Annotated in this window: 111 protein-coding genes and 5 tRNA genes; 18 read left to right on the top strand and 98 right to left on the bottom strand. The window is 36.3% G+C overall.

All coding sequences use genetic code 11. The features are described from left to right. The 6 genes from C7390_RS09860 to C7390_RS09885 all read right to left on the bottom strand — a co-directional run. A partial coding sequence (locus C7390_RS09860) for a hypothetical protein (RefSeq protein WP_318295658.1) occupies positions 1–366 on the bottom strand: 366 nt, incomplete at its 3' end. 6 nt (positions 367–372) lie between these two features. Further along, positions 373–1,029 (bottom strand): hypothetical protein, encoded by a 657-nt coding sequence (locus C7390_RS09865; RefSeq protein ID WP_116444131.1) that lies wholly within the window; start codon positions 1,027–1,029, stop codon positions 373–375. 141 nt (positions 1,030–1,170) lie between these two features. Then, positions 1,171–2,418, bottom strand: coding sequence for a sensor histidine kinase (locus C7390_RS09870; protein ID WP_116444132.1), 1,248 nt, complete (start codon positions 2,416–2,418; stop codon positions 1,171–1,173). 49 nt (positions 2,419–2,467) lie between these two features. Beyond that, positions 2,468–3,181, bottom strand: coding sequence for a LytR/AlgR family response regulator transcription factor (locus tag C7390_RS09875; RefSeq protein WP_116444133.1), 714 nt, complete (start codon positions 3,179–3,181; stop codon positions 2,468–2,470). Further along, on the bottom strand, positions 3,156–3,737 hold the full coding sequence (locus C7390_RS09880) for an accessory gene regulator B family protein (RefSeq protein ID WP_022501227.1): 582 nt from the start codon (positions 3,735–3,737) through the stop codon (positions 3,156–3,158). Before C7390_RS09880 ends, C7390_RS09875 begins: the two co-directional genes overlap by 26 nt. A 78-nt stretch (positions 3,738–3,815) precedes the next feature. Then, positions 3,816–4,517: a hypothetical protein gene (locus C7390_RS09885; protein ID WP_116444134.1), complete on the bottom strand. Its 702-nt coding sequence runs from the start codon at positions 4,515–4,517 to the stop codon at positions 3,816–3,818. A gap of 235 nt (positions 4,518–4,752) precedes the next feature. Here C7390_RS09885 and C7390_RS09890 point away from each other — a divergent pair, with 235 nt between their 5' ends. Further along, a complete protein-coding gene (locus tag C7390_RS09890; RefSeq protein ID WP_318295659.1) occupies positions 4,753–5,502 on the top strand; it encodes a YesL family protein in 750 nt (249 codons plus the stop codon). On the opposite strand, the gene C7390_RS09895 is transcribed toward C7390_RS09890, so the two are convergent. Beyond that, on the bottom strand, positions 5,499–6,308 hold the full coding sequence (locus C7390_RS09895) for a GNAT family N-acetyltransferase (protein ID WP_116444136.1): 810 nt from the start codon (positions 6,306–6,308) through the stop codon (positions 5,499–5,501). The genes C7390_RS09890 and C7390_RS09895 overlap by 4 nt on opposite strands. A 307-nt stretch (positions 6,309–6,615) precedes the next feature. Here C7390_RS09895 and C7390_RS09900 point away from each other — a divergent pair, with 307 nt between their 5' ends. After that, positions 6,616–7,140 carry a peptidylprolyl isomerase gene (locus tag C7390_RS09900; protein ID WP_022501223.1) on the top strand — a complete coding sequence of 175 codons (525 nt, stop codon included), beginning with the start codon at positions 6,616–6,618 and terminating at the stop codon, positions 7,138–7,140. A 152-nt stretch (positions 7,141–7,292) separates the two neighbouring features. On the opposite strand, the gene C7390_RS09905 is transcribed toward C7390_RS09900, so the two are convergent. The 3 genes from C7390_RS09905 to C7390_RS09915 all read right to left on the bottom strand — a co-directional run bounded on the left by C7390_RS09905 (position 7,293) and on the right by C7390_RS09915 (position 9,869). Next, positions 7,293–8,090 carry a TPM domain-containing protein gene (locus tag C7390_RS09905; RefSeq protein ID WP_116444137.1) on the bottom strand — a complete coding sequence of 266 codons (798 nt, stop codon included), beginning with the start codon at positions 8,088–8,090 and terminating at the stop codon, positions 7,293–7,295. Beyond that, positions 8,087–9,172 (bottom strand): hypothetical protein, encoded by a 1,086-nt coding sequence (locus C7390_RS09910; protein WP_116444138.1) that lies wholly within the window; start codon positions 9,170–9,172, stop codon positions 8,087–8,089. Before C7390_RS09910 ends, C7390_RS09905 begins: the two co-directional genes overlap by 4 nt. Before the next feature lie 394 nt (positions 9,173–9,566). Next, the gene (locus C7390_RS09915) at positions 9,567–9,869 is read right to left on the bottom strand and encodes a hypothetical protein (RefSeq protein WP_022501220.1); all 303 of its coding nucleotides are present in this window, start codon (positions 9,867–9,869) and stop codon (positions 9,567–9,569) included. 213 nt (positions 9,870–10,082) lie between these two features. On the opposite strand from C7390_RS09915, the gene fba reads away from it, so the two are divergent. The 3 genes from fba to C7390_RS09930 all read left to right on the top strand — a co-directional run bounded on the left by fba (position 10,083) and on the right by C7390_RS09930 (position 14,342). Beyond that, positions 10,083–10,946, top strand: a complete 864-nt coding sequence (gene fba / locus C7390_RS09920; RefSeq protein WP_022501219.1) for a class II fructose-1,6-bisphosphate aldolase — start codon at positions 10,083–10,085, stop codon at positions 10,944–10,946. A gap of 36 nt (positions 10,947–10,982) precedes the next feature. Continuing rightward, a complete protein-coding gene (gene srtB, locus C7390_RS09925) occupies positions 10,983–11,990 on the top strand; it encodes a class B sortase (protein WP_022501218.1) in 1,008 nt (335 codons plus the stop codon). 240 nt (positions 11,991–12,230) lie between these two features. Continuing rightward, positions 12,231–14,342 carry a glutamine synthetase III family protein gene (locus C7390_RS09930; protein WP_022501217.1) on the top strand — a complete coding sequence of 704 codons (2,112 nt, stop codon included), beginning with the start codon at positions 12,231–12,233 and terminating at the stop codon, positions 14,340–14,342. A 271-nt stretch (positions 14,343–14,613) separates the two neighbouring features. On the opposite strand, the gene C7390_RS09935 is transcribed toward C7390_RS09930, so the two are convergent. From C7390_RS09935 to C7390_RS09970, 8 genes are all read right to left on the bottom strand, one after another. Beyond that, positions 14,614–15,207: a hypothetical protein gene (locus tag C7390_RS09935; protein WP_022501216.1), complete on the bottom strand. Its 594-nt coding sequence runs from the start codon at positions 15,205–15,207 to the stop codon at positions 14,614–14,616. 116 nt (positions 15,208–15,323) lie between these two features. Next, entirely contained in the window at positions 15,324–16,190 is an 867-nt protein-coding gene (locus C7390_RS09940; RefSeq protein ID WP_116444139.1) for an SDR family oxidoreductase, read from the bottom strand. A gap of 110 nt (positions 16,191–16,300) precedes the next feature. Further along, on the bottom strand, positions 16,301–16,849 hold the full coding sequence (locus tag C7390_RS09945) for a M48 family metallopeptidase (RefSeq protein ID WP_318295670.1): 549 nt from the start codon (positions 16,847–16,849) through the stop codon (positions 16,301–16,303). A 64-nt stretch (positions 16,850–16,913) separates the two neighbouring features. Then, positions 16,914–17,393, bottom strand: coding sequence for an S-ribosylhomocysteine lyase (locus C7390_RS09950; protein ID WP_022501213.1), 480 nt, complete (start codon positions 17,391–17,393; stop codon positions 16,914–16,916). 35 nt (positions 17,394–17,428) lie between these two features. Continuing rightward, the gene (locus C7390_RS09955; RefSeq protein WP_022501212.1) at positions 17,429–18,370 is read right to left on the bottom strand and encodes an NYN domain-containing protein; all 942 of its coding nucleotides are present in this window, start codon (positions 18,368–18,370) and stop codon (positions 17,429–17,431) included. Positions 18,371–18,449: 79 nt separating this feature from the next. Beyond that, on the bottom strand, positions 18,450–18,635 hold the full coding sequence (locus tag C7390_RS09960) for a DUF6472 family protein (RefSeq protein ID WP_022501211.1): 186 nt from the start codon (positions 18,633–18,635) through the stop codon (positions 18,450–18,452). Further along, positions 18,616–20,829, bottom strand: a complete 2,214-nt coding sequence (gene larE / locus C7390_RS09965; RefSeq protein WP_116444140.1) for an ATP-dependent sacrificial sulfur transferase LarE — start codon at positions 20,827–20,829, stop codon at positions 18,616–18,618. The genes C7390_RS09960 and larE overlap by 20 nt, the downstream gene beginning before the upstream one ends. Before the next feature lie 286 nt (positions 20,830–21,115). Continuing rightward, positions 21,116–21,802 carry a helix-turn-helix transcriptional regulator gene (locus C7390_RS09970; protein WP_055173904.1) on the bottom strand — a complete coding sequence of 229 codons (687 nt, stop codon included), beginning with the start codon at positions 21,800–21,802 and terminating at the stop codon, positions 21,116–21,118. A 311-nt stretch (positions 21,803–22,113) separates the two neighbouring features. Between C7390_RS09970 and C7390_RS09975 the strand changes: the two genes are divergently transcribed. Continuing rightward, the gene (locus C7390_RS09975) at positions 22,114–22,899 is read left to right on the top strand and encodes a PocR ligand-binding domain-containing protein (RefSeq protein WP_055173902.1); all 786 of its coding nucleotides are present in this window, start codon (positions 22,114–22,116) and stop codon (positions 22,897–22,899) included. A 128-nt stretch (positions 22,900–23,027) separates the two neighbouring features. Here the strand turns inward: C7390_RS09975 and bioB are convergent, their stop codons facing one another. The 7 genes from bioB to C7390_RS10010 all read right to left on the bottom strand — a co-directional run bounded on the left by bioB (position 23,028) and on the right by C7390_RS10010 (position 30,781). Continuing rightward, positions 23,028–24,044, bottom strand: coding sequence for a biotin synthase BioB (gene bioB / locus C7390_RS09980; protein ID WP_318295660.1), 1,017 nt, complete (start codon positions 24,042–24,044; stop codon positions 23,028–23,030). Positions 24,045–24,356: 312 nt separating this feature from the next. Further along, positions 24,357–24,797 (bottom strand): CBS domain-containing protein, encoded by a 441-nt coding sequence (locus C7390_RS09985; protein WP_022501206.1) that lies wholly within the window; start codon positions 24,795–24,797, stop codon positions 24,357–24,359. A gap of 58 nt (positions 24,798–24,855) precedes the next feature. Beyond that, a complete protein-coding gene (locus C7390_RS13920; protein WP_444488137.1) occupies positions 24,856–24,999 on the bottom strand; it encodes a histidine phosphatase family protein in 144 nt (47 codons plus the stop codon). A 298-nt stretch (positions 25,000–25,297) separates the two neighbouring features. Further along, entirely contained in the window at positions 25,298–26,599 is a 1,302-nt protein-coding gene (locus C7390_RS09995) for a TRAP transporter large permease (RefSeq protein ID WP_090141105.1), read from the bottom strand. Between the two features lie 9 nt (positions 26,600–26,608). Further along, positions 26,609–27,097 carry a TRAP transporter small permease gene (locus C7390_RS10000; RefSeq protein ID WP_022501203.1) on the bottom strand — a complete coding sequence of 163 codons (489 nt, stop codon included), beginning with the start codon at positions 27,095–27,097 and terminating at the stop codon, positions 26,609–26,611. Positions 27,098–27,099: 2 nt separating this feature from the next. Then, on the bottom strand, positions 27,100–28,143 hold the full coding sequence (locus C7390_RS10005) for a TRAP transporter substrate-binding protein (protein ID WP_022501202.1): 1,044 nt from the start codon (positions 28,141–28,143) through the stop codon (positions 27,100–27,102). Between the two features lie 124 nt (positions 28,144–28,267). After that, a complete protein-coding gene (locus C7390_RS10010; protein ID WP_116444141.1) occupies positions 28,268–30,781 on the bottom strand; it encodes a glycoside hydrolase family 31 protein in 2,514 nt (837 codons plus the stop codon). Positions 30,782–31,044: 263 nt separating this feature from the next. On the opposite strand from C7390_RS10010, the gene C7390_RS10015 reads away from it, so the two are divergent. Beyond that, on the top strand, positions 31,045–31,860 hold the full coding sequence (locus tag C7390_RS10015; protein ID WP_318295661.1) for a helix-turn-helix transcriptional regulator: 816 nt from the start codon (positions 31,045–31,047) through the stop codon (positions 31,858–31,860). Here C7390_RS10015 and C7390_RS10020 read toward each other — a convergent pair whose 3' ends face one another. From C7390_RS10020 to C7390_RS10080, 13 genes are all read right to left on the bottom strand, one after another. Further along, the gene (locus C7390_RS10020; protein WP_022501199.1) at positions 31,861–32,247 is read right to left on the bottom strand and encodes a hypothetical protein; all 387 of its coding nucleotides are present in this window, start codon (positions 32,245–32,247) and stop codon (positions 31,861–31,863) included. 143 nt (positions 32,248–32,390) lie between these two features. Continuing rightward, positions 32,391–32,789: a hypothetical protein gene (locus C7390_RS10025; RefSeq protein ID WP_318295662.1), complete on the bottom strand. Its 399-nt coding sequence runs from the start codon at positions 32,787–32,789 to the stop codon at positions 32,391–32,393. Positions 32,790–33,203: 414 nt separating this feature from the next. Beyond that, on the bottom strand, positions 33,204–34,052 hold the full coding sequence (locus C7390_RS10035; RefSeq protein WP_318295663.1) for an IS3 family transposase: 849 nt from the start codon (positions 34,050–34,052) through the stop codon (positions 33,204–33,206). Beyond that, on the bottom strand, positions 34,052–34,336 hold the full coding sequence (locus C7390_RS10040) for a transposase (protein WP_116444145.1): 285 nt from the start codon (positions 34,334–34,336) through the stop codon (positions 34,052–34,054). Before C7390_RS10040 ends, C7390_RS10035 begins: the two co-directional genes overlap by 1 nt. 53 nt (positions 34,337–34,389) lie before the next feature. Continuing rightward, positions 34,390–35,007 (bottom strand): ParA family protein, encoded by a 618-nt coding sequence (locus tag C7390_RS10045; RefSeq protein WP_318295664.1) that lies wholly within the window; start codon positions 35,005–35,007, stop codon positions 34,390–34,392. 125 nt (positions 35,008–35,132) lie between these two features. Further along, a complete protein-coding gene (locus tag C7390_RS10050; protein ID WP_006857231.1) occupies positions 35,133–35,312 on the bottom strand; it encodes a hypothetical protein in 180 nt (59 codons plus the stop codon). 118 nt (positions 35,313–35,430) lie between these two features. Beyond that, positions 35,431–35,586 (bottom strand): hypothetical protein, encoded by a 156-nt coding sequence (locus tag C7390_RS13785; RefSeq protein ID WP_318295665.1) that lies wholly within the window; start codon positions 35,584–35,586, stop codon positions 35,431–35,433. Beyond that, a complete protein-coding gene (locus C7390_RS10055) occupies positions 35,567–35,911 on the bottom strand; it encodes a hypothetical protein (RefSeq protein WP_116444146.1) in 345 nt (114 codons plus the stop codon). Before C7390_RS10055 ends, C7390_RS13785 begins: the two co-directional genes overlap by 20 nt. 13 nt (positions 35,912–35,924) lie before the next feature. After that, positions 35,925–36,305, bottom strand: a complete 381-nt coding sequence (locus C7390_RS10060) for a hypothetical protein (protein WP_116444147.1) — start codon at positions 36,303–36,305, stop codon at positions 35,925–35,927. Between the two features lie 17 nt (positions 36,306–36,322). Beyond that, positions 36,323–37,693, bottom strand: coding sequence for a hypothetical protein (locus tag C7390_RS10065; protein WP_116444148.1), 1,371 nt, complete (start codon positions 37,691–37,693; stop codon positions 36,323–36,325). Between the two features lie 12 nt (positions 37,694–37,705). Beyond that, on the bottom strand, positions 37,706–39,496 hold the full coding sequence (gene rlmD / locus C7390_RS10070; RefSeq protein WP_116444149.1) for a 23S rRNA (uracil(1939)-C(5))-methyltransferase RlmD: 1,791 nt from the start codon (positions 39,494–39,496) through the stop codon (positions 37,706–37,708). 14 nt (positions 39,497–39,510) lie between these two features. Next, the gene (locus tag C7390_RS10075; protein WP_090140518.1) at positions 39,511–40,452 is read right to left on the bottom strand and encodes a 3'-5' exoribonuclease YhaM family protein; all 942 of its coding nucleotides are present in this window, start codon (positions 40,450–40,452) and stop codon (positions 39,511–39,513) included. A 101-nt stretch (positions 40,453–40,553) separates the two neighbouring features. Continuing rightward, entirely contained in the window at positions 40,554–41,786 is a 1,233-nt protein-coding gene (locus C7390_RS10080; protein WP_055307092.1) for a S1C family serine protease, read from the bottom strand. 278 nt (positions 41,787–42,064) lie between these two features. Between C7390_RS10080 and C7390_RS10085 the strand changes: the two genes are divergently transcribed. Genes C7390_RS10085 through C7390_RS10095 form a run of 3 tightly spaced genes read left to right on the top strand, consistent with a single transcriptional unit; the run spans position 42,065 to position 46,605 of the window. Further along, a complete protein-coding gene (locus C7390_RS10085; RefSeq protein ID WP_022501633.1) occupies positions 42,065–44,440 on the top strand; it encodes an endonuclease MutS2 in 2,376 nt (791 codons plus the stop codon). A gap of 27 nt (positions 44,441–44,467) precedes the next feature. Continuing rightward, positions 44,468–45,169, top strand: coding sequence for a response regulator transcription factor (locus C7390_RS10090; protein WP_022501632.1), 702 nt, complete (start codon positions 44,468–44,470; stop codon positions 45,167–45,169). Positions 45,170–45,186: 17 nt separating this feature from the next. Then, positions 45,187–46,605, top strand: a complete 1,419-nt coding sequence (locus tag C7390_RS10095) for a HAMP domain-containing sensor histidine kinase (protein WP_055307091.1) — start codon at positions 45,187–45,189, stop codon at positions 46,603–46,605. 215 nt (positions 46,606–46,820) lie between these two features. On the opposite strand, the gene C7390_RS10100 is transcribed toward C7390_RS10095, so the two are convergent. The 7 genes from C7390_RS10100 to C7390_RS10130 all read right to left on the bottom strand — a co-directional run bounded on the left by C7390_RS10100 (position 46,821) and on the right by C7390_RS10130 (position 54,967). Beyond that, the gene (locus tag C7390_RS10100) at positions 46,821–48,554 is read right to left on the bottom strand and encodes a methyl-accepting chemotaxis protein (RefSeq protein ID WP_022501630.1); all 1,734 of its coding nucleotides are present in this window, start codon (positions 48,552–48,554) and stop codon (positions 46,821–46,823) included. A 181-nt stretch (positions 48,555–48,735) separates the two neighbouring features. Further along, entirely contained in the window at positions 48,736–51,204 is a 2,469-nt protein-coding gene (locus tag C7390_RS10105; RefSeq protein WP_055307089.1) for a helix-turn-helix transcriptional regulator, read from the bottom strand. A gap of 104 nt (positions 51,205–51,308) precedes the next feature. Continuing rightward, positions 51,309–51,803 (bottom strand): tRNA (cytidine(34)-2'-O)-methyltransferase, encoded by a 495-nt coding sequence (locus C7390_RS10110; RefSeq protein WP_022501628.1) that lies wholly within the window; start codon positions 51,801–51,803, stop codon positions 51,309–51,311. Positions 51,804–51,825: 22 nt separating this feature from the next. Continuing rightward, on the bottom strand, positions 51,826–52,302 hold the full coding sequence (locus C7390_RS10115) for a chemotaxis protein CheX (RefSeq protein ID WP_116444150.1): 477 nt from the start codon (positions 52,300–52,302) through the stop codon (positions 51,826–51,828). Positions 52,303–52,332: 30 nt separating this feature from the next. Continuing rightward, on the bottom strand, positions 52,333–53,493 hold the full coding sequence (locus tag C7390_RS10120) for a pyridoxal phosphate-dependent aminotransferase (protein ID WP_116444151.1): 1,161 nt from the start codon (positions 53,491–53,493) through the stop codon (positions 52,333–52,335). Continuing rightward, positions 53,490–53,972, bottom strand: coding sequence for an Lrp/AsnC family transcriptional regulator (locus tag C7390_RS10125; protein WP_022501625.1), 483 nt, complete (start codon positions 53,970–53,972; stop codon positions 53,490–53,492). The genes C7390_RS10120 and C7390_RS10125 overlap by 4 nt, the downstream gene beginning before the upstream one ends. A gap of 23 nt (positions 53,973–53,995) precedes the next feature. Then, a complete protein-coding gene (locus C7390_RS10130; RefSeq protein WP_055173861.1) occupies positions 53,996–54,967 on the bottom strand; it encodes an AIR synthase related protein in 972 nt (323 codons plus the stop codon). Between the two features lie 265 nt (positions 54,968–55,232). Between C7390_RS10130 and C7390_RS10135 the strand changes: the two genes are divergently transcribed. Next, the gene (locus tag C7390_RS10135) at positions 55,233–55,847 is read left to right on the top strand and encodes a hypothetical protein (protein WP_116444152.1); all 615 of its coding nucleotides are present in this window, start codon (positions 55,233–55,235) and stop codon (positions 55,845–55,847) included. Between the two features lie 58 nt (positions 55,848–55,905). Here C7390_RS10135 and C7390_RS10140 read toward each other — a convergent pair whose 3' ends face one another. The 15 genes from C7390_RS10140 to C7390_RS10210 all read right to left on the bottom strand — a co-directional run bounded on the left by C7390_RS10140 (position 55,906) and on the right by C7390_RS10210 (position 68,698). After that, complete coding sequence (locus C7390_RS10140) at positions 55,906–56,625, bottom strand: 3'-5' exonuclease (RefSeq protein ID WP_318295666.1); 720 nt, start codon at positions 56,623–56,625, stop codon at positions 55,906–55,908. A 29-nt stretch (positions 56,626–56,654) separates the two neighbouring features. After that, a tRNA-Gly gene (locus C7390_RS10145) sits at positions 56,655–56,725 on the bottom strand. Positions 56,726–56,760: 35 nt separating this feature from the next. Next, positions 56,761–56,833: transfer RNA gene (locus C7390_RS10150), tRNA-Phe, on the bottom strand. Positions 56,834–56,937: 104 nt separating this feature from the next. Further along, positions 56,938–57,645: a tRNA (guanosine(37)-N1)-methyltransferase TrmD gene (trmD, locus tag C7390_RS10155; protein WP_055173858.1), complete on the bottom strand. Its 708-nt coding sequence runs from the start codon at positions 57,643–57,645 to the stop codon at positions 56,938–56,940. Then, positions 57,645–58,574 (bottom strand): GDSL-type esterase/lipase family protein, encoded by a 930-nt coding sequence (locus C7390_RS10160; RefSeq protein ID WP_116444153.1) that lies wholly within the window; start codon positions 58,572–58,574, stop codon positions 57,645–57,647. Before C7390_RS10160 ends, trmD begins: the two co-directional genes overlap by 1 nt. A 52-nt stretch (positions 58,575–58,626) precedes the next feature. Next, on the bottom strand, positions 58,627–60,741 hold the full coding sequence (locus C7390_RS10165) for a glycoside hydrolase family 13 protein (RefSeq protein WP_116444154.1): 2,115 nt from the start codon (positions 60,739–60,741) through the stop codon (positions 58,627–58,629). A 535-nt stretch (positions 60,742–61,276) separates the two neighbouring features. Beyond that, positions 61,277–63,124: an ATP-dependent zinc metalloprotease FtsH gene (gene ftsH, locus C7390_RS10170; RefSeq protein ID WP_055173856.1), complete on the bottom strand. Its 1,848-nt coding sequence runs from the start codon at positions 63,122–63,124 to the stop codon at positions 61,277–61,279. A 41-nt stretch (positions 63,125–63,165) separates the two neighbouring features. Continuing rightward, positions 63,166–63,705 (bottom strand): hypoxanthine phosphoribosyltransferase, encoded by a 540-nt coding sequence (gene hpt / locus C7390_RS10175; protein WP_242854075.1) that lies wholly within the window; start codon positions 63,703–63,705, stop codon positions 63,166–63,168. A gap of 2 nt (positions 63,706–63,707) precedes the next feature. Next, complete coding sequence (gene tilS / locus C7390_RS10180) at positions 63,708–65,270, bottom strand: tRNA lysidine(34) synthetase TilS (protein WP_318295667.1); 1,563 nt, start codon at positions 65,268–65,270, stop codon at positions 63,708–63,710. A 52-nt stretch (positions 65,271–65,322) separates the two neighbouring features. Further along, positions 65,323–66,447: a SpoIIE family protein phosphatase gene (locus tag C7390_RS10185; protein ID WP_022501429.1), complete on the bottom strand. Its 1,125-nt coding sequence runs from the start codon at positions 66,445–66,447 to the stop codon at positions 65,323–65,325. Positions 66,448–66,539: 92 nt separating this feature from the next. Continuing rightward, positions 66,540–66,866 carry an FtsB family cell division protein gene (locus C7390_RS10190; protein WP_055173850.1) on the bottom strand — a complete coding sequence of 109 codons (327 nt, stop codon included), beginning with the start codon at positions 66,864–66,866 and terminating at the stop codon, positions 66,540–66,542. Beyond that, a complete protein-coding gene (gene yabQ, locus C7390_RS10195; protein ID WP_022501431.1) occupies positions 66,867–67,268 on the bottom strand; it encodes a spore cortex biosynthesis protein YabQ in 402 nt (133 codons plus the stop codon). A 74-nt stretch (positions 67,269–67,342) separates the two neighbouring features. Continuing rightward, a complete protein-coding gene (gene yabP, locus C7390_RS10200; protein ID WP_022501432.1) occupies positions 67,343–67,630 on the bottom strand; it encodes a sporulation protein YabP in 288 nt (95 codons plus the stop codon). A gap of 135 nt (positions 67,631–67,765) precedes the next feature. Next, positions 67,766–68,005 carry an RNA-binding S4 domain-containing protein gene (locus C7390_RS10205; protein WP_022501433.1) on the bottom strand — a complete coding sequence of 80 codons (240 nt, stop codon included), beginning with the start codon at positions 68,003–68,005 and terminating at the stop codon, positions 67,766–67,768. Between the two features lie 150 nt (positions 68,006–68,155). Beyond that, complete coding sequence (locus C7390_RS10210) at positions 68,156–68,698, bottom strand: stage V sporulation T C-terminal domain-containing protein (RefSeq protein WP_022501434.1); 543 nt, start codon at positions 68,696–68,698, stop codon at positions 68,156–68,158. A gap of 425 nt (positions 68,699–69,123) precedes the next feature. Here C7390_RS10210 and C7390_RS10215 point away from each other — a divergent pair, with 425 nt between their 5' ends. Beyond that, positions 69,124–69,963, top strand: coding sequence for an amidohydrolase family protein (locus C7390_RS10215; protein WP_022501435.1), 840 nt, complete (start codon positions 69,124–69,126; stop codon positions 69,961–69,963). A gap of 357 nt (positions 69,964–70,320) precedes the next feature. Here C7390_RS10215 and C7390_RS10220 read toward each other — a convergent pair whose 3' ends face one another. Together C7390_RS10220 and C7390_RS10225 are read right to left on the bottom strand one after the other, a co-directional pair. Then, the gene (locus tag C7390_RS10220) at positions 70,321–71,988 is read right to left on the bottom strand and encodes a SulP family inorganic anion transporter (RefSeq protein ID WP_055173836.1); all 1,668 of its coding nucleotides are present in this window, start codon (positions 71,986–71,988) and stop codon (positions 70,321–70,323) included. A gap of 1 nt (position 71,989) precedes the next feature. Continuing rightward, complete coding sequence (locus C7390_RS10225) at positions 71,990–73,153, bottom strand: FKBP-type peptidyl-prolyl cis-trans isomerase (protein ID WP_055173834.1); 1,164 nt, start codon at positions 73,151–73,153, stop codon at positions 71,990–71,992. 133 nt (positions 73,154–73,286) lie between these two features. On the opposite strand from C7390_RS10225, the gene C7390_RS10230 reads away from it, so the two are divergent. The 3 genes from C7390_RS10230 (at position 73,287) to C7390_RS10240 (ending at position 75,693) form a co-directional block, all read left to right on the top strand. Further along, positions 73,287–74,342, top strand: a complete 1,056-nt coding sequence (locus C7390_RS10230) for an FAD:protein FMN transferase (RefSeq protein ID WP_318295668.1) — start codon at positions 73,287–73,289, stop codon at positions 74,340–74,342. A 39-nt stretch (positions 74,343–74,381) separates the two neighbouring features. Beyond that, entirely contained in the window at positions 74,382–75,113 is a 732-nt protein-coding gene (locus C7390_RS10235; protein WP_055173832.1) for a lysophospholipid acyltransferase family protein, read from the top strand. A gap of 130 nt (positions 75,114–75,243) precedes the next feature. After that, positions 75,244–75,693 (top strand): hypothetical protein, encoded by a 450-nt coding sequence (locus C7390_RS10240; RefSeq protein ID WP_022501440.1) that lies wholly within the window; start codon positions 75,244–75,246, stop codon positions 75,691–75,693. Between the two features lie 137 nt (positions 75,694–75,830). On the opposite strand, the gene C7390_RS10245 is transcribed toward C7390_RS10240, so the two are convergent. The 14 genes from C7390_RS10245 to C7390_RS10310 all read right to left on the bottom strand — a co-directional run bounded on the left by C7390_RS10245 (position 75,831) and on the right by C7390_RS10310 (position 89,972). Continuing rightward, positions 75,831–78,065, bottom strand: coding sequence for a transglycosylase domain-containing protein (locus C7390_RS10245; protein ID WP_116444159.1), 2,235 nt, complete (start codon positions 78,063–78,065; stop codon positions 75,831–75,833). 13 nt (positions 78,066–78,078) lie between these two features. Then, the gene (locus C7390_RS10250) at positions 78,079–80,616 is read right to left on the bottom strand and encodes a hypothetical protein (protein ID WP_116444160.1); all 2,538 of its coding nucleotides are present in this window, start codon (positions 80,614–80,616) and stop codon (positions 78,079–78,081) included. Positions 80,617–80,629: 13 nt separating this feature from the next. Further along, positions 80,630–81,772 (bottom strand): class I SAM-dependent methyltransferase, encoded by a 1,143-nt coding sequence (locus C7390_RS10255; protein WP_318255857.1) that lies wholly within the window; start codon positions 81,770–81,772, stop codon positions 80,630–80,632. Positions 81,773–81,895: 123 nt separating this feature from the next. Next, positions 81,896–82,687 (bottom strand): YwmB family TATA-box binding protein, encoded by a 792-nt coding sequence (locus C7390_RS10260; protein ID WP_022501444.1) that lies wholly within the window; start codon positions 82,685–82,687, stop codon positions 81,896–81,898. A gap of 62 nt (positions 82,688–82,749) precedes the next feature. Further along, a complete protein-coding gene (atpC, locus tag C7390_RS10265) occupies positions 82,750–83,154 on the bottom strand; it encodes an ATP synthase F1 subunit epsilon (protein WP_055173823.1) in 405 nt (134 codons plus the stop codon). A gap of 54 nt (positions 83,155–83,208) precedes the next feature. Continuing rightward, positions 83,209–84,600, bottom strand: coding sequence for a F0F1 ATP synthase subunit beta (gene atpD / locus C7390_RS10270; RefSeq protein WP_022501446.1), 1,392 nt, complete (start codon positions 84,598–84,600; stop codon positions 83,209–83,211). Between the two features lie 77 nt (positions 84,601–84,677). After that, positions 84,678–85,538 carry an ATP synthase F1 subunit gamma gene (gene atpG, locus C7390_RS10275; protein WP_055173821.1) on the bottom strand — a complete coding sequence of 287 codons (861 nt, stop codon included), beginning with the start codon at positions 85,536–85,538 and terminating at the stop codon, positions 84,678–84,680. Between the two features lie 48 nt (positions 85,539–85,586). After that, on the bottom strand, positions 85,587–87,095 hold the full coding sequence (gene atpA / locus C7390_RS10280; RefSeq protein WP_022501448.1) for a F0F1 ATP synthase subunit alpha: 1,509 nt from the start codon (positions 87,093–87,095) through the stop codon (positions 85,587–85,589). A gap of 35 nt (positions 87,096–87,130) precedes the next feature. Further along, positions 87,131–87,679, bottom strand: a complete 549-nt coding sequence (gene atpH / locus C7390_RS10285; RefSeq protein ID WP_022501449.1) for an ATP synthase F1 subunit delta — start codon at positions 87,677–87,679, stop codon at positions 87,131–87,133. Further along, a complete protein-coding gene (atpF, locus tag C7390_RS10290; RefSeq protein ID WP_055173819.1) occupies positions 87,667–88,212 on the bottom strand; it encodes a F0F1 ATP synthase subunit B in 546 nt (181 codons plus the stop codon). The genes atpH and atpF overlap by 13 nt, the downstream gene beginning before the upstream one ends. 64 nt (positions 88,213–88,276) lie before the next feature. Continuing rightward, a complete protein-coding gene (atpE, locus tag C7390_RS10295) occupies positions 88,277–88,534 on the bottom strand; it encodes an ATP synthase F0 subunit C (RefSeq protein ID WP_022205028.1) in 258 nt (85 codons plus the stop codon). Between the two features lie 41 nt (positions 88,535–88,575). After that, positions 88,576–89,304: a F0F1 ATP synthase subunit A gene (gene atpB, locus C7390_RS10300; protein WP_022501451.1), complete on the bottom strand. Its 729-nt coding sequence runs from the start codon at positions 89,302–89,304 to the stop codon at positions 88,576–88,578. A 4-nt stretch (positions 89,305–89,308) separates the two neighbouring features. Then, positions 89,309–89,725, bottom strand: coding sequence for a hypothetical protein (locus C7390_RS10305; RefSeq protein WP_055173817.1), 417 nt, complete (start codon positions 89,723–89,725; stop codon positions 89,309–89,311). Next, entirely contained in the window at positions 89,709–89,972 is a 264-nt protein-coding gene (locus C7390_RS10310) for an AtpZ/AtpI family protein (protein ID WP_022501453.1), read from the bottom strand. The genes C7390_RS10305 and C7390_RS10310 overlap by 17 nt, the downstream gene beginning before the upstream one ends. Before the next feature lie 210 nt (positions 89,973–90,182). Here C7390_RS10310 and C7390_RS10315 point away from each other — a divergent pair, with 210 nt between their 5' ends. After that, positions 90,183–90,665: a DUF402 domain-containing protein gene (locus C7390_RS10315; RefSeq protein ID WP_022501454.1), complete on the top strand. Its 483-nt coding sequence runs from the start codon at positions 90,183–90,185 to the stop codon at positions 90,663–90,665. 25 nt (positions 90,666–90,690) lie between these two features. Here the strand turns inward: C7390_RS10315 and C7390_RS10320 are convergent, their stop codons facing one another. From C7390_RS10320 to C7390_RS10355, 8 genes are all read right to left on the bottom strand, one after another. Next, the gene (locus C7390_RS10320; RefSeq protein ID WP_055173815.1) at positions 90,691–91,176 is read right to left on the bottom strand and encodes a deoxycytidylate deaminase; all 486 of its coding nucleotides are present in this window, start codon (positions 91,174–91,176) and stop codon (positions 90,691–90,693) included. A gap of 5 nt (positions 91,177–91,181) precedes the next feature. Beyond that, positions 91,182–91,610 carry a ribose 5-phosphate isomerase B gene (gene rpiB / locus C7390_RS10325; RefSeq protein ID WP_055173813.1) on the bottom strand — a complete coding sequence of 143 codons (429 nt, stop codon included), beginning with the start codon at positions 91,608–91,610 and terminating at the stop codon, positions 91,182–91,184. A gap of 42 nt (positions 91,611–91,652) precedes the next feature. Beyond that, positions 91,653–92,114, bottom strand: coding sequence for an arsenate reductase/protein-tyrosine-phosphatase family protein (locus tag C7390_RS10330; RefSeq protein ID WP_022501457.1), 462 nt, complete (start codon positions 92,112–92,114; stop codon positions 91,653–91,655). Between the two features lie 58 nt (positions 92,115–92,172). After that, positions 92,173–93,228 carry an L-threonylcarbamoyladenylate synthase gene (locus C7390_RS10335; RefSeq protein ID WP_116444161.1) on the bottom strand — a complete coding sequence of 352 codons (1,056 nt, stop codon included), beginning with the start codon at positions 93,226–93,228 and terminating at the stop codon, positions 92,173–92,175. A gap of 92 nt (positions 93,229–93,320) precedes the next feature. Then, the gene (gene cwlD / locus C7390_RS10340) at positions 93,321–94,061 is read right to left on the bottom strand and encodes an N-acetylmuramoyl-L-alanine amidase CwlD (RefSeq protein ID WP_318295671.1); all 741 of its coding nucleotides are present in this window, start codon (positions 94,059–94,061) and stop codon (positions 93,321–93,323) included. Positions 94,062–94,188: 127 nt separating this feature from the next. Next, positions 94,189–95,883, bottom strand: coding sequence for a glycosyl hydrolase family 18 protein (locus C7390_RS10345; RefSeq protein WP_318295669.1), 1,695 nt, complete (start codon positions 95,881–95,883; stop codon positions 94,189–94,191). A 404-nt stretch (positions 95,884–96,287) separates the two neighbouring features. Further along, positions 96,288–96,980 (bottom strand): hypothetical protein, encoded by a 693-nt coding sequence (locus C7390_RS10350; RefSeq protein WP_116444164.1) that lies wholly within the window; start codon positions 96,978–96,980, stop codon positions 96,288–96,290. Beyond that, on the bottom strand, positions 96,937–98,613 hold the full coding sequence (locus tag C7390_RS10355; protein ID WP_116444165.1) for a serine/threonine-protein kinase: 1,677 nt from the start codon (positions 98,611–98,613) through the stop codon (positions 96,937–96,939). Before C7390_RS10355 ends, C7390_RS10350 begins: the two co-directional genes overlap by 44 nt. A gap of 247 nt (positions 98,614–98,860) precedes the next feature. Here C7390_RS10355 and C7390_RS10360 point away from each other — a divergent pair, with 247 nt between their 5' ends. Then, positions 98,861–99,772, top strand: a complete 912-nt coding sequence (locus tag C7390_RS10360) for an adaptor protein MecA (RefSeq protein ID WP_022501463.1) — start codon at positions 98,861–98,863, stop codon at positions 99,770–99,772. Positions 99,773–99,977: 205 nt separating this feature from the next. Here the strand turns inward: C7390_RS10360 and C7390_RS10365 are convergent, their stop codons facing one another. Then, positions 99,978–100,184 (bottom strand): DUF1858 domain-containing protein, encoded by a 207-nt coding sequence (locus C7390_RS10365; protein WP_022205867.1) that lies wholly within the window; start codon positions 100,182–100,184, stop codon positions 99,978–99,980. Between the two features lie 194 nt (positions 100,185–100,378). Here C7390_RS10365 and C7390_RS10370 point away from each other — a divergent pair, with 194 nt between their 5' ends. Further along, entirely contained in the window at positions 100,379–100,549 is a 171-nt protein-coding gene (locus C7390_RS10370) for a DUF362 domain-containing protein (protein WP_022501464.1), read from the top strand. 142 nt (positions 100,550–100,691) lie between these two features. Here the strand turns inward: C7390_RS10370 and dnaB are convergent, their stop codons facing one another. The 13 genes from dnaB to C7390_RS10435 all read right to left on the bottom strand — a co-directional run bounded on the left by dnaB (position 100,692) and on the right by C7390_RS10435 (position 109,812). Further along, complete coding sequence (dnaB, locus tag C7390_RS10375; protein ID WP_022501465.1) at positions 100,692–102,032, bottom strand: replicative DNA helicase; 1,341 nt, start codon at positions 102,030–102,032, stop codon at positions 100,692–100,694. 23 nt (positions 102,033–102,055) lie between these two features. Beyond that, positions 102,056–102,502 carry a 50S ribosomal protein L9 gene (rplI, locus tag C7390_RS10380; RefSeq protein WP_022501466.1) on the bottom strand — a complete coding sequence of 149 codons (447 nt, stop codon included), beginning with the start codon at positions 102,500–102,502 and terminating at the stop codon, positions 102,056–102,058. 42 nt (positions 102,503–102,544) lie between these two features. Next, a complete protein-coding gene (locus C7390_RS10385) occupies positions 102,545–104,599 on the bottom strand; it encodes a DHH family phosphoesterase (RefSeq protein ID WP_090140479.1) in 2,055 nt (684 codons plus the stop codon). A gap of 302 nt (positions 104,600–104,901) precedes the next feature. Next, on the bottom strand, positions 104,902–105,165 hold the full coding sequence (gene rpsR, locus C7390_RS10390) for a 30S ribosomal protein S18 (protein ID WP_022205046.1): 264 nt from the start codon (positions 105,163–105,165) through the stop codon (positions 104,902–104,904). An 18-nt stretch (positions 105,166–105,183) separates the two neighbouring features. Then, positions 105,184–105,633 (bottom strand): single-stranded DNA-binding protein, encoded by a 450-nt coding sequence (locus tag C7390_RS10395; protein WP_055307073.1) that lies wholly within the window; start codon positions 105,631–105,633, stop codon positions 105,184–105,186. A gap of 48 nt (positions 105,634–105,681) precedes the next feature. After that, positions 105,682–105,981, bottom strand: coding sequence for a 30S ribosomal protein S6 (rpsF, locus tag C7390_RS10400; protein ID WP_318255854.1), 300 nt, complete (start codon positions 105,979–105,981; stop codon positions 105,682–105,684). Between the two features lie 94 nt (positions 105,982–106,075). Beyond that, a complete protein-coding gene (locus tag C7390_RS10405) occupies positions 106,076–106,273 on the bottom strand; it encodes a DUF951 domain-containing protein (RefSeq protein WP_022501470.1) in 198 nt (65 codons plus the stop codon). Between the two features lie 4 nt (positions 106,274–106,277). After that, on the bottom strand, positions 106,278–106,862 hold the full coding sequence (locus C7390_RS10410; RefSeq protein WP_022501471.1) for an AAA family ATPase: 585 nt from the start codon (positions 106,860–106,862) through the stop codon (positions 106,278–106,280). Positions 106,863–106,880: 18 nt separating this feature from the next. Further along, complete coding sequence (locus C7390_RS10415) at positions 106,881–108,299, bottom strand: YveK family protein (RefSeq protein ID WP_116444166.1); 1,419 nt, start codon at positions 108,297–108,299, stop codon at positions 106,881–106,883. 36 nt (positions 108,300–108,335) lie between these two features. After that, on the bottom strand, positions 108,336–109,217 hold the full coding sequence (locus tag C7390_RS10420; protein WP_116444167.1) for a hypothetical protein: 882 nt from the start codon (positions 109,215–109,217) through the stop codon (positions 108,336–108,338). A gap of 285 nt (positions 109,218–109,502) precedes the next feature. Beyond that, positions 109,503–109,573, bottom strand: a tRNA-Cys gene (locus tag C7390_RS10425). Between the two features lie 33 nt (positions 109,574–109,606). Then, a tRNA-Glu gene (locus C7390_RS10430) sits at positions 109,607–109,678 on the bottom strand. A gap of 62 nt (positions 109,679–109,740) precedes the next feature. After that, positions 109,741–109,812, bottom strand: a tRNA-Asn gene (locus tag C7390_RS10435). Positions 109,813–110,017 lie beyond the last annotated feature (205 nt).

A 110,017-nucleotide genomic window follows, 5' to 3' on the forward strand; every position in this document is an offset into this window, starting at 1 on the left:
ATAATTATAATAATCTTGTACATTATTTGTGTAATGTGCATATATTGGCTGTGTATATGGAACAGAATATACATCTCCACAACGACTACACATAAAATAATATACATCATCTGTATACATATACGTATGTTTTTCACCTTCTGGTACTATTTTTTTACAAAATTTGCAATATTCTCCTGATGATGCTACATCCGTATATATATACTCGTGTACTTTATACCCATAACTTGTATTAAATGTTCCGCAAACAGAATGTTTTGCTCGCTTTACCTGATAAGGTGCTGCAAATGTCGAAACACTTGTTGCTACAATTACAACCATACACATAAATGCTGCTATTAAACTCTTTAATACTCTCTTTTTCATAATTATCTACCTCTCTTCTTTATCTTCTCCTACTATACCTTCCGTTACTTTATCCATAAAATCGTCCAGCATAGTATCCATCTTATCTTTAATATAGTCATAATTGATTGCATCTGATAATTTAGGACTCTCCAGCTTTTTAACTTCTTTTGCCACAGCTTCCTGACAACACTTACTATCATACCTCCATCCAGCTTGTATTCTACCATTTTCATAATCAAGCTCACCAGTAGTATATGGCAAATCTGAACCACCGTGGGTTCGTGCCTCATCATAATGTTCAATTATTTGTTGCAAATCCAACTTGGCTTCTAAATAATAAGACGGGTCTTCTTGTATTTTCTTAATTACACTCACATCTATAAATACATTCTTTTTACTCGGATTTCCAAAGTCTTTTCCTATTCGTGTATCAACATTATTAAAAAATAGATTTTTTTCATCACTTCTATCTTCCAATATGTAATTAGCTTCTGGAAATTCTGAACACAACATTTCATATATTGTCATTATGTCATTGTTTCCTGCCGTTGAATTTATCTCTACACTATCTGTTTTCTGCTGGTAGATTTTATCAAATTCCAGCTCACTATTAGCTTTACTGCTATTAACTCCACTGTAACTAGTCAATGCACTAAAACTGCCTATTCCACCTACTGCCATTGAACTTCCTCCTACATTTTTCTAAGTTTTTTAACTGACTTTGTCATTTTATCTTGTTCACAAGCTGGATTATAACACTTTATATGCCTTTATTTAGGACAACGATATTTTTGGTAGATAATTCGACATAATTTGCACATATTAGCTACATAAATGTATTAAAATGCTGCTTTTAAACTCATTATTAATGCAGTCTATTTTATAAGTTCCATTATATTTCTTTACAATTTTATCAATATTACTTATGCCATATCCGTGATTACTTCCCTTGGTGCTGATAATTTTATTATTTTTATAGGTTACTGAATTTTCTAAGCACGAATTACTAACATATATGTATAATATTCCCGTCTTATATTCAATTCGTATATTTATGCTTGGTGCTTGCGTTAAAATCGTGCTTTGGACTGAATTATCCAGAAGATTTCCCAATATAATATTCAAATTATATGAACTTATATCCAGCTTATCCGGCACAGCAATCTTTGTTTCATATTGGATTTTATTTTCTTTGAATTTACATATATAATAATTAATTATTCCGTCCATTATCTGATTTCCAGAATTGATATATGATGTATTATCGTACACATCATTTTCCAAAGAATTAAGATATTTTTTCACCTCTGCATAATTATTATCCGTCACAAGATATGTAAGTTCCCTTATGTGATGCTTCATATCGTGTTTAATTGCTCTTATATTTCGTTCATTCTGTATATTGTTCTGCATTCTCAGCTCATGCACATCCATTTGCTTCTTTAATGCTTCCATTTCCTGCTGTAATGAATACTGTTCTATCATAGAAAGGTAGAAGAAATACAAAATGACATTTATCAATAAAATTATAAAACTAATCTCTATTACCGTTATATATGCTATCCCCTTATCAATTGATAAAATATATTCAGAAGCAATACTCATAGCTGAAATTATAAGCAGAAAATACCATTTTCCTGCGAATTCATCCTGTATTCTGCCATTATATATTTTCTTTATAATCAATATAACTACATAAAATATCAACAAAGACATAATCATACCTATAACTTCGTTATTTCTGTTTTCTACCGTAACTCCCAATATAAAAGAACATATTATGTCTATTGCACAGCATATTCCAAAGTTCATACACGATAATAAGAATTTCTTTTTTAGAGAACCGCTATATACATTGGCAATAGCAAATATTGTCACAAATGTTATTATCATATTTAGTATTACGTTATTAAACGTAATATAAACCAGCACTGTTGCAACAAACATAAATCCACTAACCAGATATTTGCACAGACTATTATTCTTATCAAAAAACACTTGAAAATACTGTACAATAAGTATTGTCCTTACTAATTCCACAAAAACTGATATTATATAATTGTATGTCATAATTTATCCCTCTAACTCACTAAAATATATTCACGCTTTATTCTATTAATCAGCTATTATATTCTAATATTTTCTCATTAAAATAATTGCGGTATGCCCTGCTTATCCCCAGCTCTTTTCCATCATCCATAACCACATAACTGACGTGACATTCCCTCATATGCTTTAAATTTATAATATAAGATTTGCCAATTTCCACAAAATTTAATGGCAGCTTTTTTATTTCATTTTTTAATTGTCCCACATATTGTATTGACTGATTATCCACAAGATTGATAATTATATGCCGTCCCCTGCTCTCAAAATACTTAATATCCATCATCATAACCATATTGGTCTTTCCATACACACAATACTTAAAATGCTTGTTATCCTGCTTATAATATCCACACATTTCATCTATTAAGTTCTCAATTTCATTCTTATCAAATGGCTTTACCACAAAATCATATGGATGTATCTTGAATAATTCCATAGCATATTCTGTCATTGACGATATGTATACAATATTCATTGACATATTTTTCATATAATTTCTTATATATTTACCAAGTTCAATGCCATTGCTGTCCAAAAGCTCTATATCAAGAAACAAAATATCAATCTTCACCCCATTAGATATATCCTTTTTCAACGCTTCACCTGAGTTCCACACATATATTTCAGCTTCATCATCTTTACATTCAAAAATTTCATTAATGTAATTCTCCAATTCTGAACACGTCAACTGTTCATCGTCACATATCCCTATCCTGTATATCATATTTCTCCCCTCTTTCCTGTATCCTATTACTTATATTCCCTAATATAAGCAATCCCGCTACTATAGCAATACACAAAACTACAATTAATCCGTAGTCCGTTTTTGATAATACAATAAAAATAGCATATAAAAATAACTCTATTATTAAAATAACTCTTATTTTCTTCTTTAAATAGTTCTTTTCTTCATAATTCATTTTATTATTTATATTATCGACAGGTGCCAACATTAAAATAATTACCAAAGCAAAAATTAGCATAACAATTTGCACACTAATGGTAACTTTCAAATTTTTTATTAACATTAACTGTAGAAAATATATTATTATTGATGCCACAATACATTTATTATGATTTTTCATATGATATCCGCCACAATATTGTCTTAATGGCAATAATAACATCAAAAATACCACTCCTTTTTTTAACATTCCCATATACACTGCAATAACAACAGCAGCTACCACCCCTATAATTATATTAATCAGCATACCTCTGCCATATTTTATAACTTCCCTGTACTCTTCCTCTGTTAATTCTCCATCTTTATTATTCAAGCTTTATTCCCTCCATATATAAATAATGGAAGGCTCATATATCAAGCCTTCCATATATCATTTCATAATATTACATTTTTATTTTCTTTCCATATCAAATACATATCTGATAAAATCAGCTGCATTTTCCGGATTTCTTGCTGACTGAACAATTCCGTAGCAAGGTCTTTCCATTGTAAGGTCTGTATCCTGTATTCTTGGTGCATCAGATAAATCTACTGCTACTGCACGGGTTTCACCATCTCTTTGCGTATGGTATATTATATAATCCGATAATTGCTCCATTTCTTCATCTGTAAAAAGTTCTGTTAAATCATAGAAAAAACAGCTTGTATCAAAACAGAAGTGGTCTATCTTTTCATATTCTGACATATACCCATCAAGGTTATTAGTCTGCGACAAAACATATATCTTCTCATTGCTTATCTGTGGGTCCTGGTCGAAAAGCTTTTCTTCAAGCGTATAGCTGTAATCTATATGTATACGCTGTTTCTTGCCGTCTATTCCAAGATAATTAGTAAAACCTGTTGTCAATAAATCATCATCTGTATCGTATCCTGTAATCTTGCCGTCACATACCGCAATATCACATACTCCTTCATAATTATTTCTTCTGTAAGCATTTATAAATGACAATACCACAAGAACAACAGCTATAACCGCCGCAATTGGAATTCTGTAATATTCCCATATATATTGCAGCTTGCCTGTAAACGTAAGTGTTAAGAACTTCTTACGCTGTTCTTTCACCTCATCTTTAATAGAATTACCTTCTGCCATATAGCCTCCTAATACATTACATTTCATTAAACAGCCAGAAACACTGTGGCTTTGCTTTTTATTAATTACTCTTTAATTAATCAACATTTGTTAGTTTATCATACCTTAACGCTTAAAAAAACAGCTTTTATAAACATTTAAGAAATATGCATTAAAAATTCTTTGCTTTTTGTTACATATATAAGTATAATCTGATTTAGTCACTTTCATTATGAATGTAGAATGGAGATATATTATGCGTGGTTTTGGATTAGATGGTAAATTTTTCAGGGGACTCACGAAAGCTGGTGATTTCCTTATACTTGGATTAATAACAGTTATATTCTGTATCCCTGTTATCACAATAGGTGCTTCACTTACAGCTGCATTTTATGCTGGAATGAAGCTTGTTAAAGATGAAGAAAATTATGTGTTTAAAGATTTCTGGAAGTCTTTTAAGACTAATTTTGTCCAGGGATTATTGGTCGAACTTATCATGGGAGTTATCGGACTACTTTTATTCTTTGATATAAGGGCCTGTGCCTACTGGGCATTCTCATCTGGTTCAATGGCTGGTACTATTTTTATGTATGCTATCGCAGGCTGTGCTCTTGTATGGGCTGGTGTTCTTTTATATTCATTTGCAGTGCTTTCAAGATATGATGATAAAGCATTTACAATTGTTAAGAATTCACTTATATTATGCGTTCATCACCTGCCACAGACATTTATCATGATGATTGCAACATACGGACTTATCCTCTTTTCTTTAAAGTATTTTACTGCATTTATAGTAACTATACCGCTTATTATTTATGTTGACTCATTCATATTCACAAGAATATTTAAGTCATTAGAGAACACTAATGATGAGCGGGCCAGAGAAGCTGAAAAAGAAAAAGCTGAAAAAATAGAAACGGCTAAACAACATAAAGCCATTGATGACAATGTTGACAACACTGCTGTTACTTTAAATGATAATCAGTCAGATGATAGTAACAACTAATTAAACTCACATATATAAATATTCATACCGTCAATGTCCTGTGCATACACTTTAAAGCCAAGCTTGTGTATAAGCGATATTGACGGTTTATTATTCTTATCTATGCAGGAATATAATTTATCTATGCCCAATTCTTCCTTAGCATATTCCATAATTGCACTGCATACTTCGTATGCTATCCCCATATTCTGATAAGGCTTTCCTGTAAGATAACCTATTTCCTGAATATTTTCTCCGTCAATGCTTCTATTCTCAATTCCCATACGTCCAACAAGCCTGCCTGTATCTTTAGAATATACCAGCCACATTCCGTACTCAAAGAATCTATACATATTATTAATGTAATTTCTTACAAATTCTTTTTCCTTCTCTAATTCATACAAAGGTTCTATAAACTCACAATCTGCAAGTGTGTCATACAATTCGTACAATTCATCAAGGTCATCAAGACTTTCTTCCCTCACAATAAACCTCTCTGTTTCAAGAATAAATGCTGGAAGCCCCTTTTTTCTTGCATACACCTTCTGACAGTAATAATAATCTATCTCCTCTGGTTCATATATCACATAAGGTGCAGTTCCCACATAATCATACCCAACTCCAATATCTTCCCTTATAATAACTTCCATACCAGCCACATCTCTATTCCCCACACAACGTGTACTTATAACTATATCCGTATCCCTGTCATACCCCTCAGAATTATCAAAAATAACCTCAGCCTTTCCTTCCATATTCTCTATAATAGTCCGTTTTTCCTCATCACCTATAATCCTGTCACAATCAAATATATACACTCTTTCCATAACTCACGTATAATCCTCCCAATTGACTTTTACAATAATCCCCATTACAATACATAATATTATCACAGATAATTACAAAACGACCACTATCACTAACCAGCTGTGAAATAAAAATACATTACAAGCTGTGTACTTTTGAAACCGTCGGCACTTAGCGGCTGTCCTTTAGCCGCTTAGTACCGCTACGGTTTCAAGTAGCGCAAGCGTGCCCAGCGGTAATATATTTTTATCTCACAACGTCCGTTAGTCATATTTGCTTTCGTCTTGTAATTATCCCACACATTACACATTATTTTGGAGGTTAATTATGTCTAATCAGAACCCTATTGTAACATTTACAATGGAAAATGGCGACGTTATGAAAGCAGAACTTTATCCAGACGTTGCACCTAATACAGTAAACAATTTTATAAGTCTTGTTAAGAAAGGTTTCTATGACGGACTTATTTTCCACAGAGTTATCGCTGGATTTATGATTCAGGGCGGCGACCCAGAAGGCTCAGGCATGGGTGGTCCTGGATACTCAATCAAGGGTGAATTCAACTACAATGGTGTTGAAAATAATCTTAAGCACTCAAGAGGTGTCCTTTCTATGGCACGTGCACAGCACCCGGATTCAGCAGGTTCCCAGTTCTTTATTATGCACGCTGATGCACCTCACCTTGACGGTCAGTATGCCGCTTTTGGTAAACTTGTTGAAGGTGAAGATGTATTAGACAGCATTGCTTCAATTGATACTGACTGGAGTGACAGACCTAGAACTCCTCAGGTTATGAAGACTGTTACTGTTGATACTTTTGGTGTAGATTACGCTGAACCAGAAACACTCTAATAGTATAATAAAAGCCCGGTATGATTAATCACAATCATAAATATGATTGCTTTAATCATACCGGGCTTATTTTAAAATCCGACCTATATAAAAAATTTACATAACCTTATTTTATCCTATAGGTCTTATACAATTTTTAAATATATATCTTCTTAGAAGTGTCCGCCTGAACTTCCAGAGTTACCACCGCCAGAGCTTCCACCACTTGAACTGCTCTTTTCAATATGTCTTTTAGTAATTGTTGTATTGATAAATACATCTCTTCTGTCATTCATCTTATATCCGTGGTTCTTAGTATACTCTGTACTGTTCACTGTCATCTTTGACCTGGCACTGCTCATCATTGCCAATACTGCAATAACTGCTACCACAAGTGAGATTAAAATCTTAACTGGCATATAATATGTAAGTCTTGATAACATATTTACATTAAGCTTTCTCTCAATTCCGTTTATGTATTTCTTACAGCCTGCATAATAATCGCCTTCAGCAAGCTTATCCTCCGCACTTTCCCTGATTGAATCCAGACTTGACTGTGAAATGCTGCTCCTTGCTCTTCCTGATGTTACAATTCTGTCTGCTCTTGAAGTCATATCTATTCCATATACAACAGCCTCGCAGTCAGTTCCTGTTTCCTCATAACCATACTGTTCTTCAAGTATTGAACGAAGATAATTATCCATAGGACTATAATCTAAATTCTTGTTCATAGTTATGATAACAATATCAAGCTGACAGTTCTTAGATGCCTTCCTGCACATATCTGTAAGCTTCTGTTCTTCCTCACTTGTCAGAATTCCAGCATCATCTATTACATAGGTCTTATTATCTGTACCCGCATACGCACTCTGTGTTCCTGTTAATACAAACATCATAACCATAACAGCTAATACTGCCATTACAGCCACTTTTAACCAGTTAAAATGTCTTTTTAAATCTACACACATCATATAAACAACAGCCCTCCTATCATTGTAATAATAAGTGTAAGCACAAAAATTCCAATACCATATGTAACGGCTTTTCCTGCACTTATAGGTCTGTCTGCCACTATTTTACCAGTCTGTCCATTAAGATAAAAATGGAATTCCTTATTATTGTATCTGAAATTGAGCATCCACACTGGCAAAAGTGCATATTCGCTGCCCCTGCCATTCATACTTATGCTGTTATTCCTTACTATGACACTTGAATAACCAGTAATTGAATCCCTTGCAATCTGTGTAATGTATGAATCTGCTCTCTTCTTGGCACGGCTCTGTATTTCATCAGCTGTATAATTATATTTTTCTGAAAGATAACCAGATAAGTATGGCATTGCAAAATCTGTAATCTCGCTGTAATTATAAGGCTCTAACATATCCATCTGTTCATCTGGCATTTTCTCTGAAGCATCTGCCGGAATTCTTTTGAATTCTGCTGATACATCTCTATACACATCAAAATGGTCTGTATATGTATATTCTGTATCGCCACGTCTTGTCGTTCTTACCTTATTAGCATTGGCACTCATCATAGTTCTTGCTGAATAATCATACAGCCAGAATGGGACATACACACCACTAATCTTCTCAATTGTACTTTTTCTTGATAATTCCTTTGGTGTAAGCATTCCTTTTTTCAGCCATTTCTTATATATATCTACCGCCTGATCTTTGTTAATCTTAAATGGAATTATTGACTTTGGCCTGAAGCTTCCTTTAAGTCTGTCCTCAACCAATGTGGGATTACCACAATATGAACAAAATGTAGCTGATGTATATTCATCTGCAACAAGTTCTGCTCCACAGCTCTGACAATGATATATCTTCATATTATTATTATCTGCATCATTATCCTGTTCACTGTTATTAAATCCGTAATCACTATTATCTGATGTACTTCCACTTACTTCTTCCATTAAAGAAGCATATTCATCTTCATATGTCTTAACATCTATACTTGTACCACACCTCTTACATTCAAGCTTCTGCAATTCACTTGAGAATTCCATTGCCGCTCCACAATTAGGACACTTGTATATAATTGGCATATCTTACCTCCATTAATTTATGTAATATTATATGTGTTCATAATTTGTTCATATTGCATTCAATAAGTTTTAACATTATGAACATTCTTTCTTCACTTTTAATCAATATACTTTTAAATATAGAAAATATATCAGACAAGCTGATATATATTAATAAAGCTTATTGACTTTTATAGTTCTTCATAAATATGAGTTGTTAATCATAATGTACAACTCTCCTCCCTCTTTCGATGCCACCCTTAACGGGGTGGCATTTTACGTATTGTGATTATTGATATCATCACTAACTAATACGAAAGAGTTCATTCTCATAAATATCAAGGAATAAGAACCTTATCTTTATATACTTAATCTTCTAATTAATCTTTTGCATTAATCTCTTATTATTAGTCTTCTATATTACAAAGAATGAAACAATAAGAACAATTATTCCTGCAGCTATCATAATGATTCCAGTTTTCTTGTTCTTCTCATTAGTGGCTTTATCAACCTTAACGCTGTCCCTTAAATCATAGAACAGGTTAAAATTCTTCTTGGCTGTTATATACTTTGAAAAACCCATAAACGCTACAACAGCACCTACTACAAACATCATAAAACCTATAAATGGAAGATATGAATCTCCCCTGTTACCCTCAATATTATAAAAATCCACATCTGCGGCTATAATATTGGCTAAATAAATAAATTTCCCCATAAATTTCTTTCTCCTTTCGGGTTCTGTATTCCTTTTTTAGATTATACTTCTTTTTAGTATCAATAACAACTTAAATATATTGATTTTATTTTTCAAATTCGCACTATTTGACACTATTTTCTTTGCATTTTATTAGCTTTAATGTATAATGGATAATAAAAGTGGGCATTAAGCAAAGCTATGTCCATATTACATAGTAGGAGGTTAATATTTATGTTAGTTTCAGCAAAAGAAATGTTAGAAAAAGCCAGAGATGGCAAATATGCTGTTGGGCAGTTCAATATCAATAATCTTGAGTGGACTAAAGCGATTCTTCTTACAGCTCAGGAGATGAACTCACCAGTTATCCTCGGTGTATCGTGTGGTGCTGGTAAATATATGACAGGATTTAAGACCGTAGCAAGTATGGTAAGTTCAATGATAGATGATCTTAAGATTACTGTTCCTGTTGCACTTCACCTTGACCATGGAACATATGAAGCTTGTTATGACTGCATTGATGCAGGATTTTCATCAATTATGTTTGATGGTTCCCACTATCCAATTGAAGAGAATATTGAAAAGACTAAAGAACTTGTTAAAATCTGCAAAGAGAAGGGTCTTTCACTTGAAGCAGAAGTTGGTTCAATCGGTGGTGAAGAAGACGGCGTTATCGGTATGGGGGAGTGTGCTGACCCTAATGAATGTAAATCAATTGCTGACCTCGGTGTAACAATGCTTGCTGCTGGTATCGGTAATATCCACGGTAAATATCCTGCTAACTGGCCAGGTCTTAGCTTTGAAACACTTGCCGCTGTTAAAGAAAAGGTTGGCAATATGCCATTAGTATTACATGGTGGTACAGGTATTCCTGAAGATATGATTAAGAAAGCGATCTCTTTAGGTGTTGCTAAGATTAATGTTAATACAGAATGCCAGCTTGCATTTGCTGCTGCAACAAGAAAATATATTGAAGAAGGCAAAGACCTTGAGGGAAAGGGATTTGACCCAAGAAAGCTCCTTGCTCCTGGTAGTGAAGCTATTAAAGAGACTGTTCGCGAAAAGATTAACTTATTCGGTTCAGCTGGAAAGGCATAATTAGCATTACACACAACACACAAGGACTATAATACTATGAATACAACTAACAATAATGATGATTTATTGAATGATGATCCAGAACAATCATCTCGTAGAAATATAACTAAATCAGATGATATGCCCGATTATGAATTAGAAGATCCTGACGATATTCTGAATGATGATGTTGATGATTTTATAGATGAGGATATGGATTATTCAGACAGTAATTCTCCATATGATGAGAATGATGCTGATGCAGTATTTGACAGACAGGAGAAAGATAAAAAGCGTTCTAATATAATAAGACGTATTATTCTTTTAATATCAGTTGCTGTCTTTATATTTGCCGCATACAATCTTATCAACATATTCCTTGCATATCACAAGGCTGATGTAATATATAATGACATTGAACAGAATGTTCTTGATGAAGATTCCCACACTAATGTAATTATCGGTGATGAGGAAGAGGAAGTTGAAGTTCCATTTAAGTATAACCATCAGGCACTTCTTAATATTAATTCTGATGGACTTGGATATATATACATTCCATCTATTGGATGCAGGCTTCCAATGGTTCAGGGTAATGATAATGATTATTACCTTACACATACATTTGACAAGCAATCCAGTGCTAATGGCTGTCTGTTTGAAGATTCCCGCATTAATAGCGGACTTTCTTCAAACCATGTGATTATATACGGACACAATATGCGAAATGGTGCGATGTTTGGCAAGCTTAAAAGTTATGAGAATTCATCGTTCTATAATGGTTCTGGCAACAATGTATTCTATATATACACTGGTAATGTCATTAAACAATATAAAATCTTTAGCTGCTACATAAGTGAAGCTGTAAGTGATACATATACCTTTAACTTCCCTTCTCTTGCTTCTATGCAAAGTTATGCAGCAGATATGAAAGCCAAATCTTTGTATGATACAGGGGTTGATATTTCATCAGCAAGTCAGGTAGTTACTCTTTCTACTTGTACTGATAACGGTGAGAAACGCTTTATCGTACACGGAATGTATATTGGAGAAGCCTCATTAGAGTAGAATTTACTTGAAATTGACTTAGATAATTAATAATTTTAATTTTTTTTATATTTTTTAAAAAAGAACTTGCATTATTATTAATTTTGAGTTATTTTAATTAAAGACGACAGGTAGTTGTCGCTAATCAAATAAGGTAGAACAAAGGCGTTCATATTATACATCTTAATAATGTATATGTGTACGCCTTTTTTAGTTTTACTAATAGAATAATAATCTATGAAAAGGAAGGATGAAAAAGTTATGAGCGAAAAATTCAATGTAGCTGACATCTTCGGCGAGAACGTGTTCAACGACACAGTTATGAAAGAACGTTTACCAAAAAACGTATACAAAAATCTTAAGTTAGCAATAGCAGGTGTACAGGAATTAAATATTACCGATGCTGATGTTATAGCTAATGCAATGAAGAATTGGGCTATCGAAAAAGGCGCAACTCATTACACACATTGGTTCCAGCCTTTGACAGGAACTACTGCTGAAAAGCATGATTCATTTATTTCAGCACCTAATGAAAACGGAAAGGTTCTTATGGAATTCTCTGGTAAAGAATTAATAAAGGGCGAGCCAGATGCTTCATCATTCCCTTCAGGTGGTCTTCGTGCTACATTCGAGGCAAGAGGATATACAGCATGGGATTGCACATCACCAGCCTTCGTTCGTGAAGGTGCACAAGGTGCAACACTTTGTATCCCTACTGCTTTCTGTTCTTATACAGGAGAAGCTCTTGATCAGAAGACACCTCTTCTTCGTTCAATGGATGCTGTTAACGAGCAGGCTTTAAGAATATTAAAATTATTTGGTAACACAACATCTAAGAAGGTTACTCCTTCTGTTGGTGCTGAACAGGAATACTTTATAGTAGATAGAGAAAAATATCTTCAGAGAAAGGATCTTATCTTCTCTGGACGTACATTATTCGGTGCTATGCCACCAAAGGGACAGGAACTTGATGATCACTACTTCGGTTCTATCCGTGAAAGAATTGCTGCATTTATGAAGGATATCAACGAAGAATTATGGAAGCTCGGCGTATCTGCCAAGACTCAGCATAATGAAGTTGCTCCAGCACAGCATGAATTAGCTCCTATATATGCACAGTGCAATATTGCTACTGATAACAACCAGCTTATGATGGAGGTTATGAAGAAAGTTGCTTACAGACATGGTCTTGTATGCCTTCTCCATGAGAAGCCATTTGCCGGAGTTAATGGTTCTGGTAAGCACAATAACTGGTCAATCACAACTGATGATGGTATCAACCTTCTCGAACCTGGCAAGACACCTCACGAAAATATCCAGTTCTTACTTGTACTCGGTGCTGTTATGAAGGCTGTTGATAAACACGCTGATCTTTTAAGAGAATCTGCTTCTGACGTTGGTAATGACCACAGACTTGGAGCTAATGAGGCACCTCCAGCTATTATCTCTATGTTCCTTGGTGAGCAGCTTGAGGATGTTGTTATGCAGCTTATTGATAAGGGTGATGCAACAAGCTCTATCCAGAAGGGTAAGTTAAAGACAGGTGCTTCTACACTTCCTGACCTTAACAAGGATGCTACTGATAGAAACAGAACTTCACCATTTGCATTTACTGGTAATAAGTTTGAATTCCGTATGGTAGGTTCATCAGATTCAATTGCTCCTGCTAACGTAGTTCTTAACACAATCGTTGCAGAAAGCTTTAAGGAAATCGCTGACCAGCTTGATGGAGTAGAAAACTTCGATATGGCTGTTCATGATCTTATCAAGAAGCTCTTTACTGACCATCATAGAATCGTATTTAATGGTAATGGTTACTCAGATGCATGGGTAGAAGAAGCTGAAAGAAGAGGTCTTCCAAATATTAAATCTATGGTTGATGCTATTCCTGCCCTTACTACTCCTAAGGCCGTTAAGCTTTTTGAAAGCTTTGGTGTATTTACAGAGGCTGAATTAAAGTCAAGAGCTGAGATTAAGTATGAAGCTTATGCAAAGGCTATAAACATTGAAGCTAAGACAATGATTGATATGGCTGGAAAGCAGATTATTCCTTCAGTTATTTCTTACACAACAGAGCTTGCTAACTCAGTTCTTACTGTTAAGGAAGCTGGTGCTGATGCTTCTGTTCAGGCTGATTTACTTGCAGAAGTTTCTGGTTACTTAAAGGATATGAAGGCTGCTTATACTAAGCTTATTGATGTTACAGCTAAGGCTGCTGATGTTACTGACATTACAGAACAGGCTAAGTACTTCAGAGATGAAGTTAAGACAACTATGGACGAATTAAGAGCTCCTGCTGATAAGCTTGAAATGATCGTTGATAAGGAATTCTGGCCATTCCCAAGCTATGGTGATCTTTTATTTGAAGTTTAATTAATCTTAATTTAATTAATATCAACTGCATATTTAATACTTAATAAGCAAGTACTTATTTTAATATATATGTTTAATTTATAACATATTTAATTATTAATAAGTACTTGCTTTATAATATGTATTTATCTTAATAATAAAGGATTATAGACTTATAAGACAAAAATGGAGTGTCACAGGAAACAATTCATACAATACGCAGATAACTGATATACTGTTAATACCTGCATAAAGTATCGATTATGTTTCATATGACACTCCATTTTATTAATTATTCACTATCTGATACTGCTTCACCTGTATCCGTACTGTCTCCGTCCGATGATGGGATATCTGGCAGCTCTCCCTGTGCTTCTGTATTATCAGCTACACCCTCAGGGTCATACTCTCCCCCCTCTTTATCCCAGAGTGAATCGTATTCCTTCTGCTTTTTCTTCATTGATGCCATAATCATCTGTGCCTGCTTGGCTCTTGCATACATTTTATCGTCATATTCCATAACCTTCTTTTCATCGGTATATGGAACTTTATCACCGGCACACATTCTTGCAATTGTCGTCATTATCTTGCCGATTGTTGCACCAAGTCCTGTCTCAGGGTCAGCAAGTGCTTTGTCGTTTTCTGTATTTGCTGCTGCACACCACTGCTCCCTAAGCGAGTTAAGAACATTCTCATACTTGTCAAAATCATCAGTTGCTTCCTTATATGAAAGCTCAAGCTCTGCTGCCTTTTGTATCCATTCTTCATCATTGGTACGCTCAGCCTTTTCCTTTGTTTTTTTATATTGCTTATATATGCTGGTCTTCTTGTCCTGTAATTCATTGCGATATGCCTGATAATTTGGTATAGCCTCTCCTAATTTCATACCATTATCCTCCTCATATAATACTTTTGTACCATTTAACTTTTATTATATTTAGAATATCGGCATTTTATATCAACATATATACCTTTATATCTGATAATTATTAAAATTATTTATTAAACGCCACTATACGCACTATAGCCGCCGTCTACTGGCAACACAATACCATTTACAAATCCAGCCGCATCATCACTTGCAAGGAATAATGCCGCTCCGATAAGTTCCTCTGGATTACCAAATCTTCCCATTGGAGTTCCTGCAACTATCTTTCTTGCTCTTTCAGTGTATGTACCATCTTCATTAAATAATAATGCGTGATTTTGTTCAGCCGCATAAAATCCCGGTGCGATTGCATTACATCTTATTCCGCTTTCTCCAAAATGGACTGCCAGCCACTGTGTAAGGTTAAGTATTGCACTCTTGGCATTGCCGTAAGCCATTACCTTTGTAAGTGGTAAAATTGATGTAACAGATGCTATATTAATAATGCTTCCGCTTCTCTTTTCAACCATATCCTTAGTAAATACCTGTATCGGAAGAAGTGTTCCCATATAATTAAGATCCATAACATCTCTTATATTATCCTCATCAAGATTCCAGAAAGAGTAATCATTTTCTCCTTTTTCTTTCTTTAACATCTCTATTGATGTAATAGCACCCGGCTGATTGCCGCCAGCTCCATTGATAAGAATATCACAGCTTCCAAGCTCACTCTTAATTATTTCATAAGTTTTATTAAGTTCTTCCTTATCAATTACATTACAGCTATACCCTTTAACAACAATGTCTTTGCTGTATTCTGTCTTAGCATTGTTAATAAGCTCATCTGTGACATTATTAAGCTTATCCTTATTACGTCCGATTATTGCAACCTTCGCACCGCTTACAGCAAGTCCATACGCCATTGCTGAACATAGTGTTCCACTTCCCCCTGTTACAATTGCAGTCTTGCCTGTCAAATCTACTTTAAATGGAATTTTCATAGTTTTATTACCTCCTACTAATAATCAGATTATTATAATTTAAGGAATATGCTCAAAAATACGTTTATGCTGCATAATAAGACATTTTAATTAATGCCCCGCCCAAATTATTATATTGAAAGTGTGTAGTCTTTCAACCTCCTGCGGCATAACTTATATTCTGGGCAGTACTTTTCAACTTCACACCAGAATGATTGCGAATGATTCATATATTTTCTATGCGAAAGCTCATGCACCACTACATAATCCAACAATTCTTCAGGCATATAATACAAATTGTAATTAAAATTAACATTTCCCTTGGAACTACAGCTTCCCCAGCGTGTCTTCTGATTGCGTATTGTAACCCTTCCAACAGTCACATTCATAATCCTACTGTAATATTCTACTTTTCTTATAAATGTGTCCCTTATTACAGCACGTTCCTTAGATGTGAGCGTATCAAAAGCCTTTGCATTGGCAGGAATTTTTTCTTCTTTTCTTTCCTTCATCAACTGCTGTTTGCTCTCAATCCAAGACATATGCTTGTCAATAAATATATCAAGCTCCTTCTTCGTTATCCTGTCAGGTGCTCTTAATATAACACTTCCATCTGTATGAACTTCTATTGAAACTGTTCTGCGTCTTGATTTTATAATCTGTATATCCATATTTTCCATCAAAACAGGTTCCCTTCAATCATTTTCTTCTGTTTTTGCTGTAATTTAGAAGCTCCCATCTATTTTACTGTGGATAATGAAGTCTTTCTGGTACTGGGTTATCGAGAACTTCTTCCTTATACTTCTTCATATATATCTTTGCAAGTGTGAGGTTATTATCAAGGTAATTACCGCAGTCCCTTGGTGAATATCCTGGTATCTCACCCTCATAATCCAGTACGAAATCAGCAGCTTCCCTTAACACATCAATTATATCCTCTGACTCAAGGTCACCTGCAAATATTACATAAAATCCTGTACGGCAACCCATTGGTCCAAAATATATAGTCTTGTCTGCCCATACCTTATGGTTCCTTAAAAATGTTGCTACAAGGTGTTCTATTGTATGAATACCTGCTGTATCCATAGGTGCTTCTACATTAGGTCTTGTAAATCTTAAATCAAATGTTGTAAGAACTACATCTCCCTGATAATCTTTTCTTGATACATATGCTCCTGTAAGTAAATCCAAGTGATTAACTGTAAAACTTGCTATTTTATTCATAATATTCCTTTCCTGTCTTTATGACTAACTTTAGTTTATTTTATTGAAACCATTCTACGGTTTTCATCTGTTGCTGTTATTTTTAAACATTTTATGCCTGCAATAAATTTGCTGAGTGTAGAATAACCATACTCCTTAACCTTAAAGTTAGGATAATTCATATGGATTTTCTGTCCTAATGCTCCAAGTTCCACTGCATTTTCTGAACTCTTTACATAATTCACTGCATACTCCATAACCTGCTCTTTCATATTCTTGTCTTCCTTAAGTCTGACAAGAACCGTGTTATTGAACTTCTTTAACTCAAGACTTTCCATTTCCTCAAGAAATGTAGACAATGAACTGTAACCGTAATTTCTTACATCGAAATCAGAATATTTCTTCTGTAAACGGCTTCCAAGCTCACCAAGCCCTGTCTGCCTGCCTTTATTGTCGTTCTCCTGAATAATCTCAATAATTGCATTTTCTATCTTAGACTGCTTAATAATATTGCTTCTTTCTGTCTTCTTAACCGGCTTACTATCTGGCTCATCTTCGTGTGCCTGTTCACGAAGAAGCTCAAGGTCTGTAAATACCGAACAAGCGGCCCTGAATGAACGTGGTGTCTTGCTCTCACCCATACCGATAACGTCCATTCCCGACTCTCTAAGCCTGCTTGCAAGCCTTGTAAAATCGCCATCAGAAGATACGATACAGAAGCCGTCAACATTATTCGTATAAAGAATATCCATAGCATCAATTATAAGCGTTGAGTCTGTTGCATTCTTGCCTACTGTATTACAAAACTGCTGTATAGGTGTTATGGAGTTCTCCATAAGCTCTTTCTTCCATTTGCTTGCCTGTGTACTTGTCCAGTCGCCATATATTCTTTTATAAGTTATTACGCCATACTTTGTCATTTCATCAAGAATGTCCGAAATATATTTTGATGAAATATTATCTGAGTCGATAAGTACAGCGTATCTCTTATCATCCATTCACTCACTTCCTTCCAGGCATATCTTTCTAATAAATATATCGAAATATCTGCCACTATTAATTATATTTTATATAAAACTACATCTGATGTCTTACAATCTTGTATTCATCATTGCTCTGATAATATGGACATTCTTTATACTCAGATGTAAGAAGCCTTGCATAATCATCCTCGTCCATATCTACATCACACACGAACTGCTCCGTTTCTTCATCATATACCATATTATTGCAATAATCACAATTATAATGAGCTACCGCCATTGTTACCTCTTTCCTGTCTGTTCAATACTTCATTCATACTTCCAAGCCTGTAACCATCCAAATCAAGGGATACATACTTAAATCCAAGTGCGTGAAGCTTCTCTGATACTTTATCCTTTATTCCGTTTTCAATAAACTTCTGTATATCTGCTGGTCTTAATTCAATTCTTGCAATTCCATCCTGTAATCTTACCCTGAACTGCTCAAATCCCAGACTTCTTATATAACATTCTGCACTGTAAATCATATCAAGCTTGTCTTTATTAATAACCTCACCATACGCAAATCTTGAAGCAAGGCACGCACACGATGGTTTATTCCACGTCTTTAAGCCTAACATACAAGATAATTCCCTGATTTCAGCCTTGGTAAGACCTGCCTCTTTTAAAGGACTTCTTACTCCTAGTTCCTTTATGGCTCTCATACCAGGTCTGTAATCACCGTCATCATCAACATTTGTTCCCTCTGCAATTACACTAATGCCTCTCTCACCTACAAGATTCTGCACATTAGTAAATATCGCTTTCTTACAAATGTAACATCTGTCTGGTGGATTATTCTCAAAGCCCGGAATCGATAATACATCTGCCTTATATATAAGATGTTCTATATTCTCTACCTTACAGAAATCATCAGCTTCTTTAAGTTCATCATCTGTAACAAGAATTGAACTTATCGTAACTGCAACAGCATTTTCTCCTAATACATCTTTTGCAACTTTGGTTAAAAATGTCGAGTCAACCCCGCCAGAAAATGCTATTGCTATTTTACCACAGTCCTTAATAATTGACTTTAACTTTTCATATTTGGCTAAAGTGTTCTCACTTATATCATCTTTATTGATGTCCGATTTATTCAATGGCATTATTTGAGTACTACCTGTTTTACCTAATTCAATTGTTTCACCAGTGTGATATTCACTTAACTGTCCGCTTGAGTTTATGTCTGATTTATTCAATTCTTTAGATATATTCTCTGAATTATCAACCTCTGCGTTACCAGCATACTTATCATCTGTTATATCATATTCATCTAAAAAGCTGTGTCGCTGCCCCTTCTTCTTGTAAGCAATTACCGTATCAATATTAACATTTTCTACACTTCTGAATATGTTCTTTTCTATATACGGACTTACCTTGGTCAGATCTTTTATAAGCTGCTTAATCTCTGCCCTCTTAGAACCTTTTCCTGTACCACCACAGGAAGCACATCCCTCTGTAAATCGACAGGCACACTGTATGAACTCAAGATTATTATATTCTTTCCAGTGAATAATATCAGCTTCTCTTATAAGATACATAGGTCTTATAAGCTCCATTCCCTCAAAATTCGTACTATGAAGCTTAGGCATCATTGTCTGAACCTGTGCACCATAAAGCATACCCATAAGAATTGTTTCTATCACATCATCATAATGATGTCCAAGAGCAATCTTATTACAACCAAGTTCCTTTGCCTTGCTGTAAAGATATCCTCTCCTCATTCTTGCACACAAATAACAAGGCGACTCTGTAATATCTACTACAGTATCAAATATCTCTGTCTTAAATACTGTAATTGGAATATCTAATATCTTTGCATTGTTAAGTATTACATTGTAGTTAAGGTCATTATAACCCGGATTCATAACTAAGAATACAAGTTCAAAATTATTCTTTCCGTGACGTTTCAACTCCTGAAAAAGCTTCGCCATAAGCATTGAATCTTTACCGCCTGATATACAGACAGCTATCTTATCGCCGTCCTGAATAAGATCATATTCATTAAGAGCCTGTGTGAACTTTCTCCATATTGGCTTGCGGAACTTCTTTACTATGCTTCGCTCAATCTCTTTAACATTTTCTTCTGAAGTATTATTGCCGCTTTCTTTATCCTGCTCAAGATATTTATTAAACTTCCATCTTAGATATGCGACAAATCCACCATCAAGGCTGTAAGCTTCATAACCCATCTCATCAAGTATATCTTCTATTTCTTCACTTTTCTGTCCAGTGTAGCAAAGAATATATATTGGTGTATCCTTTGAATACTTTGCCTCAAATTCTTCCTTATTATCTTCAAGAACTTTTATCATATCTTCCCAGTAATAATGTATGGAAGCTTCTATGGTCTCTTTCTCATACTCCTCTAATGCTCTTACATCAAAAAGGATTTTATCTCTATTGTCATCATAATATTGCTGTACTGTTCTCATATTTTTTCTTTCTACTTACTCTGATTATTATTACACATAAATTTACATTATAACAAATGAAATTGTAACCACCACACATTGATTATCATCTGTTTATTACAAAATAAATGTACAATGCACAATATATTTTATCATACTCTGTAAAGCTGCAACAATATTATTATGTGTGATATTTTATTGTGCCTTTTATATAATAGGAAATTCTATTAGAAGCTCCTTTACATAAAAAATGTACCCGCAAATGCTTAACATTGTTTGTGTCTTGCATTTACAGGTGCTCCTTTTTCTATATTATATTCTTTATCGCCTTGACCATTCTTAATATTCTGTCACGCTGGTTATCATCCAACTCCATCCATACGTTCTGCATAACGTAATATCTTCTGTCATACATATTAAGATACATTGATGGTCTGCATTTGTACAAATTATACATCTGAACAAGAGTATCTGCATCAGGATACATAATCTCTTTTTCGTATTTTCTGTACTTCTTTCTTGTCAGTCCCAGCTTTTCAGACATAACCTCCTGTGAATAATGCGTTTCGTGCCTTACATATTCAAGCATTGAAAAATCATCCCACTGCTTCAACATAAAATCAAACATTCTATCATTCTGCGTATCATTGTCTTTATTCTTAGTGTCATTAACACGATAATATTTTATACATTCAGCAACCATACGCATAGTCATATCTTTAAGTTCTTCACTTTCACAGTCACTTATAAGCTCGTCCAAATCTTTAGTATCAATATCGTCTCTCTTTCCCGAAACCAGCTCATCAATGTCCATTCCAATTTCCTGCAATTTTTTTAAATTATCATACGAAATCATTATCAGTCCATTTTCTCTTTTAGAATAGTCATTCTGCGATATTCCCAGCTCTTTTCCGATATCTGCCTGATTATAGCCAAGTCTTTTTCTATATACTCTCATTCTATTGCAAAAATCTTCGTAACGGGTATTGTTCATTTACCTTAACCTCTTAGCTATGCTATTACTAAAGATTTTATGATAGTTACGATTGACCCAAATAGGTCTATTTTGGAATATGAGCTTATATTCTGTAAATATTATGGCTAATTGTTTAAAATATATACCCCAGTAATTAAATTTGTTTAATTTCATAATCAAATAAACTTATAATATTCTATATTTTTGACAATAAATCATATGGCAATTTTTTTATTTTTCTTTGAATTTGCGATTAATATATAATGTAAATATACCGACAATATAGTATAATATAAAAAATATAAAAACCTTAATTGGAGGATTTAATTATGAGGATTCAGGATTTTTGTGATATGGTCAAATTTGAAGAGATTATGTCTAACTGGGCAAAGAGTACCGGGCTGGCAACTGTTGCTGTAGGTGCAGACGGCAAGTACATAAGCGAATGTTATAATTTCACTGAATTCTGCATCGATCTTACCAGAGGAAGTACTGAAGGCCGCAAGAGATGTGAGCAGTGTGACCGTGATGGTAATGGCGTTTATCCTTGTCATGCAGGATTAGTTGATTTCGGTATTCCTATTACTCTTGATGATGGAACTGTTCTTGGAAGTATTATCGGCGGACAGGTTCTTCCTGAGAACCCAGACGAAGAAAGGTTCAGGGCAACAGCACGTGAACTTGGAATTAATGAAGATAAGTACATCAAGGCTCTGCAAAAAGTAAACGTGCGTACTAAAGAGGAGATTGACGCTTCTGCCAATCTGCTGGGCGATGTTATCAATATGTTTGTCCGTGCAAGCTACACTGCCCGCCAGAACTCAACTATTCTAAATGAACTTACAACAGGAATTAGTGCCGCCGCAAGCCAGCTTGCTACAGCCAATGACAAGGTCAAATTAATAGACGGATTCAGCAAACGACAGAATATACTTGCACTTAATGCTTCCATTGAAGCTGCAAGAGCCGGTGATGCTGGAAAAGGCTTTGCTGTAGTTGCTGAAGAAGTACAGAAGCTTGCCAAAGGTATGGGCGAAGCCAGCAGTGCAATTACGAAAGCACTCAACACAGCCACTAAGACAATTACTGCACTTGATAGAACTAACAAACAGTAATAATTAATGGGCAAAATAATATGCCCTATTTCAATGATGTATTTAATTAAAAAGATTAAACAGCCGTCAACCATTTAATTTCAAAGGCTGGCGGCTGTTCTATCAACATATCTTGTCCTATAAGTCTATTAACAGTCTTTACTCTCTATCTCACCCGTAAATCCTGCATTTTCTATCATCTTAATAGTATCATCTATTCCCTGTCCATCTGCTGTTAAATAACCAGAAGCAAATATTGAATCTACAACTTTAAATAATGTTGGCTCAATTCCCTTAAAGTATACTTCACGTCCAGCCGCACATCTTATGTCTGACTTAGGAACTAATAATCTTGCAAGGCATAACACCTTAAGACAATACTGTGGTGTAAGTCCTGATATATCTCTGTCTGCAAGCCTTGTTCCTTTTATTGGAAGAAGAAAATTAATTGGCACTGACTCTGGATTGATTTCCTTTACGTCCATAAGCATATCTACAACATCTTCCCTGCTCTCGCCCATCCCGATAATACCGCCACAGCACATCTCAAAACCTATTCTTTTTAACATTCTTATATTATTAATTCTCTGGTCATATGTATGTGTTGTGCATATATTAGGGTAAAATCTACGGCTGCTGTTAAGGTTATGGTTAATTCTGTTAAGTCCAGCTTCCTTAAGCATTAAAGCCTGCTTTTCTGTAAGAAATCCAATAGAACAGCATATCTGGGTATCGTTCTTCTTCATCTTTCTTATACGTCCGGCTAAATCTTCTATCTCAGCATCTGTAAAGCTTATACCGCTAAGTCCAATACAATGTCTCGCAAGATGTTTATTATCTACAAGGTCATTATCTCCATACAACTTCTCGTCTGATACTCTTTTATATTTCTCTATCTGAGCCTGGGACTCACACGACTGGGCACAGTAAGCACAATTCTGTGAACAGTTACCACTTCTGACATTAGTAAGAAGCTGTATGCTTACTTTCTTTCCTTTATATTTAAGTCTTAACGCATACGCTGTTTCAATAAGCTTGTCAAGACATACATCATCACAATTAAGAATTGCAAGTGCCTCATCTTTGGTTAATTCGTGTGTTTCGTCCCAATTATCTAATAATTTCCCAACATTAATATTTTCTGTAACATTCTGCATAACGCCCATACTTTACTCCGTTCCTGCACACTAATTGAATTAATACTAACTCTGGTAAAATGAATAATTCTATCAATAAGCAGCCTTATCCTTTAACCCCCGTGCATACGCATAAGTATAGTTACTCAGCTTGTTAATGTCAACCCAATTATAGTTAATGTTGACATTTCCTTATTGCAATTACACACTATAAGATTATAATTACACACTATTAAAATTAATATTTTAATAATACTACTATTAAAAATCATCACATTCTAATATAGAATATTATATACCAATATAAATATCATTACTTAATTAATCTACTCAGCCTAACATCTAAGAAATCTTCTGAAACACTGGCTCTTTCTTCTTGGTAGACAAATATGTAATTACATCTTTTCTTGTTATAATTCCTATAAATACACCTCTGTCGTCTACAACTGGAACAAAATTCTGATTAGATATTCTTTCAATCAATGCTTCCATCGATGTATCCACATTAACACTTGGATAATTACGTCTGAAATAAAGCTCGTTAACTCTCTGCTTTTCTAATTCCTTTATATCAACTTCCATCGCGTTATTCTGTTTAATTCTGCATATATGCCAAAGGAAATCACCTTCCGTGATTGTCCCAACATAATGCTCATTCTCATCAAGAACAGGAATGGCAGAATAGCCATAATAATTCATCTTCTGTAATCCCTGTCTTATTGTGTCATCATTGTAAATATATGCTACCTTGCACTTTGGTTGTAAAAAAAACGATATATTCATACTTCTCTCCATTCTTACCCACTAAAAGTTGTTGTATAGTTATTAACACATCTTGTTATTATATTGTAGCATATAAGAATAGTTTCACATATGTATTTTGTACATTTTTCATATATTTTTCATTATTTGGTATATCTATTCTTCCCTGCAGCTTATGCTGTACATTCCAGTCTGTTTTCCCATATCTCATTATATATAACATTCTGTTAATTCCTTTTCTTACATTCGTTATTTATTTCTATTGTGTTGTCAGCCGTCTGTATGCCCATTTAAAATTGTCTTTTCCTGCACCCTGTAACAGACAAAGCTTCAACAAAAATCTAAAAATCCAAAAATATAAAAATATAAAAATATAAAAATATAAAATTTATTATAACACAAAATAAATAATAAAACAGAATTCTAAAGTAACTAACAAAACATCCGGCCAGGTCCTATCAAGCGACCTGGCCGGATGTCTGTTTTATATAATATTAGGAAAAAAGTCTTGTTATTTTATACTAAATCAATCCCATAAGCTTTGGTACTCCAAGTGACAGCTCTGGAATAAATGTAATAAGCATAAGTAATATAATTAAACCAATAAAATAAGGTATAAGCTTAGGTGTTACTTTCTCGATTGATACATTTTCAATACCACAGCCTACGAATAATACAGAACCAACAGGTGGTGTAATATTACCAAGACACATATTGAATATAAGCATTACACCAAACTGGATATCTGTCATTCCAAAGCTCTGTGCGATAGGAAGGAAGATAGGTGTAAATATAAGTATAGCTGGTGTAATATCCATAAACATACCAACAACCAGAAGTATAATATTCATTAATAAGAATATTACAACCTTATTAGTTGAAATACTTAATAATCCGTTACTTATGGCTGCTGGTATTCCAGAATAAGCCATAACGAATGACATAGCTGATGATGCTGATATAAGGAAAAGAATTACTCCTGACACCTTAGCTGATTTCTTAAGTATTTCTACAAATGTCTTAAAATTCATGCTCTTGTATATGATAGAAAGTATGAGGCAATACAGAACTGCAATACCAGCACCTTCTGTTGCTGTAAATATACCTGATACAATACCACCAATAACAATTATTATAAGAAGTAATGATGGGATAGCATCAACAAATATCTTTAAAATACTTACTGACTTATCTCTTCCAACAGCCTTTATGCCTAACTTCTTTGCACCAATGAAGGCGACTATCATACATACAACACCCATCAATATTCCAGGTACATAGCCTGCCATAAACAATGTCGATATAGATACACCACCTGCAACTGTTGAATATACAATGAATGCCGATGTAGGTGGAATAAGAAGTCCTGTTGGTGCTGAGGCTATGTTAGCTGCTGCCGCATAAGCAGGATCATACTTCTGCTCTTTTTCAATAGGACTCATACATCCTCCTATTGCAGAAGCTGCTGCTACTGATGAACCAGATAATGCACCAAAGAGCATATTTGCAAGAATATTAGCCTGTGCAAGGTTTCCTGGAATCTTTCCTACGAATATCTGTGCAAAGTTAATAAGTCTCTTGGCTATACCACCATTATTCATAATATTACCTGCAAGGATGAATAATGGAACTGCTAAAAGCGAAAAGCTTTCAACACCCGAATTCATTTTCTGCATGGTTATGAATGTTATCTGATCCCATGACAGCGTTGACATGGCAGTTACAATTGACGAAGCAATAATACTTACTGAAATAGGAACCCCTAAAAACAGAAGTACACCGAATACAACAAATAATATTACTGTAGTTACTGCAATACTCATATTTACCTCCTATTCTACCTTAACACCGGTTAAGTCTTCATATATATTAATAATCTGTGCAACTACTATAAAGATACCTGAAACAGGGGATACCGCATATACAAGTGTTCTTGGAATACCAAGAAGTGCTGAATACTCTGCCCTTGCTGACATTGCCAGCTTAAATCCACCAATTACAAACACGAACACTGCAAGTAAAAGAATAAGTACATCTATAACCAGTAATAATATTTTTCGTTTATTACCTGTGAGCTTATCTTTAATAATAGTGAGTGACATATGGTCTCTTGTAAAGAAAGCATATGCAGCACCTATAAAGGCTGTCCACATAAGTGAGTATTTAACAAGTTCTTCTGTAAATGCTGCTGGTTTGCCAAGCACATATCTTGTAAACACCTGCCATAATACTAACGAAGTCATAAACACAAGCAGAACAACACTCGCTGCTGATAATATCTTATTCATAACATTTTTAACTTTAACAAGTATATTAATCATAGTTACTCTCCTTTCCTTATCTCATCTATTCTGTCAAGTAAAGCTGCAACACCTGTATACTTATTTCTATACTCGGTAACAAGACCTGCTGTTGCACTTCTGAATGCTTCCTTATCTACATCATAAATAAATTCAACACCCATATCCTTTGCCTGTGCTACTGCCTCATCTATTGCCTTATCCCACATAACCTTATGAGACTGTGTAGCATCCTTTGCACACTGCAGTATAATCTTCTGATCATCCGGCTCTATATTATTCCATACCTTTGAGCTCATAACCATAACATCAGGTATCATGGCATGCTCATCAACCGAATACACCTTACATATCTCACCATGCTTACCTGTTGTAAGCGCTGTTTCATTGTTCTCTGTTCCATCTATAATACCTGTTGAAAGGGATGTATATATGTCACCATAGGACATTGCTACCGGTGTTCCACCAAGTGCTGTAAGCATATCCGTCTGTGACTTCATATCCTGAACACGTATCTTGATTCCTTTAAGATCCTCTGGCTTACGTATAGGCTTATCTTTTGTGTAGAATGAACGGGAGCCTGATGTAAAGTATGTTAAGGTTACGAATCCATCATCTTCTGATGACAGGAAGAAATCCTGCATTTTATCAGAATCCATTATTTTATAAAACTCATCAATATTACTAAATATATAAGGAAGACCAAATGTATTATAAGCATCATTATATGTTGCAAGACCTGGTGCTGATACTTTTGTCATAGCAATAACACCTGCCTGAAGCTGCTCAAGATTCTCTGTCTCTGAACCAAGCTGTCCATTAGGGAATATCTTGATTATTATTCTTCCGTTAGTCTTCTGCTTAACCTCTTCTGCGAACTGCAGCATAGCTATATGTACTGTATGACTTTCTGACAAACCATGTGCCAGCGTTAATACCATAGGATTTTCTGCGGTAGCTTCCTTACTGTTTGATGCGCTATTTGTTCCACAGCCTGTCAGCCCAAATGAACATATAAGTGTAACTGTAAGCAAAACAGCAATATATTTTTTCATTTTTTTCAACATATTATACCTCATTTCTGTGCACTCATTTTTTATATGTCAGCTACTGGTCTTATGCACAATAACCTGAAGCTGTGAATTACACTATTTCTCCTGTTTCGTAACAGCCTGCTTTTGCCTGATGCTATTACATTCCAATCATATCAAAGACTTCAAATGATATAAGCACCTGATGGTTTTTCTTTGGATTAGGATACTTTACCTGCACTGATTTCTTAGTCTGGCTGTAATACCATCCAATGTCACTTTCCTCGTATTTTCTTCTATGAAGGAAATGTGGCACTTCCTTTCCATCAAGCTGTACATAGAATGGTGCTTTCTCCCTATGTATCACATCAAGTTCCATTGTTTCTACTGTGTTCTCATAACTGCCTTCATATTCAAAATCGATATATGTCTTCGCACCAGCTTTAACTCTAATATCAGTTTTTAAGTAGCTGCCATTCTTATAATCATTAGTTTTTCCATCATCATCATATATAGTAAATGAAGAATCTATATCAGGTGCCATTATTATATGAAGTGAATCAACCTTATCATTCATAAGATTGTTAAGTTCATTAGCAGCCATCGGAATAATAGCTCCACTCTTTATAAACATTGGAATTGAACTTATATCCACCGGTACATTTATAGTCTTGCCGCCTTCATATTCGTTTCTGGTATAATAATCATAAAAACGTATATTTTTATCTCCTGTATCAGGTAAATATACCTCTCTTATCTCTGCACCCTTTTCTACAACATTTGCTACAAGTAATGAATCGCCCCACATAAAATCCACGCCTTCATTATATGTATTACTATCGTTCTGGAATACCATAAACATTGGCTGCATAATAGGAAGTCCTGTCTTATGTGCTCTGTATTCAAGCGAATAAAGATAAGGAGACATAGAATATCTGAGTTTAATTGCAGTTCTTATATAATCCTTCATACCACTATACATCCATGGCTCTGTAACTGTATTATCAGTATTTACTGAATGTATTGAAAATCTTGGCATGAACACACCATTCTGCACCCATCTTACAAAAAGCTCAGGCTCTGGTGACTCTCCATAGAATCCACCTACATCACAACCGTGATTTGCAACGCCAGAAAGTCCCATACCAAGTATAGTTGCTATGTTATACTTTAATGCATCCCAGCATGTAAGATTGTCACCTGCCCACACCTGTGCATATCTTTGTATACCTGCGTGTCCCGAACGGCATACTGAAAATGGTCTTATATTCTCATTATATTCCGTTACTGCCTCATTAGAGAGCTGGCACATGATATTACTCATTACCGGCTTTAGCTCACCAATAGTACTTCCTTTACCTTCAAAATACACTCTTGCATCCTTATCAACCATAGAATCATATTCACAGTTATCATTCCATACTGATTCACAGCCATACTTTATAAGTCCCTCTTTCAGGTATTCTTTCCAGTATTCTCTTGTCTGCTCTTTGGTGAAATCTACAAATATTCCAGTTCCACCCCACCATGTACCTTTACCGGGTTCATCCTTTATGCTGTCATATACAAACATATCCTTTTTCTTCATATCCTCCAGATACGGATGAACCAGGAGCATTCCAGGTTTAACATTAGGCGAAACAACTATGCCCTTTTCCTTCATTTTTGCAAACCATTCTTCTGGATTCTTGAATCTTTTATAATTCCAGGTAAAGCTGCATCTTTTAATTCCCTGCTCTGTCTCTACTGCACAATATCCTGATGAAAGCTGGAAGCCGTCTACAGGAATTCCTTCTTCTCTGGTAGTATCTATAAATTCAAGTATCGCATCATCACAATCCTTAGGAAGCTCTGGATAATACATTGAAGAACCAAGATATCCAAGTGCTGCCTTTGGAAGAAGTATTGACTTGCCTGTAAGATCTGTATATCTGCTTATTACCTCTCCTATTGAAGGTCCTGCTATAAGAAAGAGATCTATATCTCCGGCATCTGATCTGAAGCTTGAGTAACGATGCCAGTAATTTCTCTTTTCACGTCCCATATTAAAGTCACATTCTGCTGTTGTATGATAGAAATATCCAACTGCCTTGTGGGTTGAGCCTGAAAGCTTTATATAAAATGGGATATGCTTATACAATGAATCTGTTTCCTTAGGATTGTAGCCCATTGCATCACCAGGAGCCATATTCATATACTTTTCAGCCTTATTAATATCTCCCCCTTTCTCGCCAAAGCCATAAAAGTAATCATCTGACTCTATCTGACTTGTATGTATCCGCCTTTTATTTGAATCCTCTCTATATGCAAGATCTGTAATATCTGCGTGTAATAATGTTCCATCTTTATCATATACACATATACGGAATGGATTCTTTTCAATTTCTATACGAAGCTTACTTCCGCAAATAACTGCCTTGTCAGTTCCATCCACAAGCTCTGAGTATGCCACTTCAACTCTTTTTCTATAGCCCTTTAAAAACTCATCTGTTCTTGAGTCCCATGCTGTCATAGCAAGACTATATGAAGCTTCATCCCAGTCTCCATCAAAGCCGGCTCTTATTCTGATTATTTCATCTGTGAGAAACCATATTCTTATTTCTACTGAATCTGTAATAACAGAATAATAGTTAGTGTTATAGGTTACATTTCCTGCCTTATAACATATTCTCATATTATTTTTTATCTCCTTTCAGTAATCTGATAATCTCTTGTTTATGTTTTGTTTATAATTAATTTATACAACTATTCAATAATTAAAACTATACAGATATTGACAGGATAAATTGGTTTTTTTACATTTCTTGCACTTTCAAATTTTTCGTTGTATACTACTTATAATATATTAAATATAACTATACAGTTGTGAAATATATAAATATTGCTTCGCACAAACTTGAGATGCGCAAAGAAGCAGCACAAGAATGGAGGATTATTATGATAGATGTAGCACAGAACCTTATGTCACTTGGTGAATCCATAGCTGCAGCACATACTGCCAGCGTCAACGATAATATGACACGTTCGCACTATCACGATTATTATGAATTGTATTTTTTAGATAATGGTGAAAGATATCACTATATAGACGATAAATTGTATAAAACCGAGGCTGGTGATTGTATTATATTCCCACCTCAGACTATGCATCGTTCCTACAGTGAACAAGGATGCACATTTTCAAGGATTGTACTTTATTTCAGACCGGACATAATTTCATCAGATGCCCTGAGGCAGAAGCTTGCAGACTCATACTGTGTATACAAGTCTGATACTGAATCATTAAAAAAGTTAAGAAGGCTTATGTACTATTTTCTTGAAGCCCAGAACTCTGCCTCAGCATACAAGCAGGAACAGATGGAAGCACTTGTGAATCTTATAATTATTACAGTTCTTGGAATGAAAGAGAGCACCATTGGTATTGAAAGACATAACAGAACAACGCATATTATTAACTATATCAACAACAACTATGAACACGACATATCACTTGATGTTCTTGCAGATATGTTTCATATAAGTACTTACTATCTTTGTCGTGAATTTAAGAAAAATACTAACCGTACTGTTGTTGACTATATAAAACGCACACGCATAATGAACGCAGAACGTTTATTCAAGGAAACTGATAAAAATGTCACCGAGGTTGCAACGCTGACCGGATTTTCCAACCTCACACACTTCAACCGCGTTTTTAAAGAAATAGCTGGAGTAAATCCTTCGCAGTATAAGAAGTTACATACAAAGAATTAATTACTCCTGATTAAAAAGCCTGTCATATGACTGTTCGAAATCATCTAGTAATTTATTTATTTTTTCCCGGTCATATAAACCTTGTACCTTCCAAAACATAAGTATGCTGTTGAATTCCTCTTCCCTTTTATCTATAAATCCAATACACAAATGTCCATTATACATTGCACTATCCGTTTCCTGGCAGGCAAAGCAGCCGGTATCTTCATTCAGTCTTGAACAATCTCCACAGGTAAGCTCCTTTTTTTCAGGAATATAATGGCAGCTATCTTCAACATTTACAACAAACCATTCGCCTTGCGGATATGAACATATTGCAGTTCCTGTTTCCTCTGTATTGGATACATTAGTTTTATATTTACAATTATTGCACTTCAATTCATCCACCCTTTGCTTCCTCCTCGTAAATAAATATTCCATCAAAAATCCTGTAAAACATTATAACACAAAATTTTTGTCTTATACAAAAAGCTGGAACTCAGATTCTATAAATGAACCAGAATTCCAGCAATTTATTATTTTACTCCATTTTAAATTTTATCTGTAAACTTATTTTTCTTACCAAATACTATTACTCCTGCTCCTCCTATTACAAACATAAGAAGCCATGCTAATGTACGTTTGTCATCTCCCGTACCAGGAGTCTGTTCTTTTACTGCTTCTGCCTTAGCTTCTTTATCCGTATCGGTCGCAGGTGTTATATCGGCTGGTGATGTTGTATCAGCCGGTGGTGTTATATCTTCCGGTGGTGTTACATCTGCCGGTGGCGTTACATCTGCCGGTGGTGTTACATCTGCCGGTGGTGTTGTATCTTTAAGCTTTGCAATAACAGTCTGTGATTTTTCAATTTCAACAAACCCATCCTGCCTGATGTAATATCTGTCACAAGCATTACAATACCAATATTCAATATTTCCTTCATCTGTCATAGTAGCTTCCTTTGCCGCTACTAAATGCAAGTCTTCATGTATTTTAAAATCGGAAAAGTTAAAAACCTTTAACTAATGAAAAATAATTTCCATAGGGAAGTATCCCTAACCCTCTTTATATTTTTCTTCGGTTTTCCGTTGGAATACCTTAACCTTTGCTATCGTCTTTGTATAATTTGCTATGGGTAGTTACACCCAAAATTGAATAAAACACGAAACAGACTGTTGTAAAAATCGAACATTTTACAGCAGTTTTTTTGTACCCAAATTTAGAAAGAACGTGGCACAATGGCAAACCGAAACCGTACCAATCCGGTGCAATTATATCTCAGTGATGATGAGCAGTACATTCTCACTACCAAATTCAAAGCTGTACTGGTCAAGCATTTTTGTAACACTCTGTTCGATAAATACCTATCTGTAACGAGCTTCCATTGGTGTTAAATAATTATTGTATGAATGAGGACGGACATAGTTATACCAATTGATGTATTTCATAGTAAGTTCATCCATCATCTCCACACTTGAAAACGAAGTTACATTATAAAAGTTACTTTTGAAGGTATTATAAAATCTTTCCATTGGGGCATTGTCGTAAGGGCATCCAGACTTACTCATGCTTTGAGTTACATTGTTAGCTTTGCAGAAATTTACAAAATCCCACGAGGTAAACTGCACCCACTGATCTGAATGCAGAATTACTTTAGGATAGTTTTCTTTTTTTAGTGCTGTTTTAAGTGTATCTATTGCTAAATCTGTGTTGATATAGTCACTATTAAGCGAAGCAACAGCCGACCTATCATATAAATCAATTATTGAACAGTTATATCTGAATTTTCCATTTGACTGGCGCATATATGTGAAATCAGTGCACCATACTTTATTTTTGCAATCGACAGTAAAATTCTGGTTTAAGAGATTGTCAAATATTTTATTCTTCTTGCCGCTCTTATAGCCTGGCTTGGAGTGCATAATTACAGCACATAAATTCAATTCCTTATTCATGTATTTATGCATAGTGGTATTGCTTACTTCATATCCATAGCGCTTGATAAAAATGCGCATAGCTCTATAGCCTATAACACGATTGTTATTGTAATAAACATACTTTATAAGCTCATAGATATGTGCTAAGCGTTTATGATATTTCCTCTTTGCCTCCTTTTTGTAGTTGTAATAACAATTAGGGCTGATTCCAAATTTATTGCACAGCCATCTTAAACCAAATATTTTTTTATTATCGTCGATAAATCGATATACCACTAATCGATTTCCTTTGCGAAGAATGCCGCTGCTTTTTTTAGAAAGGCAATTTCCTTATCCTTCTCGTTTAGAAGCTGATTTAATCTTCGAATTTCCTTTGCTTCATTAGATTCAGATGAGGTGCTGGTGGTATAAAGGCATTCTTCCTTGTATTCGTTAACCCATTTGCTAACGGAGCTTTTGGCAACATTAAAATCAACAGCAAGTTGCTGTATTGATTTATCACCTGCCATATAGGCTTTAACTACTTCTTTTTTGAAGTCTTCGGTGTAGTGTACTGACATAGTAACATCCTCCTTAATTGAATAATATTATAATATATTATTCGAACAAGGTGTTACAAATTTAGTTTACCACTACAGTTGGTACGGGGCATTACCATAGTCATTAAGATACCGTCTATCCGCAGCTTTGGGTTGATTTGCCGCTTGACCATTGATACGGAGCGAAGCAAAAGCTCCAGACCTTTAGCCGAGAGATAGTGGGGCTGTGTCGAGATAATCACGCTGTCAGCCGCCGCCAGAGCATTGATGGTTATCATGCCTAAGCTCGGCATACAATCAATAAGCACATAATCGTAATTCTTTTTAACCTCATTGACATAGGTTTTCAGCACACGCTCACGGCTCATTGCATTGATTAGCCTTACCTCAAAGCCCGACAGCTCAATGTTTGACGGAAGCAGGTCAATGCCCTCTCTGTGGTGGATAATACCCTGTGAAACATCAAGCGTTTTATCGTCTATGATGTTCTGCATCACAGTAGAGAGCGTTATGGGAATATCGTCTGGTCTGTTATAACCCAGAGCCATCGTGAGATTTGCCTGTGCATCAGCGTCAATCAGCAGGACTTTTTTACCCTGTTGCACCAGACTTACGCCCAGATTGACCGCTGTGGTTGTTTTTCCGACACCGCCTTTCTGGTTAGTCAGAGCAATCACTTTGCAATTTGACATAGATGCGTCCTCCTTTCAGATAGATTTAGCCACTTTGTCACGGTGGCTATGTAAACAGTACCAGAGAACGCAAAAAAGCCGCCTACTCTTAAAATCAATAAGAATAAGCGGCTTTGTAAAATGCCTTAGACATATTCAATTTTCATTCTCTTGGTCGGTGCATTTATGACCTTAAAAATAAGCTCGTCAATACAATCCGTATATCTGCCTTGCTGAATGAGCTGATTTTTTAACTCTACAAGACTATGTATTAAAAGTTTTCTTTCGTGGCTATCCAAATACAGATGATTAAATTTCTCTCTCATAAGCACACCTCCATTTCTTTAGCTTCATTATATTCGAAAGCGGGAGAAAGGACAAATCTGCAAAAAGGGGAAAAAAGCGTACCACTATTTCCAATGATACGCTTATCATATTTAACTGTTAATCAAGGTCTATCAATACCCTTACAGTGGTATCTCTCCACTGATTTTTCCTTACATACTGTCCGTTAACCTTTCGATAGGCTGCTGCCTGCTCGAAACTAAGCGGCAATTCAAAGGAAAGAGAACTCCTACGGTTATTTTGTACTCCATTCATATTGCCCAGAACGTGAATTGTATCCATAATATTTATCATGAAAAATATCCATAGATTTTATATATTGACTCAGGATTAATACAACATCACTGTTTGTAGGCATATCATCCATATCAAGCACATCCAAAAACGGGTACATATTTTCCTCTTTCAACAATTCCTTTATTGGTTCTAAGACTCTATTTATTGATTTAACCTTAAAGTTGTTAAGAGGCGTATCTGGCTTTTTCTTTGATAATTCTTGTAACTCCCCATATATTCCCGAAAGTAACGGGCAAAGCAACTCATATTGAGTGACTGCTTCTTGAGTAATTGTATCTTTCATATTTCTTCTCCCTCTAAAATGTAAAGTCCGATAAAGGTCTTGAAGTTTTTACTTCATCTTTTGAATCTGAAAGATTCCAATACCAATTCCCAGAAAGCAATTTTACATTATCATATTTGAATCTTTCTAAACATTTTATATATTGCGAGATAATCATTACTACATCACTGTTAAAAGGTATATCCTCTTCTTCAAACTTTTCAAAATCGGCAAAAGGTTTATATCGTTCCTTCAAAAACTGATTAGCTTCCTCAATTAACTGGTTAATGAATTTTAACTTAAATTTGTTAATTGCCCCATCAGGAGATTTTTTTGATAAGATACTCAGCTCATTATACATATCCTTTATTTGAATATGTAATTTTTCAAATTTTTCAATTTTATCTTTTTCCATAATATTTTCTCACTTTCCTAAGATGGACACATTCTTATAAATTCTACATACTTCTTATTTATAACTTCCATTGGGTCACGTTGCTTATTTTCGTATACATCAACCATAAGCCTGATATCTTCATCAGTAAGGCATAAAATACACTTTCTTTGTCCACTCCATAAATCTATAGTATTTCTCATAATACTTTTCTTTAATGGATTTCTAGTTATAATAATTCCAAAACGTCCAAACTGCTCCGAAAGATAACGATTTAACTGATTGATATGTTCTCTACTAACCTCATTTACATTTTTCATTTCAAAAACAATCTGTCTGCAATCATATTTATCATATAATTCTTTCAACAATGGAAATGAACAATTATTATAAAAGATTAAATCTCTTATCTGAGTTCCCGAATCAATCCTGCTTTGCGCTTGAGCAAAATCAAGATGGGGATATAACAAAGACGCAAATAGCTTTGTACAACTATTTTCAAACTTTTTATCGGCATTATCCGTTTTACCCGATGGTAGTTTTACTATCTGATTCAAACATTTTTTAGCAGAGATAACTGGTATTTGTTTGAACAATGGGTCATTTTTACAATCTGCTTGCGTACGCTCCTTTGCTGCTATATATGCTGTAATCATTCCATAATTATATCTGTTGTATTCTAATACTTTAGGTTTTTCAATTTTATCTTCTTCGCCCTCCTTTACATAAGCATTTACAAAATAGTCGTCATAATTAATCCATGGAGTATGACGCAACCACCGCTTTGGAACAAAAATAATAGGGGTTTCGTCCTCTGGGTTATATGGTAATGACAGTTTTTCTTCATCAATACTACAAGTCTTTGGATTAAAAACTTTAATATTCGCAAACTCTCTTACTGGAATATTATATTTTTTACATTCATCTTGTGTAAAATCAATAAGAAAGGATTTTAAAAAATTACACGCAAAATCACTAATCCTATCCTTAGATATATTATTTACATATAACTGTATTTCCTCAAAATGAGAAAAACCACCTGTCTTATATTGTGGCACTATACTGAACAAATCTAATATCTCTTTTGCTGTATTTATGGATATTTTCAATCCCTTTTTGGTTTTTCCCGAACCTAATCCTACCTCACTACACTCAGATAAGCCAGCTAAGTTCTCTGCTATTAACTCCCTTTTATCTTCATTTTTCAAATACGTTGCCCCCAACTTATTAAATGAATTAATTAGTATCAGGTGTAACGCATTATCTTGCTGCGAAGGAGATTTCCACAACAAAAATGGGTCTAAATATAATGGTATATCTTCATCTAAAAAAGGAATAGCGAAATCAACCTCTTCTTGCGTTATTGGAATATTGTAGAAATCTATCAATCTTGGTCTTATTATCGCCATAATTTTCTCCCTCTATATTATCTCAAAATACCTCAATGCATCCTTTATTGCTTCAACCTTCTCTGGAGTTGGATGCTTCCTCAGCTGTTTCAATTCTTCTACCGCATTAGGAGCATCATACATCGGCAAGCCTAAATCTCTCTTTACCTCTGCGATATATGCGCTATGTACTTTGAAGCCGTATTTAGCTTCTATGTACTCCTTTATCATTTTGTAGGTCACTCGTTCCTTGAGCTTGTATTCTTCGGCTCTTTTAGCGATATTATCAAGCGGAACTTTTCCCTCACCCTCGCCAAACTCAACTTTTACGTTGATATGTCCGTCTGGCTTTTTGTGGGAAAGCAGTACTACCGTCTCCACATGGACTGTATTAGCAAACTGGTCAACCGGCTGTACTTTCACAATCTTATATCCACGCTCCGATAACACCTTTAAATCCCTTGCAAGTGTTGCCGAATCGCAGCTTACATACACAACTCTCTGTGGTGACATTGTAACAATAGTATCCAGAAGCTTCTCATCACAGCCTTTTCTTGGTGGGTCTACCACTATAACATCTGGTCTTGTCATATTGTGACCAGTACCATCATCTGCTTTCCTGCTTTCATAAAATGCTGTGACTACTTCTTCTGCCTTTCCTACAAAGAACTCTGCATTATCTATTCCGTTAAGCCCCGCGTTATTCTTCGCATCTTCAATCGCCTGTGGAACTATCTCTACACCGTATACCATTCCTGCATTTTTTGCCAAAAATAACGAGATTGTTCCTATTCCACAATACAGATCCCACACTGCCTCATTGCCTGTAAGATTAGCAAATTCCAATGCTTTGTTATAAAGCACTTCTGTCTGTTTAGGATTAACCTGAAAGAATGAAAGCGGTGATATCTGGAACTTTATATCTCCAATGTAATCTTCTATATAAGGTCTTCCATAAAGAGTTACACATTCCCTGCCAAGTATTACATTAGTATCCTCTTTATTAATATTGACAACCAGCGAAGCTATATTTAACTTTCTTCCACTGTTATTACTTGTATTATTATCACTACCTGATGAAATATTATCACTTGCTGAACTGCCACTATTAAGCCGCTCAATCACTCTTACAAGTCCATCTGCCGCCTCTTTTCTTAACATTTTCTTAGTAACAAGACAGACCATAATCTCATCAGTATGAAATCCTGTTCTTATAAGTATATGTCTTAAAGTTCCCTTATGGATATTCTCGTTATAGGCTCTTACCCTGTAATCTTTCATCCACTGCCTGACGGCTGTTAATATTACAGAGTTGTTCTCATCACCTAAAAGGCAGTCATCACAAGGAATTATTGAATGTGTATGACCTGCGTAAAATCCCATAATAATATTACCGTCTTTATCCTCACCTACAGGATACTGTGCTTTGTTGCGGTATCTGAATGGCGTGTCCATACCAAGAATGTCACACATTTCATAATCTACGCCTTCTGTAAGTCCACCTATTCTCTGTAAATTATCACTGACAAGCTTCTGTTTGTACTTAAGCTGTGCAGCGTAACTCATAGCCTGTAACTGACAGCCGCCACACTGCCTTGCTATATTACATTCCGGTGTAACCCTGTCCTTTGACGGTGTTATGATATTCATAAGTCTGGCATATCCGTAATTCTTCTTTGCCTTCATAATCTTAACTTCTACTATATCACCTATGACTGTATCTTTTACAAATAATGTATAGCCGTCTATCTTGCCTATTCCTTCTCCTGTTACTCCTATATCCTCTATTGTAACCTGTACAATATCATTCTTACTATATGCCATAACTGTTCCTCACATTAACAACTTGTTCTTCTTATGTTGGATTCAAGCCATCTGTTAAATCCAAGCCAGTCATTAGTGTCTTTGGCTTCAAGACATTCCCTTAAAGTTTCAAGCTTTGCATCCATATTATCTGCCATAGAAAGTGCTAGTGCTTCTGCTATTGCTGGCTTCTTAGGTGAACCATATTCTAACTCACCGTGATGTGATAATATACAATGGCCAACCTCATTAGCTAATATCTCTGGAAAATCTGGTATATGTCTGATTTTTTCAATAACCATTTCGTAGCCAATCACTATATGACCTATAAAATTCCCCTCATCTGTGTAGTCATTTCTTGGAAATTCACTTAATTCCCTTACCTTGCCTACATCGTGAAGCATTGCACAGCTTATAAGCAGATCCCTGTTAAGGAAATCGTAATTCTCACTCATCTTTGCACATAATCTTGTAACACTTAGGCTGTGTTCAAGCAGTCCACCCATAAATCCGTGATGTACTGTCTTGGCTGCTGACGTATTCTTGAACTTTTTAATAAATACTTCATCTTCAACGAAAAATGCTTCCAAAAGCTGCTTTATGTATGGATTATCTACACTTCTTACGAATCCTAATAATTCCTCATACATCTGCTCTATATCATATCTTGAAGATGGAATATAATCTGTTGGTGTGTACTCGTCCTCTGCTGCCACACGAATTCTTTCTATTTTAAACTGTAATGCACCATTATAACTTGTAACCTGTCCATTAACAAATACATAATCATTAACTTCAAAATCGCATATTCCACCTGAATTAACGTCCCATATCTTTGAATCTATCTGTCCTGTCTTATCTATAAGTATAACATTCTCGTATTCTTTTCCAGCCTTAGTAAGTGCTGATGACTTGGATTTACACAGGTATACCTCTGAAATTCTGTCTCCGTCTTTAAATGTTTCTATATAACGCATACTCTTCCTCCATTCAATCAGATTTCTCTCTGATTTCAATTAATCTTATTATATTCTTATCTCAACTATTTAATTCTACTCTGTACTGTCAAGTAGCTGCTTTATCTGTATTCCACATTGACATCATAAGATACTTCAAAATACCCTGATTTACCAAGCCTTTTTACAAGGACATTAACGCTCTGTCCTGACTGGCATCTGTACAGCTTCTCATTCAGCTTCTGCATAGTAAGACATTCCTCGCCATTTACCTCTACAATTACATCTCCTGTCTGAAGTCCTGCCTGATATGCCGGCGACTCCTGCTCAACTGCAAGTATATATATTCCTGTTGTAAGACTGTATTTATCTGCCAATTCATTGTCTACATTCTCTGCTTTAATACCAAAATACATAATCTCCTGACGGTTTATCATATTCTCAATAGTACCTTTAAGATCTGATATTCCCATAAACTTAAGCTTGACATCTTTATTACTGTGTACAGATATTCCTACAACATTGCCGTCCGAATTAAATAAAAATGCGTAATCTTCATCTTTGGCTGTAAGATTAGTTTCAAATATGTCTACATTATTATCTATAAGGCTGTACGAGCTGATATTGGTTATAGTTCCATAATCTACTGCCCCATCCGTTCCATATATATTGCCTGCGGCAATTACAAGCTCACCCTTGTTAAGTATATATGAATTGCTAAGAACTGATACCTCTATGCTTGTCCTGTCGTCCTCACTCATCTGTTCAGCATCAACACTTATTATACTTATACCTGTATTACTGTCTGAGCACACATATACCGCCTTATATTCATTATCATTAACCTTAACACTTATATCCGCAGTATTATCAGTATATTTCTTTGATGTAAGTATAATATATCTTGAATTCACATAGGCAACAATAAGTCCTGCCGTAGATGTTACATTTTCCCTGTTCTCAATATAATTCTCATAATTAAGCCCTTCCGTGCTTTCCTTAATTATGACAACTGACTTCTGCACATCATCTACCTTCGTTCTTAACGACTGCATTAATGTATCATAATCCTTCTTAATCTGTGGCTGTCCTTCTTCATCCTCAACAACAACAACAGGCTCCGGATATTCATCTCTTGTGAATTCAATTCTATCCTGTTCTGCTTTCTTCTTATCAAACTTCGCCTTTACTGACGGCACAATAAGCTTGTCAGCCGCTATATACACCACTCCTGCTATTATTATCAATATAAGTATCTTAATTGTTCTTATAAGATTCTTATATTTAACCTTAGGACTTAATACAATCTTTTCCGTATATAAATCGTATTTCTGCTCAGTATCTTTATGTTCCATATTATCCCTCATTCTTATTCATTAACAGATGCTTACGCATCTGATATGCTAAATCACAAGTACATTTTTCTTCTGACTATCCGGTTATTACGCAATATAAATAAAGTATACACTATGTTTATGAACAAACTATGACATAGATGTTAAAAAGTCGGCTCTTTCTTAAATTTATCCTATGGTTTTAATCGGTTTTAGTATATAATAAGAGAGGATTGTCAGCTTTTATCACTAATAGCAGACATATAATAATTATTATTTGAAATGACAGGAGTATTACATTGAATAATAAATCATTATCAACACTTGAATATAATAAAATAATATCTCGTCTTGTATCTTTTGCCTGCTCTGATGGTGCAAAGCAGATACTTCATAAGCTTGAGCCTATGACTGACATAGACAAAATCAATACAGCACTTGATTATACTAATGATGCACTTACCCGTGTATACCAGAAGGGAAGTGTGGATTTCTCAAGGATAAAAGATATCAGGGGAAGCATTGCAAGACTTAAAGTCGGAAGCTCTCTTAATGCACTTGAGCTTCTTAACATATCTATGTTATTAGAATGTGCTGCCCACATAAAGGGATACTATGAACAGCGTGCTGACTCAATACAACCTTTAATAGACATGCTTGACCCTGTTACACTTCTTAATAACGCAATTAAGAAATGTATTATATCAGAAGATGAAATCAGTGATGATGCAAGTGCGAACCTCCGCAGCATAAGACGTCAGAAAAATATAGCTGCTGACCGCATACACACTGAACTTAATAAAATATTAAATTCACCATCTACAAGAACTTATCTTCAGGATTATGTGATAACAACAAGACAGGGACGTTTCTGTCTGCCTGTTAAAGCTGAATACAAATCACTTATGCCTGGTATGGTTCATGACCAGTCATCGACAGGTTCTACTGTATTTATTGAGCCTGCCGCAGTTGTCAAGCTTAACAATGATATAAGAGAGCTTGAACTTAAGGAACAGGCTGAGATTGAAGTTATTCTTGCAGATTTAAGTGCTAAAGCCGCAGAATATACCGATTCACTGCTTTCAGACTATGAGATACTTACCAATCTTGACTGCATATTCGCCAAAGCACTTTTATCAAGGCATTTTAATTGCAGCCGCCCTGTTATGAATAACAAAGGTATAGTAAATATTAAAAAAGGACGACATCCTCTTATTGAGCCGCATACTGTCGTGCCTATAGACATTTATCTCGGTACAGATTTTAACCTTCTTATCATAACAGGACCTAATACCGGTGGTAAGACCGTATCCTTAAAGACTGTCGGACTTCTTACTCTTATGGCTCAGGCCGGACTTAATATTCCAGCACTGGAACATTCCGACATAGCTGTATTTGACAATATATTTGCTGATATCGGCGATGAACAGAGTATTGAACAGAGCCTTAGTACATTCAGCTCACATATGACTAATACTGTCGATATTCTTAAAAAAGCTGATAGCAACAGTCTCATTTTATTCGATGAGATTGGTGCTGGTACTGACCCTACAGAAGGTGCAGCCCTTGCAATTGCTATACTTGACAGCCTTCACAGACGTAATATTACAACAATGGCGACAACACATTACAGCGAGATTAAAATGTATGCACTCACAACCGATGGCGTTGAAAATGCCTGCTGTGAATTTGATGTACAATCACTCCGCCCTACTTATAGGCTTCTTATCGGAGTTCCTGGAAAGAGTAATGCATTTGCCATTTCCAAAAAGCTTGGACTTTCTGACAATATAATTAATGATGCTTCACGCCGTCTTGACTCTGAGGATATCAAATTTGAAGACCTTGTAACTGATCTTGAGCAAAGCCGTGTTACAATTGAGCGTGAGCGTGAGGAATTAAATGAGTACAAAGCACAGATTGCCCAGTTAAAGTCTGAACTGACCAAAAAGACTGAACGTCTTGATGAACGCACTGACAATATTATAAGAAAAGCTAACGAAGAAGCTGCACGCATACTTAAAGATGCGAAAGAGTATGCTGATAAGACAATTAATGCTATGAACAAGCATGGTATGACTGTAAAAGAGCTTGAGAAACACCGCAGTGCTATCCGTGAGAAAATGAATAAGCGACAGGAAAAGTTAAAGATTGAACCTGCCAACAACATAAGCGAGCATAAGGCTCACGATATATCTGAATTCAAGGTTGGTATGCACGTTAAGGTTCTTACAATGAACGTCATAGGTACTGTATCCCAGATTCATAAGAACAAAAACCAGGTTACTGTACTTGTAGGAAGCTTAAGCACTAAAATGGATATTAAAAATCTTGCCATACTTAAAGGCTATAAGGATCCTGCTGAAACAAGTTCTAAGCCTAAGGGTGCTGGTGGCTCAGGTAAAATCAAGATGTCAAAATCATCTTCTGTATCTTCTGAGATTAATCTTCTTGGATACACTGTTGATGAAGCTATTGCCGTTCTTGACAAATATCTTGATGATGCCTATATTGCCAGAATTCCACAGGTACGAATTGTTCACGGCAAGGGAACAGGTGCTCTACGCTCTGGTATAACTTCTTATCTGCACGGGGTTCCTTATATTAAAGAATTCCGCCTTGGACAGATTGGCGAGGGTGCAGAAGGTGTTACAATTGTAACATTTAAAGATTAACTATAAATATTGTATATGGAGGCACATATGGTTGCTAAACAACGAATTTTAATCGTAGATGATGATGAGAATATAGCTGAACTCATCTCACTCTATCTTACAAAAGAATGTTTTGAAACTAAGATTGTATATGACGGCGAAAGTGCACTTGATAACCTTTCTACATTCAAGCCTAACCTCATTCTGTTAGACCTTATGCTTCCTGGTATTGACGGATATCAGGTATGCCGTGAAATAAGGAAGAATAATAATACGCCAATAATTATGCTTTCAGCTAAGGGCGAAACATTTGACAAGGTATTAGGTCTGGAGCTTGGTGCTGATGATTATATTATCAAGCCATTTGAAACAAAAGAACTTGTCGCACGCGTTAAAGCTGTATTAAGACGTTATCATCTTCCACAAACTACCGTTGCACCATCAGAAAATGCAAGATGTGTAACGTATCCTGACTTAATTGTCAATCTTGACAATTACTCAGTTACTTATGATAAAAAGGCTGTAGAAATGCCGCCTAAAGAACTTGAACTTTTATACTTCCTTGCATCTGCACCTAATCAGGTGTTCACACGAGAACAGCTTCTTGACAATATCTGGGGCTATGATTACATTGGCGATACCCGTACTGTCGATGTGCACATCAAACGAATTCGTGAAAAGATTAAAGACCACGATAAATGGTCGATTGAAACCGTATGGGGAATTGGCTACAAATTTGTGACTAAATAAGCAGGAACGGACTCAATATGAAATATAATATGCTTACCAAACAGATAACTCTATATATAATAATTGCTGTTGTAGGATTTATAGCTGTAACAACAATATGTTTCAGGCACGATTATAATAAAGTATATGACTATTATTCTGAAGTGCTTTACCAGCAGGCTAACGAAATTGCCGGCACATTTGCAAAAGATACCTTCACGCCAGAATATCTTTCAGGCATAGAAGCTGACCTTAAAATAGTATCTGAACTCAACCACACAAGAATTATGTTCGTAAGCCCATTCGGTGATGTTATGTTAGATACTGGATTTTCTGGAACAGCAGATTCTAATGGTTATCTATATGAACTTAAGGATTTTGATTATGGCAGACTTAAAGGTGCACACACACAGACAGGTGATTTCTATGGTGTATTTGACGAAACTGTTGTAAGTGCATATTTTCCTATTGCCAGCAATTTCACAATGAAAGGCTATGTTGTCATCAATATGCCTGAAACTGTCATAACTGACAGGGTATATGATACATTTAACACCAACTATCTTACACTGGTGATTGCTATGCTGCTTTCACTTTCTATGCTGGTGCTATATTTCATACATATTCACAAGCCTATCAATGAGCTTACCAAGGCTACTGAAGAATATGGAAAAGGTAATCTTTCCTACCGCATTAAGATACACCACAATGATGAAATCGGACGTCTGGCGGCTTCTCTAGATTATATGGCAAAAGAACTTAACGAAATGGACCGGTTCCAGCAGAAGTTCTTATCCAATATTTCGCACGACTTCCGTTCGCCTCTTACTTCAATAAAAGGCTACCTTGAAGCCATTGAGGACGGAACAGTACCACCGGAGATGATTAATAAATACATTAATATTGTATTATTTGAAACCGAACGACTTACCAAGCTTACAAGCAATATACTTACGCTTAATGAACTTGACCCTAAGACTGTCCGCCTTGAGATTACAACATTTGATATTAACTCAGTAATAAAGCATACAATAGAAACTCTTGAGGGTTCGTGTAAAAAGAAAGGCATTAAGTTCAGCCTGACATTCTCTGGCACAGCACTTAATGTCAAAGCTGACAAAGGTAAAATACAACAGGTTATATACAACCTTGTAGATAATGCAATCAAATTCAGCCACGATAACTCCTTTATATATGTAACTGTCAAAGAAAAAGGTGATAAAGCCCAGATATCCATTAAAGATACTGGAAGCGGAATTGCCAAGAAAGATATTGATAAAATATGGGATAGATTTTATAAATCAGATGCCTCAAGAGGCCGTGACAAGAAAGGGTCTGGACTTGGACTGTCCATAACTAAAGAAATAATTCAGGCACACGAAGAGCATATAGATGTAATCAGTACGCCGGATGTGGGGACGGAGTTTATATTTACGCTGCCACTTGCGAAGGGGTGATGTTAATAACGGACGATTGGCTGCAATCAACATAAGCATAAGAAGACGATGGGGAGCCGCCGGTCCTTAGTCGGCAGCCTTAGCTGGCGACTTAGTACCGCTGCGAGCGACACTCAATGCAAATGTGTCTTCGTTGCTTATGTTGATTGCAGCCAATCGTCCGTTGTTATCAATTACAGCCACCAATCAAGCATTAATATATAATTTTAGTCCTATTATCTGCTAACCGGTCTATAAAGCTTAAAGTTATTAATAAGCTTATCCAGCTCCCTGGCTCTCTGTTCAAGCTGTTCACTGATTGCTGAGCTTTCCTGTGAAGAAGCTGCTGTGTTCTGTGTAACACCTGATATCTGCTCGATACCCTGTTCAATCTGTGATAATATTTCTGCCTGATTTCTTGCTGACTCATTAGTTTCCTTAGCTACATCAGCAAACTTCTGCATTTCATTAATTGTTCCTTCAAATGCCTGTGCAACAGAGGCGGTTATCTCGTTACCCTTATTAATCTCTTCTATAGTCTTAACAATAAGTTCTCTTGTATTAACAGCTGACTTCTGGCTGTCTGTTGCAAGCTTTCCAATCTGCTCTGCAACCACTGCGAAACCACGTCCTGCATCACCAGCTCTGGCAGCTTCAATTGAAGCATTAAGTGCAAGAAGACTTGTCTGTGAAGCGATATCCTCGATAGTTGAAGTAATTGCTTCGATTTTATTAGATATTTCGATAATATTAGCCATTTCTTCTGTAAGGCTGTCCATCTTCTTACGTTCTTCTTCTGCATTTTCTGCTACCGCTAATACATTATCATATGCAGTCTGTGTCTGATCTGCACTCTTTTTAGCTAATGCCGCTACTGTTTCAACTGTAGCTGTGAGTTCTTCAACAGCACTTGCCTGGTCTGTTGTTCCCTTAGCAAGATCACCTGCTGCCTTTGAAAGATCCTCGGCACCAATATCAACCTGCTCTGATGTCTTGGCAATATTAGTTAATGTTATATTAAAATTCTTTAAAATGTATACAAATGATTCTTTGATGCTTACAAAATCTCCAAGGAAATCTGTAATTTCATCTGAATCCTTAGTTAAATCACCACTTGCAATTTCTCTTAAAACTGTTGATATTTCATCCACATATGCGTGGAGATTTAACATTGTTCCCTTAAGTGTCTTTGCCATAGCTCCGAATTCATCTTCTGATTCGTATGTTATAAGATTAGCTGCTGACATATCTCCATGATACATCTGCTCTGCCGCTTCAACAATCTGCTTGGCTGGTGTTGTAAGAACTTCTGTTATAGTTCTTGTAAAGAATGTTGAAATAAATAATAACGCAACAACAAGTATAATACCTGCTATTGTAAGTCCATTACCAAGACGCACTGACTGAGTATAATACACTGCTCCGTTCTGGTATACTAATGTCTCTATATCATTTGCTAATGACTTGATTTCGTTAACTATAGGAAGATATGTATTATAATTAAGTGCATAAGCTTCATCAATCTTTCCGCTCTTTAAAAGCTGCATAACCTGAGGTCTTACTTTCTCGCCCTCGTTAATCTTAGCCTGCATTTCTGAAAGCTTTGCTCTCGTAGCTTCTGTCTTGAAATGCTTATCCATATCATCAACTCCTGAAACGACAAGATTGACATCTTCTTCTACTGTCTTTTCAAAATTTGCATATCTATCTGCCATATTATCAGAACCTTCAGCTAAAAGTCTGTTAATGGCTCTCTGTAAATCAGTAAGACCATATTTAACATTAGCTATATCATTAACATTGTTCATTGGTCCCTGATATATTCCCTTTACATTATTAGCAACCGCTAATATACCACTTATAAGAATTACACCTATAATACATGCTATAAGAGCTACAACTCCAAGAGTAGCCTTTAACTTACGATTAATCGTATAATGCTTTAATCTTTCTTTGTACTTATTTACCATTAATTTTCCTTTCCTATTTACTCAATTTTAAACTAACTTTTGTAGTATACATATATAGAAAATGATTTTCTATTATGGTAAACCATACTTTTTATTATATGATATACTGGTTTTTGCTCCATAATCTGTTATTTTATAAGCCTGTCCGCAAGCATTAAATTACATATTATTCTATAACATATTATTTCTGTAACATCATAATTGCTGATGTTCTATTATTAACTCCAAGCTTTCTATATACGCTTGTAAGATTTTTCTCAACTGTCACTAATGCGATGTGCATCTGCTCACTAATCTCTGAATTCTTATAACCAGCCTTAACATATTCCATAAGCTCTTTTTCTCTCTTGGTAAGCTTATATGGATTGTCGTCTTTAACTGCATTAAAGCTTTCTATTCCAGCCTTGTATTTAGCGATATATGGCTTTAATGACTCAAGGAATCCGTCTGTATACACATTTTCTATAACAGGTTCTAATTCAACACCATTCTCAATAAATGGCATTATCACGTTATCGTCATATGAAAGTTCAACTGCCCACTTAATATACCTTTCAGCTTCTGTTGTATTACCCATATTATACTGTGCTATTGCCCTGTATACGCAGCCTGTTATAAATGGATATATATGTGATGTATTCTCATATGGAACCATCATCTGCTGTCCTATCATATCAAGCATTGCCCAGTCTTTCTTATAACACATAAGCTTTCCATATGTCATACAGCCGCTTCGTATGTTCCTTATCTGCTTACTACAGTTCTCAAGTCTGAAATTCTGTAACCAGTCTGACATTTTCTCCTGCTGTCCAAGGCACGCATATACATAGCCCTGCACAAGCTCAGCATCTATAATAAGAAGGGGATATGTTATATCCCTGGTCAACTCATTAAGCTTTTCAATGCCTTCATAGAATTCCTCTTTCTTACCATAATATATAAGACATTTTAATATCATATAGTAGCAGCTTATAATTATACACGTCTGGTTTCTTAAAATGTTCTGTAATAACACCTGCTTTGCTAGCCTGTAGGCTGTATCAATATCACCTGTAATCATTGCATATTCTGCATCAAAGAATTCATCCCATCCCACTCTGCTTCCCTGTGTTATTCTCATATATGCTTTAGCATATTCTTTTTCCTGCTCTATTATCTCCTTGAGCCTGCCTGACTTATTGTAATACAATGTCGTCATACACGTTGTTCCATAAGTAAGAAGTGAATTGCCAAATATAACCGATGTTCTCTCACCAAAATATTCTCTGACTTTTATTAAGGACTGATTCATCTTTTCAAGATTATTAAATTGAAGAATTGATAATATAATCATCATCTCGCCCATAAGGAACTTATTATCTTTCCATATTGGATGATTATTAATATCATTAATTATCTCTTCATATAATGGCATTACATTATGCACATTTTCCTTAGTTGACATATAATAAAGATAATTAAGCATTACAGTCGGATATTTTTCCCACATAACTTCTTCTATATTCTCTCTTACGCTCTGGAATATTCCCGGTGCTCTCTCAATAAGACGTCTTCCATTCTTTCCTGCATATAAAGCTGCAATTCTGTCCCAGTTCTTTGCCTTAGTATAATAAGCTACTGCCTTTATATAAGACTTTCGCTTTTCAGATACTTCTGCCGCCCTGTTATAAAGCATAGAAATTTCTATGTCCGATTTATTCAATTCCATACCAGACACATTTCTTAATAATGTGTGCATAGCAAATGAATGTGTTGTCACATCATAATCAAGAAATCCAAATTGCTCTACACTTTCAAGCAGGTCATTCTCTGTAACATCAAGCTGTGTGACATACTCTGCACCTTCAATATCAAACCAGTCAAAAAGTGACATTTTCATAAAGAATTCCTGCATATCTGCTGACAACTTATCAAATATAGTTGTCTTTAACAGATGATTGACAGAAAGAAAACCACCCATTCTGCCAAGCTTCTTATATTCATATAAAGACAGATAAACAGCACTAATCCAGCCATCTGTATGCTCATATAACAAATCTGCTTCTTCAGCTGTAAGATTTATTTCATTCTCTTTAAATATTACTTTTTCTTCGTCTTTAGTAAGCTTTAAATCCTGCTGTGTGATAAGCACACTTTGTCCTTTTAGAAACATTGCTTCATATGGTATATTGTATGGGAGTATTCTTGATATAAGCACTATATGAATATTGTCTATATTATCTACAACTTCCATTATAAGGTTGTCTAATGTGACACTTGCACATTCCTGATAATCATCTACTATAAGATATACTGTATCATTGACATATTGCCTTAATATTTTAACTATATAAGACAATTCCTGCTTAGACTGTGGAAGCTGTGTATCCGACAGTTTTCCTTTTAACTCTTCACTATATTCACCCAACTTCTGGCATAATCTTTTCCACACCCAGTTGTCGTCTTTTTCTTTACTCTGCATAGGGAACCACATTTTATTATAATATGGCCTGTCATTAAAATAATGCCTTACAAGTGTGGACTTTCCATATCCCGATGGTGCTACCACCATTATAAGCTGTTTATCTATGAATTTATCCAGAGAGCTTTCTAACCTCTCTCTTATATATTCTTTCGCATAAAAATTAACGATATTGCTGTTGTTTCTCATACGTTTCGCAACTCCTGTATCCAATACACCTTACTCATCTGATAACTCTGTATATTACAAAGGATAAGGATACATAAAATGTACCCTCATCCCATTATAATTAATTACTTCCAATGAAGCTTATGCAATTCTCCTGACAAGCTCATATTCTCAAAGCCGTGCTGTCTTAATGCCTCGTAAGCCACTATTGCCACTGAATTAGAAAGATTAAGGGAACGGATATCTCCAATCATCGGTATCCTTATACAGGTATCCTCGTGGTCTACAAGTATATCCTCTGGTATTCCCGCACTTTCCTTTCCGAACATAATATAGCAGTCGTCTTCATACTTCACATCAGCGTATGTATGATGTGCCTTAGTAGTTGCCATATATATCTTAGCACCCGGATTACGGTTAAGAAAATCTTCATAATCATTATATACTGTCACATCAAGCTTATCCCAGTAATCAAGTCCCGCTCTTTTAAGCATTTTCTCATTAAGGCTGAACCCAAGCGGCTCAATTAAATGTAATCGTGCGCCTGCCGCTACACAGGTTCTTCCTATATTGCCAGTATTAGCAGGCATCTCTGGCTCATGTAATACTATATTTAACATAATTATCTTTCCTTATAATTCTTTACTGTTCTGCTATTACAGCTATATTAAGTTCAAGTGCCACTTCGTCACCTGAATGGATAGGCACACATATATTCTGTGTATATGACTGTGTAATAGTCATATCTCCGTGACATACGCTTGGTGGTGTAATATCTATAACATATCCCTTTGTTGAGAATATTGTTGCAGCATTACCCATAATCATATTACCAAGCTCACTTATTGCACTTATAGACATATCATCAAGTGCAGTTACCTGCATACCCATCATCATCTTAGATGCCACGTCCAATGCCTTATTAAACTCAAATGCCATAATAACCTGACCCTTTAACTCACCTGTTATACCTATCATAACTGCAACCGACTCATTCTCGAATTCTGTTGTCTTGACATAAGGCTTTCCTATCTTCATCTCTGTCTGACATATTTCCTGCATTATCTTAGTCGCTGACATTAAAAATGGATTGATAAAATCTGCGTTCATTCCTGCCATAATTCTTCCTCCATTGTAGTTAATATGTACTTATAACTTTTCTATAAAGTTCTTTATTCTCTTAATTCCTTCTTTAAGGTTCTCAATTGAATAAGCGTACGATATTCTTACAAAGCCCTCACCACTATTGCCAAATGCTGTTCCAGGAACAACTGCAAGCTTCTGGTCTTCTAGAAGTCGGCTAGCAAATTCATCTGATGTCATACCAAACTTCTTGATAGATGGAAATATATAGAATGCCCCAAATGGCTCAAAACAGTCTATTCCCATACTCTTAAGCTCATGAAGAAGAAACCTTCTTCTCTGGTCGTAGGCTGTAACCATCTTCTCTACCTCTGTATCACAATTCCTTAATGCCTCAACAGCGGCAAACTGGCTGTTAGTTGGTGCACACATAATCGCATACTGATGAAGCTTAATCATCTGCTTTATAATCTCAGCAGGTCCACAGGCATAACCTAATCTCCAGCCTGTCATAGCAAATGCTTTGGAGAAACCATTTATCATAATAGTTCTTTCTTTCATACCAGGAAGGCTTGCTATTGAGCAGTGCTTGTTATCTCCATATGTAAGCTCTGAATATATCTCATCTGATATAACATACAAATCCTTCTCTATAATAACAGGCACTAACTCCATAAGTTCTTCTCTTGTCATGATAGCACCTGTCGGATTGTTAGGAAATGGCATTATAAGAATCTTAGTCTTATCTGTAATATGCTCCAGCAATTCTTCTTTAGTAAGCTTAAACTGATTCTCCTCTTTAAGATTAATAAATACAGGAACAGCATCTGCCATAACTGCACAAGGAAGATATGATACATAACTTGGCTGTGGTATAAGTACTTCATCACCTGGGTCAACCATACATCTTAACGCTACATCTATAGCTTCACTTCCACCCACAGTTACAAGCACCTGCTTCATTGGGTCATACTGTGTATCATATTTTCTTGCAACATATCTGCTTATTTCCTGTCTTAATTCCTTAAGTCCTGCATTAGAAGTATAAAATGTTCTTCCCTTCTCTAATGCGTATATACCTTCTTCCCTTACATTCCAAGGTGTATCAAAATCTGGTTCACCAACGCCAAGTGATATTGCATCTGGAATTTCACTTACTACGTCAAAGAACTTTCTTATACCTGAAGGCTCTATATCTACTATTTTCTTAGATAAAGCATCTCTCATGGTGTTACTAACATCCTTTCATCTCTGTCTTCTTCGTCAATTACAGTTCCATAATCTTTGTATTTCTTTAATACAAAATGTGTTGATGTGCTGAGCACTGAATCAAGTGGTGCAAGCTTCGCCGCCACAAACTGTGCAACAGACTTCATAGTCTTTCCTTCAATAATAACTGTAAAATCGAAGCCACCAGACATAAGATAAACTGATGTAACTTCATCGTATTTGTAAATTGTCTCGGCAATGCTGTCAAAACCAAGTCCTCTCTGAGGTGTAACCTTTACCTCAATAAGTGCTGTTACTTTCTCATCGCCTGTCTTATCCCAATTGATAAGGGTATTATAACCACAGATAATATGTTCCTTTTCCATATCCGCTATCTCATTCGCGACTTCTTCCTGCGCGACTCCAAGCATAACGGACATATCGTGAATGTCAATTCTACCATTATTCTCTAACAAGTTAAGGATTTTCTCTCTCATATCATCATACCCTTTCAATTAAATTATTGTGCTGTCTTTATACAGCTGAATATCTCATCCTGATTAGGCAATGTAAGAAATCTTTCTTCGTCTTTATTATGAAGAATTCTCTGATTGCCATTCACAATTCTTCCTATAACTGCGGCTGGGATATTATTGCTGTTAAGTATATTAATAATATCACAATCATTATCTGCTGTCATTAATAAACAACCTAAAGATTGCAGTTCATACGGATTAACATTGAATAATTCGCATATCTCTATAATCTCCTGTCTTACAGGTATGCTTCTTATGTCAACATCAAGTCCGACATTGCCATATTCACACATATCCCACAACGCACCAAATATTCCTCCCTCTGATACATCGTGCATATAACAATTAATTCCATTGTCCCTTAAAAGCTGTACCATTCCGCCTATATACATATCTGTATCTTCGCCAACAGCCTTACTTACCCAGTCTTTACTATATCTTTCGTATACCGCCTGCTCATCAGTTTCAACTAACTGCTTTACTCCACTTATTCCTATGCAGCCAGCGGCAATTATATGCTGTCCTGCCTCAATAACATTTCTATTGTCTTCCCTTAAGCCCTGCACTGTAACAGTTACTACAGGCTCACTGACCGAAGCGCTGACTGTTGTATGCCCTCCGGCTATTGGCACTTCTGTAACCGCCGCCTGTCTTGTAAGTCCTGCGATTACTTCCCTTATACGGATTTCCCTTGCCTGCTCTGGCATAACTATGCAGTCACTTGCCGCTATGGGTGTACCGCCAGCGGCATATATATTATTAACAGCTTTAATAAGAGGCATATATCCACAGGCTGTCGCACTTAACAGTGTCTTATCCACGCCCTGCTCTCTAATATCCACCTCAGACACATCCTGTCCAATATCCATACGTGTAACCTTCTGGCCTCTTACAGTGTTAAGAGGCTTTAATACAGACCTTGAAAGAATTGTATCTGATACCTTGCCTAATTTCATATCATTCCTCGTTTCTATGCTTTTCACATATTACATTCAATTGCAAGCTTGAACTTGCATATATTACATTTTCAATCTATACTTAATCTTAAATAAATGCTGACACAGCCATAGGAAGTACCATAGCAAGTACAAGGATTACTATTATAACCGCAGCAAATATTCTTTTAGTTTTGCTCTTTTTTAAATTAATCATAATTACCTCCTTAAACATAGCAGCACATTAAACAATACATTTAATAACATATTGGAAACGGAGAATACTATGCACTTTATATTGCCTTATTTTATAATAATATTAATAGTTATTCAACTTTATCTTAAAAAAAGTACACGTTCTGGCTCAGAACGCTCAAAAAAATATTGGGAAAGGGAACAGAAAGCCAATTCAACAAGAAAGCAGGATATAAGCTCCCTTAACTATATTAAATGGGACGACACACTTCCTACTATAGATAACAGCCTGACATTAGCTGACATATTAAATAATTCACCAGAAGCCCTTAAGGCTTATAATAATATCCAGACACTTAAGACTGAGCCAATGCTTAACCTGTCAGAGTATTCCAACACTGACCTTAAGTTAAAATATGGTGTTGCCAATCTTGATACTTTAACACAATACGAAGACAGCTACACTTCATTTATAAAGAGCCTTTCAGAGCTTGGACATATCCTTATTGAACATAAGGACATATCCGATGCCACAGCATTTCTTGAATATGCCGTAAGGATTGGCTCTGACATACGACTTACCTATACTGACCTTTACGCATTATATTCAGAAGCAGGAAATGCTTCCAAAATCAGACAGTTAAGACAATACGCCTCTCTTATCAAGTCTGTTAATAAAGACCTGATAGTATCAGCTATTAACTAGGTATTTAATTAATTATATGAATATATTATCTATATAAACATTAATTCATTACTAACCATTATTTTCCATATTCTGAAAGTATCTTATCTATGTTTCGTGAAGCTATACTCTTGGTCATCTCATCAATCGGGATATCAAGCTTTACATTATGCTTTACAACAAGTGCTGTAAGATAATTTCTTTGTGCCTGTGTAATCGGACTATCCTTTTTCACACTGTATACAAGCTCAGATGGTATTTCAAAGCCTGAATCATCCGGTTTTATTGTATACATTTTCCAGTATATTCCGCTTGCACTCAGCGCATCATCTAAAGCTCTGTGTGAGTTACCAGGGTCAATCTTCAAATACTCACACAGATAATCAAGCTTCTTATGCTCCAGTTCTGGAAGTATTCTTCTTGCCATTTTAAGTGTATCTATTCCTGCTGACGGAAATACAAGATTGTTATTAACCGCCGCCTTCTTTAAAAAGCTGTAATCAAATATAACATTATGTCCAAGTATAGGATAATCCCCTATAAATTGTATTACATCATCAATCAGTTCATTAATTCTTGGCTTATCTGTAAGCTCCTCATTATGTATATGTGTAAGCTCTATTATTCTGTCGCTTATCTTAATGCCTGGATTGACAAGTGTTGAATATGTATCTGTCACGTTTCCATTACATACCCTTGCCATTCCTATCTCAATTATTCTGTCTGCTGCCGGGTTAAGCCCTGTAGTTTCTATATCCAGTGCAACATAGCTGTCTATCATTGCCTTTGTTCCTTTCATTAGTATAGTACTTCTGGGTAAAAAAATAGAGCGGGTGATGGGAATCGAACCCACGTATCTAGCTTGGAAGGCTAGTGTTCTACCATTGAACTACACCCGCATATCATCATAATTAAATTATATTCAATTATAAAATGCCTAGAACCGGAATCGAACCAGTGACACGAGGATTTTCAGTCCTCTGCTCTACCGACTGAGCTATCTAGGCTTATTGTGACTTCACATCATAATATCCTGTAGTAAACAATCAAGTTATTCACCAAAAGACTTGATTAGTTTACCACATAAATATCTTATCCGTCAACAATTATTTTAACTGTTATTATTGTTCTCAGCCATATATTTCTCATATAAGTCCGGTCTGTACTTCTTAGTACGTTCTAACGACTTCTCGTGCCTCCACTTCTCTATATTGCCGTGGTGACCTGATAATAATACTTCTGGCACTTCCATACCTTTATAATTGGCTGGTCTTGTGTACTGTGGATATTCTAATAAACCATCCGAGAAGCTCTCTGTCTGGGCTGATTCATCATTATTAAGTACTCCCGGAACTAATCTTGACACTGAGTCGATAACAACCATCGCCGGAAGCTCTCCACCTGTCAGGACATAATCTCCAATTGACACATAGTCTGTAACTATGCTTTCAAGTGCTCTCTCATCAATTCCCTCATAATGTCCACACAGAATTACAAGTTCTTCTTCTTTGGCAAATTCTTCTGCCATATGCTGATTAAATGTATGCCCCTGTGGTGTCATATACACAACCCTTGGTCTGCCTGAACATCTTGATGCTATGCTCTCATAAGCATCGCACACGGGTCCCGGCTGCATAACCATTCCTGCTCCTCCGCCATATGGGTAATCATCTACCTTCATATGCTTATTATTGGAAAAATCCCTTATATCAACAGCTTCTATAGACAATACTCCTGAATCTATAGCCCTGCCTGTTATACTTGTATTCAACCCATCCAAAATCATCTGTGGAAATAGTGACATTACATAAAATTTCATTAGTTAGACGCTCCCGATATATTATTAAGGAAGAATGGGTAATAGTTATGATTAAGGTTATATCCACCTGTTGATACATCTGTATTAAGATATCCAGACTCATCCTTAAATGCATCTGCTATATCTATAAATGTCATTCCATACTCTGTCGCCCTGGCTGCAAGTGTGCTGTTAGCTTCATCAATAGCCGCCTGTGTTATCTTTACATTTGACTTTGCCTCAAAGCTCTGTGTTATAGGAAGAAGTGACACTACATATACCTTTACTGATGGAATTGCTTCCTTAAGCGACTCTACTATTGAACCTATTCTCTCAGCTACATTCTCTCCTGACCTTGTTCCATAGTTAAGGTCATTAAGTCCAACAAGGACATATACCTTAGATGGATTAGCCGCCGCAACACTTGACACTGAATTAAGTGCCTTATCTGTTGTAAGGTTATTATCTGAGAATATGCGTGATGTGTCAAGATAACCATATTCACCTATACCTGATACAATCATATCACCAAAGAATACTGCATCATCATAATTAGAACGTGATGTGTATTCCTGTATCTCTGCCTTAGTTGTAATCCTGGCAACTCCGCCTGATACCTGAGCTGCTGATGTTGTACTGCTTGTTGTGCTTTCTGTTACAGCTGATGTTGTACTCTCTGTATCAGCTGCACTTGTTGTTTCATTGTTAGACATCTCTATAGATGACTGTGTAATAATTATATCATTGTTATTATTATTGTTATTGGCAAGTGTTGTCGCCTTATCTTCCACTGGCTTTCCAATACTGCATAATTTAAGAACAATTGCAACAACTGTAATAACTACTACAGCCAAAATAACACCTATTACCGGCTTCTTATACTTGTTCCATAATCTCATCTTACGGTTAAGAACTATTTTATTCTTTTCCTCGTTATTATCTACTGCCATTATACATTACTCCTCATTCTTACTTCTGTGTATTATATTTTAACAGCATTATCTACCATCTAAGACGTCTTAACACTGTAGCTGAAGTCTTTCTTAAGCCTATATTAAGAATTCCGTCTTTAAGTCTGTAACCTTGTCTGTCTGTTGAATATCCGCCCTCAAATGTTACCATTATCTGCTCGACATCATCATCCATAGCAAGTCCAGTCTCCCAGGCAGGTATATTAACTCTTATCTCATCTTCCCCATTATTAACAACAACTATCACTGCATCATCTGATGTAAATCTTCCATATGCAATAACATTATGTGCTGAATAAAGCTGCTTATACGAGCCGGTTCTTAATACCTCATTCTCCTTGTGCATCTTTATTGCTGCCTTATGAAAGTCTATAAGCTCCTTATCTTCATGTCCCCATGGATAAGTTCTTCTGTTATCAGGGTCTGTGAAACCACACACTCCCGCTTCATCTCCATAATATACAGTTGGTGCACCCGGCCACGTCATCTGAATAATGACAGCCTCCATAAATACAAACTTATTCACATTCTGATTAGCCACTTCTGATCCAAGCTTATCAACCCTGCCAACAATATGGTTAGTTCTTGTAAGAAATCTTGAATGGTCGTGGTTAGAAAGCTCATTCATAGATATAGAATAACTTTGTCCACCCATTCTTGCCATATTATGGTGCATAGCACCAAAAAAATAATCAGGATTACCTAATGAATCAGGGCGCATTTCATCACTATGCTTCTCCATTCCTGTAAGAAACCACGTTACAGGCTCCATAAAGGCATCATAATTCATAATCGTATCCCATTCATCACCCTGAAGCCAGTCATATGAATCACCATAATTCTCTGCAAGTATTATTGCCTCCGGATTAGCTTCCTTAACAGCCTGTCTGAACTTTTTCCAGAATGTATGGTTATATTCCTTGCTGTACCCAAGGTCAGCTGCAACATCAAGCCTCCAGCCATCTACATTGTACGGTGGAGATACCCATTTCTTTCCAATATCTATAATATACTTTTCAAGTGTATCTGAGTCTTCATAATTCAGCTTAGGAAGTGTATCGTGTCCCCACCAGCCGTCATATGAACCATTATCCGGCCACTGATTACCATAGAATTTAAAGAAGCTGTGATATGGGCTTTCATACTTCTCATATGCACCGCAGGCATAATCGTCATCACTAGAACTGTAAATGTGTTCCCTGTCCATCCATTTGTTAAATGAACCACAATGGTTAAACACTCCGTCTATTATGACTTTCATTCCTCTGCTGTGTATCTGTTCTACCGCCTTGGCAAAGAACTCATTACTCGCTTTAAGATTTTCCTTACTTGTAACCCTGTTAATATATCGTGTTGCATTAGTATTGTTCTGGTCACCTTCTTTTAAAAGTTCCCCATCATCTTTTACTATAACACCAAAATGTGGGTCTATATAATCATAGTCCTGTATATCGTACTTATGATTAGATGGCGAAACAAACAACGGATTAAAATAAATGACCTCGACACCAAGCTCGCTAAGATAATCAAGCTTATCAAGCACGCCCTGCAAATCGCCACCATAGAACTCTCTTACACCCATATTGGCTGGATATTTATTCCAATCCTTAACCTGACAGACGTGTTCGCCTATATAACTGTATTCATCATCAAGCACGTTATTAGATTTATCACCATCGCAAAATCTATCGGCAAATATCTGGTACATAACCGCACCCTTTGCCCAGTCAGGTGTCTTAAATCCCGGCATAATCTGGAAATTATAATAAGTATTAAGTTCTTTAATAGCTCCTATCTGATTGTAATAGCATACAACCTTTCCAGTCTCTACCTTGAAATAATAATATAATTTGTCATTATTAACTTTAATCTCAGCCTCGTAATAATCAAATACTCCAACTGCCTTAATCTTTGTCATAGGGTATTCTACATTATTAACATATATATACGCCTTGTCTACATTATAACGACCTGTTCTTAATCGTATCTTAACTGTATCACCCGGCATAGGCTCTGCCGGACATCTGTAATCGTTTGTCGCATCAGAAAATAAAGCTCTTGTATTAATGGTTGGCCTTGCATTACACATATACAAAAGCTTTCTTTCCCATGATGTAAGGTTCTCAACTCCTGCGCTTATTATCATAGAAAATACTCCTTGACATTAATCATATATAATTTTATATCATTACGGGTATTTATTCAACTGTAAGATATATTTATTAAGATTTCTTTAATTTACAGCTTCTCTTAACTCGTAACGATGTCATAGGTAAGAGCGTTTCTGCTTCGTAATTTATTTACTTTATAAAATACGCTCTTACCTATGACGCGGTGCTCCTCGAATAGATAATTTAAAAAATTTCCATTCCTGCAAGCAGGATGGAAGATTTCTTTAAATTATCCATTCTCATCGTTACTCGTGCAAATAAAAAGGACAGTCTGGGGGGACTGTCCTTTTTGGAGAAGGTATTTCACTTATTATGGGGTGTAGCAAAAAATATATAATGTATTGGGGGTTTTTACGTTAATTATAATATCATACAAAGTCCCATAAGTGTTCACAAACTTTACAATATATTGCAACTTTTTTTGTGAATTATCACCAAATATTTTTTGTGTATAAATACATTTCCATTATTTAACTGCATTTAAACTGCAAAATCTCTGTTAATACCTGATTATAAACTCTCTCCATATGGCTTATCTTCAAACAAACTTTCAAATTCTTCTCTTGAAATCTTCTCTTTCTCAAGAAGAAGTTCTGAACTTCTATGAAGCACGTCCATATTCTCTGATATAAGCTTCTTAGCCTTGGTATAACACTCATCTACAATTCTCTTAACTTCTTCATCAATGAGTGCTGCTACATCTTCACCATATGGTCTTGTATGTGCAAGATCTCTTCCGATGAATACCTCATCACTGTCTGTATCATAATTAATAAGACCAAGCTTGTCAGAGAAACCATACTTAGTAACCATATCTCTTGCTGTCTGTGTTGCCTGCTTGATATCCTGTGAAGCACCTGTTGTTATATCATCAAATATGAGTTCTTCCGCTACTCGTCCACCAAGGCTTACAACGATATTCTGAAGCATTTTCCCCTTAGTGTTAAACATCTCATCTCTTTCAGGAAGCGGCATTGTGTAACCTGCCGCACCCATTCCTGTAGGAATGATTGATATTGTATGAACCGGCCCAACATCTGGTAAAAGGTGGAATAATATAGCGTGTCCTGATTCGTGGTAAGCTGTAATCTTCTTCTCTTTGTCAGATATAATCTTACTCTTCTTCTCAACACCTATTCCTATCTTAATAAATGCTTCTTCAACATCTGCGTTAGTTATATATCTGTTCTTCTTTCTTGCCGCATTAATAGCAGCTTCATTTAATACATTTTCAAGATCAGCACCTGTAAAGCCGGCTGATGTTCTTGCAAGCTTATCAAGGTCAACATCATCACCAAGAGGCTTCTTAGCTGCGTGTACCTTTAATATTTCAAGTCGTCCAGCAACATCTGGTCTGCCGACAACTATCTTTCTGTCAAATCTTCCCGGTCTTAATATAGCTGGGTCAAGAATATCAATTCTGTTAGTAGCGGCCATAACGATAATTCCTTCATTGACACCAAAACCATCCATCTCAACAAGCATCTGGTTAAGTGTCTGTTCTCTCTCATCGTGGCCGCCGCCCATACCTGTTCCTCTTCGTCTTGCAACAGCATCAATCTCATCAATGAATATAATACAAGGTGCGTTCTTCTTAGCTTCCTCAAACATATCTCTTACTCTTGAAGCACCAACACCAACAAACATCTCTACGAAATCCGAACCTGATATGCTAAAGAATGGTACGCTTGCCTCTCCGGCAACAGCTTTGGCAAGAAGTGTCTTACCTGTACCAGGTGCACCTGTAAGAATAACACCCTTAGGTATTCTTGCACCAAGAGAAGTATATCTTACTGGATCTTTAAGGAAATCAACTATCTCCTCAAGTTCTTCTTTTTCTTCCTGAAGACCAGCTACATCCTTAAATGTAACTTTATTATCAGCACTGCTTATCATTCTGGCCCTGCTCTTTCCAAAATTCATCATCTTGGCATTGCCACCGCCACCAGCCTGTCTTGTAAACATCATCATAATGAATACAATAACAAGAAGGCTTAAGCCAAATGGAAGTATAGTTGTAAGCATAACACTCTGTCTTGCAACATCTTTAAGTGTATATTCTATATTCTTATCAAGTAAAAGTTCTTCTACATCTTTAACATCTGATACATATACACTCTTAACTGACTGCTCACCGCTCACCTTAACAGTTACAACACCAGTTGGAACTTCTGCATTCTGTCTTATGGATACGCTCTCTATCTTACCCTTGCTGATATCGTTAACTAATTCGTTATAAGTATAATTGCTTGTACCTGTATTCATTCTTGCAACATACATAATAAACATCGCTGCTATAATCACAATAATCATATAGATTCCCATTCCTGAAAATCTTACATTTTTCTTATTATCCATATCAATCTCCATTCTTACATATATTCGTAATTAGGTAATAATCAATTCTCATCATCAAGATGAACAACTCCTATAAATGGAAGATTTCTATACATCTGGTCATAGTCAAGACCATATCCTACAACGAATTCATCCGGAATATTAAATCCGTTATACTTAACATCTATATCAACTTCTCTTCTGTCTGGCTTATCAAGAAGTGTACATATACATATGTCTGCTGGATTTCTTTCCTCTAACATAGGCATAAGTCTGAATAAAGTATTACCTGAATCGATAATATCTTCTACAACTATTACATGTTCGCCTTCTATAGACTCATCAAGTTCTTTCTTAATTACAATATTACCACTTGAAGTTGTTCCGCTTCCGTAGCTTGAAGTCTGCATAAAATCTATCTTTACTGGAACTGTTATTCTCTTGGCAAGTTCACAGCAGAAGAATATGCTTCCCTTAAGAATACATATAAGCTTAATTTCCTTACCCTCATAATCAGCGCTAATCTTAGCACCAATCTCTGCTATCTTCTCTTGAAGTTTGTCCTCTGAAATCATTACACTTATCTTGTGCTTATTTGACATAATTAATTCCTCTCTTTCAATATAAGCTGTATTTTAAATACGTTCTTTGTAGAGCCTGTGACCCTGCAATCTTCGCATCTGCGCACACCACACGCCCATAGCACGCGGTTATTATCACACACAAGCAGTATTTCATCTCTGTGTGAAGCAGGTATCTTGCGGTCTGTCAGTTCTTTCTTAAGCTTCTTGGTATTACCGCTTTCCGATACCACAATCCTATCCTCGACATTCTTAAATCTGATATCAAGTAACTTATTAAGTTTATCATAATCAAAATACTTCGTATAGCTGTTATTCAATTTATTTACGCAAATTTTACCATTTGAAGCATTCTCCGCCAATTCTTCGTCATTATCATTATTGTCATAAACGGACATTTTGATACTTGCTGAATACATTTTATCATACTCCGGTATATATACTGTCTTATCTATATCAACAATTACTTCTCTATCTTTACTACATTTAGTGATATCTATGCGATGAACCTCTACAAGTCCTGCATCTGCTGTTAGCTCTGTGTCCGCTCTATATCTGTTACTTGCTGTGTCAGAAAATGTATTCTCTGCTCTGTTCTTTCTTTCAAGCACAATATATTCATATTCACGCACTGCCTTTATTCCATATACCGAGTCTACCTTTCTTCCTGTCTGAAGATTAATAAGCTTGTATACATCATATACATTGACCGAATATATATCCTTAGCCCTTCCTGCAAGCTTAACAAGTGCCTTATATATAACTCTTTTTCCAAGCACCTCATCTGCCTGCCCAAGCTGTTCAACTGATAATCTTATCCCTGCACCATCCTGTATTGCACAGCTTTTGTACAGCTTGTCTGCTTCTTTATCAACAAAATTCTCAACCGCCCGTACTTCTTGCGCCATAAATGCAATATTCTGCACAACATTTTTATTAATATGCTCACCCATATATGGCAACAGGACATTTCTTATTGAATTCCTTGTATAATCGTTATCATAATTAGTCACATCTGTCACAAATGACTGGTTTCTTAGCACAAGCCAGCTTTCTATGTCCTGTCTTGTTATGCAAAGAAGAGGACGGCATATGTTATCCCTCACCGGCACAATTCCTCTTATTCCTTTAAGTGATGTACCCCTCGCCATATTCATAATAACCGTTTCTGCCTGGTCATTCATATGATGGGCAACAAATATCCTTGTCTTATCATACTGCTTTGAAAGCTTGTCAAATATATCATATCTTTCAAGTCTTCCAGCTTCCTCAACAGTAAGATTATTCTCCCTTGCTATCTTTTCACATTCTATATTGTAGCAATGATAATCAAGCTTAAGACTTTCACACAGCTTTCTTGTAAACTGCTCATCATCAGCGGCTTCTTTTCTTATACCATGATTAACGTGTACAATATGAAGCTTTACGTCTTTATTATTATGTATAATATAATCGTTAAGCATAATCATAAGACAGACAGAATCTGCTCCGCCTGACACACCGACAACTGCATTACTGCAATCCTCAAGCATATTATTAGCCTTTATGTATGCCCATACCTTTTTCTCTATATTATTAACATCCATATTAAATGCTTTCTCCTGTTGTTTTATATGGCAATATTGCCCAATTATATATTTATTTGTTGTAGGTGTCAAACAGTCCGAACACAAGCACTGTGCAGTCATCACATACTTCACAATTATTATATGACATTGACTTTCTAAGTATCTCGTCAGCTATCGCTTTAGGCTTTTTCATTACAACTTCCTCGATAATCTCTACCATTTTCTCCTCTTTATTAAGACACGGAAGATTATCAAGCACACCATCGCTCACCATAATTACATAGTCACCATCGTACAACTTCTTGGCTGTGCAGTCGTAATCTACCTTTTCAAGCACACCGATAGGAAGTGTGGACGATTTGATTATCTCAACCCAGCCCTCCCTTTTAATAAATGTAGATACTGCCCCTAACTTTATGCAATGCATCATACCTGACTGGCAGTCCACAACACTCATATCCATAGTTACAGGGCTGTCTTTGCCACTGCAATTAATGTATGCCGTATTGATAAAATCTATGGCTGTCTTCTCCTCAAATCCGGCATCTATACAGTTCTCCATAAGTTCTATAACCATTCTGCTCTCAATAAATGCCCTCTTGCCACTTCCACAGCCATCTGCAATTGCCGCCACAACTTTACCACACGACAGGCTTGATACCATAAAATTATCGCCATTAAAGCCGCTTTTTTCTTTACATTTTCTTGCAACTCCTGATAAAAATCGGAAACGGTTCTCCTGATGAAACACATACTGCTGGCAGTTGTCGTTAATGACAAGCCTGTTATTATGGTCTGAATAGTATCCAATCCCCATAACATCACATACTATTTTCCGTATCTTTCTCTCTGCGACACAGCCCTTGCCAAGAGTTCTTGCAAGTATAACAACTTCACTCCTGCCTGTCTTGTCTTTTAATATATTGACATCTTTAATAACTATTCCTGCGACAAGTGCCCTTGAAGCCATATCTCTTGCAATTCCCTTAGACGGCTTATCTGCCTGTAACTGCATAAGCGTGCAGTCCTCAAGAATATCTGCAACAAGAAACAACTGTCTTTTAAAGCTGGGACTTTGTGCTTCATCACCTGATGCACACTCATATGCTTCTCCCAGACGGCGAAACGTCTTAGCTGTTTCGGACAATCTGTTTATCGTATAAGTCATACACAATCCATCATTCTTAACTGCCATAGCCCCTCATTTCTGGTCTAAATATACTGTTTTCTTAAACCGAACACCATTATAATAGCAGTTATATAAAAAATGTGTCGAACCCTGTTACGTTACTTCTTCCCTTTAAATATTATCTCATCTGGATATATAAGTCCGAATTTATCCTTGGCAATCTCCTCCGCAAACTTCTTCGTCTGCACATACTTCTTATATTCATTAAGCTCTTCTGTACGCTGTTTTTCTTCATCAACCTGTTCCTGAAGCTCTTTAATCTGCTTTTCGTACTCTACATTTTTGGCTTCAATATTCTTTTTGCCATTCCATAAAAGCACGCCAAGACCCACAACAACAAGCATAGCAAATACCATACCCAGAATTGCTGAGCGTTTCTGTCTTTTTCTTCGCTGTTCCCTTTCTCTTTTTGTCTCAAATCTCATCTATATCTCTCCATTCTTCGGTCTGTCTTTCCTTAATGACTGCAACACTATTCTAATCACAGACACAAGCATTTTCAATGGTTTCAGTAAAATTCCTACAAGCCTTACTCCATATTTTATGTAATACACGCTTAACGCCTTAAGATATAGAACTACACCGCACACAAGCCCCACTACAATAAATGATCTTATAATTCCGCTATTAACATAGAAACATATAATAAATATCCGTATTCCTACATATATCCAGTATATAACATCTTCTACAGCAATCATAAATACACGCCGGTGTCTTATTATTCTTCTTATTATTCTTATCGTATCATATTGAAATGCGAGCACCATTCCCCACCAAAGTGCATATAAAAATGTGCCGCTCTCCCATATAATATCACCTGACATAAGCATTATTCCCCGCTACTGCTGGACTTATATAATTAACTAATCTTTATAATGTCTAAAAGATGTATTCACAATTATCTAAATAACCTGTTCACTAATGAGTCGCCTTTTTTCATACTTATGCTGTTCTGTGAATACACAAGTGAGTCAACCCTGCCATCAACATCAAGCTCCCCCTTCTCAACTGACAGCTTATTAACGTGAAGCGACTCCCCTTTTATAACAATAACGCCATAATCTGACTCAAGTATTACCTTTGATGGTTCAAAGGATATAACGTCAGTAATACCAGTAAACTGAGCCTTCTTTCTATCTTCCATTCTTACTGTATGAGGATGTCTTACCCTTTTAATATCGTCCATAACTGCCTCCATATATTATACATTTATCTTACCTGTCTAATATATTAGGCGGTACACCAAAAAATGCTTAATTATAACTATTATTTAAACACATTAAACTATTAGATATGCTCAAACATTAAATATACTTAATCATTAAATATATTCAAACATCTCCTTAGCTTCTTCTTTCTTAACTGTGTCCTTTACGTCTGTAACCCTTACCTTAACATTCTTATTACCAAAAGATATCTCTATTATATCTCCTGCCTTGACATCAACTGATGCCTTAGCCACTTTACCATTAATCATTACCCTGCCTGCATCACACGCATCATTAGCTACTGTACGTCTTTTAATAAGTCTTGAAACCTTTAAATATTTATCTAATCTCATAATCTTCCTCCGGAATGTCTGCCAATCGTAATTAACTTATATTAATATGTAAATGCCTGAAGCCGTGCAATATTTCTAACTTCTGGCATTTAGATGTATATGGCAAATGGTATTTTGCCTTACATCATATTATTATATTAAAATTATCTGCTAATTGTCCATATGTCTGCCCAAAAAATCCGCCGCAACTTTAACTATTCTTTTCTCACTCTCGCCAAGCTTCTGTTTCTTGTCATTGCCAAACATAATAACCATACCCAGAACATCTCCGGCACATATTATCGGACTTATCACCTCTGACTCACAATCATAGTCTGTTACCGCTTTTACATAATCATTCTCACTGGCACTTGCTACAACACTCTGCCTTTTATCCATAATATCATTAAGTTCTTTGGTAATATGCTTTCCCTGTACATTCTTTTTCTGTGTTCCTGCTGCCGCAATAACACAATCCCTGTCAGTTATTGCAATTGTCATTCCTGTATTCTGTGCTATGGACTCCGCATATTCCACTGCAAATTCCGATACATCTGCCATCGGAGAATATTTCTTTAACACAATCTGCCCATCCATATCTGTATATATCTCCATAGGGTCAGTTTCCCTTATTCTTAATGTTCTTCTTATCTCCTTTGGTATTACAATTCTTCCTAAATCATCTATACGACGAACAATTCCAGTGGCTTTCATACAATCCTCCTTATTTTCAATATAATCCATACACGCTGTTTCTCTATGCTCATTCAATGGTTTATCGAACTATTTTCCATATATTGCGTTGTATGGGTAGTATGTGAAAATTGTGAAAAATTATACATTTTAAAAAGGCTAGTCATCTAAATTCTGCCATTCTTCTCTTTTGCTGACTATATCCATATTGCCAGCATATAAACCACCTAGTATAATACAATAATTATCTGTGGTTTTTCCACATAATATGCAACACGAAATCCATATAGGCAGGTTGTTTTGCGCGTTTTGACCTGCTCCTTTTATTATGTTATCATTTAATTATTAAATGTTTAAATGCGTTCTTAAATGGTAAAAATATGAATTAGTGTTATGCGCACCCGACACGCTATACTTATAACTGGGGCGCAGAAATGAGGATATTTATGATTATAGATTTTCATACTCACAGCTTTCCTGATGACATTGCGGACCGTGCCGTAGGACGACTTGCTCAAAGCGGCGGTATACCTAATTATCTGGATGGACGTGTAGACTCTATCAAAGCTTCTATGAAAAAAGCTGGCATTGATTACTCTGTCTTACTGCCTATAGCAACAAAGCCGTCACAGCATACGACTATCAACAAAATAGCCATAGAAACTAATAAATCCTTTAAATCTACTGGAATAATATCATTTGGTACAATTCATCCTGATAATGATGACTACAAGACTATAATAAGTGACCTTGCCAAAGCTGGTGTTCCAGGAATTAAGCTTCACCCTGTATTCCAGCGCACCAATATAGATGACCCAAGATGTCTTAGAATAATAGAATGTGCAAACGACAACGACCTTATTGTATCTATCCACTGCGGTATGGATATAAGCTTTCCTAACTGTGATGAGGCAAGCGTTGAACGCCTTGCCAATATGATAAAAGAAGTCCCACCACACAAACTTGTATTAGCCCATATGGGTGGCTGGTCTATGTATGACGAAGTATGTGACCAGCTAATTGGAACACCAAATGTATGGCTCGACACTGCACTTGTCTTAAAAAGCACTCCGGACAACAACTTCCTCTCCAAAGAGAAATTCGTCCAGATGGTCCGCACACATGGCTCTGACCACATTCTCTTTGGAACAGACAGCCCCTGGTCCGACCAGTCCGAGTCCCTCCACCTCCTAAGGACAAGCGGTCTCACCCCAGAAGAACTCACAGCCATCGAAGGCGGCAACGCCGCCACACTGCTCGGCAGTTTCCTGACAAATACACCATAACCATTTTTCTCCTTCCCCAAGGGCAACAGCACAGCGCATTGCCCGCCCCGCCCCGCACGAACTGGCAACGAACAGGCGAAAAGCAGGACAGCCCCCTGCCGCGTGGCACTGCATTATAAGAGAATTGTGATATTACCAATGTTTCCGCACCCATAAACAGCAATGACCAGACACGAGGTCTGGTCAAGCGAATACTGAGGCAGGATGCCGAATATGAGCGTGTGCGTCCAACGCCACAACACTCCCTCGGAAACACCCGGTAATATCCAATTGTCTTATCCGCAGTTCCACACGGCAGGGGGCTGTCCCGCCTTTCGCCGTCCATCCGTCCGTCTGCCAGCTCCGCTCTTGCCGCTCTTACCCCACTATCTCCTGTGCATATGCCAACGCCGCATCAATATTAGCACAGAAGTTATCTTCTCCAACTTCTGCCGCAAATCCAGCCTTCTCCATCATAGACTTAGGCTGTTCCTGGACGTGGGATAATACCATAGTTATACCACGCTTCTTACATACATTGTGTATATTCTTAAGCGAACGCAATGCTGATATATCCATAGCTGGAACACCACGCATTCTGATTATAACTACTTTTACATCTGACTCCATATGTATATCCATAAACTTATCCGCTGCCGCAAAGAACATTGGTCCGATTATTTCGTATACTAAAGTCTTATCAGGAACTTTCTTTAAATTAATACTCTCAGGGTCGTTATTCTCATCAATATTTTCCCCGATATATTTCCAGCTTCTTACTTCTGTTACGTCTGCCATTCTCTTCAGGAAAAGAAGTGCAGCCATAACAATACCTACTTCTATAGCCACAACAAGGTCAAATACAACTGTAAGCACCATAGTTGTAAGTAATACTAATGTATCTGACTTTGGTGAGTGCTTAACAAGATTAACCATCTCTCTCCAGCCACTCATATTGTATGCAACAATAAATAAAATTGCCGCAATGGCTGGCATTGGTATCCAGGCCGCATATGGCATAAGCACCACAAGCACAATAAGAAGTGTAACTGAGTGAACCATACCTGCTATAGGTGTACGTCCACCATTCTTGACATTAGCCGCTGTTCTTGCAATAGCGCCTGTCGCTGGAATACCACCGAAAAGTGCGGATACGATATTACCTGCTCCCTGTGCAACAAGCTCCATATTAGGCTTATGTCTTGAACCTATCATTCCATCTGATACTACACACGAAAGCAGACTCTCTATTCCTGCAAGAACCGCTATTGTAAGAGCATCTGGAAGAAGTGTAAGTATCATATCCATATTAACTGATGGTACTGACACTCCTGGAAGTCCTTTCTTTATTGTATACAGACTTCCGATTGTATTGACATCTTTTAATGGTCCGATGAATTTAACCATAAGAACTGATACTATAACCGCAATAAGTGATGGTGGAATTTTATCAAGAGACTTGAACTTAGGCCATATAATAAGAATTGCAAGTGATACCGCACCAACTATTAATGCTTTTATATTAAATGTTCCTATATTGGCAATTATCGCCTTTAACTTATCCATAGTTTCAACTGTAGCAGTTCCTGCCGGATAAGTAAGGCCAAGAAAATCTTTAATCTGTCCTATAACAATAGTCACAGCAATACCAAATGTAAAACCTGTAGTTATTGTATAAGGAATAAATCTTATAAGGTTACCGAACTTAAGAAGCCCCATAATAACAAGTATTATACCTGCCATAATTGTAGCAACTATAAGTCCATCCATACCATTTTTCGCAACTATACCAGCTACTATTGTAGCAAATGCTGCTGTAGGTCCAGCTATCTGAACCCTGCTTCCTCCTAAGAAGGAAATAACAAATCCAGCAAATATTGCTGTATATATACCCTGCTCCGGGCTTACTCCTGATGCAAGTGCCAGTGCAATGGATAATGGCAGGGCTATTATCGCAACAATAATCCCTGCCACTATATCCTTTACTAACTGGTCCTTGGAATATGTCTTCATTACATCAAATATCTTTGGTACCAATTCATTCATTTTACTGTTCTACCTCTGTAATCTGGCTGCACTCAAATTCTACAACTTTCTGATAAAGTATTTCATAACCTATCTCTGATACAACTTCACTGCCGACTGCATCTACAATTGCATTGAAGTCATCGTAACCATAATACTGAGCTAAATCGTTACCATATGAGTTAATTTCATCTTCTGACACATGAATATCATTATCTGCGGCAATAATGGTTACTATCATTTTCTGTAAAAGATACTGCTGTGCAGATGATGTAGCATATTCATTAAATGCGTCAATTGAATCAAATCCATATACTGATTTCTTATATGTATCTAAATCTGATATGCCATAGTATGAACCATAAGTGTTAAATTCACTCTCAATATTAGTATTAAGTACTTCTACCAATGAATCTATTTCATCCTGTGGATAATTAACATCTCCGATATTCTCGCTTATAATCTGGTATGCTGATGTAAATGTGTTATTAAGATAAGTATCATTAGCATTAGCTTCTACTATCTTTCTTACTTCTTCCCTGAAATCTGCAACTGTATCACCTGAAAGATTAAGACTTTCTTTGTTATTAACTACCCATTCATCTGTTATCTCTGGGTAAGTTGTCTTCTGGATTGCTGTAACCTTTACTGTGAATATTACACTCTTACCTGCAAGGTCTGATGTGTAATTATCTGGGAAAGTACAAGGAATATCATATTCCTGGCCTACTGTAAGTCCTACAAGTCCTTTATCAAGGTCTGATATAAAGTTACCTGAACCTATTGTATATGTAGTATCTGTTGCTGTACCACCTGAGAATGCCTCGCCATCAAGCTTACCTGAATAATCAAGTATAACTGTATCCCCATCAGCTGTTACACCACTTGTAACATTCTCTGTTGTAGCTTCCGCTGATACTATATTCTTATTGATATAATCGTCAACGTCACTTTCTGCAACATTGAGTACTGACTTATCAACTGTTACCTGAATTCCTTTGTACTCAGGCATTGTAAATGCTTTTTTATAAATTGCTGCATCTGATGTAATAGCAGCATCATATTCTGCAGCTGTTATGCTCTTATGTACTGTAGAAGTTGGTTCTTCTGTCTTTTTAGAGCCACATGCTGTAAGTGAAGCTGTCATAGCTGCCACTAACATAAGGCTTACTAATTTCTTTTTCATAAAATATCCTCATTTCTTTATTTTTGACACTTTATTTGTTATAACATAATCCAATACAAAATAAAAGTGAATTCACATTTTTTTCAATATTTGATATACTTTATACATATGTATAACTTATTTAAGGAGTAATATGAATAATTTAGTAATTTTGCAAAAACCTGCACATCTAAGACATCGGACAGCTTCTTTAGTTCTATGTATTGTTATTATAAACTGTATGCTGTCAGCACTGACGGGCTGTAACAGTAAGAAGCTTGCTCTGAGTTCACCTATAAGCGTAACTGATTACAAGCTTAATACTTATGTACAGATTGACTCTTATACTAATGTCAATAAAAATGTATTATCCGATGCTCTTGACCTGTGTGATTATTACGAACACATTTTCTCAAGAACCCTTGAAACAAGTGAGCTTTATAAAGTCAACACCCAGCAGACAACTGCTATAAGTGATGAACTCTATGAGCTTATTGAACTTGGGCTTTACTACAGCCAGCTATCCTATGGTGCTTTTGATATTACAATAGGAAGCGTGTCACGTTTATGGGATTTTAATACTGATACCCCAGATGTACCTGACAGTTCTGCCATAACAGATGCACTTGCATATGTCGATTATACCAAGGTTTCATTAAGCACCGACAATGACGGCACTCATCACATATCCATACCTGACGGATACTGTCTTGACCTTGGTGCGATTGCCAAGGGCTACATTGCCGATAAGATTAAAGCTTATCTTATTGATAATGGCGTCGAACGTGCTATCATTAATCTTGGCGGCAATGTATTATGTATAGGTCAGAAGCGTAACGGCTCAGATTTCAATATTGCGGTAAAGAAGCCATTTACTGAAACCGGCGAATATATGGAAGTACTTCATATTAATGATTATTCGGTTGTATCATCTGGAACATATGAAAGATACTTCTATTCAGATGACGGTACATTTTACCACCATATATTAAATCCAGCCACTGGCTACCCTTATGACAACAACTTATGTGATGTGACTATTATTTCAAGTGAGTCAACGGTTGGCGACTGTCTTAGCACAACCTGCTTTGTATTAGGACTTGATGACGGTATGAAACTCATTAATTCGCTTGAAGGCATTGAGGCTGTATTTATGACTAATGATGGTTCTAAATATTATTCAGACAACGCGAAAGCGTATATTAATTAATTATTACGACAGATTATTATCTGTAGAAATGAGGATTATATGATTCGACTTATTATCGTAGTGCTGTTATTGCTTATATTTGCAGTATTCAGCTTAATTGCACTTCCTATCTTATGGCTTATCGGAAAGAAGAACCCTGTTGCTAAGGAGAAAGCTTCTGATGCGGTTGCACGCTTTATGTTCAGGCTTATATTGTTCGTATGTGGAACTAAGACGACTGCTATTGGTGTTGAGAACATTCCAACAGACAAGCCTGTATTATTTGTAGGTAATCATCGTGGTTTCTTTGATGTAATTATTTCTTATACTTATATAAAGACAAGAGCGGCTTATGTTGCCAAAAAGGAGATGGCAAAAGTACCTATACTTCGTGTATGGATGCGTAATATCCGCTGTCTTTTACTCGACAGACAGAACACAAGGGAAGCCCTCAAATCAATACTTTCTGGAATTGAATATATTAAAGACGGCACCTCTTTAGTTATTTTCCCTGAGGGAACACGTAACAAGGGTGAGGGGGTTATGGAATTCCACGCCGGAAGCTTTAAGCTTGCTGAGAAATCACACAGTCTTATTATTCCTGTAACACAGAATAATACTTCTGCAATATTTGAAGACCAGAAGCCTTTCCTTAAGAAAGCCCACACTGTTATTGAATTCGGAACGCCGGTAGATATGTCCTTAATGTCACCTGATGAGAAGAAAAATGTAGCAGCATATATACACGATATTATACTTTCTACTTATGAGAAAAACCAGAATCTTGTGTAAGCATTACACATTTTCTTACGCATTTTCAATATATTATTCTTTTCATTATTTATATTCCGTGATATAATGGACTTTGTGAATTCAGTTTGAATTGTGAATTATTTGTATATTATACAGGAGGAGAACTTATATGCCAGTATGGTCGATAGTTTTATTAGTTATTATAGCAATCCTCGTTGTTGCTTTAATAGCTCTTATTATTGTTGGTAACAAGCTTCGTAAGAAGCAGACAGAGAACCAGGCACAGATTGATGCCGCTAAACAGATTATGTCTATGTTGATTATAGACAAGAAGAAAATGAAACTTAAAGAAGCAGGACTTCCAAAGATTGTTCTTGAACAGACACCTAAGTATCTTCAGAGAAGCAAAGTTCCTGTAGTTAAAGCTAAGATTGGTCCTAAGGTTATGACACTTATGGCTGATCCTAAGGTATACGACCAGATACCTATCAAGGCGGAAGTTAAGGCTGAGGTAAGTGGTATCTACATCACAGGAATTAAGTCAGTTCGCGGTGGCAAGATAGTTGTTGAAGAAAAGAAAGCTAAGAAAGGCTTATTTAAGAAGTTAAAGAAGAATTAAGCCTGAAATTAAACAAAGGCAATTATTAATATATTAATGAATGTTAATAACATTTAATATATTAAATATAATAATCACGGTCAGGTATTGTTAATAACACACCTGACCGTGATTTTTTATTTAGACCTTATGATTAATTAATACGGACTTATATTCTGTGCAGGTGCATCTTCCTTAGTAGGTGCTTCCCACTCTCCAGTCTTTTGTTCCTTTGTCTGCTGTGTCTTAGTAGCAGCCTGCTGTGTCGTTGGCGTCTGTGCTTTAGTAGTAGCCTGCTGTGTTGTCGTTGCCGCCTTTGTCGTTGGAGTTACAGTAGTAGTTTCCTGCTGTGTTGTTGTCTGTTCTTCTGTCTGGCTCTGTGTCTCAGTTTCAGTCTGGTTCTTCTTCGTATAAGAACCATTTGCCGTCTTGAATTCTACCTTTTTCTTATCTTTATGTATATCATACATAAAATCCTTAAATATAGCCAGAGTCTTAACTGAGCTTAATGTCTTAGGATAATCATATCCCATCCATATAGCTGTTGTATAATACTGGCTGTATCCACAGAACCACGCATCCTTATTAGAATTGGTTGTACCTGTCTTACCAGCTACAATTGCATTAGATGGTTCTGCCCCAACACCTGTTCCGCTTGTTACCACAGTACGGAGCATATCTGTCATCATTCTGCATGAATTAGTATCATATACTCTTGAACCTCTCTTAGAGGTATCTACAATCGCTTTTCCTGATGTGTTAAGTATCTTCTCAACACAGGTTGGCTGTCTGTATTCGCCATCATTGACGATTGTTGCATATGCACCAGCCATCTCCTCTGTCGATACGCCATAAGTAAAGCCTCCAAGTGCCGCAGCATTGGTTGATTTATCCATCCATATTTTATGGAAGCCCATATTAAGAAGAAAACCAATACCAGCCTTAGGTGTTATATCGTCCCTGTATATCTTCCATGCAACAGTATTCTTAGATTTGCTTACTGCTGTTCTAAGTGTCATCTGTCCGGCATATACACCATCTGCATTTGATGGGCCACCATCTATCTTCTCATCATTAACTATTGTATCCGGATTATTGCCAAGCTGTAGATATGGCACATATACAATTACCGGCTTAATACAGCTTCCCGGCTGTCTATAGCTCTGGTATGCCCTGTTAAGTGTATATCCATCAATATCATCCTGTGACCTTGAACCTACAATTGCAACTACATTTCCTGTGCTATTATCAATGCATGTCGCTGCACCCTGTAATTCATATATTCCGTCATCTGACACCTTCTTAAATGATGAAAGATTATTATCTATGGACTCCTGAAGTGAAGCCTGTATATCCGGATCTATGCTTGTATATATTGTATATCCACCATTAATAAGCATCTGCTGGCATGATGAGTAATACTGCTGGTACAGTTCCTCATATGTATTATATTCATCTTCTGTATCAAAGTTATTACGCATTGTAAAACCGTAATATTTCATAAGTTCTTCCGTTGCACAATGCCTTGCATAGGTTTCAACCGAGCTGTTCTTATTAGCAGCTTTCTGTCCTGTTATTGTTATCTCCTCAGCAATCGCTGTATTATAAGTCATTGAATCTATATAATCTGCATCACGAAGTTCTTTTAAAATGAGATTTCTTCTTGTAATTGTCGCATCATAATTAGTCAACGGATTATACTTGGTAGGGTTATTAGGTATAGCCGCAATAAATGCCTGCTGTGATACTGAAAGCTCTGAGGCTGATTTGCCAAAATATCCTCTTGCCGCAGCTTCTATTCCATAGTATCCATTACTGAAATATATGTTGTTAAGATAGAATTCCAAAATCTGGTCTTTGCTGTATTTCTTTTCCAGATGTTGTGCTAAAAATATCTCCTTAACCTTTCTCTCCCATGTAACCTCCTGGCTTAAGAATACATTTTTGGCAAGCTGCTGTGTAATTGTACTCGCTCCCTGAACTATTGTATCGTTACGGCTGTTGATTATAACCGCCCTTATAATCGCCTTAATATCAATTCCCGAGTGGTTGTAAAAGTCCCTGTCTTCCATTACAACAAATGAATTTGCAAGTGTCTTTGGTATATCACTCATCTGGATATAGTACATATCTTTAGAAGCTTTCATAGTACATAACTGTTCACCGTTAGTATCGTATATTATAGTCGTCTTTCCATCTTTAAATGTATCTATTGTACTTTCATCTGCTATTCTCTTAGCATCATTCGCAAGCTGAATTACTGTTACAATCTTAGGTCCTGCATATATGCCGCCCGCTATAAGAAGAATAAGTATTATTGATAGTATTATAATTTTTATAATCTTTATCTTTTTGCTCTGTCTTTTCTTTCTTTTCTTAGTTGATTTAGCCATCTGCATATCCTCTTTAATTCTTGTAATAAGTTATAAATACATTTTCCCACTGGTTAAACATCTTGCTGGCATCAGTTAATGCAACTGTTACCATTGAATCAGAAGCAGTATCTATATATGTTACATTTTTAGAATCATAGCCTGTAATTATTACATATGACTCACTTCCGCTCTTGCCTATAACCGGACAGCCATTATCAATAAAATTGAGCATTTTATCGACTGTTACTGACTTCACACTAAGTCCTGCAACACCTGGAATAAGGCTTAATATCTCGTCAGCCGTTTTATCCTGTATATAAGCATTAATATCAAACTGTGCACCTGCATAGGAAGCCACTGTCTGTAATGCCGTTCTAAGAGATGAACCAGCATCAATTATACTAAGTCCTTTAATCTGTGCTGAGGTGTTCCTGTAACGCTTCCATATTGTGTTAGCATTATAATCATTAACTGAACCATATGTGTCATTGGCAAGTATTATAGCCTTTGATATCTGGGTTGTACTATCCTGAAAACGTCCATACCCATATACATAATATCGTCCATCACCGGCAAAATCATTATCAAGCTCCAGCAGTGCATTATCCTTATAACTTACCTCAGAAGATGTCCTGAATTCCACACTGCCTGCCGGAAGTGCTTTCATAAGCTTAATTGCAAGCTCCTGCTTTCTGTTATCTGTAACTATAGTTTCCAGTGTAAGTCCATCTTCTTGTTTATTCTCATCTTTATTAATAAGCTGGTCAATACTTGTACTTTCATAATCACCATCACCTGATTTCACAACTCTTGTAAGATTGATACGCATATCACTTACCGAAGCATCACTTACATATACACCCGGCTGTTCGTATTCCTTTATTACATTGTAATCAGAATCCATTATTTCAAGCCTATACATTGCAAATGTCCTGCTTCCATCCTCTTTTATAAGAATATCAGCTTTATCAGCTATGCCATATACGAAATCTCCATTAATATATCCAAGACATCTTATATATTCATTGTCGTCAGCCTTAATTATCTTCTCGCTGTCCGTACTCATATTGAATATTCGTATTGAGTCTGTACTATATAATCTGCCATTCATACTGTAGGCTATGGCATCTCCATTTTCTGATACAGCATATGTTCCGTCCACAAGCCCAGACACTACTGTCATAACTTCCTTACTTACAATATCTATCGAATACAGTGTATCGTCCATTAATATATAAAATGTATTCTCATCAGCAAGATAAGCTATTCGGCCAACATTCTGTGACAATATGTCATATGGCTTATCCATTGGAATATACAATCTTTCTTCTACTATATTATCTTCATATGAATACTTGCACAAAGATACGCCCGACTCGCCCTCATGCTCACCTCTGTTCATATATCCATATACTATAAAATCGCAGTTGCCATCGTTACTTACATTAAGTATCTTTATTCCGTGCTGGTTATAGTTCTCTCTTATGCCATCTGTTTCATCGGCGTTAAATGAGAATACTCTTGTATACATATTAGTATCAATATTGTAGCACCACAGAGAACCTTCATTGACAAAGTATGAATAAGTTCCCTTCTCGTCAGAATTAAATTCAGCTGTTGTTCCTGACTGTATTCCAAGATTAATCTTAGCTGTTGATAAGAGGTCGTTCTTACCGTCAAATATCTGGTTAGCTTCTCTTTCATAATTAAGCAGATAAAATCCGCTTGTAGTCTGTCTTATACGGTAATATTCATACACATTATAAGAGTCATAAGATTCATATTCATTAATAGCACCTATCTTATAATCAAATGTTATTACAGCCACGTCTTTGCTTATCTCCTTAATAACTGGTATAAGCTGGCTTTCTACATATGGTCCCATATCACCCCAGCCAATCTGGCTTAATGTGCTGTTGATATTAACCTTTCCAAAATTATTATTATTGCCAGCAGACGAAGTTTCTATATACTTCTGTATTTCACTTAATCTGTCCTGATTAAATGTACAGGCATTAAAGTCCTCCACAAATGCAAACTTATCATCTATTGAATAATCTTCACCTGTAATAATTCTTGTATAATAGTGAATTTCTTCGTGTGTGCTTGTCTCTAATATTATCTCAAGAGCATACTGCGTATTATCATCTATAAGATTCTTGATATTCAGTGTGGCAGTAATTGTTTCACCATTATTAACAAGCTCTGTAACTTTGGTATTCTCTATCAGTCCGTTATCTGACAGATTTCTTATCTTATATGTAAGCTCCTGCACCTCAGCTCCATAATTGTGAATAATAATAGGAAGCTGTCTTGTCTTTGCCACTGGAGTAAGATTATCATTAATCAGTGCCTGATTAATCTCCTGTGTAAAACCGTGCAATGAATTGAACTCATTGCCCTCTTCTGACTGCATAGTTATAACAGGAATTGTCGCCGCAGACATAGTTGTTGCCGATGGTGTAACTGACTCAAAACTCATTGACAAAAATGTGAGCACCATCGTAACTATAAATATTATTCCAAGTACAAGATACTTAGAACTTACCTTTTTATCAGATTTTCTCATATTATCTCCATTCTTATATAAGCTTGTCGATTGTCAGTTCCAAATTCAATGCCTCTAACATATCTTTAGTCTTTTCTCTGGCAGAGATGTCTTCTTTACTACTCTTAACTGCCCTTATAAGAAGATTTTTAGGAGTATGCTCCATATCTATGAATTCCAATATCTGTGTATCATAGCCATTAGCTGTAAGAAGCTTGGCTCTTGCCGCATCTGTTACTATAGCCGCCATTCTTTCTTTTAATATGCCATAGTCCATAACCGGCGATAATATATCGCTCTTTATTGTCCTGTTAGCTTCGTGCTGGCAGCAAGGCACTGATAATATAACCTCCGCCCCCCACTTAACTGCCTTGGCAAGTGCATAATCCGTTGCTGTATCACAGGCGTGCAGTGTGACCACCATATCTACCTTGTCCACATCTTTGTACGTTGCTATATCTCCAACATAGAAATCAAGCTTATCATAACCATACCTTGTTCTAAGTTCGTTACAATGTTCTATCACGTCCGCCTTAAGGTCAAGTCCTATAATTCGTATATTATATCCTTTAAGCTCCTTAAGATAGTAATACATAGCAAATGTAAGATAAGACTTTCCACAGCCAAAATCAATTATTGTAAGTTCTCTTTCCTTATCAAGCTTTGGAAGTATATCTTCTATATATTCAAGAAAACGGTTAATCTGTCTGAACTTATCATATCTTGTTCTTATAATCTTACCATCTTGTCCCATAACACCAAGGTCTATCATAAATGCCACAGGCTTTCCTTCTTGTATTATATATTTCTTGGTTCTGTTATGGCTCAGATCTCTCTGTGCCTTCAACTGTCCTGCTTTTTTATATTTGCAGGTCAATGTCTTACTCTTGCTTGAAAGTATTGTTGCAGCCGCATCAGTCATATTAATCTGTGCCTGCTTGAAATCCTCTGTCATATAATCAATTATCTTCTTCTTTACATCAGCAGCACTATGGTTAGAATGTAACACCTTTCTTCCTACAAATTCAGACACCTGGTATTCAATCTCATTCTTAAGAATAACTGGTCTTATTCTTACCTTTACTGCCTTATCTTCGCTTTTATTCTTCTGTCCGCTTATAACCATATCTATAAGCTTATCGCTAATACATATATCAAGTAATTGTGTAATATCCAATATCATAACCTCCATTTTAGGCTTACTGTACTATTTTAATATCTTTGCGGACAATACACAAGTAGCAATTAATATAAGCCTATTATCTCAATAAATGTAGTGGTCTGATAGTCTGCAATTTTATTAATAGTCCCCTCTGTTAATTGGGGTCGCCAGATATATATTGGTCTTGTCTGTTGTTTCATCATAATTCATTGATATATTAATATTGGTCTTTTTCTTTCCAATGTACATATAGCCATCTGTGTCTTTGTCATAGGCATATATTGTATACAAGTCCTTAGTTCGGCTTGCTTCTGCTTCTTTTGCACCAAGCTGGCTTAAGATGTTACCGGTTATCTGATTTCTTTCTTCTATGCTTTTATCGCCATCACACTGGCCTGTTATACATACGTTAACATTACTATCAATTCCGTATATATTGCATATTTTTTCAAGCTTCGCCTTGTATGCAGTTGTTGATGTTACTCCTTTGCCTAGCTTTATGTGGATACTTATATAGTTCTTATCCTCATCTGTCGCTTTTATCCCCATAACTACTGTTCCATATAAAGAATCCTGCGTTAATACACATTCCCGTGAAATATAACGGTTATTATACACATTTTCATAAGAGTTATTACCAGAATACTGTATATTATAGCGGTTAATTCCTATCTCTGATGCCATTTTCTCAAGTATAAGGCACATTGCCTGCTCAGATAAGTAATTATCTGACAGCTCTGTATCCACACTTATGTCAGATTGGACATTGTTATCCACATTTTCGCTGAATATACTAACAATATCACTGCCTGTATTATTAACCGCATATATACTTCTTTCCATAAAGCTTCTCACTGCTGTAACAATCCACAGAATAGCCGCTATTGTAACAGCTATCCGCTGTAATTTATATTTTCTGCATTTATACATAAAAAACCTCCCATTAACTAATAACATTATTACCAGTTAATGGAAGGTATATACTTTAATTATTAATCAGCAGCACCTAAACGTGCAAGTGATCTCTTTAATGCCATCTCAGCTCTAGGAACATCAAGATTACTGTCCTTGCTGGCAAGTCTTCTCTCTGCTCTTATCTTGGCATCATTGGCACGATTGACGTCAATCTCATCAGGCCATTCAGCTATCTCTGCTAATATTGTCACTTTATCCTTAAGGACTTCAACAATACCGCCGTGTACAGCCGCCTTCTTAATTCCGTCATTCTGGTGAATAGTCAGCACACATGGAACTAACACTGCAGTAAGTGGGATATGCTGTGGATACACACCTATCTCACCTTCACTTGTAGCTAATTCAACAAATGTGGCTTCACCATTAAAAAATACTCTTTCTGGCGTATTAACCAGAAGCTTCATTGTACCTGTATCCGCCATATCTATTCTCCTTATCAAGATATCTAATTATACTTTAATATCCGTGTCTGATACCTATTTAGATACCTTAGCAAGTACATCATCAATACTTCCACAGTTAAGGAAATAACTTTCTGGTATATCATCATACTTACCTTCGATGATTTCCTTAAAGCCCTGAATTGTATCACTGATTGGTACATAACGTCCTTCAAGTCCTGTGAACTGTCCTGCAACGAAGAATGGCTGAGAGAGGAATCTCTGTACCTTTCTTGCTCTTGATACGACCATCTTATCTTCTTCTGAAAGTTCGTCCATACCAAGGATTGCGATAATATCCTGAAGTTCTTTGTACTTCTGTAAGATTTCCTGAACATCTCTGGCAACCTTATAATGTTCTTCACCAACGATTCTTGGATCAAGAATTCTTGATGTAGACTCAAGTGGATCTACCGCTGGATAAATACCAAGTTCAACTATAGAACGTGAAAGAACTGTAGTTGCATCAAGATGTGCAAATGTTGTTGCTGGCGCTGGGTCAGTTAAATCATCCGCTGGTACATATACAGCCTGAACTGATGTGATAGAACCATTCTTAGTTGATGTAATACGTTCCTGAAGAGCACCCATCTCTGTCTGAAGAGTTGGCTGATAACCAACGGCTGATGGCATACGTCCAAGAAGGGCTGAAACCTCTGAACCTGCCTGTGTAAATCTATAAATGTTATCGATGAAAAGAAGTACATCCTTTCCACCCTTATCTCTGAAATACTCAGCCATAGTAAGTCCTGTAAGACCAACTCTCATTCTAGCTCCAGGTGGCTCATTCATCTGTCCGAATACCATTGTTGTCTTCTCGATAACTCCTGAATCCATCATTTCGTGGTAAAGGTCATTACCTTCACGAGTACGCTCACCAACACCTGTGAATACTGAATATCCACCGTGCTCTGTAGCAATATTTCTGATAAGCTCCTGAATAAGAACTGTCTTACCAACTCCGGCACCACCGAAAAGACCGATCTTACCACCCTTCTGGTAAGGACAAAGTAAATCTACAACCTTAATACCAGTCTCTAACATTTCTGTATTAGTAGCCTGCTCAGCAAATGTAGGTGCCTTTCTGTGAATAGGCATATGCTCTACTTCTGGAGCTGGCTTATTATCGATAGGATCTCCTAATACATTAAAGATTCTACCAAGTGTCTGCTCACCAACAGGTACTGAAATAGGTGCTCCTGTGGCTTCTGCTTCCATACCTCTAACAAGACCATCAGTAGGTCCAAGGGCTATACATCTTACTGTATCATCCCCAAGATGCTGAGCAACCTCTACAACGAGCTTGCCGCCGTCTTTGGTCTTTATATTGATGGCTGAATTGATTTCTGGCAGATTACCTTCTGCAAATTTAATATCTATTACAGCACTGATAATCTGAGTAATCTTACCGATATTCTTCTCTGCCATTGTTACCTCCATCTATTGTTAATTAATTGTACACGGGCTGAATACACAGACCCGCCAAGAGTTATAACAAACTCTAATTAGCCGATAGCATTTGCACCAGCAATAATCTCTGTAAGTTCCTGTGTAATAGAAGCCTGACGGGCTCTGTTATACTTAAGTGATAAATCAGAAATCATCTCATCGGCATTGCTTGTCGCATTATCCATAGCCTGCATACGTGCACCATTCTCACTGGCAACAGCTTCAATAAGTGCACCATATATAAGACTGCACACATACTTAGGTATGATAAGATTCAAAGCTTCATCTTCGGCTGGTTCATAATTCATAGGTGTTGTATCTTCCTTATCAGCACTCACGCTCTCAGTATCAACTGATACTGGAAGAAGCTTAATAAGCTTAGGCTCGTGAACAACTGTATTCTTAAATGATGTATAAGCAAGGTATATTTCACCTATCTGTCCATCCGCAAATCTTTCAAGAAGCTTATCACATATATCTCTTGCATCCGTATAAAGTGGTTCGTTAATAACATCTGAACAATCATCTGTTATATTGTAACCTCTTCTTGCAAGATAATCTCTTCCCTTAGTTCCTATTGCAATTATATCAATATCTTCCTTAGGAATTCCGCTCTCTGTAATAAGCTTGGTTATATTAGTATTGTAACCACCAGCAAGTCCACGATTGGCCGTTATTGTTATAACAGCTTTTCTTTCAGACTCACCAGCCTGAAGATACTTATGATTGATGTTACCTGATCTGGCAAGCATATTGCATATCGTTTCGTACATCAGATCTGAATAAGGCTTTGTGCTCTCTGCCTTTCCCTTTGCTTTTTGAAGTTTAACAGTGGAAACAAGCTTCATAGCCTTGGTAATCTGACCTGTACTCTGAATACTATCTCTACGCCTTTTTATATCTCTCATTGAGGCCATAGAATTTACCTCCATTCCAAGCATTAATTGCTGTTAATCGTTGATCAATCAGCAGTTAAATGTCTTCTTAAACTCTTCAATAGCACTTACAAGTAACTTCTCTGTATCTTCTGAAAGTTCCTTAGTCTCCTTAATAGATTCTGGGATCTGTGGATACTTAGTATCTATAAAATCGAATAAGCCCTGTTCAAAATCAAGAATCTTATCAACTGGAATATCTATAACGAACTTCTTAGTAACAGCATATATTATAATAACCTGATATTCTACAGGCATTGGCTTATACTGTGGCTGCTTTAACATCTCTCTGATACGTTCGCCCTGTGCAAGCTTCTCCTTAGTATCAGCATCGAGTTCTGAACCAAACTGTGAGAATGAAGCAAGCTCTCTGTACTGGGCAAGCTCTGTACGGATAGGTGCTGCAATCTTCTTAATAGCCTTAATCTGAGCAGAACCACCAACTCGTGATACTGAAAGACCGGCATTAATAGCTGGTCTAAAACCAGAGTTGAACATCTCTGTCTCAAGATATATCTGTCCATCTGTGATAGATATAACGTTAGTTGGAATATATGCAGATACATCACCGGCCTGTGTTTCAATAATTGGAAGGGCTGTAAGTGATCCTCCGCCGTATTCATCTGACATTCTTGCAGCTCTCTCAAGAAGTCTTGAGTGAAGATAGAATACATCACCTGGATAAGCTTCACGTCCTGGAGCTCTCTTTAAAAGAAGTGAAAGTGTTCTATATGCTGCTGCGTGCTTACTAAGGTCATCATATACAACAAGTACATCTTCGCCATTCTCCATCCACTCTTCACCGATAGCACATCCTGAATAAGGAGCGATATACTGAAGTGGAGCAAGTTCGCTGGCTGTTGATGCAACTACTGTTGTATAGCTCATTGCACCATATTCTTCAAGTGTCTTAACGATACTTGCAACTGTTGATGCCTTCTGTCCAATAGCAACATAGATACAATGAACTCCCTGACCCTTCTGGTTGATAATTGTATCGATTGCTATAGCTGTCTTACCTGTCTGACGGTCACCAATAATGAGCTCTCGTTGTCCTCTTCCGATTGGAACCATAGCATCAATAGCCTTAATACCTGTCTGAAGTGGAACACTTACTGACTTTCTTGTGATTACGCCTGAGGCAACTCTCTCTATCTGTCTTGTCTTATCTGTATTAATAGGACCTTTGCCATCTATTGGCTGTCCAAGTGCATTAACAACTCGTCCTGTTAACGCATCACCTACTGGAACTTCTACAACTCGTCCAGTTGTCTTAACAGTATCACCTTCGCTGATGTTTCTTGAATCACCAAGCAGAACTGCACCTACATTGTCTTCCTCAAGGTTAAGTACCATACCGTATACTTCTCCTGGGAATTCAAGAAGTTCTCCCTGCATAGCTTTCTCAAGTCCATGAATTCTTGCGATACCATCTGCTACCTGAATTACTGTACCTACTTCTGATACTTCAAGTTCGGCTGAATATCTTTTTATCTGTTCTTTTATAACTGAACTGATTTCTTCCGGTCTTAAATTCATTAGCCTTATGCACCTACTTTCTATTAGCTTAAAGCTTACGCTAACTGGATATTCTTTAAATTCCTGGTAAGCTCATCAATTTTATGTTTTATACTGCTGTCTACGACTCTGTCACCGATTCTTATAACCATACCTGCTATAAGTGATTCATCGATGTCATAATTCATCTTGAAATCCACATAATCAGTTGTTGAAAGCAATCTGCTTACAATCGACAGCTTCTGATTATCCGTGAGAGGTCTGGCTGTAGTTACATAAGCAACACCAATCTTCTTATACTCATAAATTCTCTTTATGAAATATTCAAGTGTACTTACTATCTTAGTCTGTCTGTCCTTAGATACCATTATCACAAGAAGTCCTGTAATATCCTCAGATACAAACTTCTTAAAGATATTCTCAATAAGCTGTTCCTTTTCTTTCTTCTCAACCTTTGGAGATTTAAGAACATTTACCAAATCTTCATTATCTTTAAAAATATCAATTACAGCCTGAGCTTCTTCACATAGTTCATCAACCTTAGACTCCTGGACAGCAAGTTCAAATAATGCCTCACCATAAGTTGTTTCTACTAATTTCGCCATGTGTTCTCACCCATTTCATTTAAAGTCTGTTCAATAATTGCATTGCTTTCACTCTCATCGATAGATTTAGCAATAAGCTTTGAAGCTATCATAGCTGACACTGCAACTATCTGCTGTTTAACATCATCTGCTGCCTTCTGCTTCTCAAGTTCTGCTTCTTTATTAGCTCTCTCGATAATTCTTGCAGCTTCTTCCTTGGCTTCATCTATAATCTTCTGCTCATTATGAACTGCTGTCTTTCTGGCATCACTTAATATAAGCTCTGCCTCCTTATTAGCAGCCTTAAGCTTCTCTTCATACTCTGCCTTCATAGCAAGTGCTTCTTCTCTGCTCTGGTTAGCAGTTTCTCTGTCACTTGTTATCTTGTCCTGTCTTTTCTTTAACATATTACGTACAGGATTAAAAAGAATAACTGACAAAAGCAGGAATAATATAAATACGTTGATAGCTGTTATAGCAGCATCAAAAAGCAGCTGATAATCAAGGCCGAATAATCTTCCTGATGTTTCAAGAGCCACAAATGTACTTCCCAAATTCAATTGTTGGCCTCCTTTCCGTTATCTTAATAAATTTGTCGTCAAGACTAAATGTCTTATATTAGCCCTTAAATGGCTGAACGAACATTAAGATAATAGCTACGGCGAAACCATAAAGACCTGTTGTCTCGGCAACGGCCTGTCCAAGTAACATTGTTGATGTAATATCTGACTTAGCACCTGGATTACGTCCAACTGCTGCTGCACCATGACCTGCTGCAATACCCTGTCCAACACCAGGACCAACACCTGCGATCATCGCAATACCTGCACCAATGGCTGACATAGCCTGAATAAATTCCTGTCCACTAATATTCATCTTAAAATCCTCCGTTAAATAAATTATTATGACCAGCTATACTAGTCTGCAATCTTATCGTTAACATATACCATTGTTAACATACAAAATACATACGCCTGAATACAACCTGAGAACAAGTCGAAGTAAGCATGTAATAATGCAGGATATCCTATAGTAAATGGCTTTAATAAGTCATATATAAGTCCCATAAGAACTGTTCCTGACATAACATTACCAAACAGACGCAGTGAGAGTGACAACGGAACTGCAAACTCACCAATCAGGTTAATTGGAAATAAGAACCAGATTGGCTGGAATAAAGCAGCAAAGTGTCCTCCCTTATTCTTCTTTATGCCGTTGAACTGAACAAGTATAAATGTTATAAGACCAAGGCATAACGTCACACCATAATCGGCTGTAGGTGGCCTTAGACCAAAAAGTCCGGATATGTTAGATATAATTATAAATAAGAATAATGTTGAAATATAATTGACAAACTTATTAGCATTCTTACCCATAATTCCATCAACCATAGTTCCAAGCATCTCCACTATAATCTCTATAGCATTCTGGAACATTCCCGGTGTGTCGTCAGGCTTGACCTTATTAATCTTCACCCTGGCAACTATGGCCATAATGATTATGAAGACTGAAACCAGCAGCATAGCAACGTGTGTCGTGTTAATACTAAAAGTATAATCAATGCCTGGAATATGGAATTCCTTCAGGCTTTGAATCATAAAACTCGAATCACACGCTACAAGTGTGTTAACATAAGAGCTTCCCACCTTCTCACCTTCCTTTTTTAGTTATTAATTTATCAGTGAACGGCTGTAAATAAGCCGCTACCTTCATAGAAAACATTCCAATAACCGCACATAGCAGATCTCCAATATTAAGGAAATATAACAGTACGAATAATATAAGCATAACCAAAAGACGGATAAGATAACCAATAATCATAGTTGCTCTTGACTCTGCACCACCATATACTATCTTTCGTATTCCACTGCTCATATGAAATGTTGCAAATACCGAATATATAACTCCTGCCAGAAATCCTATGGCACACCGCATTGTATTCGGAACCAATGCAATTATTATAATCTCACCAAGTATAAGATATATTAAATTAATAATAAGCATACCTGGAATTGAGGGATTAATATCAATAATTCTATCAAGGATACGTCTACTTATGAGTTTCATTATACTTTTCAACTTTCTCTGCAATTTCTTTATCCTGCTTGTGCTTCTTCGCCTGCTCATCCTGTTTTATCGAATTCATAGCAAGCACATAAGCATTTCTTGCACCTGCAGCAATTCCAATAATAAGCAGAGGAATTGTAAAATATGTTCCAAACTTTCCGTCAAGCCATAATCCTATAGCAAGACAGAGAAACGTAGGAACCATTACACATATACTAAGCTGGGATATTAATACTATATTCTTCATAGCATTTCCTCGTTCATATATTCTTCTTATAACCCACTCATTTTAATTATATATTCGATTATAACCTTTAATTGTTAAATTGTCTACAAATTTTCTTGTCCAAATATGTCCAAAAAAAATTGAATTTCACACGTTTACTTGATATAATTTTGATAATTAATATGTGAAATTTTAATTATACAAATTTAATATTTTTAAGGAGAAATGCGTATGACAACTTTATTCCGCAAACGCCTGATACCTGATGAATGTGTAAGTCTTAAGGACGACATTATAATTCATCAGGATGACAGCCACATTATAACAAGCTGGAAAACTTTCCATCCTAAGGCAGAATTCTCTCACGGAATATCATATTACCTTATTAATGATGGTTTCAAGGTAAGTAAATTCTACAAAGAAGATAATTCACTTGCCTATATATACTGTGACATAATTGACACAGCCTATGACGCTGGCACAGATACCTATGTCTTTACCGATCTTCTGGCTGATGTAATTATTGAGAATTCTGGATTTGTCCGTGTTGTAGACCTTGACGAGCTGGCTGATGCAGCAAGTGCTAAGCTTATATCTGATGCTATGCTTGTTAACGCCCTCCACAAGCTTGATAAGCTTCTTAAGACAATATATGACGGAACATTTAACGAATATATTAATACCATTAACGAATATGAAGCAGGCATACACTAACCGTATGTCTGCCTCATATTAATTCTTATAATTCTATAGTTATCTCCCTGTTAGTATGCTCATAGCGGTAATATCTTACGCCTGCCGCATTAAGCATTCTCTTAGAGGCAATAACTGAGGCTGTATCTTTATATTTATCGCTGTCATACACAACAGTCTTTATTCCTGCCTGAATAATAGCCTTGGCACATTCATTGCAAGGGAACAATGTGACATACATCTTTGCCCCATCAAGCGTACCTCCACGATAATTAAGTATGGCATTAAGTTCACTGTGAGTTGTGTAGAAATATTTATTATCCAGAGGGTCACCTTCCCTGCACCATGGAAACTCATCATCTGAACAGCCCCTTGGAAGTCCATTATAACCCATAGAAAGTATTTTATTGTCACTGCTTACAATACACGCTCCCACCTGTGTATTAGGGTCTTTGGAACGAAGTGCTGAAAGCTTTGCAACACCCATAAAATACTCATCCCACGATATATAATCCTTTCTTTTATCGCTCATATATATTACTCCTCAAGCATTGATATTCTTCTTATATGTCTTTCATCATTGCTAAAGCCTGCCTCTAAAAATGTATCTGCAATTCTGAATGCAAGCTCTGGTCCTATAACTCTTGCACCCATACAGAGTACATTTGCATTATTATGCTCTCTTGTTGCCTGTGCACTAAAACAATCACTGCATAATGCAGCTCTTATTCCCTTAACTTTGTTAGCAGCCATACTCATTCCAATTCCTGTTCCACATAAAAGAATACCAAGCTCACACTCACCACTTGTTATAAGGTCTGTAACCTTGTGTGCGTATACAGGATAATCGCACGACTCTGTAGTATAAGTTCCTACATCATTACACTCATAACCTTTCTTCTTAAGGTGTTCTATTAACTGGTTCTTAAGGTCTATTGCTCCGTGATCACATCCAATTGCTATCATAATTATAATCTCCTTGTGTATTTTATTAACTTCTATATAACTTTAATCAGCTTCATTCTTAGGTGCTGATATTACCTTCACTACTTTTTCAACATAGCTGTAGAGCTGTTCAAAACATTTGTTATACTCTTCCACACCCTTGCCATATGGGTCTGGTACTTCAACATCACCCTCACCCGCAAGCTCACTTAACGTAAATACATTAATTGCCTTGTCAAAGGTATCATATATTTTCTGTTTCATTGACGAATTCATCGTAAGAACAAGCGTATCTATGCCAAAATCATCATTAACAACCTGAACCGATACATTACTTGGCATAATCATATCGTGTCTTGCCGCCACAGCTACAGCCTTGGGATTGTATGGCTCTGGAAATAACACAACCATCCCCCTTGATTCAACTCTTATATCCGGCATAAGCTTGGTCATTATAGTAGCCGCCATAGGGCTTCTGCAGGTATTACCCATACATATAAATATAACTTTATTAAATCTGTTCATAATTTGACACCACCCAGTTAATGAATAATTAAGCTGGCATATGATTAACCATTGATCTTTAAACATTAATTATAGTATGTCCAGCCGCTTTTATCAATCGGTTCATAACTGCACGTCCAACATTATCTGTCTCGAAGCTCTCTGAAAATACATAGTCTACATTTTCATTATCAAACTCTCTTAATACTGCATACAGATGTCTTGCCGCACTCAGCTCATCATCTTTATGTCCCATCGAAACAATTATTCCCTTGTTATAATTGTGCTTTCCTTCTTCTGTTGTCATTACAGCGACTTTGTATCCCTGACTTATAAGTCTGTTCACATTATCGTTAATATATTCAACAACCTTAGCCTCATCACCCTCAACAATCTTAAGATCTGCATCAGGTGCATAATGCTTATATTTCATACCCGGTGCTTTAGGAACTACTCCAGACTTAACACCTTCAGTTATCGCAGGGTCAATTCTTACCACGCCTATAACCTCTTCAAACATCTCCTTAGTTATATATCCGGGTCTTAATATTGTGGGAACCTCTTCACTAAGATCAATAATTGTAGACTCAACACCTATGTCAACAGTATCATCTTCAATTATCATATCTATCTTTCCGGACAAATCCTTTATTACATGGCTTGCCCTTGTAGGGCTTGGCTTTCCTGATGTGTTAGCACTTGGAGCTGCTATATACACACCTGATGTTCTGATAAGCTCTGCTGCAACCTTATGGCTTGGCATTCTTATCGCAACTGTTCCAAGACCACCTGTAATTGAATCTGGAACTATATCCGATTTCTTCAATATCATAGTTAATGGTCCGGGCCAGAATTTATCGGCAAGCTTTAATGCCTTGTCTGGTACTTCACAGGACAGCTTATATAAAGCCTCTATATCTGCAATATGAACTATAAGCGGATTGTCTGAAGGACGGCCTTTGGCAGCATATATCTTTGCTGATGCTTCCTCGTCAAGTGCATCTGCACCAAGTCCATATACAGTTTCTGTAGGAAATGCTACAAGCCCTCCCTCTCTTAAAATCTTTCCAGCCTGTTCATATATTTTCTTATCCGTAAGACTGTCATTAGTTATTTTCGCAACAATTGTATCCATTGTTACACACCTCTTTTTCTTAAAATGTTCTTAAATGAACTATATTCTGATGTAAATGGCAGATTTCAATTCTGGAACTTACGTCATAATCTTTAATTCTGTCCTAGATATTCAATTATTCCACAGTATATGCTGTACGCAGTCTTCTGCTGGTATTCATCATTGTTAAGCTTATACGCTTCTTCCCTGTTAGACAGAAATCCACACTCGACAATAACCGTTGGCACCTGCGTATTACGCAGCATATAGTAAGCAGAATCGGGTTTTTCAACTCTTTTATTAGTATTATCAAGCTCTTTAATCATATTCTTCTGAATAATTCCAGCAAGCTTCTTTCCCTCCTCAGACTGCTTGTAATAAAATACCTGTGCACCCTTAGAGGCTTCTCCTACATAACTGTTCTGGTGTATGCTTACTGCAATATCTGCTTTGCTTCCATTAATAATACTACATCGTTTCTTCATATCAGCTGCTTTCTTATTACTGTCACTTTCCTGATACAATCCGTTATCGTCTGCCCTAGTCATTATAACAGTAATTCCCGACTGTTCAAGTAATATTTTCAATTTTGAAGCAATTGCCAGATTGACATCTTTTTCAAGTATGCCATCAGCACTTATCTTTCCAGGGTCAATACCACCGTGTCCGCTGTCTATGGCAACTGTCTTTGCCTCATAATCAATATTTTCCTGTGCCCCGCCGGAGTATTCACCGCTTATATATCCTTTGTCTGAATTTTCAGAACCTGTGCCACATTGCTCTAATGCTAAAGCTGCGGCTATAACAACAATAATCTCAACTGCTACCAGTACTATTTTTAATTCAGGATGCATAACTATCACACAACTACACATTTATTAAAATGTATGCACCTTGTGCCACCGCAATTCCTTTAATCTATTTAATACTATTCATTAATTGTAAGTACTTAAAGCATTTCCGACATACTAATATTTATAATTAATCATTAATATACTGGTTAATTACATTCCACACAGAAACTTTCTCTAGTCCTAGCTTCCATACCGCAATTCCTGCCGTATTGTTATCAACTACAACCTTAAGTTTCTCCTCGATTGATTTGTCTTCCTCAAACCATATCTTCCTGGTTACTCCATTTTTATCATATGAGCATACATACTGTCCTGCATCATCATTCCATATGGCTGTCTGTCCGTCTTTGTTAAGCTCATCAATAGCCGCCTGCATACCAACTGCACTGCTTGTTGTCGAAGTCTGTGATACGCTCCATATTCTTGTAAAGAAAGGTATACCCACAACAACCTTATCAGCCGGTACTAATGCTGTCATATCTTCAACTGCTTCCTTAACAAATGGAAGTGAAGCAACTGAACCGGCCTCAGAACCTGCATAATGCTCATCATATGCCATAACAATTGCATAATCCACATAATCTGACTGCTCCTTAAGATTATAACAGCTGTTATATGCCTCCGGCTTGTAATTATCTGTTGACAATATAATATTATTCTTATGGCACTCAACCGACAACTCTCTTACAAATTGCAGGAAATCCTTAGCATAATCACTCTTAACATTTTCCAAATCAAGATTAATTCCGTCATATCCATATGCCCTCGCATCTTTAATAAGCGTATCAATCATTGTCTTTCTTGCTGTCCTGCTTGAATATAACGCCTTAAAATCTACTGACTTATTAAAATCGTCCACTAAAGGCCACACCTGTAACCCTCTGTTGTGCATAGCATTAACCCACGAAGCCGATGAGTAATTACTCATACTGCCATTTTCTGATGCAATGCTGTACCAGGTTGGAGCGATAACATTTATATTAGACAGACCTGTAAGCTGTGTATAGTTATCATTGCCAGCCGTACCAGCAACCTGAAACCAGCCAAGCTTAACCTTCTGGCTTATTGACAGCCCTGCATACTCTGACTCATATGTATTATCCGGAACTTCTGTATACACTTCACTTACATCACTGCTCTTTACATAACCCGTGTACCCAGTAGCACTTATTACCTTTATCCAGTCGTCAAAGCTTTCTACATAATATACGCTGTCACCTTTATTAATCTGCTCTAAAATGTCACTTTTAACGCCGCCTCTGTATCGTATATACATATCATTCTTAGCTGTAACCCTGCTGACCTCTCCGTTAATCATATTAACAGACAATCTTGAAGGCTTGCTTCCATATGCATATGTGCAGTTCGTATAATCTGCCACATACTGAAATGCTATATACATTGTGCCATCTATCTCACACGCTATCTTATATTCACTATCATATGTATTACCATCGCTGTCCTTATACCCTGTGCTGTCAGGCTCGTATATATATGTCCTGCTGTCATCTGTATACAAAACAGCGTTACTTTCTTTGTCATAATAGAATCTTACATTTATATAATCAGACACAAAATCCACCGGTAGATACAACACATCATCTCTCATAACTCCGATATCACTGTAACTTTTATTATCAATTATAACGAATGTCTTATCGGTATTACTATCAACCTCAAAATATTTATAACCGTCCATCCATTCCTTAGATGGAGCGTATCTTTTTACTAAAAATGTACCTGCTGCCAGTGCGGCAAGAACAACCACTGCCACAACTGCTATCAGTCCGGTTCTATATCTGTGTTTCCTTCTGCTTCTCATTCTTATCTCCATTCCTGTCTATACTGTTATTTATTACGCTCACGCTCTGACACTAAATAATTGACTTTATTGTATTTCTTCATTAAGTATACGAAGTGCCCGATCTGACATTAAATATATGCCTTTATTGCATTAACAATAATATTTATTATTCTGACTATATACAGTATCTTTGCAGAAGTATTGTATCATTTAATACTGGCAGGGTCAAAATGTATTTAACCCCGCCTTGTATATTGTATGGCGAAGGGACGCCTTTAACTTATATTAATGTATTTTTCTGTTATATTTATTAACATATTTTTCATTAATACATTTTTCTGAATATATCTTTAATTAATCTATTATAAATAATATTGATATACTCATTTTATTAAATTGTCCGTGATATTATTTTTGTGATATTATCTTATTTCCCCATTATAACCTTTATAAGAAGGTACTAACAGTTTCATAAACCAGTGAAGATTTTCTCCACTTATCATAAAAGGATTGCGCTCTATCGGTGTTAATTCCACCTTCACTCCATAATCCTGCAATAACTGCTCATTCTCTTTTGTGCCATTGGTCAATGTATACATAGTTAATCCCTTTATATGAAGAAATCTGCCCATTCTCTCAATCTTTTTAATACACTCCTTGAATTTCCACGGAAGCATTGACCCTATAAGCATTTTCTTGTCACACCCTGCCAGTGTAGCAGTCATTCTTGCAAATGTATCCTTGGCATCACCAAAATCTATATCTATTATTACTATATCATAATTATCTTTTAATATATTAAAACTATTGTCATTCAGAACCCCGTAAAAGTCTATCCCATTAATACTGTAGGCATGTCTTGATACCATCTTCTTACAACGTACTGTTCTTCCTGCACACATCTGCTCTTTCATAAGCACATATGTCTTAATGTCACCTGCAACAGCCGTCTTTCTCTTTAATACACTTGTAAAAAACACTGCCAGCATAATAGTCACATAAGTTGCACCTGCACTGTCACAAAGCCCTGCTACTCCTATAGTCCTTACATTATCAGATATTCTCACATTTTCATACTGATTTAGTAATTCCCTGCATTTTCTTTTCTGCTTCAATCCCTTTATCTGTTTTAATTCTTTTATTTGTCTTAATCTTTTGCATGATAACCCATATTTTTTCATATAATATTTTATATAACTCCTTTTTTTGTCCTGCATCTATGTTCTCCCATAAAGCAGTAAGATTATCCTGCATAAAATCCTTCATAATTAAAGTCCACGCAGCGTTATTCTCGTACCACTCATATATACACGGCACTCTATAACAGCTTTTCTTATCTGCTATAGTATTAGAATACCCATAAAACTGCACTTCATTAACAAGATTTACAAATATTATGCTGTTATGGCATATTTTATCAGTTTCATCTATGAGGCTGCTCTCACTTCTGACATCATATTTTCCGCCAACAACACATATATTTATTATTTTTGAATTATTATCATTCATTATTGCCTCATAGCCATAACTATCTATCATTACTCTTTCGTTACAACTATCCATATGAATATTTTTTAATTCATTATCACAATCCTGAAATAATGAATTAACTCCACTGTCAATAATTACAATGTCAAAATTATCCTGTATATCATAATTAACACCCTGCGTTTCATCTCTGCCATATGACGGCATCAGCCATATTCCCCTGCAGATAAGAAGGCCTTCTGATGTAGAACATATACTATTATCTGCCAATGCCGTCTGTAATATATCCGTTCTTCCCGAACCTTCTATTACCAGACATTTCAAGCCATAATCACCGAGGCAGTGTGCCATACTAAGCACAGTATGGGTAACTCCAATTCCTCTCCTGCTACCTGATACTTTAATTATATAAGAGTAATTCTTAATTCCATAAATGCTGTTTATTTTGTAATTTTCTAATACACTGCCTGACACATTTTCACTGCCTGACACATATGTATTATTTAATGCTATACTGCTGGTTTTATTTATTGCATTTTTATTGATAAATTTTATTTTCTGGAAAAATGTAATATCAGACCTTGCAGTTTGTTCCAGTTCCCACCTTAACGCTTTAACATTTTTATAACGTCTGTATTGATTATGACGGGTACATTTATTAATTACCGGGTATAATTTATTATGGACTGTGCTATTGCTGTCAGCCATAAACTTAAGAACCATTCCAACACTGTAAATATCAGTCTGATAAGTAAGCTCCTTTCCGCCGTACTGCTCAGGTGCAGCATAACCTGGACTTATCATACCAGCCTGCGTTAATCCAGCTTTGTGAATCGAACTCCCAAAATCTATAAGTTTAACATTATTATGCTCATCAATTATGATATTATCAGGTTTAATATCAAGATGAATTATTTCATTATCGCAGTTATGCAGATACTCCAATATGTCACATAATTTAACTGCTATATCACAAATCTCACTTGTCTTTATATTGTCTGTATCATTAATATATGACCTTAAAGATTTACCAGATATATATTCTTCAATAATGCAGATACTTATATCATCTTCTTCAATATCGTAAATTACTGGAATGTGGGAATGTTTAAGATTCTTAATTAGACGGGCTTCTCTTAAGATAGTGTCACTATCCATATCAGCCTTTCTGATAACCTTGGCAACTCGCAATGTATCAAGTGCGGTATGCCTTACTAAATATACATTAGAATGATTGGTCTTGGCCAATTGCTTTATTATCTCATACTTATCGCTAAATTCCTGTTATTCACCTCCGTTGACTTATAGAATTAAATTACTCTGATTAGTTTATATCATACTTTTAATATATTATCAATACAATTTTACAACTTCTTGTCGAAATTTTTAAAATTTAGAGATTTTTTATTTTATGAAACATCCAGACTCCTTTACATATCTATGAAAAATGAGTATTATATTTTCATAGATATAATTAACTATGCACTTCGCAAGAAAGGAGATTGTTATGAAGATTGAAAGAGTTAATGAGAATCAGATACGTTGTACACTCAATCAGGCTGATCTTGCTTCTAGACAATTAAAGATAAGCGAACTTGCGTATGGCAGTGAAAAAGCAAAAGAACTTTTCAGGGATATGATGCAGCAGGCTTCCTATGAGGTTGGTTTTGAGGCTGACGATATTCCGCTTATGATTGAAGCAATTCCTATTTCATCTGATTGTATTGTTCTTATTATAACAAAGGTCGAGAACCCTGAAGAATTAGATACACGCTTCTCTAAGTTCTCCCCTTTAGATGATGGTGAGTATGATTATGACGATGATTATTCAGATATAGAAACTATTGATGATAATTCCTATAATGATACTTCTGTTCCACCTACCGCAGGTGATGAGCTTGATGCGGATACCAAGACCACATCAGAGGGTGGGATTATCGGTGATGACCTTATGAATTTATTCAGCAAGGTAAGAGATTACCTCAACAATTCCAAAGAGAATACAGTCAGCACTGGAAGCAGGCATACTGCTCCTGACACCACTGCTATCCCTGAGGAATTTGCCAACAGCGACAGAAGCAGTTCTGATAATAATACTGAACACAAAGCTCCTGCTGCACCTGTTCCTAAGACAAGAATATATTCTTTTGAATCTATGGACGATTTTATTGATGCTTCCAAGGTCATTAATCATATTTATAATGATCCAAGCTATCTTTACAAGAAGTCAGGCAGTGACAGATATTACCTTATTATGCAGAGATGCTGCTGCTCATCTGTAGATTTTAATAAGGTATGTAACATCTTATCAGAATATGCCCTTAAAGAAACTTCAAACGAAGCTTTATTTGCTTTCTTTAAAGAGCACGGTGACTGCATTATAGCCAAGCACGCGATAAATGTTGCAGCTAACCTCTAATACAGCCGCTGGTGGAGTTAACATTACCATATGCACATTTTTGATTATCTGCATACAGCTTTATAATCCGGATAATTATACCAATATATACCAAAATAAAAAATACCCCATTGTAGTAACACCAGTCTCCAGTTATAAACTGATTGCAGATGTTACTACAATGGGATATCTTTTTAATATTAAGCAGCCTTTAGCTTTTTTAATATTAGCCTAATGACTGAAGGTAGCTCTGGATTTCTTCTACGAGCATATCGCTGTCAATACCGTGTACCATAGCAGCTTCTTCTAATGTCTCTCCTGCTGATGAAGGACATCCAACACAGTGCATACCTGCACCCATAAGAATTGGAATTACTCCTGCATCAATCTGTATAACTTCACCAATTGTTGTGTCCTTGGTAACTCTTGCCATACCTGTTTCCTCCATATATATTAATTCCTGTTATAATCAGGTTGTGTGGTCTATATTTCCGACACATACAACTACTATAATATTACCCAATAAAAATGTCAAGAATACCTGATTTGTGTTAATTTTTTTGTCTTGTATTTTTTCTTACTCTATCGTATAATATGGATACAATAAATCCAAGGAGGAATATTATTATGGCATATGTAATTAGTGATGATTGTATCAGTTGTGGTGCTTGTGCTGCTGGATGTCCAGTTGAAGCTATCAGCGAAGGTGCTGCTCATTATGAAATCAACGCAGATGTATGTGTAGATTGCGGTGCTTGTGCTGGTGTATGTCCAGTTGGTGCTCCAAACCCACAGTAGTTTGAAGATACATAACTAACAACAGCAGGTGTGAATTATCACACCTGCTGTTTTATTTTAACCATTAACTTTTAATCATTAATTCCTAAACAGTTATATTAACCGCATTTTTCCTAATTGATACACTTTATCATTATCAATTCTATGACCCCATATTCTTTGCAAGGTCTGCAAATCTTGTCTGTTCTGGTATCCAAGCCATCTTAACAGTTCCTATAGGACCATTTCTTTGCTTAGCTATGATAATCTCTGCAATACCTTTAAGTTCTGTGTCCTTATTATAATAATCATCTCTATAAAGAAACATAACTACATCGGCATCCTGCTCTATCGCACCTGACTCTCGCAGGTCCGATAACATAGGTCTGTGGTCTGGTCTTTGTTCTACCGCTCTTGAAAGCTGTGACAGTGTAACTACAGGTACATCAAGCTCTCTGGCAAGTGCCTTTAATGAACGGGATATATCTGATATTTCCTGCTGTCTTGACTCCGTCCTTCCATTACCACTCATCAACTGGAGGTAATCGATTATTATTAAGCCAAGATTATTTTCCATTTTGTACTTTCTGCACTTAGACCTTAACTCCGATATCGTGATACCCGGTGTATCATCAATAATAAGCTTGGACTTTGCTATTCCATCTGCACCTTCAATAAGCTTTCCCCAGTCATTAGAGTCCAGGCGGCCTTTTCTAAGCTTGTCGGCATCTACTGATGACTCAAGCGAAAGCATACGGTTTACAAGCTGTACATTTGACATTTCCAGACTGAATACGGCTGTTGTTATGCCCTGTTTAATAGCAACATTTTCCGCCACATTAAGGACAAACGCAGTCTTACCCATAGATGGTCTTGCGGCAACAAGCACAAAATCTGATGGCTGTAATCCGGATAAATAGCTGTCCAGATCCTTAAAGCCTGTAGGAACACCAGTTACGACACCTCTGTTCTTAGCCGCTGTCGATATTTTATCAAGTGCTTCAAGAACAACCTTATCAATAGGAGTATAATCACTTGCACCTTTATTTCTTACAAGCTCGAATATACGCTTCTCTGTCTCTGCAAGTATATCCTCTGTGCTGTCTTTACCTGCATAACAGTCATTAGCTATCTTTTCATTAACTTTTATAATATTTCTTAAAATGGACTTGTCTTTAACTATCGTTGCATACTGTCTTATATTAGCAGAGGTTGGCACTGATGAAAGCAATTCCCTTACAAATTCAAGACTATACACCTCTGGAGGCACATCTTTTTCTTTAAGCTTCTCCTGTAAAGTAACAACATCTACAGGCTTGCCTTCATTATTCATCTCCACCATAGCCTGAAACATAATCCCGTACTGCTTATAATAGAAATCATCCTGCATAAGCATTTCGCCCGCAGTAATAATAGCCTGCCTGTCCCATATCATAGAACCTATTACCGATTGCTCAGCTTCAAGACTATTAGGCATAGTTCTGGTAATATTTAATTCTTCCATAGTTCCTCACTTATACAAATGTATTATTTCTCCACTACTTTAACAGTCAATTTAGCTGTTACATCTTTATGAAGCTTAAGTGCAATTATATGTGTACCTAAAGTCTTAATAGGCTCATCAAGCTTCATCTTCTTCTTATCAACTTCAAGTCCAAGCTGTTCCTTAACAGCTGCGGCTACTTCCTTAGTTGATATTGTTCCAAATGTTCTTCCACCCTCACCTGTCTTCATATATACTGTAACGGATTTATCTTCGATAGTTGCAGCAAGCTCTTTAGCCATCGCAAGCTCTTCTGCTGCCTCTTTTTCTTCTCTCTTCTTCTGAAGCTTAAGGTCATTAAGATTTTTAGGTGTAGCTTCTATACCAAGCTTCTTAGGTATAACATAATTTCTGGCATATCCATCATTTATCTTAACAATCTGTCCCTTTTTACCTAATGTTCTTACATCTTCTAATAAAATAACTTCCATAATTAACCTCTTTTCTGCACTTTATCTGTGCTTAAGCTTATACTATATCTCGCCCTCAGCAAGCATATTGTCGAGAGTAAGTTTAATTGTATTAACTGCCTGCTGTATTGTACAATTCGTAAGCTGAGCACCGGCAATACTCATATGTCCGCCACCGCCAAGCTTTTCCATAACGAGCTGTACATTTACCTCGTCTATGGATCTTGCACTTATATATAATTTATCTTCATATTGTGTAATAACAAATGAAGCCTTTATTCCTGATATATCAAGAAGCTGGTTCGCAGCCTTTGCACCACCTATAGTCGGGCTTTCAAGACCTTCTCCGTCAAATACAGTAATAGCAAATGCAGACTTGTATACCTCTGATTTGCTTACTGCCGAAGCTATCGCCTTATATTCATTCATATCATTCCTAAGCATTTTCCTTACTCTTGTAACATCTGCACCGTGTCGTCTTAAAAATGCCGCAGCCTCAAATGTACGAGGACCTGACTTGCTGTTAAATCCATCTGTATCTATTGATATTCCCGCATATAGTGCATCTGCCTCAAATGCTTTAAGCTTAATTCCATCATCAACATACTGTATCATCTCTGTGACCATTTCACAGGCTGATGAAGCATATGGGTCTACATAAGAAAGCACCGCACCAGTAATTGTATCGCTTGAACGTCTGTGGTGGTCAAATACAATTATAGTCTTACATTTATCAAGAAGCTGCGGACACTCTGTTCTCTGTGGTCTGTTCACATCTACAACTATAACTACCGTTGATGCTGTAAGATAATTCTCTGCTTCCTCTTTCTTAATAAACATATCATCTGGATATTCTTCTTTATCTATAAAACGGTTCATAAATGGTCTGACACTGCTTGAAATCTCGCCAAATACAATATGAGCTTCCTTGCCGAACTTCTTGGCAATAATATATATACCAAGTGCAGAACCAAATGAATCTATATCTGGCAGATTATGTCCCATAATAAGCACATTGTCATTAGCCTCTAATATCTGTCTTAAAGCGTGGGCTTTTACACGTACCTTTACTCGTGTATTCTTCTCCATCTGCTGACTCTTTCCACCATAATAGTATATCTTCTCACCATCTTTGATAACTGCCTGGTCACCGCCACGTCCAAGTGCCAGATCCATAGCCGCCTTGGCAATATCATAATTTCTAGCATAATCAGCCGCACCAGTTCCTATGGCAATACTTAATGTAAGTGTCTTTTCATTACCGACTTTTACGCTCTTTATATCTTCCACAAGACTGAATTTATCTGCGAGAAGCTTCTCAAGGAACTTATATCTGAATACAACAAGATATTTATCTTTCTCCAGTTTTCTTATAATAGCCGCACCAGCTGAGAAATATTTATTAACTCTCTTATCTACAAGTCCGACAAATAAAGAACGACGCACATCATCTACACTTTCAAGTGCATCTTCATAATTATCTATATATACAAGCCCGACTACAAACCTTTCATCTCTTATCTTCTGTATGTACTGGTTAATATCCGTTTCATCAAACATATACATAGCTACAAGCGAAGAATTATAATCTTTGGCAAGAATATTAACACCTTGTGTGATTATATCAGCACTTATTCTCTTCATTTCAACACGGTAGTCCCTGTCATTAAATGCGACCCTGATTTCTTTGAAATCCTCAAAATTCCTGAATACATTGGCTGATAACTCAGGTATGATTGTAGAAATATTTTTATTAAGATCATTCTTTCTGTTAATACTTGCCTGCATAGAAGCATTCATCCATAAAATATTACCTTTATTATCCAAAAGGCAATAAGGTATGCTTAACTCATACAGCAGCTGTCTTTGTACCTGAGAATAATTGGAAGAAAATTCCACTATCTCCTTTATTATTCTTGGACGAAAATAGCATATCATCATCGCACAGACAAAGGCATATATAACTATAAATACTGCAACAATTGACGCTGCCACACTACTCACAAAACATAATAATATATCAAGTAATACAAGTAATATACCAAGACCTACAGGCCATAAAAATATAGAATTAAGCCTGCCAGATGGTTTGAATGACTTTGTTTGCTTATTATTCATATTAATTCCTCAATTCCTGCTTGCTTATATACAGCACACTACTATGCCCAAACGCATATGCAAATTATAACACAACTTCATCTGTCTTAAAAGCTATATTAAATAATTATATATCCTAAAGCTCAATTACACAATTATCCTTATCTTCATTAAAATACATATTCTAAGCCTTATCTCCAGGCAAAGTTAATAACCAAAATATATTTAAACATATCTGTATAATAAAATTAAAAAAGCTTTCACAAACATATACGTCTGTGAAAGCTCTTTAAACCGCAGATTATACTAACCTGCAATTATAATTATTCTACTGTGTAAGGTAAAAGTGCTACATGTCTAGCTCTCTTAACTGCAACTGTAAGTGCTCTCTGGTGCTTAGCACAGTTACCAGTAATTCTTCTAGGAAGAATCTTACCTCTTTCAGATACATACTTCTTTAATAAAGCAACATCCTTATAATCTAATGCCTTGTTTGCATCAGCACAAAATGCACATACTTTCTTTCTTCTGCGCATTGGTCTTCTTCTCATCTGACCCTCTGGTCTTTCAGCCTTCTTATCTGGCATATCAAGTTACCTCCTATCTTAATTGAAAGGTAAACCCTCGTCTTCAACGCCATCAGGAATATTCATAAATCCATCCCCAGCAGCAGCGCTTGGTTCTGGTCTTGATGGTGTATATGCTGCTGTCTCACCTGACGCAGCGGATTTACTTTCAGCAAATTCCTGTTCTTCAACAACAACATCAGTAGTGTAGACTCTCTGTCCATCCTTATTAGTATAACTACCTGTCTGGATACGTCCTGTAACAACAATCTTAGTTCCCTGATGAAGATACTTTTCAGCAAATTCTCCAGATCTACCGAAAGCAACACAACTGATAAAATCAGCTGACTGCTCATCATTATTGTTTCTTGCACGTCTTCTGTCTACTGCTAATGTATATCTTGCTACTGCCATAGAGCCATCTGCATTCTGCGAATAGCGTACATCTGGTTCTCTTGTCAGTCTACCCATTAATATAACTTTGTTCATACTTATTCTCCTCTTCTATAAAGAGTTGTAAGCCTAAACGTCAATCAATTATTCTCCATCTTTAACGATTAAGAATCTAATAACGTTCTCCATAATACGAATTCTTGACTCAACTTCTGCTGGTGTAGCTGCATCAGCTTCAAACTTAATGAAGTTGTAGTATCCTTCGCTCATATGCTGGATTTCGTATGCAAGCTTCTTCTTCTCGCAAGTACCTGGATCAGTAATTGTACCGCCAAAACGAGTGATTAATTCCTTAACCTGCTCTACTGTAGCGTTTCTTACTTCATCCTCGACGTTTGCGCTAACAACTAATGCTAATTCATACTTATTCATTCTACGTCGCACCTCCTTCTGGTCTTTAGGTCCCTTTTATTAAAATATAAAAAGAACAAGGATTAATAATATCACGAGGATTGATTATAGCACATAATTATAACTCTTACAAGTCATTATTGACTGATTTTTGTATTTTTTTTGTATTTTTTTCAACAAGCGAACGCTTTAAAATTATCTCATGCATACAGCCACAGCATTTTAACTTAATATCCGCACCCACTTTAATAACTTCCCACTCGTCACTGCCACAAGGGTGTTTCTTCTTCATTTTAATAATATCGCCACATTCTAATTTAATCATAGACCTATTCTCTTATAATAACTCCTAATACATTACACTCCTTATCTTCTAACTGTATAACTCTGTTATTAAGCTCGTCCTCATCGTAAGTTTCCTTTTCAGCTATTATTGCCGCATATCCACAAAATGCAGCAAGTGTTCCATCCTCATCTGAGTCCACCACAATATAATCATATTCTTTAGAATACTTATCTATAAGTGACTTAAATATCATTATCTCATCATCTGTCACAACACCATCTTCATTGATACCTGTAAATATAAGGCTCAAATTCTTGTGATTAGTTACACAGACTATTTCTTCATTCTTCTCAGGTCTTTTAATATAATCAAGCACACCCTTCGCACTCTTGCCAAGCTTATACTTTCCAAGAAATACATCTGTCCTTATATCTCCGTCCACAAAAAGCACTTTATTGCCTTTTTCCATAATATTATAGGCTATTTTAAATGTATCCACCTTACCGCCAAGCACTGCAAATGCTTTGTGATTTCCAAGTCCCTCTATAATATTATCTGTTATTTCTAAAAGACTTTCTGCTTGTGTTTCTGATGTTTTAACTAATTTGTCAACATTTACACTATACATACGACTTCACCCTTTTAACTACTTTCTTATTGTACCTAAAATTCTGAACTTTCTGCTTTCAGAATTAACCTCTTCGCTATCATTTATATCTGTATTATTGTTCAAATCTGTATTATTGCCTGCATTATTAAGCTGAGCCTTGTCAACTTCTGCTCCAACGGCTGAAACCACTGGTTCACTTACAACATTAGCTTCCTTGCTGGCTGCATCAGACTCTTGTGCTGACTGATCTGCCTCATTGACTGGCTCTGCAGCTTTAACTTCCTGTACTGGCTTTTCTACTTCTACAGCACTAGCTAAGGTCTCCGTGCTGACTGGTACTTCTGCACTAGAGGATTGTTCTGCATTGGCTGGTGCTTCTACACTAGCAGACTGTACTGTGCTGACTGGTGCTTCTACACTAGCAGACTGTACTGTGCTGTCCGGTGCTTCTACGCTAGCAGACTGTGCTGTGCTGACTGGTGCTTCTACGCTAGCAGACTGTACTGTACTGGCTGATGCTGGCTTTACGTTCTTGTTGGCATTATCCAGCTGTGTGCCTGCATTATCCTCACTTATAGTAGCTGCCACTTCCGCCTGTGCCTCATAATCGGCTTCGTCCTCTGCTTCTTCTATTGTATCTGTATCTTTTAATATATCTTCGTCCTGAGCAGCCTCGCGAAGAATATCCTCATCCAAATCTTCTTCATCATCAGCTTCATAGACTGGCTTTTCATCCTCTATATTAATAAGGATATCTTCATCTTTATTCTTCTTATTAGAATGTTTCAAAACCTTTTCTTTCTTATCTTTAGATGTTTCAATTAAGTCTGGCTTGTGGTCAATATACTCCACATTACCAAATCTTCTCTCGTATTCAAATTCGTGGTTAAAATCTTCATCCTTTGACTTAAATGCACTTATGCAAAGGCATACAATTATCTCTATAAAAAGACATACTGCACTTGCAATGGCTGTAATTATAATTGTATTTCTGTATAAATCCGGCTTAAATGCTACACCTGTAGATGTACCCTCTGATAATATCTGAATTGACTTAACCGGTATTATAGATGTTGTCTTAACTGCTGTTGTAGCTACCGCATCAACATATTTCTTTGCTGTATTCTGGTCTGGATTGACGCATTTAATCTCTACTATATTACTGTTAGCAGGAGATGAAACTGTTAAATACTGTGCTATATCCTCTGATGTTCCTGCCACTCTCTGTGCCGCAGATATTACCACACTACTCTTGAAAATAATAGTAAAATCTTCCTTCAATCCGCCGTTATTGGCTCTTATTGAAGCTTCATTTTCTTCTCCCGGCACAACATATAACTGTGTTGTCGATTCATACATTGGATATATCATCTTATTCTCATACATATATCCGCCTACTCCACTAAGAATTGCTACTAATATTAATATTAGCACACACCTTGAAAATCTCTTCATATCCTTCTCCTTCTTAAAATATTATCTTAATTTCCACTACTGCTGTGGATAATAGTACCACCTGATAGCTGTAATTACGCCATTGTTATCTATGTCAAATGCTATCTGTGCAAAATCATCATCTACTGATGCAGTACCATTTTTATAGTCAGGCGCAAAATATGTAAATTCTATTATATAATTATCCGCTGTTTCATCACTGTCATAGCCGTTAAAATTAATTAATCCATATGCAATTGCATCTTTGGTATTAACCTTGTCAAGTTCATCTAGTGTAAAGCTTCCATATAAATATTTACCAAGCACTGCTGTACTGTCATCTGATGTATAATAATTATTCTTATAGTCTTGATCCCTGTAATATACGCTTAATATTGAGTCAACCGACATACCGACCTTAAGTCCTCTTGAAAATACATCCTTATCGCTTACTGATGCCGCCGCTGTCAGCTTATATGTACCATTTTCATTCTTTCCAGCCGTTCTTCCGTCATCTGTGAACTTTACAAATATAAGCGTTAAATCATTGTAAGAACATACCTTTTCTAAATATTCCGCTTCAGCATTAGTGTCCTTCTCTGTAGACTCATATTCTGATACAGGTGTGCCATATATATTCTTAACTGCCGCTTCTGTCATCATATATTTAAGCGAATTAATCGTTAAATCTGTATATTGGAACTTGGAAGCCTTGCTTTCTTCCACTGTAGCATATTCCTTATAACTTGTTATATCTTCATTATTATCTGTTATAACTGCTTCTGTTCTGTTACCACAGGCTGTCGTCCCTGCCATTATTGATATAATAGCGGCAATTCCTGTAATCTTTCTTATAGTACCGTTCTTTGTGAATTTAATTCTTGTAAACTTACCCACAGTATTCTTAATGAACTGCTTAAAAATGTTAGTTGTATTCATTATTCACCATTACCTCTGACTTATTTATAAAACCTATTTAATATATTATAACATATCAAAAATCTTTGTAAAATAATATATCTCAAATATCTTTCTCAAATATCTTTCAAAATAAATAATACATCACATTGCAAAAAGAATGTGCAACGCACATCCTAGCACAGGGTGCGGTCACCAGTGACTAACTACATCTTTGCACGAGCGTACATCAGTATAATAGGGAATTCTATCTGAATTTTCTATTACACAAAAAAACCATCTCACATAATTGTGAGATGGTTAAAGAGGCGACAACCAGATTCGAACTGGTGATCAGGGTGTTGCAGACCCACGCCTTACCACTTGGCTATGTCGCCATAACATATTATATTCATAGTAAGAACAAAAAATGACTCCAAGGGGATTTGAACCCCTGATACCACCGTGAAAGGGTGGTGTCTTAACCGCTTGACCATGGAGCCTTAATACTGAACTAGAAGGACAACATGCCCAACTTGCTTAACTATCATAATTATTCTTACAGCTCCCCGAGTAGGGCTCGAACCTACAACAACTCGGTTAACAGCCGAGTGCTCTACCATTGAGCTATCGAGGATTACACCTGAGTTCCTTAACTCATTATTTAAAGGATTGCTCCTTCAAAACTGCACATTAAATATATCTTATACATCCGTATCCTGTCAAGTACTTTCGTACTTTCCTTAAGAATAACTCTCTTTGTTCTATCCAAACCTTAACCTCTTTCGGTTAAGCCCTCGACCTATTAGTACAGATCAGCTCCATATGTCACCACACTTCCA

The sequence above is a fragment of the Bacteroides galacturonicus genome, assembly GCF_003096855.1.
Taxonomy (GTDB): domain Bacteria; phylum Bacillota; class Clostridia; order Lachnospirales; family Lachnospiraceae; genus Lachnospira; species Lachnospira rogosae.

What these genes read in the sequence shown, in the direction of transcription:
- C7390_RS09865 (WP_116444131.1), bottom strand. Translation starts at nt 1,029, where the DNA reads ATGGCAGTAGGTGGAATAGGCAGTTTTAGTGCATTGACTAGTTACAGT.
- C7390_RS09870 (WP_116444132.1), bottom strand. Translation starts at nt 2,418, where the DNA reads ATGACATACAATTATATAATATCAGTTTTTGTGGAATTAGTAAGGACA.
- C7390_RS09875 (WP_116444133.1), bottom strand. Translation starts at nt 3,181, where the DNA reads ATGATATACAGGATAGGGATATGTGACGATGAACAGTTGACGTGTTCA.
- C7390_RS09885 (WP_116444134.1), bottom strand. Translation starts at nt 4,517, where the DNA reads ATGGCAGAAGGTAATTCTATTAAAGATGAGGTGAAAGAACAGCGTAAG.
- C7390_RS09890 (WP_318295659.1), top strand. Translation starts at nt 4,753, where the DNA reads ATGCGTGGTTTTGGATTAGATGGTAAATTTTTCAGGGGACTCACGAAA.
- C7390_RS09895 (WP_116444136.1), bottom strand. Translation starts at nt 6,308, where the DNA reads ATGGAAAGAGTGTATATATTTGATTGTGACAGGATTATAGGTGATGAG.
- C7390_RS09900 (WP_022501223.1), top strand. Translation starts at nt 6,616, where the DNA reads ATGTCTAATCAGAACCCTATTGTAACATTTACAATGGAAAATGGCGAC.
- C7390_RS09905 (WP_116444137.1), bottom strand. Translation starts at nt 8,090, where the DNA reads ATGATGTGTGTAGATTTAAAAAGACATTTTAACTGGTTAAAAGTGGCT.
- C7390_RS09910 (WP_116444138.1), bottom strand. Translation starts at nt 9,172, where the DNA reads ATGCCAATTATATACAAGTGTCCTAATTGTGGAGCGGCAATGGAATTC.
- C7390_RS09915 (WP_022501220.1), bottom strand. Translation starts at nt 9,869, where the DNA reads ATGGGGAAATTTATTTATTTAGCCAATATTATAGCCGCAGATGTGGAT.
- fba (WP_022501219.1), top strand. Translation starts at nt 10,083, where the DNA reads ATGTTAGTTTCAGCAAAAGAAATGTTAGAAAAAGCCAGAGATGGCAAA.
- srtB (WP_022501218.1), top strand. Translation starts at nt 10,983, where the DNA reads ATGAATACAACTAACAATAATGATGATTTATTGAATGATGATCCAGAA.
- C7390_RS09930 (WP_022501217.1), top strand. Translation starts at nt 12,231, where the DNA reads ATGAGCGAAAAATTCAATGTAGCTGACATCTTCGGCGAGAACGTGTTC.
- C7390_RS09935 (WP_022501216.1), bottom strand. Translation starts at nt 15,207, where the DNA reads ATGAAATTAGGAGAGGCTATACCAAATTATCAGGCATATCGCAATGAA.
- C7390_RS09940 (WP_116444139.1), bottom strand. Translation starts at nt 16,190, where the DNA reads ATGAAAATTCCATTTAAAGTAGATTTGACAGGCAAGACTGCAATTGTA.
- C7390_RS09945 (WP_318295670.1), bottom strand. Translation starts at nt 16,849, where the DNA reads ATGGAAAATATGGATATACAGATTATAAAATCAAGACGCAGAACAGTT.
- C7390_RS09950 (WP_022501213.1), bottom strand. Translation starts at nt 17,393, where the DNA reads ATGAATAAAATAGCAAGTTTTACAGTTAATCACTTGGATTTACTTACA.
- C7390_RS09955 (WP_022501212.1), bottom strand. Translation starts at nt 18,370, where the DNA reads ATGGATGATAAGAGATACGCTGTACTTATCGACTCAGATAATATTTCA.
- C7390_RS09960 (WP_022501211.1), bottom strand. Translation starts at nt 18,635, where the DNA reads ATGGCGGTAGCTCATTATAATTGTGATTATTGCAATAATATGGTATAT.
- larE (WP_116444140.1), bottom strand. Translation starts at nt 20,829, where the DNA reads ATGAGAACAGTACAGCAATATTATGATGACAATAGAGATAAAATCCTT.
- C7390_RS09970 (WP_055173904.1), bottom strand. Translation starts at nt 21,802, where the DNA reads ATGAACAATACCCGTTACGAAGATTTTTGCAATAGAATGAGAGTATAT.
- C7390_RS09975 (WP_055173902.1), top strand. Translation starts at nt 22,114, where the DNA reads ATGAGGATTCAGGATTTTTGTGATATGGTCAAATTTGAAGAGATTATG.
- bioB (WP_318295660.1), bottom strand. Translation starts at nt 24,044, where the DNA reads ATGGGCGTTATGCAGAATGTTACAGAAAATATTAATGTTGGGAAATTA.
- C7390_RS09985 (WP_022501206.1), bottom strand. Translation starts at nt 24,797, where the DNA reads ATGAATATATCGTTTTTTTTACAACCAAAGTGCAAGGTAGCATATATT.
- C7390_RS13920 (WP_444488137.1), bottom strand. Translation starts at nt 24,999, where the DNA reads ATGTTATATATAATGAGATATGGGAAAACAGACTGGAATGTACAGCAT.
- C7390_RS09995 (WP_090141105.1), bottom strand. Translation starts at nt 26,599, where the DNA reads ATGAGTATTGCAGTAACTACAGTAATATTATTTGTTGTATTCGGTGTA.
- C7390_RS10000 (WP_022501203.1), bottom strand. Translation starts at nt 27,097, where the DNA reads ATGATTAATATACTTGTTAAAGTTAAAAATGTTATGAATAAGATATTA.
- C7390_RS10005 (WP_022501202.1), bottom strand. Translation starts at nt 28,143, where the DNA reads ATGTTGAAAAAAATGAAAAAATATATTGCTGTTTTGCTTACAGTTACA.
- C7390_RS10010 (WP_116444141.1), bottom strand. Translation starts at nt 30,781, where the DNA reads ATGAGAATATGTTATAAGGCAGGAAATGTAACCTATAACACTAACTAT.
- C7390_RS10015 (WP_318295661.1), top strand. Translation starts at nt 31,045, where the DNA reads ATGATAGATGTAGCACAGAACCTTATGTCACTTGGTGAATCCATAGCT.
- C7390_RS10025 (WP_318295662.1), bottom strand. Translation starts at nt 32,789, where the DNA reads ATGACAGATGAAGGAAATATTGAATATTGGTATTGTAATGCTTGTGAC.
- C7390_RS10040 (WP_116444145.1), bottom strand. Translation starts at nt 34,336, where the DNA reads ATGTCAGTACACTACACCGAAGACTTCAAAAAAGAAGTAGTTAAAGCC.
- C7390_RS10045 (WP_318295664.1), bottom strand. Translation starts at nt 35,007, where the DNA reads ATGTCAAATTGCAAAGTGATTGCTCTGACTAACCAGAAAGGCGGTGTC.
- C7390_RS10050 (WP_006857231.1), bottom strand. Translation starts at nt 35,312, where the DNA reads ATGAGAGAGAAATTTAATCATCTGTATTTGGATAGCCACGAAAGAAAA.
- C7390_RS13785 (WP_318295665.1), bottom strand. Translation starts at nt 35,586, where the DNA reads ATGAATGGAGTACAAAATAACCGTAGGAGTTCTCTTTCCTTTGAATTG.
- C7390_RS10055 (WP_116444146.1), bottom strand. Translation starts at nt 35,911, where the DNA reads ATGAAAGATACAATTACTCAAGAAGCAGTCACTCAATATGAGTTGCTT.
- C7390_RS10060 (WP_116444147.1), bottom strand. Translation starts at nt 36,305, where the DNA reads ATGGAAAAAGATAAAATTGAAAAATTTGAAAAATTACATATTCAAATA.
- C7390_RS10065 (WP_116444148.1), bottom strand. Translation starts at nt 37,693, where the DNA reads ATGGCGATAATAAGACCAAGATTGATAGATTTCTACAATATTCCAATA.
- rlmD (WP_116444149.1), bottom strand. Translation starts at nt 39,496, where the DNA reads ATGGCATATAGTAAGAATGATATTGTACAGGTTACAATAGAGGATATA.
- C7390_RS10075 (WP_090140518.1), bottom strand. Translation starts at nt 40,452, where the DNA reads ATGCGTTATATAGAAACATTTAAAGACGGAGACAGAATTTCAGAGGTA.
- C7390_RS10080 (WP_055307092.1), bottom strand. Translation starts at nt 41,786, where the DNA reads ATGGAACATAAAGATACTGAGCAGAAATACGATTTATATACGGAAAAG.
- C7390_RS10090 (WP_022501632.1), top strand. Translation starts at nt 44,468, where the DNA reads ATGGTTGCTAAACAACGAATTTTAATCGTAGATGATGATGAGAATATA.
- C7390_RS10095 (WP_055307091.1), top strand. Translation starts at nt 45,187, where the DNA reads ATGAAATATAATATGCTTACCAAACAGATAACTCTATATATAATAATT.
- C7390_RS10100 (WP_022501630.1), bottom strand. Translation starts at nt 48,554, where the DNA reads ATGGTAAATAAGTACAAAGAAAGATTAAAGCATTATACGATTAATCGT.
- C7390_RS10105 (WP_055307089.1), bottom strand. Translation starts at nt 51,204, where the DNA reads ATGAGAAACAACAGCAATATCGTTAATTTTTATGCGAAAGAATATATA.
- C7390_RS10110 (WP_022501628.1), bottom strand. Translation starts at nt 51,803, where the DNA reads ATGTTAAATATAGTATTACATGAGCCAGAGATGCCTGCTAATACTGGC.
- C7390_RS10115 (WP_116444150.1), bottom strand. Translation starts at nt 52,302, where the DNA reads ATGGCAGGAATGAACGCAGATTTTATCAATCCATTTTTAATGTCAGCG.
- C7390_RS10120 (WP_116444151.1), bottom strand. Translation starts at nt 53,493, where the DNA reads ATGAGAGATGCTTTATCTAAGAAAATAGTAGATATAGAGCCTTCAGGT.
- C7390_RS10125 (WP_022501625.1), bottom strand. Translation starts at nt 53,972, where the DNA reads ATGAGAGAGAAAATCCTTAACTTGTTAGAGAATAATGGTAGAATTGAC.
- C7390_RS10130 (WP_055173861.1), bottom strand. Translation starts at nt 54,967, where the DNA reads ATGAAATTAGGCAAGGTATCAGATACAATTCTTTCAAGGTCTGTATTA.
- C7390_RS10135 (WP_116444152.1), top strand. Translation starts at nt 55,233, where the DNA reads ATGCACTTTATATTGCCTTATTTTATAATAATATTAATAGTTATTCAA.
- C7390_RS10140 (WP_318295666.1), bottom strand. Translation starts at nt 56,625, where the DNA reads ATGAAAGGAACAAAGGCAATGATAGACAGCTATGTTGCACTGGATATA.
- trmD (WP_055173858.1), bottom strand. Translation starts at nt 57,645, where the DNA reads ATGAAATTTTATGTAATGTCACTATTTCCACAGATGATTTTGGATGGG.
- C7390_RS10160 (WP_116444153.1), bottom strand. Translation starts at nt 58,574, where the DNA reads ATGGCAGTAGATAATAACGAGGAAAAGAATAAAATAGTTCTTAACCGT.
- C7390_RS10165 (WP_116444154.1), bottom strand. Translation starts at nt 60,741, where the DNA reads ATGATAATAAGCGCAGGAGTTGAGAACCTTACATCATGGGAAAGAAAG.
- ftsH (WP_055173856.1), bottom strand. Translation starts at nt 63,124, where the DNA reads ATGGATAATAAGAAAAATGTAAGATTTTCAGGAATGGGAATCTATATG.
- hpt (WP_242854075.1), bottom strand. Translation starts at nt 63,705, where the DNA reads ATGTCAAATAAGCACAAGATAAGTGTAATGATTTCAGAGGACAAACTT.
- tilS (WP_318295667.1), bottom strand. Translation starts at nt 65,270, where the DNA reads ATGGATGTTAATAATATAGAGAAAAAGGTATGGGCATACATAAAGGCT.
- C7390_RS10185 (WP_022501429.1), bottom strand. Translation starts at nt 66,447, where the DNA reads ATGGCAGTTAAGAATGATGGATTGTGTATGACTTATACGATAAACAGA.
- C7390_RS10190 (WP_055173850.1), bottom strand. Translation starts at nt 66,866, where the DNA reads ATGAGATTTGAGACAAAAAGAGAAAGGGAACAGCGAAGAAAAAGACAG.
- yabQ (WP_022501431.1), bottom strand. Translation starts at nt 67,268, where the DNA reads ATGTCAGGTGATATTATATGGGAGAGCGGCACATTTTTATATGCACTT.
- yabP (WP_022501432.1), bottom strand. Translation starts at nt 67,630, where the DNA reads ATGGACGATATTAAAAGGGTAAGACATCCTCATACAGTAAGAATGGAA.
- C7390_RS10205 (WP_022501433.1), bottom strand. Translation starts at nt 68,005, where the DNA reads ATGAGATTAGATAAATATTTAAAGGTTTCAAGACTTATTAAAAGACGT.
- C7390_RS10210 (WP_022501434.1), bottom strand. Translation starts at nt 68,698, where the DNA reads ATGAAAGCCACTGGAATTGTTCGTCGTATAGATGATTTAGGAAGAATT.
- C7390_RS10215 (WP_022501435.1), top strand. Translation starts at nt 69,124, where the DNA reads ATGATTATAGATTTTCATACTCACAGCTTTCCTGATGACATTGCGGAC.
- C7390_RS10220 (WP_055173836.1), bottom strand. Translation starts at nt 71,988, where the DNA reads ATGAATGAATTGGTACCAAAGATATTTGATGTAATGAAGACATATTCC.
- C7390_RS10225 (WP_055173834.1), bottom strand. Translation starts at nt 73,153, where the DNA reads ATGAAAAAGAAATTAGTAAGCCTTATGTTAGTGGCAGCTATGACAGCT.
- C7390_RS10230 (WP_318295668.1), top strand. Translation starts at nt 73,287, where the DNA reads ATGAATAATTTAGTAATTTTGCAAAAACCTGCACATCTAAGACATCGG.
- C7390_RS10235 (WP_055173832.1), top strand. Translation starts at nt 74,382, where the DNA reads ATGATTCGACTTATTATCGTAGTGCTGTTATTGCTTATATTTGCAGTA.
- C7390_RS10240 (WP_022501440.1), top strand. Translation starts at nt 75,244, where the DNA reads ATGCCAGTATGGTCGATAGTTTTATTAGTTATTATAGCAATCCTCGTT.
- C7390_RS10245 (WP_116444159.1), bottom strand. Translation starts at nt 78,065, where the DNA reads ATGGCTAAATCAACTAAGAAAAGAAAGAAAAGACAGAGCAAAAAGATA.
- C7390_RS10250 (WP_116444160.1), bottom strand. Translation starts at nt 80,616, where the DNA reads ATGAGAAAATCTGATAAAAAGGTAAGTTCTAAGTATCTTGTACTTGGA.
- C7390_RS10260 (WP_022501444.1), bottom strand. Translation starts at nt 82,687, where the DNA reads ATGTATAAATGCAGAAAATATAAATTACAGCGGATAGCTGTTACAATA.
- atpC (WP_055173823.1), bottom strand. Translation starts at nt 83,154, where the DNA reads ATGGCGGATACAGGTACAATGAAGCTTCTGGTTAATACGCCAGAAAGA.
- atpD (WP_022501446.1), bottom strand. Translation starts at nt 84,600, where the DNA reads ATGGCAGAGAAGAATATCGGTAAGATTACTCAGATTATCAGTGCTGTA.
- atpG (WP_055173821.1), bottom strand. Translation starts at nt 85,538, where the DNA reads ATGGCCTCAATGAGAGATATAAAAAGGCGTAGAGATAGTATTCAGAGT.
- atpA (WP_022501448.1), bottom strand. Translation starts at nt 87,095, where the DNA reads ATGAATTTAAGACCGGAAGAAATCAGTTCAGTTATAAAAGAACAGATA.
- atpH (WP_022501449.1), bottom strand. Translation starts at nt 87,679, where the DNA reads ATGGCGAAATTAGTAGAAACAACTTATGGTGAGGCATTATTTGAACTT.
- atpE (WP_022205028.1), bottom strand. Translation starts at nt 88,534, where the DNA reads ATGAATATTAGTGGACAGGAATTTATTCAGGCTATGTCAGCCATTGGT.
- C7390_RS10305 (WP_055173817.1), bottom strand. Translation starts at nt 89,725, where the DNA reads ATGAAACTCATAAGTAGACGTATCCTTGATAGAATTATTGATATTAAT.
- C7390_RS10310 (WP_022501453.1), bottom strand. Translation starts at nt 89,972, where the DNA reads ATGAAGAATATAGTATTAATATCCCAGCTTAGTATATGTGTAATGGTT.
- C7390_RS10315 (WP_022501454.1), top strand. Translation starts at nt 90,183, where the DNA reads ATGACAACTTTATTCCGCAAACGCCTGATACCTGATGAATGTGTAAGT.
- C7390_RS10320 (WP_055173815.1), bottom strand. Translation starts at nt 91,176, where the DNA reads ATGAGCGATAAAAGAAAGGATTATATATCGTGGGATGAGTATTTTATG.
- rpiB (WP_055173813.1), bottom strand. Translation starts at nt 91,610, where the DNA reads ATGATAGCAATTGGATGTGATCACGGAGCAATAGACCTTAAGAACCAG.
- C7390_RS10330 (WP_022501457.1), bottom strand. Translation starts at nt 92,114, where the DNA reads ATGAACAGATTTAATAAAGTTATATTTATATGTATGGGTAATACCTGC.
- C7390_RS10335 (WP_116444161.1), bottom strand. Translation starts at nt 93,228, where the DNA reads ATGGATACAATTGTTGCGAAAATAACTAATGACAGTCTTACGGATAAG.
- cwlD (WP_318295671.1), bottom strand. Translation starts at nt 94,061, where the DNA reads ATGCATCCTGAATTAAAAATAGTACTGGTAGCAGTTGAGATTATTGTT.
- C7390_RS10345 (WP_318295669.1), bottom strand. Translation starts at nt 95,883, where the DNA reads ATGAGAAGCAGAAGGAAACACAGATATAGAACCGGACTGATAGCAGTT.
- C7390_RS10360 (WP_022501463.1), top strand. Translation starts at nt 98,861, where the DNA reads ATGAAGATTGAAAGAGTTAATGAGAATCAGATACGTTGTACACTCAAT.
- C7390_RS10365 (WP_022205867.1), bottom strand. Translation starts at nt 100,184, where the DNA reads ATGGCAAGAGTTACCAAGGACACAACAATTGGTGAAGTTATACAGATT.
- C7390_RS10370 (WP_022501464.1), top strand. Translation starts at nt 100,379, where the DNA reads ATGGCATATGTAATTAGTGATGATTGTATCAGTTGTGGTGCTTGTGCT.
- dnaB (WP_022501465.1), bottom strand. Translation starts at nt 102,032, where the DNA reads ATGGAAGAATTAAATATTACCAGAACTATGCCTAATAGTCTTGAAGCT.
- rplI (WP_022501466.1), bottom strand. Translation starts at nt 102,502, where the DNA reads ATGGAAGTTATTTTATTAGAAGATGTAAGAACATTAGGTAAAAAGGGA.
- C7390_RS10385 (WP_090140479.1), bottom strand. Translation starts at nt 104,599, where the DNA reads ATGAATAATAAGCAAACAAAGTCATTCAAACCATCTGGCAGGCTTAAT.
- rpsR (WP_022205046.1), bottom strand. Translation starts at nt 105,165, where the DNA reads ATGCCAGATAAGAAGGCTGAAAGACCAGAGGGTCAGATGAGAAGAAGA.
- C7390_RS10395 (WP_055307073.1), bottom strand. Translation starts at nt 105,633, where the DNA reads ATGAACAAAGTTATATTAATGGGTAGACTGACAAGAGAACCAGATGTA.
- C7390_RS10405 (WP_022501470.1), bottom strand. Translation starts at nt 106,273, where the DNA reads ATGATTAAATTAGAATGTGGCGATATTATTAAAATGAAGAAGAAACAC.
- C7390_RS10410 (WP_022501471.1), bottom strand. Translation starts at nt 106,862, where the DNA reads ATGTATAGTGTAAATGTTGACAAATTAGTTAAAACATCAGAAACACAA.
- C7390_RS10415 (WP_116444166.1), bottom strand. Translation starts at nt 108,299, where the DNA reads ATGAAGAGATTTTCAAGGTGTGTGCTAATATTAATATTAGTAGCAATT.
- C7390_RS10420 (WP_116444167.1), bottom strand. Translation starts at nt 109,217, where the DNA reads ATGAATACAACTAACATTTTTAAGCAGTTCATTAAGAATACTGTGGGT.